Source organism: Streptomyces sp. Je 1-369 (assembly GCF_026810505.1).
Lineage (GTDB): Bacteria > Actinomycetota > Actinomycetes > Streptomycetales > Streptomycetaceae > Streptomyces.
Genome location: NZ_CP101750.1, coordinates 2675759 through 2791101, shown reverse-complemented (window position 1 = coordinate 2791101; position 115343 = coordinate 2675759). Strand labels below are relative to the sequence as shown.

Genomic DNA, 115343 nt, shown 5'->3' with positions numbered 1-115343 from the left:
CGCTCTACGTGAACCTCGACCACCGCGAGTCGATCAAGCGGCTGCTGATCTTCGTCTACATCTACGACCAGACGCCGGCCTTCGACCGCACCCACGCGAAGGTCACGCTCTATCCCAGCAACGGCCCCCGGATCGAGATCGACCTGGACGAGCGGCAGCCGCAGGCCCGCTCGTGCGCCGTGGTCTCCGTCGAGAACGTCAAGGACGAGCTGATCGTGCGCCGCGAGGTCAAGTTCGTCTACGGCTTCCAGGCCGAGCTCGACCGGCTGTACGGCTGGGGGCTCCAGTGGGGCCGTGGCTACAAGACCAAGGTGGGCTGACCCGGTGCGGGCCCCGTCAGCGGGACAGGAACTGCGGCCCCTGCGGAGGCAGCCGGAAGTTCGGGTCCGGCATCGGGGCCACCGGCTGCGGATAGCCGTACGACGGCTGGGCGACCGGGGCCGGCTGCACGATCGGGGTCGGCTGGGTGGGCGCGGCCGGCGGATAGCCGTAGGAGGGCTGGGGTGCCGGGTGCCGGGGCGGCTCGGGCGGATAGCCGTACGACGGCTGTGGCGGCGACTGCGGGGCGGGCTGGTGCTGCGGCATGGGCTGCTGCGGCGGCAGCGGGAAGGACGCCGAGGGCGCGGGCTCCGGAGCCGCGGAGTCCGATTCGTCCACCGAGATGCCGAAGTCGGAGGCGAGGCCCTCCAGGCCGTTGGAGTACCCCTCGCCGAGTGCGCGGAACTTCCAGCCCTCACCGCGGCGGTAGAGCTCGCCGCAGATCAGTGCCGTCTCCTCGCCGGTCTGCGGGGTGATGTCGAAGTAGGCGAGCGGTTCGCCGTCGGCGACGGTGGCGTCGTACAGCAGGATCCGCAGCGCGGGCACGCGCTCGAAGGCGATGCCCTCCGCCGACGCGGCAAGGAGCACGCGGCCCACGGCCGGGTCCATGCCCGCCAGGTCCGTCTGGATGGTGTCCGTCAGGCCTTCGGCGGTCCGCTTCTTGCCGAGCCGCCAGACCTTGCCCGCCGGGTGGCGCGGCTGGTTGTAGAAGACGAAGTCCTCGTCCGAGCGCACCCGCCCGTCGCCGCCGAGCAGCAGCGCCGACGCGTCGACGTCGGGAACGCCCTGTCCGGGGGTCCAGCGCAGCACGGCGCGGACGGCCGAGGCTTCGAGAGGGACGTTCGACCCCTTCAACATCGCGTGCGTCATGCGGTTATCCTGCCTTCCCCCGCAGGGGTGGGACAACGCGGGGGGCCCGGAGTCCCGGCCGCGTCATCATGCTCCTGACCTGCGGGTGGTGCGAGCGTGCGACGGTGGTGTGGTGAGCATGTGTGACATGGCCGGGTTACCTGAAGTTCATGCCCGGAGGGAACCCCCGGCACCCGTCTCTACGTACTATTACCGGCCACATCGGAACGGCCCACGTCGACGAAACAGGCGATAGCAGGGAATCACATGCGTCATTTCGGGCATATCGCCCCAGAGGTGCGGCACCGCCTCTTCCACCGGGAGCCGTGTGCCTTCACCGCGGACTCCCCGCCCCACCTGCTCGCGCCCGCCCTGGGTGCGACGCTCTACAGCCCGGCCACCCGTCCCCGGCTTGCCGAGGACATCCTGAAACAGGCCGGGCGCGGCGTGGTGTCCATGGTGGTCTGCCTGGAGGACTCCATCGACGACGCCGAGGTCGCCGACGCCGAGGAGAACCTGGTCCGGCAGTTCGCCGACCTGGCGGAGCGGGGCGTCGAGCCGCCCCTGCTCTTCATCCGGGTGCGCGCCGCCGAGCAGATACCCGACCTGGTCCGCAGGCTCGGCCCGAGCGTCCGGCTGCTGTCCGGATTCGTACTGCCCAAGTTCACCGAGGAGCGGGGCGCTCCGTTCCTGGAGGCGCTCGTGGCCGCGGAGGCGGAGCTTCCGCCGGGGCCGGAGGGACGCGACGGACATGACGGCCGGGCGCGGCGGCTCTTCGCCATGCCTGTCCTGGAGTCCCCCGAGCTGCTCCACCTGGAGAGCCGCGGCGAGACCCTCTCCGGCATAGCCCGCACCGTCGACAAGTACCGCGACCGGATCCTCGCGCTGCGCCTCGGCGTCACCGACTTCTGCTCGGCGTACGGACTGCGCAGGCCGCCGGACATGACGGCGTACGACGTGCAGATCGTCGCCTCCGTCATCGCCGACGTGGTCAACGTCCTCGGCAGGGCCGACGGCACCGGCTTCACCGTGACCGGGCCCGTCTGGGAGTACTTCCGCGTACAGGAGCGGATGTTCAAGCCGCAGCTGCGCCGCAGCCCCTTCCTCGAGGGCCGTGCCGACGAACTCCGCCAGGCCCTCATCGAGCACGACATGGACGGCCTGCTCCGCGAGATCGAGCTCGACCGCGCCAACGGCCTGCAGGGCAAGACCTGCATCCACCCCTCGCACGTGCTGCCCGTACACGCGCTCTCCGTGGTCAGCCACGAGGAGTTCAGCGACGCCGAGGACATCCTGCGCCCGGAGCGGGGCGGCGGCGGGGTGCTGCGCTCCTCGTACACGAACAAGATGAACGAGGTGAAGCCGCACCGCGCCTGGGCCGAGCGGACCCTGCGCCGTGCCGAGGTCTTCGGCGTCGCCCGGGAGGACGTCGGTTTCGTGGAACTGCTGACAGCGGGCCTGCCCGGCTGATGAACAAGAGGAACATGACGCACATATCTGAGAACGCGGTGCCGGACACGTCGGTGTGGTCGGGGACCTGGGTCGCCGAGCGGCTCGGGGTCGGCCTCGACGGCGACGAGGCGGACGCGCTGCGCGGCATGCTCGGCCTCGCCCTGCGCCGCAACCCCAAGCGGGCCCACCTCCTGGTGTCGAACGTCCTGGGCAAGCACGTCCCGCAGCTCCCTTCGGTCGTGTACGCGGCCGGGTGCGACCTCGGCGTCCGGGTCCGGCACCTCCTCGGCGACGAGGCGGCCGGCCGCGCCGTCGTCCTCGGCTACGCGGAGACCGCGACGGGCCTCGGTCACGCCGTCGCCGACGGCGTCGCCCTCGCCCCCTACCTGCACTCCACCCGGCGCCCCGTGGACGGCGTCGAGCGCGCGGGCGGCTTCGAGGAGTCCCACTCGCACGCCACCTCGCACCTGCTGCTCCCCGAGGACCCCCGGCTGCTCGCCGGGGAAGGGCCGCTCGTCCTCGTCGACGACGAGTTCTCCACCGGCAACACCGTCCTGAACACCGTCCGCGCCCTCCACGAGCGCTACCCGCGCGAGCGGTACGTCATCGTGGCGCTCGTCGACATGCGCTCCCCCGAGGACCAGGGGCGGCTCGCCGACTTCGCCCGCGAGATCGGCGCGCGCGTCGACCTGGTCGCGGCCGCGTCCGGCACGGTGCGGCTGCCCGACGGAGTCCTGGAGAAGGGGCAGGCGCTGGTCGCCGAGTACGAGGGTCACGAGGGTGCTGCCGCTCTGCCCGTCCCCCAGCCGCGGGGGGAGCGCGGTCCGGTCGACCGCGTCGACCTCGGCTGGCCCGCGGGCGTCCCCGACGGCGGACGGCACGGCTTCACGCCCGCGCACCGGGCGGCCCTCGACGCGGCCCTGCCGGGCATGGCGGCCCGGATCGCGGAGGCCCTGCCCGACAGCGCCCGCCGCGGCCCCGGCCGCGTGCTCGTCCTCGGCTTCGAAGAGCTCATGTACGCCCCACTGGCGCTCGGCGTCGAACTGGAACGGCGTACCGGCGCGGAGGTGCGGTTCTCCACCACGACCCGCTCGCCCGTCCTCGCCGTGGACGACCCCGGCTACGCGATCCGCACCCGCCTCGCCTTCCCCGCGCACGACGAGCCCGCCGACGGGCCCGGCACGCGGTATGCCTACAACGTCGCGGGCGCGGGCTTCGACGCGATCGTCGCCGTCGTGGACTCGGTCGCCGACACGCCCGAACTGCACGCCGACGGGGGGCTGTTGGCGCAGCTGTCCGCACACACCGGACGCGTCCTGCTGGCCGTGGTCCCGTCGTACGTACCCGAGTACGTCCCTGAGCACGTCCCTGAAAGGTCCCGCATGCTTCCCGAGCCGCTCCGTGGCCCCGCCTTCTCCTCGTACGCGCCCGAAGACGTCGGCTGGCTGCTCCAGGACCTCTCGGACGTGACGCTCGAAGCGCCCACGGAGGAACGCGAGGAGGCGATACAGAGCGGTGGCGCGCACTATGCCGAGTCGCTGCCCGTCGAGTACCAGCCGAGCGAGCGCTACCAGGACCTGTTCCGCGCCGCCCTCGACACCTCCGCCGCCCGTATCGCACAGGCCGTCGGAACCGTCACCGAGACCGTGCTCACCGAGCGGTCCCCGCGCCCGGTCCTGGTCTCCCTGGCCCGCGCGGGCACCCCCGTCGGCGTCCTGATGCGCCGCTGGGCCGCCCACCGGCACGGCCTCGACCTGCCGCACTACGCCGTCTCGATCGTCCGAGGCCGCGGCATCGACGCCAACGCCCTGCGCTGGCTCGCCGCCCACCACGACCCGGCCGACGTCGTCTTCGTCGACGGCTGGACCGGCAAGGGCGCGATCACCCGCGAACTGGCCGACGCGGTACGGGAGTTCGAGGAGTCGGGCGGCCCCGTCGGCTTCGTACCCGAGATCGCCGTGCTCGCCGACCCCGGCTCGTGCGTCCGCACCTACGGCACCCGCGAGGACTTCCTCATCCCCTCCGCCTGCCTCAACTCCACGGTGTCCGGGCTGGTCTCGCGTACGGTGCTCCGCGCCGACCTCGTCGGCCCCGACGACTTCCACGGCGGCAAGTTCTACCGCGAACTCGCCGACGCCGACGTGTCCAACCACTTCGTCGACGCGATCGCCGCGCGCTTCGACGAGGTCACCGGGGCGGTGGACGTACGCGTCAAGGAACTGCTCTCGGCCGACCGCGCGCCGACCTGGGAGGGCTGGGCCGCCGTCGAGCGGATCAGCGAGGAGTACGGCATCCACGACGTCAACCTCGTCAAGCCCGGCGTCGGCGAGACGACGCGCGTGCTGCTGCGCCGCGTCCCCTGGAAGATCCTGGCCCGCAAGGGCGCGGGCGCGGACCTCGACCACGTACGTCTGCTCGCCGAGCAGCGAGGCGTGCCGGTGGAAGAGGTCGACGAACTCCCGTACACCTGCGTCGGGTTGATCCACCCCCAGTACACGCGCGGCGCGACGGGCGCGGACGGCAAGGCGGTGGTGTCCCGATGACCGTGACCAGGATCGTCGCCAGCGACCTCGACCGCACCCTCATCTACTCCGCCGCCGCGCTCGGCCTCACCATGCCGGACGCGGCGGCGCCGCGACTGCTCTGCGTCGAGGTGTACGAGGGCAAGCCGCTGTCGTACGTCACCGAGACCGCCGCCGGGCTCCTCGACGAGCTGGCCCGCACGGCCGTCTTCGTGCCGACCACGACGCGTACGCGCGAACAGTACGGACGCATCCATCTGCCCGGCCCCGCGCCGAAGTTCGCGGTCTGCGCCAACGGCGGGCACCTGCTCGTCGACGGCGTCTCCGACCCCGACTGGCAGACGGCGGTCGCCCGCCGTCTCGCCGCGGAGTGCGCGACGCTCGACGAGGTCCGCGCCCACCTCGTGCGCACCGCCGACCCCGCCTGGCTGCTCAAGGAACGCGTCGCCGAGGACCTCTTCGCGTACCTCGTCGTCGAGCGGGCGCTGCTGCCCGAGGCGTGGGTCAAGGAGCTCGCCGTCTGGGCGGAGGAGCGCGGCTGGACGGTCTCGCTGCAGGGCCGCAAGCTGTACGCCGTGCCGAAGCCGCTCACCAAGAGCGCGGCCGTGCGGGAGGTCGCGCGGCGGGCCGGGGCGGAGGAGATCCTCGCCGCGGGCGATTCGCTGCTCGACGCGGATCTGCTGCTCGCGGCGGACCGCTCGTGGCGGCCGGATCACGGGGAGCTCGCGGACACGGGGTTCGTGGCGGCGGGACTCACGGTGTTGCCGGAGCGGGGGATCGCGGCGGGGGAGAAGATCGCCGGGGCGTTCCTGTCGGCGGTGGGGTCCCAGTAACCTGGGCCCATGCCTCGTTATGAGTACCGGTGCCGGTCCTGTGGTGACACGTTCGAGCTGTCGCGCCCGATGGCGGAGTCGGGGGCGCCGGCGTCGTGCCCCGCGGGGCACGAGGACACGGTGAAGCTGTTGTCCACGGTGGCGGTGGGGGGTTCCGCGTCGTCCTCGTCCGCGCCCTCGCCTGCGGCGGGCGGAGGCGGATGCTGTGGGGGCGGTTGCTGCGGCTGAGGTCGTCCTTGGGGGAGGTCTGGGGGGCGCGCGGTCGTGTTCCTCCGCGGGCGCGTCGTGGCTGGTCGCGCAGTTCCCCGCACCCCTAGGTGGTCCGCCCCGGCCTGCGTCTCAGCCGTGGCCCCGTAGCTAGCGGACCACCGTCCCCGGCCCCGCCGACAGCAGGCCCAGCTCCGATCTTGTGGGGGCTCCCTCCCAGTCGCCCCGGGAGGTCACCGCGAACGCGCCCGTGATGATGGCGCGGTCCAGGCGCGTCGTGACGTCCGCGCCGTCGAGCAGCGCCGACAAGTAGCCGGCCACGAACGCGTCGCCCGCGCCCACCGCGTCCACCGCGTGGACCTGCCGTGCGGGGGAGTGCAGCGTGTCGTCGGCGGTGTGGACGGTGGCTCCCCGGGCGCCGAGCTTGACCACGAGTTCGCGGATTCCCTCGGCCAGGAGGGACTTTTCCGGCTCGGTCCCCGAGGACGAGGGCCGGGACGGGAGGCACAGGGGGAGTTCGTCGTCGGAGGCGATGAGTACGTCGACGTACGGGAGCCACCCGCGCAGCTCCTTCGCCGCCTCGTCCGAACTCCACAGGCGCGAGCGGAAGTTGACGTCCAGGCAGACCTGCGTACCGTGCTCACGGGCGAGGTGAAGGGCGCGTCGGCAGGCTTCCGCCGCCGACGGGCCGAGGGCCGGGGTGATGCCGGTGAGGTGGAGGACGCGTGGCGGCCCCGCCGCGAACGCCGCGTCCGCCGCGGCGGGAGTCAGCCGCGAACCGGCCGAGCCCGCGCGGTAGTAGTGCACGCGGGTCACATCGGGCAGTCGCGGCTCGAAGAGCAGCAGACCCGTCGGCGCCGACGCATCCCGCGTGGCGGCGGCGACGTCGACGCCCTCCGCGCGCAGCGTGCGCAGCACCAGCTCGCCGGCCTCGTCGTCGCCGACCGCCCCCGCCCAGCGGACGGCGTGGCCGAGGCGCGACAGGCCGATGGCGACATTGCTCTCGGCCCCGGCGACGGAGACTGCCATGGTCCCGCCCAGCTTGAGGGGTCCGCTGCCGCGCAGGGCGACCATGGTCTCGCCGAGGGTGAGGACGTCCGGGACGTCCGGGACGTCCGGGACGTCCGGGGCGGTGGGGGTGGCAAGGGTGTCGGGGACGGTGTTCATCGGGGCGTCGCCTTCTCCGCCACCCGCACGAACTCCGCCGCCCGCGCGCGCAACGCGTCCAGGTCGCCGCCGTCCGCCGCATCGCCGATCAGCGGTGAGCCGACGCCCACCGCGACCGCTCCGAGCTCCAGGTACGCCTCCGCGGCCACCGCGTCTACGCCGCCGACCGGCACGAACGGGACGTCGGGGAACGGGGCGCGCAACGCCTTGAGATAGGTGGGGCCGCCCATCGCCGACGCGGGGAAGATCTTCAGCGCCGTCACGTTCGCCGCCCGGGCCGCGATGACGTCGGTGGGCGTCAGGACGCCGCCGAGCACTGGGAGGCCCAGGCGGACGGCCTCGTCGACTCCCGCGCCGAGGCCGGGCGTCACGATGAGGTTGGCGCCCGCGTCGGCGGCCCGGCGGGCGTCGTCGGCGCTGAGCACCGTCCCCGCGCCGAGCCACGCGCCCGCGCCCAGCTCGGCCCGCGCCCGCCGCAGCACGCCGAGCGCGTCGGCGCCGCTGAGGGAGACCTCGACGAGGGGGACGCCGGACTCCACGAGCGTCATGACCGTACGGAAAGAGGCGTCGGGGTCGGAGCCGCGCACGATGGCGACGAGGCGCCGCGCCCGGAGAGCCGCGGGGAAGGCCGGGGGAGAGTCGAGCATCTCCCCACATTCGCACAGCCGTTTCAGCCGGACGGATCCGGGTGGCGCGCCTTCCAGTAGGGGGGCGGGCACGTACGCACGCGGCCCTCGGGGCGGGGCCGTCAGGCGCCCTGCCCCCGCTCCTCCCGTATCTGCGCGACCACGCGGGCCACGGTCGTGCGGACCCCCTCGGTCTCGGTCAGGAAGTGCCAGTAGTCGGGGTGGCGGCCCTCCAGGGACGCCACCGCGCGGTCCAGGCGGGCCACGGACTCGTCGAGCGGGCGGGCGTGGCGCTGCTCGGGCGTCTGCCGGCCCGCCATCGCCAGGCGCTGCGCGTCCCGGATCGCGAAGCGGGTGCGCTCGATCTCCTGCTGCGGGTCCTTCGACACCGCGTTGAGCCGCTGGAGGCGGTCGCCGGCCGCGGAGACCGCCTCGTCCGTGGTGTTCAGGAGCGCCCGGACCGTGGAGAGCCGCGAGGTGGCGTCGGGCCAGCGCTGCTCGTCGCGCGCCTGCTGGGCCTCCTTCAGCTTGGACTCGGCCTGGCGCACGTTCTCCGCGGCCTGGTCGGGGACGTGCTGCAGGTCCTGCCAGCACGCGGCGGCGAACCGGCGCCGCAGTTCGCTGAGGACCGGGTCGACCTGGCCCGTACGGGTCGTCAGGGCCTGTGCGCGGGTGCGCAGCGAGACCAGGCGCCGGTCGATCTCGGCGGCCCGCTCGGGGAGCCGCTCGGCCTCGGCGCGCACGGCTTCGGCGTCGCGCAGGACGCGGTCGGCGCGCTGCAGCGTCTCCGGCACGCCGTGGCGGCCCGCGCCCTGGTTGAGCTTGGTCAGTTCGGGGCCGAGGGCCGCGAGGCGGGCGGCGAGGTCGTCGGCCTTGAGGCCGGCCGCCCGCACGGAGTCGAGGGCGTTGCTCGCGGCGAGCAGGGTCTGGCGGGCCCGCTCCACCGCGGGGGCGAGCCGGGCGAGCTGGGTCTCGGCCTTGTCGAGCAGCGGCCCGAGGCCCTGCTGGAAGCGCTCCAGGTCCTGCTTGGCCTTGCCGAGCTCCGTCTTCGCGGCGGTGAGCTCGGTCCTCGCGCGGGCCGCGACGGAGGACTCCAGGTCGTCCCGGTCCAGGTCGTGGGCGTCCACCGCGCTGATGTACTGGCGGCTGACCTCGTCGATGCGGTGCCCGATCGCCTCGAAGTCGGAGACGGCGCGCCGGGCCGCGGGCGAGGAGTCGACGGCGACGATCGTCTCGATGGAGATGCGGAGGTCGCGCTGGGCGGTGTCCAGTTCGTAGAAGGCCGCGGCGGCGGCGTCCTTCGCGGCCTGCGCCTCGGCACGCTGGCTCTCGCCGCGCCCGCCGAACCAGCGCCGGGTGCCGCCGCCCGCGAAGGCGGCCGGGACGGCGAGGGCGAGCAGTGGCAGGGAGACGGTGACGGCGGTGACCAGGGCGAGGGTGCCACGCAGGTGCCCGCGGCGTACGCGCACGCGGGAAGACCGGAAAGCCACAGGGACCACACCCGCCCTGGCCGCCCCAGCTGGCCCGGTTGCCGCCTCGGATCCCGCGTCTGCCGTCTCGGTCGCGCTCCCCACTCCTGCTCTACTGCCCGGTGTGCACGGCTGCGAAGGTGTCGCCGTCACTGTCCCTCTCCCGTGCTGTCATCCGCCCTGCCCGGTGTCACATTCTCCCACCGGTTAAGGACGAATACACGGGCCTGTTAGTTCGCGCTGCGCACGGTGACTTTGCCGTCGGTGCTGTGGACGGAGACGTGGTGGGGGCTGCTGTCGTCCTTGGGCACCGACACGTCGACGGCGCTGTCGGAGGTCTCGGTCCGCACGTCGTACCGGACGCGCTCGCCGTCCTTCGAGCCCGGCACCGCGATGTCGACGGACCCGTCCTTGCTCCGCGTCTCGACACGGTCGGGCACGGAGGCCAGCTCAAGTCGTACGGACCCGTCCTTGGCGTCGACGCCCACGCGCCGGGATGTCACGTCCCGCGCGGTGATGGCCCCATCGGAACTGCGCAGGTCGAGGTCGCCCTCGGCTCCGTCGACGGTGATCGAACCATCGGAGCTGTGCAGGTCGAGCGCGGCGCCGGCGTCCTTGACGGTGACGGAGCCGTCCCACGTACGCACCTTCATCGCATCCCGGAACCCGCCGGCCGTGACCCGGCCGTCCTTGCTCTCGACGTTCACGGCGACTCCGCGGGGCACCTCCACGCGGTGCTTGGCGGAGCAGTTGGCGATGACTCCGGAGCACGACATGTCCAGCTTGAGTCGGTCCCCGTCCATCTCCCACGTCACCTTGGGGTCGCCGCCGAGCATGGTCTCCCCGTCGAACCACCGGGTCACCCGCACGCCCTTGGCGCCCCGGCCCGCCGGGACCAGTTCGAGCGAGGTGTCGCTCGCCTCGACGGTCAGTGTCTTCCCCGCCAGGGCGAACGTCCGGTGCTCCGGCTCGGTGTCGTCGTCGGCATCCGCCCCGCACGCGCCGACGAGCAGGACAACGGCCACGGTTCCGCCGACGGCGGCGAGGGCGCGGGTGGCGCGGGCTGCGCGTGGACGGTGGGTGCGGACGACGCGGGCGACGCGGACGACGGTCATGACGGACTCCCCCAGAAATGATCTTGTTCTCTCCGGCAGACTCTACGGAACAGCCCGCGACGGGGGGATCCAGGCCGCCGCAGAATCCGGGGTGGGGTTAACCCCCGCATGCCGCCTTCCCTCGGGGCGGCGCAAAAGGGGTTTGCGGGGCACTGCCTGCGGCAAGGTAGGCTGTCCACTCGTTCCCGGGCGCGTAGCTCAGGGGTAGAGCGCCTCCCTTACAAGGAGGATGTCGGCGGTTCGAAACCGTCCGCGCCCACCGGGTAGTAAGTAGCAGGTGAGAGCCTGTTTTAGGGCCCCCTAGTCGTGATCGGCTAGGGGGCCCTTTTGAGGTCGGAGTCCACTAAGAGTCCACATCCCCCGTCGATCATGAGACGCGGCACACACTCCACGCTGCTCGATCACCTACTCGTCATCGCCGATGCACTCGACATCCCGCTGCGCGACCTCGTGCAGAGCGGCCTCGGCCGGATCGGGGGAACCGGCCGAGGCCGCGGTCAGGTAGGGATGGCGGGTCAGGTGGCCCGTCCGCCCGCACGCCAGTACGGGCCGTCGAGAATCGCGTTCTGCCTATGCACGATCAAGGCCGTCTGCGCCGGCGTCGCACCGAGGGGTGTACAGACAGGGCAGATGCTGGACCCCGCCGAGCTGCGGATCGTACGCATCGGCGGCCCGTCGTGCTCCGTACAGATCGGACCGCTCGCCAGCGAGCGCCCGTTGTCGCGCGGCGTCTCGCCGCCCGGGTCAGGTTGTGGCGGCAGCTGCTTCGAGCTCGCTCTCGCTCGCCCGGAACTCGTCGAACTCACCCGCGATCACCCCGTCGAAGAACTTACTGATCTCGAGTCGGCTCATGTACAGCACTGGCGACTCCTGGTCCTTGTCGTCGCTGATCGCGACCATGCGCGTCCCGTCCGGGATGCTGTGGTGCGGATGGCCCTTGGCGTCCGGGGCCGCGGCGAGGATCACGCAGTCCTTCAGGATCGGGTCGAGGTCGGTCCGGCCCGCCTTACGCCAGTCGAGGTGGGGCGCAGACCAGTTGTCGAAGGGGATCGTGGTCCTGCCGTTGGTGAGCGTGCCCATGGGGCGTCTCCTTGGGGTAGGTCCTGGCCGGGCCAGGGCTGGGTCACCTGCCGCGTGCGCGGCAGGAGGTTCTGGGGTGGTCAGCCCTGCGGGCCTGACGCGAGCCGGGCCTGAGCGCGCGCCGTTTGCAGCGCCTCGCTCTCCTGCACGACCGGGCACCGGCACGGGCAGTCCGTGATGGGCCCGACGACAAGGTGGGCCCCCTCAATGGCCACTGCCGTCGTCAGCTGGCAGTCGTGCGGCTCGGCGGGCGCCTTCCGCAGCATCGCCCGCAAGCAGGGCGGGCACGGGACGCGAACGCGCGCGCTCACTGCGCACATGGCTGGTAGGGAATGAGGTCGCGCAGGCGGCGGCCGAGCTCCGAGCAGCGCATGGCCAGCACGAGGGGGCTGGGATTGTCGTCACCCACCGTGTCGAGTAGCACGTCGGTGGCGGCATCCACGATCCGCTGGTGTGCGTGGTAGCTCATCGTGCCCTGACCGGCGGTGGCGGCAGCCTGCTCGACGGTCGGGAGGCGTCGGCGTACCTCGTGCCGCAGGCGGAGGTACAGGTCGAGCAACTGCTCCGGGGGCGGCAGGTCCCGGCAGGCGGAGAACGCCGCGCTGAGGAGGTGGTCGACGTATCCGCCAGCTGCACAGTCGCGGCAGGCGCGGGGGTACCAGCTCACGACCGCGCCGAGGCACTTTGCGTCCTGGCGGCCGAGTTCGACGGCGTCGTCGGTCAAGGTGATTACGCAGAACACGCAGTCTTGTCCGCGGACTTGCCCGTCGGACAGGAGCCCTGGTGAGGGCAGCAGAGGCGCCGCGAGGCGGTCGGTGAGCTTCATCGGGAGCCCCCTGGCCGCAGGCTGAGGGCCACGAGCGCGGCCACGGCCGGTACGGAGCACAGGACGCCGGCACTGTGTGGTCGCACTGCCCAGCGCAGGCCGGTCGGTCCGGTGAGGTCGGCGGCGGGCACGCTGAGGAACTGGCCACTGCTGAGCATGGGCGCGATCTCGCCGTAGGCCCACCGGGCGGGCGGGTACGGGGTGATGAGCGCGTGGTACGTGTGCAGGAGGCTGTTGTGGATCACAGGGCCGTGGAGCTCGGCCAGTGCCGCGGTGACCGTGTCGAGGTCGGTCGTCCCGACCGCCGCGTACACGATTCGGCCAGACAGGCACACCGCGCTGAACCGTCGGCCAAGGGGCAACAGCGCGGCTCCGCCCGCCGCCCGTTCCTGATGGGCCTGGTGCGGCTCTGCCTGAGCGCAGGCGAGCCAGTCGATGGCCGCCGGGACACCTCTTGGTGTGGTCATCAGGACACCGCCGCAGGAAGCGTCGGGCCCGAGGAGCCCGCAGCGCACCCACACGTCTTCTTGGGCCGCACCTGGCCGTGCTCGTCACGCACGGACCCGCACTCGACGAGGGTGCGCGTGACTGCGCCACAGTCCCAGCACACCAACCCGTGCAGGCGTGCGATGCTCACCTGCACCACGGATCCGAGGAGTGTCTCCTCGACAGTCGTATCAGTCATCGTGGACCCCTGACCTGTCGGCGTCGATGCACAGATCATGAGCGTTGGAAGAGGCGGTAAGGGCTACACCTTGTATCCCCGAAACTGCTTGTCAGGTGGCGCCGAGCCACCCCACGAAGTTGTCGAGTGACTCTGCGTCCGCCCGTTTCAGCCGACGCAGGGTAGCCGCTGTGTCGCGGGCCCACGGGTGCTCGCGCGTGTGCTGGGGAGCGATAAGCCGGGCCACCTTCAGAGACTCAAAGGCGTCGTCGAACCTGTTGCCCCAGAGTTGGGCGCGCGCCAACTCGATCCAGAATCCCGAGCGTCGTTCGGCCGGCAGATCATCGGACGGAGCCCACTCCCGGGCGATGGAGAAGGCGCGGTGGATGTGGTCGCTGCCAAGGCTCACGGCCACCGACACCTCATGCACCCGTACCGATTCCGGCCCGAATGCTGTCCCCAGGTACGTGCCTTCCGGTACGTCCTCGCTCAGTTGACGTGCTTCTCGCAGGTGTTCATCCGCAGCGTCTGCGTCTCCGGCCCTGCCAGCGATGACGGCGGCTCGCATGTGCAGGGTGCCCCGTGCTGCCGAGGCCTCAGGGTCGGTCGGGGCAGGTGCTGCGTCGACGGCCGCTTCCAGGGCTTTGACGCCTGCTTCATGGGCGCGCGCGATGAAGAAGATCTCGGTTCGTACGTACGCCACCGACGCGGTCAGGAGCGGGTCTTCGGTATGAGGGGCGGCCCACCGCATCAGGTCGATGAGGCGCGCCGAGAGGTCGCGGGCGCCGTACTTGTATGCGACCGCATCGGCGGAGCGGGCGGCGCCGACCACGAGTCGGGCCGCGGCCCGCCGGTCCGGTGCGGTGTGGAAGGCGGCGAGCGCGTCACTTAGGAGAGCCGGGGCGTGCTGCGCGATCTGGCCGTATTGGGCGCCGAGCCGCCAGGTGACGGCGTCGCTTGCTGCGGTGTGCAACTCGTCGAGGCTGCGACGGGGCGGATCAAGGGGGACGTCGTAGCCAGCGATACTCGCCGAGATCCCCGGCAGGGCGCCATGCACGCGGCGCTCGGTACCGGTGAAGGAGGCCAAGAGCCGAGTCGGGTCGACGCCGAGCGCCGCAGCGATCGCTTCGAGAGCGGAGTCACTCGGATGACGCGCGCCCCGCTCGATCCCTTTGATCGTGGCCAGGGACAGGAACGCCTTACGGGCCAGATCGATTTGCCGCATGTGCTTCGTCTTACGGGTGGTGGCGATCCGCCGCCCCACATGATCACCAAATGCGGGCATACTGGCTCCAGTTCGAGGCGTCCACTTCGAACCGTACCCGCGCGGTAACGCGCTGGTGCGCGAACGGCCCCGCCTGCCATTCGCAGGTGGGGCCGTTCTGTTCGCTGATCAGCGCGTGAGCGCTGCCGTGAGATCTGTGAGCGAGTCGACTCGGTAGTCCGCCGCCTCGATCACCCGCGGGTCATCCGCCCACAGATGCCCCCACGGGCCGCGCCGGAGGTGCGCCGTGCGCAGTCCGGCCGTATGCGCGGGCAGCGTGTCGTTCTGCGGGTGGTCCCCCACGTAGAGAACCTCTGCCGCTGGGACGCCAGCCTCTGTGACGAGCCGCTCGAAGAACGCGGGAGCGGGCTTGGCGACACCCCACTCCCCGGACGTCGCGATCAGGTCGGCGGGCAGGTCGAGGCCACGCAGCAGCTCACCGGCGCGCACGGTCTGGTTGCCCGCGATGATGACGCGGGCGCCTTGGTCGCGCAGCGCTGCGAGGGCGGGGCGGACGTCCTCGTACACGTCCGTCTCGTCGAGGTATTCGCCCCGCCCCGCTTCCTCTCGGGCCTGATACGCCGAGGCGATGTCGATGGTGGGGCGGAGGAGGCGGAGCGCCTCGGCGTTGTCCTTTCCTTGGGCGACCACGGCGCCGACGAGTGCTGACACGGTGTGGCGCGGTACGCGGAGCCAGTCGGCCCACGATGCCCAGTAGCGGTCGTCACGGACGAGGGTTTCGCCTACGTCGAATGCGATGGTACGGATCATGCGGCGACCCTAGTTGGGCAAGCCGAGGGCACGACGAAAGGCCCCCTCCCGCCCGAAGGGGCTGTTCTGCGTTCCTTGAGGACCGGGCCGCGACTCGCCGGGTTCCCCACGAGACCCGGGTGGCCCAGCGACCGGCGTGCCCCCCATCTGCTCGACCTGCCGCCCCAGCTGGTCACGCGCCTGATTCGCCGTGCGCAGGTCGTCCGCCATCGCCTGAACCGTTAAGACGATCCAGGCGACAGCAACACCCAGCACGACCGCGCCGAGGACGGCGAAGATGTCGCTGCGGCGCCAGCGGCGTTCCGCGGCCCGGATCTGTCCGCGCGTCATGAGCCCGCCGAAGGCCCGACCACTCACAGGGGGGGGCGGGCCGGTCTACCGGTGGGCTGGTTTTGACGAAGCGGGGAAGTCTCGCTCTATGCACATGACGGAGACATTCGCCGCGACGGTGGCTGCGGTCGCCCCAGTGATTTTGCTCGTGGGTGTCGTGGAGGTGGACCAGAACCGCAAAGCTCTCGGTGCCTCTTTGGCTGCCACCTCGGAGGAGTGTCGCTCCGTACTGGAATCCCTTCCGGCACAGCCAACGAGAGAGCAAGTGGGCGCAGCACGGGCTCGACTTGAAGCCCTGACACTCGAGGCAAGCCAACGGACCACCAGGTCGATGCGCACCTACTTCAAGGCGATTACTTGGATCATTCTTGTGTTCGCGCTCGTCGTAGCTGAGAGTTTGTCGCTTGGTTGGCTCGCTAAGCCAGAACACGAGCCCGCTACGGGCCAGGCCATCTACTGCTTGATCACCCTTATCGTCGGCATGTACGGGATGGCCACTCCCCCCATGATCCGTCTACTCCGGGCTCCGCTGCAGCCGCTAGACGCACGAGTACGCGAGGTGCGGCGGTTGGAGCGGCTGGAGCAGGAGTTGTCAGCGAGGCCAGACCAGTGAGGTGACGAAGGCCCGCACGGGGCGGGCCTGTTGTTTCCGGGCGTGCCGGATCTGCGGGCTCTGTGTGGAGGATGATCGGCGAGAATGCAATCCCGGCTCTCTGTAGACAGTGAAGCGGCTTGGCTCGACTGTCTCTCATCGGATAAGTGGCGTCAGTCAAGGGACCGATCAAGAGATCACGAGTAGTACCAGCCACATGGTGGCGGCGAGTGACGGCAGTACATAGACGAGCATGGCAGTGGTGCCAATGCCTCGGGGTGCACAAGCAGCGGTCGTTTCTGCATAGTCAGGAACCGCGCTCTTGATGCGGCATTGGAGGGCGGCAGCGTACATGCGGTGGCGGTTCCCGACATATACCCAGATGACCGTGAGCGCGACGCCGAACGCCGCGATCACCCGGGCGGGCTGGGTTCCGTTGCCCGCAGTCAGGATCGTGCTGTAGGCCACCGCCAGTAAGGACTGCGCGACGAGGAAGAGGTTGCCCTGCTGGTAGCGGACGTTGTCCTCGTGCAGTCCGTGTTGCCAGAGCCGGTCGGCGGCTGCGTGGTCAACGTCTCCCATGTCTTCCCATTTCCCTCACGCGCGGAGGTCTCGCTGCTAGTTCCCTGTGCACGGGACGGAGCCGCACACCCGGGCAGTGCCAGATCTCCCTCACGCGCCTGCGACGCTGAGTGCAACGACGCTTAGGGCCGGCCGGGGTGACAACGGCAGAGGCTGCGGCCTCGGGCGAATGCGCGACGACCGTGGGGTGAGCACTCGGGGGATATCAGCCCAGGGGTCACGATACTGAGGCGCCTGTTAAGCGAGCGACTGTTGATAAAAGCGATATGCCCGAGGCATTCCCCAACTGCCACTGCTTACCTAATTCTTATTTCCCATTCGCCTCGGGCTCATCTCGCTCACCAATGGCGGATTGTTATTCGCGTAAGCTTGCGAATGTCCTATCCAATCGAACTTGCCGCATTGTTGAGGATTTGATGATAGGCCTCGGTGCGGTCGATCATGCAAACGGGAAGGAGGTGACGAATGAAACGACCGTGGCACCCTAGCGGGATGTTGATCATCGAAGTGCTCGGACTGTTCGTGTCGATCACCGCGTGCGTGGGGACGTATCTGCGGTAAGTGGCGCGTGTGAGAAATTTGAACGGAGGGCTCGATTCTGGGGGGTGAGGCCCCTGGGGTCGAGTCCCTTCTGTGCCGCGGTCTCGCGTGGCGCTGATTTAGCTAAATCGTACCCGCTTGACAGTTAATTACAAAGCTCCACAGAAAACGATCCTTTTCGATCATGCTGGCGCGGCACCGCATTACTCGGATGCGGGGGCGGCACGGAGTCATCAGGCGCCGGAGGGGGGCGAGGCGTCCGCACAAGCATGATCACGCTGGTGATGGCGCCGCACAGACCTCCAAGCGCGGAGATCAACCCTGTCACGGCTGCGAGTACCTCCGGGGTGCCAGTCGCGTCCCCGCTCATGCTTGGCGGTGTGGGTGAAGCTGAGGCGCCGGGTTGGGGCCTGGAGGCAGATGGGGATGCGGTGGTGGGCGCTGGCGTGGGGGCGGTCCCGGCCGTGCTGGTGGGCTGCGTTGGGCCTGGGTCATCACCGTGCGTCGGCGACCGTGCGACCCGGAGTAAGCCGGGGCGGTAGGCGCGGGCGGAGTGGAGGGGGGCATCGGGGCAGTCGTGGTCTCAGATGGGGCGGCCCATAGCGCCAGCCCCAGAATTGCGATCCCCGCGGTCAGGGCGACGGCTGAGTAGATCGCTAAGCAACGTATACGACGCTTTCTCTGCGGTGCCTTTTCTGCGACGGCCCCCCGATGATGCGATTTCCGCATTGCCACACGAGCCCATGGTCGAACCGGTGGTTTCCTGTGTGCGTCCGCATTCGATTTTCGCCTCAGGGTGAGCCAGCACCCTTCGATGCCTCCAAGGGCGTCATCGTCCTTTCGGGCTCCCTCAGCTACGCACACGCCCGTCTCGGTGCTGCCCCGCGTACCCACCCAGCGAAGGAGCGGGCAGGCGATCAAGCATGGCGCGCGTAGGGCGCTGAACAACCCACGGCAGATCCCCAGCAAGAGCTGCGGTTGCAAGCGGTGCATTGAGGAGTATTCAGCCGACGAGCACGGCGACCGCCGACCGCGGCGCGACTGCATCGGTTCGTGACAGGCACGTTTCCGCGATCCGACAGGAAAGCAGAAGTCGAAGAACTTCCCGAGGACGGCGGCAAGGCCGCGGCCGAAGCATCCCTCGACAAGACCCGCACGGCCGTACGCGAATGGCAGTGCCGCGGCCCCGAGCGCGGCAAGGTCACCCTGGGGAAGTGGATCAGTATCAACCCGGCCGCTCATCTCCTGGCACCGCAACGAACATCACGAAGCACCCGGACTACCTGCGGCTCCCGATCGAGAAGGAGGATGTCGGCGGTTCGAAACCGTCCGCGCCCACCGGGTTGAACAGACAGCGGAGCCCCTCACCAGTCATGGTGAGGGGCTCCGCTGCGATCGGTCGGGAGAGCTCCGGAACGGTTCCGGGAGAGTTCCGGAAGATCGATCAAGCGGGTAGCTCGAATGGGCTAATCGGTTGGTGAGGCGCCAGATCCGGTGGATCGCCTCAGGCGCGCCGCTGAAGGGCCTTCGGAGCGCACTCCGCGTACGTTCCGTCACTTTCCTGGTTGCGGTGTGCCGCGACGCGGCGCGCGATGGAGGGGAAGCGTGCGTCTGCCGTGGCGAGTAACGACATCGCCCGTCGCGCGCTCCGAGGGAGTGATCACCCATGACGCAGGGCGAAGGCTTCACCAACCCCGACGGGCTCACGGGTCTGACGGCCTACGACCGGACCGGCGAGAAGATCGGCAGCGTCGAGCAGGTCTATCTCGACGACCGCAGCGGCCGCCCCGAGTGGGTCACCGTCAAGACCGGACTCTTCGGCATGAAGCAGAGCTTCGTCCCGCTCGCCGGAGCCCGTCGCCAGGACGACCAGCTGCACGTGGCGACGACCAAGGAAGCAGTGAAGGACGCCCCCCGGATCGACGCCGACCAGCACATCGAGCCGGGCGAGGAGCACGAGCTCTACGCCCATTACGGGCTGACCCGGCCCGAGGCGACCACTCGCGGTGCGGCCGGTGGCGCGCCGGCTGCCGGTATGCGCGGCCGTGAGGGCATGCGCGACCGTGAGGGCATGGCCGGTGCGGGCGCGGGCGCCGGTATGGCCGGAGCGGGTGCCGCGAGCCGCTCCATGGGACGTGACGACACCAGGTCCGACGAGATGATCCGCTCCGAGGAGCGGCTGCGGGTCGGCACGGAGGAGGAAGTGGTCGGGCAGGCCCGGCTGCGCAAGGTCGTCGTCACGGAGGACGTGAAGACGTCCGTGCCGCTCTCGCACGAGGAGGTCCGCGTCGTCCGCGAGCCCATCCGCGAGGGCGACGGCACGCGCGCGAACATCGGCGAGGCCGAGGCCGAGGTGACCCTGCACGCCGAGAAGGCGGTCGTCCGCAAGGAGTCCGTGCCGGTCGAGCGCGTGCGGCTGGAGACCGAGAAGGTCACCGAGACGGAAGAGGTCTCGGACACGGTGCGCAAGGAGCAGATCGAGTACGACCGCGCCAAGGGCGAGCGCGGCGCGAAGGGCGAGGGCTGGCGTGACCGGAAGCAGGGCCCGCGCCACTGACGTGGTCTGCCCCCCGAGGGCAGGGCAACGCTGCTGCGGTGCCGGTGCGAAGGCCCCCGCCGATCTCGGCGGGGGCCTTCGCCTGTCCCGTGGCGGCCGCGTGGCGGCCGCATTGTGGGTGTGTGGGCGGCTGCGTTACGGGGTCAGGGGCGGGTCAGCGGCCGGATCCCGGGTGCGTTCTGCGGTACCTGCGGTCCCAGCGTTCCTGGCGCTCCTTGCGGATGCGGTAGTCGCGGTACGTCTTCGGGTAGCCGCCACCGCCACCTGAGCTGCCGCCGCCTGCGCCCATGCCTCCGCTGCTGTTCGCGGCGCCGCTGCCCGGACTGCTCTTCTTGGACGCGGAGCCGCCCTCGTAGAAGCGCACCAGGTAGAAGGCGAGTGCCGCCGCGGCGAGCCAGAGCAGTGGCTGGCTGAAGCCCAGGCCGAAGAGGGCCAGGATCGCGACGACTATCAGGACGTTCAAGGCTGCACCTCCGTGGCTCGAAGGGGGCTCTCGTGCGTGGCTGATAGCGAGTCAACGCCCGCCTCCTGCGGCTGTCAATGCCTAGGAGGAGAGGGAGTCGTCCGGCTTCTCGTGGGCGTGCTTGAGTGCGGCGCGCGCGGCGACGTTGTCCGGTCCCGTGACCTGTTCCCAGTACTCGTGGCACGTCACGAAGACCGACAACTCCCGCTCCTTGGCGCGTAGTTCCTCCACCTCGGCCTGCTCTTCCGGGGTCCATCCGGGGGACGCGGGGCGTTCCGTTCTGCGCCAGCCGGTGGAGTCGCTGAACCCGTCGTGGGGCTCCACCGACCAGGGCAGACGTTTGAGCAGCGCCAGGAGCACGGAGCGGACCTGGTGCAGTTCCTCCTGGCCGGCGAGGAGGTCGCTCGGGAAGTCATGGGGGGCTGGGGTGGCAGGCACACCGTAATGGTACTCCTGTTCGAATTACGTGTGCGAGTGAAGCGTGCGAACGATCGAGCCGACTTCTCCGGGTACGGGAACGAGCCGCGGTGGCAAGCTGGAGACATGTGCCGAAGCATCAAGACGCTCCGCCCGCCCGCGATCCCCGAGGACGCCACCGAGGAGGAGATCCGCGCGGCCGCGCTCCAGTACGTCCGCAAGGTCTCCGGCTTCCGCGCGCCCGCCGCCCACAACCGCGAGGTGTTCGACCACGCGGTGGACGCGGTCACGAAGGCGACGGCGGAGCTGCTGGCGGGCTTGGAGGTACGAGGGACTGCGGCGACTGCGTCGACTGCGGCGAGGGTGTCGTAGCGCCGTAGCGCCGTAGCGCCGAGCGCCGCGAGCCGGTGGCGGGCAGCGCTGAAACGCCGCCCTGGCCGGCTTTCGGTGGTCCGTCAGCCGGGTGTCGTCGTCGGCTTCGGGCGGCGTACCAGGAAGGCCGCCCCCGCGCCCGCCGCGAACAGCGCCAGCAGCGAGACGCCCGTCGCCAGCCACGTCGCGCCGAGCCACTGTGCGCCGAAGTAGCCGAGGGCGACGCTGTAGCCGGCCCAGGCCACGCCCGCCAGGACGGACCACGGGAGGAACTCGCGCACCCTGCGGTGGGCCGCGCCCGCGCCGAGGGAGACGATCGATCGGCCGGCCGGTGCGAAGCGGGCGATGACGACCAGGACGCCACCGCCCCGCGCGAGCGCCGTGCCGAGGCGTTCCTGCGCGGTGGTCAGCCGCCGGGAACGGGCGATCGCGCGGTCGAGCCGTTCGCCGCCGCGCCAGGCGAGCCGGAAGGCGACCATGTCGCCGAGCACGGACGCGGTGGCCGCGCAGAGGGTGAGCATCATGATGTCGGGCACGGCGTGCGGGACCTGCCCCGCCGCCCCTGTCCCCGCCGCCGCGGCCGCGGTCGCCGACATGATGACGATGACCCCGCTCGGCAGGACGGGTACGAAGACGTCGAACAGGACGGACAGGGCCACGACCGCGTAAATCCACGGACTGCCGGTCAACGCCCCCACAACTTCAAGCACCGTAACTCCCCGTTACTCCCCGATCGGCAGCGCGTTGCCGCTGTTGTCGCGGAGAACGGCAGGGGCGGCCTTGGTGACAGCTGTACAGCGTACGCCGCATGCGGGGCGTAGAGATCCACTGGGGCTTAGATGTTCCCTACATCACGTTCACCCGGCTGCCTCCCCCGATGCGGCGTACGTACGGCGACGGCGCCCCCTTCCCCGTACGTAGTGCGTACGAGGGAGAGAGCGCCGTCAGGTGAGCCGGAGCGTGCGGCGCGGGTCAGGCCGTCGGGCCGTCAGGCCGCGACCGGCGTGCGCTTCGCGTCCGCGTCCTCCTTGTCGCCGCTCTCGCTCCGTGAGGCGAAGAGCCGGTCGAGGCCGAGTGCACCGGATCCGGTGAAGACGAAGAGCAGCATCGCCCAGCAGAAGATCGCCGCGCTCTCGCCGCCGTTCTCCATGGGCCACAGGGCCTCGGGCTGGTGGACCTTGAAGTACGCGTAGGCCATCGAGCCGGAGGAGATGAACGCGGCGGCGCGGGTGCCGAGGCCCAGCAGGACCAGGATGCCGCCGACGAGCTGGATGACGGCCGCGTACCAGCCGGGCCACGTGCCGACGTCGATCGTGCCGCCGCCCGCGGCGCCGCCGAGGACGCCGAAGAGGGACGCGGCGCCGTGGCAGGCGAAGAGCAGGCCGATCACTATGCGGAACAGGCCGAGGGCGTAGGGCTGGGCGTTGTTGAGACGTCCAGTCATGGTGGGGGACTCCTTCGGTTGGGGGACGGTAACCGAGCGGAGGCCCAAGATTAGGGCAACCTAATTAGTGCTTGCAAGTTCAACATTCGGTCATTCGGAAGTTCCGCTTCGGTTCGCTCGGGGCGCGGACCGGGTGACCGCGGCCTTGACTGCGCATCAGGTGGTAGGCCGCACACCCCCTGCCCCCGCCGCGCCGAACCCCACGCGTTACGAAAGCCGCGTCTCCTCCGCCGTCTCGAGCCGCACGCCCCCACCCCGCACCGCCCGCGCCTGATCCAGCCGCAGCCGGGCCGAACGGCCGCGCAGCGTCAGGGTCATGAGCTGGTTGCCGAACCAGGGCCCGCCCGTCCTGCGCCAGTCGATGCCCGCCTGCGACACCTTGGCGTGCCGGGCGAACCGCCGTCCGAGGCTGCGCCCCACCCGGCTCCAGCCGAAGCGGAACCCGAGCCTGATCGACGCGGGGATGGAGTTGTGGACGGGGGAGCAGGTCAGCTGGAGCACCCGCGCGTCGGGTCCCGCGCCCGCGGGCCAGCTCGGCTCGGCGACGTAGGCGTGGTGGACGTCGCCGGAGAGCACGCACACCGTCGCGGGAGCCCCCGGGCCCGAGCCCGCCTCCGCGATCAGTTCGGTGAGCGCTTCGAAGGAGGCGGGGAAGGCGGCCCAGTGTTCCAGGTCGGAGCGTCGGCGCAGGTTCTCCCCGAACCGGGCCCAGCGCTCGCCGCGCTCACCGCGGCACAGCGCGGCGTTCCACCCCTCGGCGTCATGGATGAGGTGGGGGAGCAGCCAGGGCAGCGAGGTGCCGATGAGGAGATGGTCGTACGACCCCGGATCCGCGAGGGCCTGTTCGCGCACCCACTCCGCCTCGGCGGCGTCGAGCATCGCGCGCTCGCCCTCCGCGAGGACGCGGGCCGCGCGGGTGTCCACCATCAGCAGCCGGACCCGCCCGAAGTCCCGCCGGTAGCTCCAGCGGGCGGCACCCGCGTCCGCGTCGGCCGCGGCGGCGAAGGCGCGCAGCACGTCCGTGCCGTCCGGGGCCGCGCACACGGAGGCGTAGAGCTTGTCGTGGGCCAGTTCGTCGGGCGGCAGATTGCCGAGGTGCTGGTGGACCCAGTACGACATGAGGCCGCTCAGGATGCGCTCGCGCCACCAGGGCGTGGCCCGCATCTCGGCGACCCAGGCGGCGCTGGTGTTCCAATCGTCGACGAGATCGTGGTCGTCGAAGATCATGTTGCTGGGGACGGTCGACAGGAGCCAGCGCACCTCGGGGTCGAGCCAGGACTCGTAATAGAGGTGCGTGTACTCCTCGTAGTCCGCGACCTGCATGCCCGGCGCCTCGGTGAGGTCGCGGCGGGCGGCGAGCCAGCGCTGGGTGGCCTTGGAGGTCTGGTCCGCGTACACCTGATCGCCCAGGAGCAGCAGGACGTCCGGGCGTTCGGCGTCCGGGTCGGCGGCGATGCGGGCGGCGAGCGTGTCCAGCGCGTCGGGCCCCACGGGGTCGTGCTCACCGGACGGCGGGGCGGCCCACCGGCAGGAGCCGAACGTGACCCGCAGCTCCGCGTCGCCCTCGCCGCCGCTGCCCTCGCTGTCGTTGCCCTCACCGCCGTTGCCGGGGCGCGGGGGCGTGCGGATGGTGCTCGCGGGGAAGGGCGAATCGGGCAGCGGCCATACGGCGGCCTCCGCGCCGTCGCCGAGCCGCACCTCGTACGCCGTCTCCGTGCCCGGTGTCAGTCCGGTGACCGGGACGAGCGCGTAGTGGTGACCGGCGATCTGGAAGGTACGCGCCGTACCGCCCGCGCCGTCCGCGCACCGCACCTCGGCGGTGCAGGGCCGGTCGGACTCGACCCAGACGGTCGCCGTGGAACCGTCGACGTACCTCAGCAGTGGACCCAGGCGCAGCCGTGCCACAGATGATCACCCTCCTCCGTCGCCCCGTACGGTACGGAACGACGGGGGAGGGCGGGCCGGTTCCGCGAGAACGATTCAGCAGCCGTTGAGGATCGAGGAGAGCTTGCTCTTCTCCTCGGTGTTCACGCTCAGCTTGTAGTGGTGCTTCACGTCCACCCACATGCGGGCGTAGTAGCAGTGGTACGAGGCGGTGGGCGGCATCCACTCGGCCGGGTCCTTGTCGCCCTTCGCCTGGTTCACGTTGTCGGTCACGGCGATCAGCTGCGGCCGGGTCAGATCGTTGGCGAAGCCCTGTCGCTGCGCGGTGGTCCAGCTGTTCGCGCCGGACTTCCAGGCCTCGGAGAGCGGCACGACGTGGTCGATGTCGAGGTCGGACGCGACGGTCCAGGTCGCGCCGTCGTAGGCGGACTTCCAGGTGCCGGAGGTGGCGGCGCAGCTGGAGTCCTGCTCGACGTTCGTGCCGTCGCGCTTGAGGACGACCTCGCGGGTGTTGCAGGCCCCGGACTGCGTCTTCCAGTGCGGGAACTTGTCGCGGCTGTAGCCGTCGGAGGAGCCCTCGGCCTTGACGGTGAGGCCGCCGAGGTAGGTCCGGGCGGTGGCGGCGCTGACCGGGGCCGGAGGAGCGGCCTGGGCGGGGGTGCCGGTGACGAGGGTGGCGGCGGCGGCCAGGGCGACGGCTGCGGCGGCGAAGGCGGCGCGGGTGCGGCGGACGGGCCGGATGCGCCGGATGTGCTGGGTGTGCTGGGTGTGCTGGGTGTTCCGGATGTGCTGGGTGCTTCGACGCGCGTAGACAGCGGACATGCGAACTCCCTTGATGTGGGGGGTGATTGACCGGAGGGGCGGCCAGAGTCGCGGGTGGGGGTTACGGATGGATGTGCGTCTAGTGACAGGGTCGCGTCAAAGAGGTGCCGACTTCAAGGGTTCTGGCGCGGCGTCAAGTGCATTGGGCGGGAGGGAAGTTGCATTCCCGTGCATTCCCCGTGTGTTTCCGCGCGGTCCGTGATCCAGGTCACTCCGGCGCGGACCGAAAGTCCCTGGTCGCGACCCGTGCGCCGTCCCGTAGGATGGACGGCGCAGAAGGGGAGTAGCTCTTCGCCGGACCGTCGACATACTGCTCAGCTCGTCTGAGCCGGCGCCCGGAGGCAGGCCCCACGGGGCAGGCCAGCGAGACCTTCGGCAAGCAGTGCAGACGTACGCGACGAGCTCATGGCGCGTACGTCGTGACGTCCACACCCGTGTACGTCCAGACGTCCACACCCGTGTGCGTCCGTGTGCGCTGCCGTGCCGAGGTGTCGTACGCGAAATGGTGGAACACTCTCGGTGGGGCGGCCCCGACCGATTGAGGAACCCTTGATCAGCTTCAGCGTGATGGCGCTCGTCTTCGGCGTCGTCTTCCTGGCCGAACTGCCGGACAAGACGGCACTGGCCGGTCTCGTCCTCGGCACGCGCTACCGCGCCTCCTATGTCTTCGCCGGTGTCGCCGCCGCCTTCACCGTCCACGTGGTGCTCGCCGTCGCGGCGGGCAGCGTCCTGACCCTGCTCCCGCAGCAGCTGGTCCACGCACTGACCGGCGTCCTCTTCCTGGCCGGTGCCGCGATGCTGCTGCTCAAGGGCGGCGACGACGAGGAAGACATCAAGCAGCCCGAGAACCAGAGCTTCTGGAAGGTGTCCGGCGCGGGCTTCATGCTCATCCTGGTCGCCGAGTTCGGCGATCTGACGCAGATCATGACCGCGAACCTCGCCGCCCGTTACAACGACCCGCTCTCCGTGGGCCTCGGCGCGGTGCTCGCGCTGTGGGCGGTCGCCGGGCTCGGCATCGTCGGCGGCAAGGCGCTGATGAAGCGGGTGCCGCTGGCGCTCATCACGAAGATCGCGGCGCTGCTGATGCTGGGGCTCGGGGTGTGGAGCCTTTACGAGGCGATTGCTGGGTGACGTCTCGGGCGGCGTCCCGGGTGAGGTCCCGGGTGACGTCCCGGGTGGCGTTCCGAGTGATGTCCCCCGGGGGCGCCGGGCGTGCCGGGCGTATCAGGTGTGTCGGGCGTAGCGGGGCGTGTCGAGTCGGGTCGGCGGCCTGGTTGGCAGTCGTCCTATTTGGGACGCTTGGGCGGTGTGACCTGCGGCGTTGGCTTTTGTGGCCCGCTTTTTGTACCGTGCAGGAACAAAGTGGCTCCGCCCGTACTCCCTGACCGGCGGGCGGGGCCGCCTTGATCTTCCGCCGCCTCTGCGTTCTGGAGCATCCCGATGACGGCCACGGCCACGACCGCCGACCCTGTCGCACCCGTCCTGACCGCCCGGGCCGTCCTCCTCGACATGGACGGCACCCTCGTCAACTCCGACGCCGTCGTCGAACGCTGCTGGCAGCGCTGGTCCGCGCGGCACGGCCTCGACTTCGACGAGGTCATCAAGGTCGTCCACGGACGGCAGGGCTACGCGTCCATGGCGGTGCTGCTGCCCGAGCGGTCCATGGAGGAGAACTACGCGGAGAACCGCGAGATGCTCGCCGCCGAGACCGCCGACATGGAGGGCGTCGTCCCGGTGCCGGGCGCTCCCGCGTTCCTGGCGTCGCTGACCGCCCTGCGCCTGCCGCACGCGCTCGTGACCTCCGCCGACGTGCCGCTGTCCACCGGACGGATGGCCGCGGCCGGGCTCGCCCTGCCGGACGTACGGGTGACCGCTGAGAGCGTCGGCGCGAGCAAGCCGGACCCCGAGGGCTTCCTCAAGGGCGCGGCCGCGCTCGGCTTCGACCCGGCGGACTGCATCGTCTTCGAGGACTCCGAGGCGGGGATACGGGCGGGGCAGGCGGCCGGTATGCGCGTCGTGGGCGTGGGCCCGCGCGCCGCGCGGTTCGGTCCCACGGTGCACGTCGAGGACCTGACGGCGGTGGGGGTCGCCGATGCGGGTGACGGGTCGATACGGCTGACGTTCTGACGGTCCGGCGTTCTGACGGTCTGACGTTTCGGCGTTCTGATGTTCTGATGTTCGGCTGAGCCGAGGCTCGCGCGCTCTGAGTGCTCGCGCCTCGGGCTCTTCTCAGGGTTCCGTCGTCTCCGACTCCAGGCTGCGCCGCGTCTCGCGTCCGTACTCGCCCTGCGCGTCGTCCCTGAGACCTCGGGCCCACTGGTAGCGACGTACGGCGGCGGCGACCTCGTACGAGTACGAGCCGTCCCGCTCACCCACGTACAGGTACAGCTGCGCCAGCCTGCCCTGCAGCTCCGTGACCCGCGCTCCCTTGTCCCCCTGCCGCAACGTCGCGTCGGCCGTCCTGCGCGGCGGTGACGCGGACGCCCCGGCCGATTCCGTCGCACGCCCCGTGGACGGCGCTTCGGACGAAGACGAAGACGGGGACGGAGACGCGGACCGGGCAGGGGGCGACGTCGATTGTGAGGGCAGGTCGCTCGGCGGCGCGGACGGAGTGCGCGAGGACGACGCGGGCGGGTTCGCGGAGGGCGCCGCGGGCTTCGTGGGGTCCGCGTGGGCCGACGCGAGGTCGTCGGGCACCGCCCGGTCCCGGGTCGGCCCGTCCGAGGCCGCGGAGAGCATCCCGATCACGAAGACGGTGGCGGCGGTCAGGGCGGCGACGGTGCCGGCTCCGGCTCCGGCGAGCAGTACGAGGGGGCGTTTACGGAGGCCCCGCTTCTCAGGGGGCGTCTCGGGGGGCGCGAAGTCCTGGTACGGAGCGGCACCTGCTTCCGCGTCCGAGGTGTCCGCGCTGTCCGCGCTGTCCGCGGTGACATGGCGTACGTCCGAGGCCGCGACCGGAGGACGGTCCGCACCCGCACCCCTGTCGCCGCTCCTGTCCTCGCCCCCGGACGACTCGGCAGGCGATCCGACGGGATCGGGCAGCGAAACGTACGGCCGTATCCGTAGCGGATCGAAGTCCGCCGCGGCCGCACCGGCGGCGGACCGGTCCCGCGCCCGATCCACCGATTTCCCCGCGTCGCCCCCTATGTCCCCCGCAACTGCTTCTTCGTCTCCCTGTCCGGCCACAGCCGCCCCTCCCCTCGTACGACCCGTCGACCCGTCGCCCCGCCGTCCCGCCCGCCCCCGAAGCACCAGAGATTATGCAGAGCCCCGCTTCAACAGGCCATAACGGGAGACACGGACCAGGATGGAATGAGAACGCGGACCTCTCAGGAGGTGTCCATGTCACAGGATGTCAGCGCCCACCCCACGGGGAAGGGACCCGGCCCCGTCCCGATACGCGGAGGCGGCGCGCGCGCAGGCAGCGGGCACGCCGCCAACGGGCACCCGCCCGGAGGCGTACTGATCTCCATCGGCGCGCTGCTCCTCGGCATGCTGCTCGCCGCGCTCGACCAGACCATCGTCTCCACCGCGCTGCCGACGATCGTCAGCGACCTCGGCGGCATGGACCATCTGTCCTGGGTCGTCACGGCGTACATGCTGGCCGCGACGGCCGCTACCCCGCTGTGGGGCAAGCTCGGCGACCAGTACGGCCGCAAGAAGCTGTTCCAGACCGCGATCGTGATCTTCCTGGTCGGCTCGGCGCTCTGCGGCATGGCGCAGAACATGCCGCAGCTCATCGGGTTCCGCGCACTGCAAGGACTCGGCGGCGGCGGTCTGATGGTGCTGTCCATGGCGATCGTCGGAGACCTCGTGTCACCGCGCGAACGCGGCAAGTACCAGGGCCTGTTCGGCGCGGTCTTCGGCGCGACCAGCGTCCTCGGACCGCTGCTCGGCGGCCTTTTCACGGAGCATCTCAGCTGGCGCTGGGTCTTCTACGTCAACCTGCCGATCGGCGTGATCGCGCTCGTCGTCATCGCCACCACCCTGCACATCCCGGTACGCGGCACCCGGCACACCATCGACTACCTGGGCACGTTCCTCATCGCCTCCGTAGCCACCTGCCTGGTCCTCGTCGCCTCGCTCGGCGGCACCACGTGGGCCTGGGGATCGGCGCAGATCATCGGGCTCGCGGTACTCGGCGTGGTGCTCGCCGCGGCGTTCGTGGCGGTGGAACGCAGGGCCGCGGAACCGGTCCTCCCCCTCAAACTCTTCCGGATCCGCACCTTCACGCTGTCCGCCGTGATCAGCTTCATCGTGGGCTTCGCGATGTTCGGGGCGATGACGTACCTGCCGACGTTCTTGCAGGTCGTACAGGGGGTCACGCCCACCATGTCGGGCGTCCACATGCTGCCGATGGTGGCGGGCATGCTCCTCTCCACGACCGCCTCAGGGCAGATCGTCAGCCGTACGGGCCGCTGGAAGGTCTTCCCGATCGCGGGCACGGCCGTCACCACGATCGGCCTGATCCTCCTCCACCAGCTGGACGAGAACAGCGGCACGGCCGAGATGAGCGTGTTCTTCTTCGTCTTCGGCCTGGGACTCGGCCTCGTCATGCAGGTCCTCGTCCTCATCGTGCAGAACGCCGTGAGCTACGAGGATCTGGGCGTCGCCACGTCCGGCGCGACGTTCTTCCGCTCCATCGGCGCCTCCTTCGGCGTAGCGATCTTCGGCACGATCTTCACCAACCGGCTCGGCGACAAACTGACCGACGCGCTCGCGGGGCAGCAGCTCCCGCCGGGCCTGAGCGTGAGCACCCTCAAGGCGGACCCGCGCGGCATCGCACGGCTCCCTGCCGACCTGCGCCCCGACGCCCTGCACGCATACGCCTCATCGATCACGGACGTCTTCCTCTACGCGGCACCGGTCGCCTTCGCCGCCTTCGTCCTCGCCTGGTTCCTGCGCGAGGACAAGTTGCGCGCCTCGGTCACGGCACCCGACCCGACGCAGACGCTGGCCAGCAATCCCGTGGAACGTTCCTCGCACGACGAGTGCGCGCGGGCCCTCTCGGTGCTCGGGACGCGCGAGGGCAGGCGCGAGATCTACGAGAAGATCACGGCACGGGCCGGCCACGACCTGCTGCCCGCGTCGAGCTGGCTTCTCCTGCGCATCGCGAGGCACGGCTGCGTCGAACCGGGCAAGCTGGCGGAGCGCACCACGGTGCCGCTGGCCGTCATCACGGCGGCCGCCCGCCAGGTCGAGGAACGCCGCCTCGCGCGCCGGCGCGGCGTGGAGATGGTGCTCACTCCCCGGGGCCACGAGGTCGCGGCCACGCTGGCGAAGGCCCGCGAGGAGTCCCTGTCGGAGCTGCTCGGCGACTGGTGGAACCCGGACCGCCCCACGGACTTGACCCAGCTGGTCGGGGAGCTCAGCTCGGAGCTGTGCGGCTCGGAGTCGGAGCGGCCGGGGGGTGGCGGCGCGACGGTGGTACGCGCGGCGTGACTTTCCCCGGCGTCGCCCGGGTGTCGCCGGTGGCGACGGTTCAGTCTCCACGCACCCGTGTCGCGCGTACGGCGCGCAGGCCCCCACGAGATCGGTCCGGGTGCCGAGGACGACGCGCCGCGCCCGGCCCCGAGCGCGCGGGCGGCGTCCTCGGCGGGAGCCACGGTGACAGGCTCGGTCAAGCCGCAGTGCTTCTCTTGGGTGACAGACAGACGTACCCCCGCACCCAAGCCACGGGTACAGGGGCACGCACGGTGTGGGTTATGCGCTCTTGGGCGCTGCCTGCTGGACGACCTCGAAGGACCAGACCGAGGAGCCGCTCGCGGCGGGCTTCGGGCGGTCGCCGCCGCCCTGATGGGCCGACTTCATCGGGCCCTCCATCCAGGCCTGGAACGACTCCTCGTCACGCCAGCGCGTGTACACCAGGTAGTCGTCGGTGCCCTCGATGGGGCGGAGGAGTTCGAACCACTCGAAGCCGTCCGAGTTCTCGACGGCGCCGGCGCGGGAGGCGAAGCGCTTTTCGAGGGTTTCGCGCTGGTCGGCGGGGACGGTCAGGACGTTGATCTTGACTACGCTCATACGGCCATCCTGCCGTACGGGGGCGTCGGAGCGGCGTGAGCCCCGGGGCCCCGGGCCGGATGTCACGGAGGTCCGGCGGGTGGGGTCCCGGGGCTCGGTCCGGGGGCGGGGGAGGAGGGGTGTGGTTAGAGGCGCAGGAGGCGTTCCGCTGTTTCGCGGTAGTCCTGCAGGGCCAGGCGGAGTTGTTCCGTGTCGCCTGCCGGGGGCGTCTGCGCCGGGGTGGCCGGGGTGGCCGGGGTGGTCGGGGTGCCGGGGTCGCCCGGGGGGACCTCCGCCGCGTGGGACTGCCACGTCGTGCGCAGGGCGTTTCGGTGCTCCGTCAGGGTGCGGGTGAGGTCGGCTATCGCCTCCTCCAGGACGCGGTCCGCGTTTTCGACCGCGGCGCGCGGGCCGTCCACGAAACCGTTGACCGCGTTCTGGAGGCGGAGCGCCAGTTTGTCGCGTGCGTCGATGGGGAAGAGAGCGGTCCCTTCGGGATGTACGTCAGCCATGCTGAACTCCCTTGTGGGTGATGCCGGTCGAGTGCTTGTGGGTGTCGTGGCGACCCGTCGTGGGGGTCGCGTCGGCGTCGGAGCGGTGCTCCGCGACCAGCGCCTCGAAGAGCCCGCGCGCCTCGAGCAGCGCCGCGCGCATCTCCTCGGTGCCGGCGCCGCCGGTCCGCTCCACGCCCGTCGCCTCCGTGCCCATCGGGTCCGTGCCCATGGTGCCCGTCGTGCCGAGGGCGGCGCGGTGCACCTTGCGGTAGCCGTGGACGTGGTGGGCGTGGTGGACGGAGAGCGCGTCGATCTGGTCCTCGTAGTGCCCGGCGTCGGGGAAGCCGCGGGCGCCGGCCAGCTCGGCGATCAGGCGGTCGGCCTCGGCCACGGCCTCGCGCGGCGAGTCGACGAAGCGCTCCTGGGCGACGGTCCAGCGGGCCGTGTACTGCTCGCGCGCCGCGGGGTCCAGCGGCCGCACGTGCAGGGAACCGTGCCGCTTCACACGCTCGCCGAGGTCGCGCTCGGCGGCCTTGGTGTCGCCGTCGTGCCGGGCGACCGCGCGGTCGTACTCGGGTCCGAAGCGGCGCTGCAGACCACGCCTGCCGCCCGCACCCTGTTGCCTGCGGTTCAGTACGACGAAGGCGGCGACGGCGAGTACTACGACGGCCACGATCAGCAGAATGATCATGAGTGTGGACATGGGTGGGTGCCCTTTTCGGCTCGGGGATCGGCCTGGGGCGCGGGGCCCGGTAGGGGCCCCGACACCCGTTCCCCGGAACGAGTTGCCCGGAATCGGGCCGCCAAACGGGGCCGTGTGAGCCTCGGTCCTCGGTCCTCGGTCTGGGTGGCGTTTGTCGCAGGAAGGTCGTGCACCCGCCCGGCCGCCCATAGGATGCGGCAGCGCGTGAACCGTCAATCAGGTGCGTGATGTGGTGAGTTGAAGGAGCGTATCTACGTGCTGGAACTGACCATGGCCTCGGTGTCCGGGGCGGACGCGGGCGCCACCGCGGGCATGCTCATGGCCGAGTCGCCGAGCGAACCGGGCGCGGTGCTGCGGGTGGGGCGGGACCGGAACGTGTGCCGTCTGGTGACGCCCGACGACTGGCTGTTCGTCTCCCGTACGCACCTGGAGTTCCGCTGCGGGCCCGACGGGGTCTGGTCCGTGAGCTGGCTGCGCGGTTCCCACCCCGATCCGGCCTCCGAGGTGCGGCTGGTGTCCGGCGATACGGCGCGGGCCCTCGTGTACGGAGGGATCGCGCCGTTGCCCCGGGGTGGCTCCGGTGAGGTCGTCATCCTGGACCGGTCCGGGCCGCGGAGTGTGAACGTCGGGTATTTCCACGAGGGTTGAGGGCGGGGCAGTCTGCTGTGGCTGGGGTGACGTTTCTTGTGCGGCCTCAGGCGAGTACGCGGGCCAGGGCGAAGCCGTCGTAGCCCTTGGTGCCCACCGTCTGTACCGCTGTGCCGGTCAACCTCGGGTGTTCCGCGATGAGTTCGAGTGCGGAGCGGGTGCCGAGGATGGCCGGGTCGGTGCTGGTGGCGTCGGTCACCGCGCCGCCGCGTACGACGTTGTCGAGGATGATCAGGCTGCCGGGGCGGGTGAGTTCCAGCGCCCACTCCAGGTAGTGCGCGTTGTTGACCTTGTCGGCGTCGATGAAGACGAGGTCGAAGGCTTCAGGGCGCGCGGCGCGTTCCGCGTGTTCCGCGTGTTCCTCGTGCTCGGCGCCGAGCACGGCGAGCGAGTCCAGGGCGGGGCCGACGCGGATTTCGACGATCTTGTCGAGCCCGGCGCGGGCGATGTTGGCGCGGGCCACGTGGGCGTGCGCGGGGTTGTGTTCGAGGGTGATGAGGCGGCCGTCGGCGGGCAGGGCGCGGGCCAGCCAGATGGTGCTGTAGCCGCCGAGGGTGCCGATCTCCAGGATGCGGCGGGCTCCCTGGATCTGGGCGAGGAGGTGGAGCAGCTTGCCCTGGTTCGGGGCGACGGCGATGCGTGGGAGGCCTGCGGTGTCGCTGTCGCGGAGGGCGGTGGTCAGGGTCTCGTCGGCGGGGGCGAGGAGGGTGGTGAAGTAGTCGTCGACGGAGTCCCACTGTTCGTGCTGTTCCTGGGTCATGTGTCCGGACGTTCCCTTCGGCTGGGCGATGGTCGGACTGTGCGACTGTCCGGCCAGTCTCGCAGGTCGGGTTGCCGNCGGGGGCCCGCCCAAAGCGTGATCCCTGCGGGGCGGTGGGGGTTGTTCGCGCAGTTCCCCGCGCCCCTGGGCAGCCCGGCCCACGCTCCCCGTTTAGCTGGGTGCCCCCTTGGCGGGGCGATCCGGCTCGCGTCCCCTGCTCAGCCAGGTGCCCCGGGGCGGGGTGGGCGGTTGTGTGTCGTCTGCGGCTCGGGCTCGGCCGGTCGCGCAGTTCCCCGCGCCCCTGGGCAGCCCGGTCCTACGCTCCCCGTTCAGCTGAGCGTCCCCTTGGCGGGGCGGTCCGGTTCGTGTCCGTCGCTCAGCGAGGTGCCCCGGGGCGGGGTGGGTGGTTGTGTGTCGTCTGCGGCTCGGGCTCGGCCGGTCGCGCAGTTCCCCGCGCCCCTGGGGAGCCTGGCCCTACGCTCCCCGTTCAGCTGGGTGCCCCCTGGGCGGGGCGGTCCGGTTCGTGTCCGTCGCTCAGCGAGGTGCCCCTGGGCGGGGTGGGCGGTTGTGTGTCGTCTGCGGCTCGGGCTCGGCCGGTCGCGCAGTTCCCCGCGCCCCTGGGGAGCCCGGCCTACGCACCACGCACGGCAGGGTGGCAGGACCGAACGGGGGCGACGGCCAGGACCACCTAGGGGCGCGGGGAACTGCGCGACCAGCCAGGCCCGGCGCGCAGACGACACACAACCGGCCGCCCCCGCCGGGCAGCCCGCTCCGCCCCGCAGGGGCGAAACTCCGCCCGCCCCGCAGGGGCGGAACCCCGTCCCGGCCCGCAGAGGCGAAACTCCGCCCCGCCCCGCAGGGGCGAAACCCCGTCCCGGCCCGCGGGAGTCACCTGGTCCCGCGCAGAGCCATCGTCCTCGCCTCGGCGGCCGTCTCCACCGCCGGAGGCGAGCCCGGCAGTGGCTTGCGGGCGGATTCCGTCATGTACCAGACGGCGATGCCGCCGATCACGGCCGCCGCCATCATGTAGTACGCGGGCATCATCTTGTCGCCCGTCGCGCCGATCAGTGCCGTCACGATCAGCGGGGTCGTGCCGCCGAAGACCGAGACGGAGATGTTGAAGCCGATGGAGAGGGAGCCGTAGCGGACCTTCGTGGGGAAGAGCGCGGGAAGGGCCGACGGCATGGAGGCCGTGAAGCAGACCAGGAGCATGCCGAGCGCGCCCAGGCCCAGGGCGATCGCCCACAGGGAGCCGTCGCGGATCAGGATGAGCGCCGGGATCGAGAGCAGGAAGAAGCCGACGCAGCCCGCGGCGATGACCGGGCGGCGGCCCACCCGGTCCGTGAGCGCCCCCATGAACGGCTGGGCGCACATCATCACGGCCATGACGGCCAGGATGACCAGGAGGCCGTGCGTCTCGTCGTACTTGAGCTCGCTGGTCAGGTAGCTCGGCATGTACGACAGCAGCATGTAGTCCGTGACGTTGAAGACGAGGACCAGGCCCATGCAGAGGAGGAGGGCCTTCCACTGGCCCGTGACCATGTCGCGCAGCCGTACCTTCGCTCGGGTCTGCTCGTCCTTGTGGGCCTTCTCCAGTTCGGCCGCGAACGCCGGGGTCTCCTCCAGCTTCATGCGGAGGTAGAGGCCGATCAGGCCCATCGGGCCCGCGATCAGGAACGGGATGCGCCAGCCCCAGGAGAGCAGGTCGTCGGAGGAGAGCAGGGCCGTCATCAGGGTGACCAGGCCCGCGCCGCCGATGTACCCCGCCAGCGTGCCGAACTCCAGCCAGCTGCCGAGGAAGCCCCGCTTCTTGTCGGGGGCGTACTCGGCGATGAACGTGGAGGCCCCCGCGTACTCGCCGCCCGTCGAGAAGCCCTGCACCAGGCGCGCCGCGAGGAGCAGCACCGGCGCCCAGACGCCGATCGACGCGTACGACGGGATCAGGCCGATCGCGAACGTGCCCGCCGCCATCATGATCATGGTGAGCGCGAGGACCTTCTGGCGGCCGACGCGGTCGCCGAGTGGGCCGAAGACCATGCCGCCGAGCGGCCGGATCAGGAAGGCCGCCGCGAACGCGCCGAACGTGGAGAGCAGCTGCGCCGTCGGGTTGCCGGAGGGGAAGAAGACCTTGCCGAGCGTGACGGCGATGTAGCTGTAGACGCCGAAGTCGAACCACTCCATCGCGTTGCCGAGAGCGGCCGCCTTCACCGCCCGCTTCACCATCACGGGGTCCGTGACGGTGATGTCGGTGGGGGCGTCGGCGCCCGTACCGGTGTCGGTGGTGGTGGCCCGGTCGGTGGCCGCTTCGCCTCGCTGCCCCGGCAGGGGTGCGTCCGACGGCTCCGGCTTGCGTAGTGCGACGGGGGTGGCGCTCGCCAAGGGTTCGCTCGCCTGCTTTCGGTCGACGACAAGGACGAGGCCGCACCCGGTCACCCGGGGCGGCCCGAAAAGCGACCATAGGTGCACACGCCATCATTACGGTCGGTGTCCGGTCGGCCGCACAGTGACGCAAAACCGCTGCTATGCAGGTCAAACGGCATTTCCCCAGGTGGCGGGGGTTATGCACCGATGTGATCTTTGTCGCGGCCGAGGACTGCAACCGTGGCCGCCCGCGGTGCGGAAACGCCCCTGACCGGGGCCGGGAACCGCCGTCGCCGGGTGGAGGCCCTGTTGGGCGGCAGGGACAAAGGCGATAGAAAGCGATGTGGCTGCCAGGTGAAATGGTGGTTGCGTGCGTCCCCACAACAGGGACGAGAACTTCACATCAGAGGCGGGGACTGACGCGGGCGGGAGGGTCGACGGGGCGTGGCGAACGTTGAACACAGGGGACCGGGCGATGTCTTGGGAGCCGGGCAGGCCGGTGGACCCGGGGCGCATACGGGAGCGGTCCGCATCGTCCTCTGGCTGGTCGCCGCCGTCCTCGCGATCCGGCAGATCGCCGTCGTCCTGCGGACGCCCGAAGGCGACCGGCTGACGGATCTGGAGACGTGGATCGGCCCCGAGGGCGTCCTGCACGTGAACGGATCCTTCTACGACGCGGACAAGTTCACCGGCACCCCGTTCGCCGGACTCGTCCTCAAGCCACTCACCCGCGCCGGAGAGCAGGCCCTCGGCTGGGGGTGGACGTTCGGCACCCTCGGACTCGTCGTCGTGCTCGGCGTGGTCGCCGCCCGCGCCCTGCCGCAGCCCGTCACCCGACGCACCTCGCTGCTCGCCGCCCCCGTGGCGGTCAGCCTGCTCATCCTGTCGCTGCCGGTCCGCAACACCCTGTACCTCGGCCAGACCAGCATCCTGCCGGTCCTCCTCGTTCTCCTCGGGCTCTTCGCGGTCCGCGGGCAGCGCGGCTGCGGTGTGCTGATCGGTGTCGCCGCCGCCCTCCAGCCCACCATGCTGCTCTTCGCCGTGCCGCTCTGGTTCACCGGCCGGAAGACGGCCGCCGCTGCCACCGGTGGCTCCTTCGCCGCCGTCACCGCACTCGCCTGGGCCGCGATGCCGAGCGACTCGACGACGTACTGGATCCACCACCTCGCCGGTACGGGTCTCGGCGCCGACCCGGACGCCAACGCCAACCAGTCGCTGCACGGCATGCTGCTCCGCGCCGGTCTCGAAGGCCCGCTGGAGATCGCCGTCTTCCTGGCGTTGAGCGCGGCCGTCATCGCTCTCGGCCTGCGCCGCGCCGTGCGCTACGCGCGGGACGGGCAGCTGCTCCTCGCCGTCGCCATCACCGGCTGTGTCGCCGTCGCGGTGTCGCCGACCACCTGGCAGCACCAGCTCCTGTGGGTGCTCTTCGCGGTGGTCGGCCGGGTCGGCAAACGGCAGTCCGACCGCTACATGTGGCCGGTCGCCGTCATCCTCGTGTCGACGCTGCCCGCCAAGATGATGCTGCCGAACATGTCGGTCACCGCGCCGATCCGCGACAACATCGTGCTGCTCGCGGCGCTCTCCGCGGCCGTCGTCGTGCCGTTCCTGTCCCGGTCCCACCCGCAGTACCGCGAGCCCATCCCCACCGCGTACGCCGAGCCCGTCCCGGCCCGCTGGAGCCGCGTCCCGCTGGTCCCGTTCTGGCGGCGCGTCCTCGCCCGCCCGAACCTCCTGCTCGAACTGCTCCTCATACGCGTCGGCTACTCCGCGTACCAGCAGGTCAGGCTCGCGGCGACCGGCGGCACGATCTCCGGGGGGCGGGCCGACGCCGAGCACCACGGTGCGCAGGTCCACGCGATCGAGCAGTTCCTGCACATCGACGTCGAGCACTGGTTCAACCATCTGACGGCGCGGACCGGCTGGATGGAGGACTTCTTCAACTTCTACTACACGTCGTTCCACTTCCTGGTGCCGTTGAGCGTCCTGGGCGTGCTCTACGTCCGCAGGCCCGCCGACTACCGCTGGGCGCGCTCCGCGCTCGGCTTCGCGACGGTCCTCGCGCTCGTCGGGTTCTGGGCCTACCCGCTCGCCCCGCCGCGCCTGATGCCGGAGCTCGGCTTCATCGACACCGTGCACGGCGTGCAGGACTTCACCCAGCCGGACTACGGCACGCTGACGCAGCTCACCAACCAGTACGCGGCGATGCCCTCGCTGCACTTCGGCTGGTCGCTGTGGTGCGGTCTCGTCATCGCGGTCATCGCGCCGAGGTGGTGGATGAAGGCGCTCGGTCTGGTGCATCCGTTCTTCACGGTCTGCGCGATCGTCGGCACCGGCAACCACTGGGTCCTCGACGCGGTGGGCGGCGCGGCCGTCGTGGGCGCGGGCTTCGGCCTGACCTATCTCCTGTCGGGGCCGCGGGTGCGGCAGCCGCTGCGGCAGCCGCAGAAACCGGCCACGGGTGCCGGGCGCGTCACCGGCACGTCGAAGGCCGGCTCCGCGAAGGACCGTACCCCGAGCTGATCTCGTACGTGCCGGGCGCCGGCACCGACAGGCGCGTGAACTCGCCGTGCGGCTTCAGGCACGCTCCCTCTGCCCTGAGCCACGGCGAGTACACCAGGCGCAGCGTCACCGACCCGCGCTTCGGCACCCGCACCACCACGTTCGACCCGGTGGAGCGGACGACGGCCGCGGGCGCGGAGACCAGCGGGACGGGGTCCTTCACCTTGAAGATCTGCCAGTGCGCGTCCTTCCACACCGGTTTCAGCCACGTGGGCCCGCTCGCCACCAGCGCCGCCTCGTCCTCGGCGAAGCCGTCCGGCTTGCCCGAGGGCAGCACCACGTATCCGACGGCCCACCGGTCGAGCCACGCGCGGTAGGTGGCGGCCGAGAACGAGCCGTCGTAGAAGAGCCGGCCGCGCTCGATGTCGAGCTGACGGTTCCAGCCGCGCGCCATGTTCACGTACGGGGCGAGCGCGGTCGCCTCACGGTGGTTGCGGGTCGGGACCACCTCGACGCGGGTGCGATTGGCCTCCAGGCGCTCCAGCTCCCCCACCACGCCGTGCGTGTCGACCGCCCACTTCGGCACCTTCGTCGACACCACGAGGTCGTCGAAGGTCTTCTGCGTCACCCACGCCGAGGACAGCACGAGCGCCACCGTGAGGATGATCCTGCGGACCCGGGTCAGGCCCGGCACCAGCAGGGCGGCGAGCAGCAGGGCCGGTCCCACGAGCTCCGCGAGCCGCTCGACGTTGGTGCCGATGGGGGAGGGGATGAGGTACGTCAGGACGGTCCCGGCCGCGTAGACGCCCGCGCCCCACCGCAGCACCCGCCATTCGCGCGGGCCCGCGACGATGAGCGCCAGGCTGAACAGGACGGGCGGGAAGATCCGGTCGAAGGGCATCAGGTGCTCGCCGGTGAACGGGAACAGCACCGTGGTCGCCGCGACGACCAGGACCGGCGGCAGGATCAGCGCGGCCGACCGCACCCAGTCGCGTACGAAGAAGCAGCCCGCGCCCGCCACGACGAGGAAGAGCCCAGCGACCGGGGAGCCCATGGTGGCGAGCGCCGCGCACGCCACCGCGACCACCGTGCGCCGCCGCCGCACCAGGGCCAGGCAGGCCGCGAGCGCGAAGGCGAGACCGAGCGCGAAGGTCGTACGCCCCGAGGCGACGTTGCACCAGATCGCGAGCGACGCGAGGACGGCGGGCCACAGCGGTCTTCGGATGCCGGAGCGCGCGATGAGGGCGGCGACCAGCCAGGCACCGGCGACCCCGGAGACCACCGTGACGGTCCGCACGCCGAGCGCCGCCATCAGGTACGGCGAGATGAGGCTGTAGTTGGCGGTGTGCATGCCGCCGTACCAGAAGAGGTTGTACGCGGCCGTGCCGTGCTCGGAGGCGAACCGCGCCCACGCCTCCTGCGCCGCGAGGTCACCGCCGCCCGTGGCGAGGAACGCCGCCCACACGACGTACAGGGGGAGGGTGGGGAGCGTGGCCAGGAGGGGGACGCGGTGGCGCCGCAAGAAGGGCCGGAAGGGTGAGTTCCGGCCCGTGGACGTGCCGTCGGACGGGGCGAGCGTTACGTCGGCAGAGGCCACGGCCACCGTTTCCGTTCGAGTCCGGGAAAGGCAAGGTTCACTTCCCCAGACGCCGGATGCAACGGAAACGTTGGTTCCGTAAATGTAATTGACCTGATAGGTCGCCTTATGCCGCTCTATCGGCGCACGGCCCTGCTCCTCACACCCTGCTCCTCACGCCCTGCTCGTCACGGCCGCGTGCTGACCTGGAGCTCCTTGACCCCGTTCAGCCACGCGGAGCGGAGTCTGCGCGGGTCACCGGTCAGGTGCAGGCCCGGCATCGCGTCGGCGACGGCGTTGAAGATGAGGTTGATCTCCAGAACCGCGAGGGACTTGCCGAGGCAGAAGTGCGGGCCTCCGCCACCGAAGCCGAGGTGCGGGTTGGGGTCGCGGGTGACGTCGAACTTCTCCGGCGATTCGAACACGTCGGGGTCGTGGTTGGCCGAGGAGTAGAAGATGCCGACCCGGTCGCCCTTCTTGATCCGCGCCCCGCCGAGCTCCATGTCCTGGACGGCGGTGCGCTGGAAGGAGACCACGGGGGTCGCCCAGCGCACGATCTCCTCCGCGGTGGTGGCCGGGCGCTCGCGCTTGTAGAGCTCCCACTGGTCCGGGTGGGTCAGGAGGGCGTGCATGCCGTGGGTGATGGCGTTGCGGGTGGTCTCGTTTCCGGCCACGGCGAGCAGGATCACGAAGAAGCCGAACTCGTCGGAGGAGAGGTTGCCCTCGTCCTCGGCCGCCACCAGCTGGCTGACGATGTCCTTGGCGGGGCACTCCTTGCGGGCGGCGGCGAGGTTCATCGCGTAGGAGACGATCTCCATCGCCGCCTCGGCCCCGACCTCCTCGGTGATGGCGTACTCGGGGTCGTCGTACGCCGCCATCTTGTTGGACCAGTCGAAGATCTTGGTCCGGTCCGCCTGGGGCACGCCGATGAGCTCGGCGATGGCCTGGAGCGGCAGCTCGACGGCGACGTTCGTCACGAAGTCGAAGGAGCCGTCGGGGGCCGCGTTCGCGAGCGCCGTCTCGACGATGGACCCGGCGCGGGCGCGCAGCGCGTCCTCCAGCGAGCGGATGGCGCGCGGGGTGAAGCCGCGCTGCACGATCTGGCGGACCCGGGTGTGCTCGGGCGGGTCCATGTTGAGCATGATCATCTTCTGGACTTCGATCTGATCACGGGTGATCGTCTCGTTGAAGCGGATGATCGCGGTGTTCAGGTTGGAGGAGTACAACTCGGGGTGCGTGGACACGTACTTGACGTCCTCGTGCCGTGTGACGGCCCAGTAGCCCGCGTCGTCGTAGCCGGATATGCGCGGTGGCTGGGCGATCCAGCGCACCGGTTCCGCCTGCCGCAGCTGTGCGAACTCCGGCAGGGGTACGCGTTCTTGGAGCAGGTCGGGGTCGGTGAAGTCGAACCCGTCGGGCAGCGCGGGACAGGGCATCGGCAACTCCAGGCGTGGGCTGATTTCCGACGGTCGGGTCTCACGTGTCCTTCTGTCGGCTCTCACATATTTCTGACGGGCCATCAGGACAGTTGCCTCGCAAGGTAGTAACGGGTTCTACAAGAGGCAAGGGCCAGAGCGGGCCCGGTTGTGTGCGGGTCCCGCGCGCAATGCGTGCAAGACCCTTGCGGCACCCCGGTCCCGCTCAGCAGACTGCAAGGCGGAACTAGAACGCGTACTAGTTCCACTCGCGAGCCGCCGGGACGGCTCGCGGGATGTGGAGAGGGAGGACGAGCCATGGCCGCGGAACCCGTCATCGTCGAAGCAGTACGCACGCCCATCGGGAAGCGCTCAGGAGCGCTCGCCAATCTCCACCCCGCCTATCTGCTCGGTGAGACCTACCGTGAACTCCTCGGCCGCACCGGAATCCACGCCGACTGCGTCGAGCAGATCGTCGGCGGCACGGTGACGCACGCCGGGGAGCAGTCCATGAACCCGGCGCGCACGGCCTGGCTCACGATGGGCCTGCCGTACGAGACCGCGGCGACCACCGTCGACTGCCAGTGCGGCTCCTCCCAGCAGGCCAGTCACATGGTCGCCAACATGGTCGCGGCCGGCGTCATCGACGTCGGCATCAGCTGCGGCGTCGAGGCGATGTCACGGGTGCCGCTCGGCTCGGGGTCCAAGCACGGACCCGGCAAACCCTTCCCCGACGAGTGGAACGTCGACCTGCCCAACCAGTTCGAGGCCGCCGAGCGCATCGCCCGCAAGCGCGGTCTCACCCGCGAGAACGTGGACTCGCTCGGCCTCATCTCGCAGGAGCGGGCGGCCGTCGCCTGGGCCGAGGAACGCTTCAAACGCGAGACGTTCGCCGTGCAGGTGCCCACCACGGAGGAGGAGCAGGTCGCGGGGCAGGGCATGTGGCGGCTCGTCGACCGCGACGAAGGGCTGCGCGACACCACGATGGAGGGCCTCGGCAGGCTCAAGCCGGTCATGCCGACCGCCGTGCACACCGCGGGCAACTCCTCGCAGATCTCGGACGGCGCGGCGGCCCTCATGTGGGCGTCCAAGCGGATGGCGCGGGCCCTCAAGCTGAAACCGAGGGCGCGCATCGTCGCGCAGGCGCTCGTCGGCGCCGACCCGCACTTCCACCTCGACGGCCCGGTCGACGCGACACGCGCGGTGCTCGGCAAGGCGGGCATGTCCCTGAAGGACATCGACCTCGTGGAGATCAACGAGGCGTTCGCGTCGGTCGTGCTGAGCTGGGCGCAGGTCTTCGGCCAGGACCTGGAGAAGGTCAACGTGAACGGCGGCGCGATCGCCCTCGGCCATCCGGTCGGGGCGACGGGGGCGCGGCTCATCACGACGGCCCTGCACGAACTGGAGCGAAGGGACAAGGAGTTCGCACTCATCACGATGTGCGCGGGCGGGGCGGTGGCGACGGGGACGATCATTCAGCGGCTCTGAAGCCCTGGTCACAGGCCCCCGGGGTGGGTGGCGTCAAGTACACCCCGTGGCCGGGGGGTGCTCGGATGTCGGCCCGCCGGTGACTCCTCGTAACGTCATGCCCATGAACGCCGAGAGCGCGAACGACGCCGACTCCACGCCTGGCACGAACGACACCAACTCCACTCCCCGTCACGCCCGTTCCGTACGACGAGGGGGAGCCGCCCTCGCCGCGCTGCTGCTCGCGGGACTCACCGGACTCACCGCCGCACCCGCCGCACAGGGCGCCGAGGGTGCCAAGGGTGCCGGGACCGCCGACGGCCGACCGGCTGCCGTCGCACCCCACTCCGCCCGGGGCGCCCTCCTGGACATCACCCCGGTCGCCGACCTGAGCCGTGCCGAGGTCGCCGCCTTCCTGAAGAAGGGCGAGTTCGGCACGGAGACGGTGCGGTACGGCGTACGGGCGTACCGCCTCACCTACCGCACCGTCGACACCCAGGGCCGCCCCACCACCGCCACGGGCCTGTTCGTGCTGCCGAAGACCGAGCGACACCGCGCCCTCGGCCTCGTCTCCGACGCCCACGGCACGATGGTCCACCGCGACTACGCCCCCTCGGTCACCGAGGACTTCGGACGGCTCATCCCCTACCTCCACGCCGCCGCGGGCAAGGCCGTCGCCGCCCCCGACTACCTCGGACTCGGCAAGGGCCCCGGCGTCCACCCGTACATGGACGCGCGCTCGGCGGTCACCGCCTCCGAGGACATGCTGCGCGCCTCCCGCACCGCCGCGCACCGTGAGGGGCGCACGCTCTCCGAGGACCTGTACCTCACCGGGTTCTCGCAGGGCGGCCAGGTGACGATGGCCCTCGCACGGGAGGCGAAGCGCGGGCTCGCCGGGTTCACGGTGCGCGCCGTCGCCCCCGTCAGCGGCCCCTACGACCTGTCCGGCGAGGAGATGCCCGCCCTCTTCGACGGCAGGGTCAACGACACGAGCGCCGTCTTCTACCTCTCGTACTTCCTGGTCGCCCAGAACCGCCTGCACTCCATCTACAAGGACCCGTCCGACGTGTTCCGTGCCCCCTACGCGGACCGGGTCGAGCAGCTCTTCGACAGCCACCACAGCGAGGAGGAGGTCCTGCCCGCGCTGCCCAAGACGCTGAAGGAACTGCTCACGCCCGCCTTCTACGAGCGCACGCAGCACCCGACGGGCGGCCTGAAGGAGGCGCTGGCCGCGAACGACGGCTTCTGCGACTGGAAGCCCGCGGCTCCCGTACGGCTCTACGCCGCGCGCGGCGACACCGACGTACCCATCCAGAACGCCCGCAGCTGCGCGGCGACCCTGGCAACGCACGGGGTGCGGGCACCGGTCCTGGACCAGGGCGGGGTGCCGCACATGGAGTCCCTGGGGAAGGCGGCGCCGAAGATCGCTCGGTGGTTCGCGACGGCGGGGTCGTAGGCGGCGGCGATACGCGAAAGAGGCGGCAACCCCGTGGGGGTCGCCGCCTCATTCAGTGGCGGTCCTCAGTGGCGGTTCGCGCCGGCTGCTCAGTACCAGCCGTTCGCCTGCCAGTGGTTCCACGCGCCGACGGGGCTGCCGTAGCGGTCGTTCATGTACTTGAGACCCCACTCGATCTGGGTCTCCGGGTTGGTCTTCCAGTCCGCGCCCGCCGAGGACATCTTCGAGGCGGGCAGGGCCTGGACCAGGCCGTAGGCGCCGGACGAGGAGTTGGTGGCGCTCGGGTTCCAGCCGCTCTCGTGCGAGACGATCTTGTCGAACGCGGCGAACTGCGCCGGGTCCGCGATCTTCTTCTTGGCGATCGCCTTGGCGGACGCGGGGGCCGCGGCAGGAGCGGCGGCCGGGGCGGCGGCCTTCGTGGTGGTCGGGGTGGCTGCCTGGGCCGGGGCCGCGGCGAAGACCATGCCGGAAGCGGCGGCGGCGACGAGGCCGCCGGTGATGGCCTTCTTCGGGGAAGCGATGCGGCGGATGAGCGAGGCGGACACAGAGGACCTTCCGGTGGGGAACGGGGCTGTCGCGGTGCACGCCGTCCGGCACGGAAGTGTGGGGGACATGCGGCGGCGCCGAGGCCCGGATGGGCTGTCGGCGCCTTGCGACTCATCCAGAGAAGCAGGGCTGTTACGCCGCCGCAATGACCCTATTTACTAGTGGAAGTCGCATCCGAGACGAATGTCCTTCGTGTGACCTGGTTCTCAATGCGCAGGTCAGCGCGGTGATTGATGCATGTACGTCAACGGTCGTGATCTACGGGCCTCCTTCGTAGAGGACCAACGTCCTGTGGGCCGCCTCACTCGGGAAGGCCCTCGACGTAACGGAGCGCGTCGGTCTCCCTACGCTTTCGGCGCCTCGAATGTGACCGGCGCCTCGAACGCGGCCCGGCGCGTGGCCCGGCGCAGCGCCTTCAGGACGGCGGGGCCGAGCGCGAGGCTCAGCAGCACGGTGACGACCGCCCGCGGCAGGTCCCAGCCCAGCGAGGTCGCCAGGCAGTACGCGACGAACCGGCCCAGGTTCTCCGCGAGGGGGTCGCCCGGCACGAAGGAGACGCCGGTGGCGAGACCGCCGAGGTAGGGCCAGCCCTGGAGGTTCATCACCGTGCCGTACAGGACGGAGGCCACCGCGCCGTAGCCCGCGAGCAGCCACAGCTCGCCCCGCCCGCGCAGGCTGCCATGGCCGGGGAGCAGCCCCGCGCCCATGCAGACCCAGCCCATCGCCAGCATCTGGAACGGCATCCACGGCCCCACGCCGCCCGTCAGGAGCGCCGACGCGAACATCGACACCGCCCCCAGCACGAACCCGAAGCCGGGACCGAGCACGCGCCCGCTCAGCACCATCAGGAAGAACATCGGCTCGATGCCCGCCGTCCCCGCGCCCAGCGGCCGCAGCGCGGCGCCCGCGGCGGCGAGCACGCCGAGCATCGCGATGGCCTTCGCGTCGAGGCCGACGTCCGCGATGGTCGCCACGACGACGGCGAGCAGCAGCGGAAGCAGCGCGGCGAACAGCCAGGGCGCGTCCTGCGCGTGCTCGCTGAGCCCCGAGTCGCCCGCGGCGAGCAGCGGCCACCCGAAGGCGGCGACGCCGACGGCGCTGACCAGGGCGAGCGCGGCGACCGAGCGGGGGCCGAGGCGGATCGGCCTGGCCTGGCCGCGGGTCTTCGGGACGACTGTCACGAGGGCTCGCCTCCGACCGCGTCCAGGGCCCGGCGCACCTCTGTGACCGTCAGCCACTCCTGCGGCGCCAGGATCTTCGTGACCTGCGGCGCGAAGGACGGCGACGACACGACGATCTGCTCGGTCGGGCCGTCCGCGACGACCTCGCCGTCCGCGAGGATCACCACCCGGTGGGCGATCTCGGCGGCCAGCTCCACGTCGTGCGTGGCCAGCAGGATGGCGTGCCCCTCGGCGGCGAGCCCGCGCAGGACGGTGGCCAGCCGGGTCTTGGCCGCGTAGTCGAGGCCGCGGGTCGGCTCGTCCAGGAGCAGCAGGGGCGGGCGCGTGGTCAGGACGATGGACAGGGCGAGCGTCAGACGCTGGCCCTCGGAGAGGTCCCGGGGATGCGTGTCGTCCGCGATGCCCGGCAGCAGCTCGTCCACCAGGGCACGGCAGGTGCCGGGCGCCGCGTCCGCGTCGTGGTCGGCGGCCGCGCACTCGGCGGCCACGGTGTCCGCGTACAGCAGGTCGCGGGGTTCCTGCGGGACCAGGCCGACGTGCCGGATCAGCTGTCGCGGGGACGTGCGGTGGGGGACGGCGCCGCCGACGCGGACGGTGCCCGACGTGGGTTCGAGCAGGCCGACGAGGGCGGACAGGAGCGTGGACTTCCCGGCGCCGTTGCGGCCCATCAGGGCGACGGTCTCACCGGGTGTGACGGTGAGGTCGACACGGCGCAGCGCCTCGACGCGGCCGCGGCGCACGGCGAGACGCTCGACGGAGGCGACGGCCGCGTCCCGCCGTGCCGCCGATGCCGTACGTTCCTTGCGCAGCTTCGGTGGCCTGCGCCCTGCGCCCGCGAGTTCTTCGACGGAGGCGACGGCGGCCGCCTTCTGCTGTGCCGCCGATGCCGTACGTTCCTTGCGCAGCCTGGGCCACCGGCGCCCGCCGCCCGGCTCCGCGACCGGCTCGGCCGGTACGTCCCTCCGCGGCTCCGCGCCCGCCAACCGCTCCCGCAGGTCACCCGCCCTGCGCCGCGCGTCCCGCACGGTCAGCGGCAGCGGCGACCAGCCCGCGATACGGCCGAGGGCGACGACCGGCGGGAAGACGGGGGAGCGGGCCATCAGCGCGGCCGGGTCGCCGAGGACGGGCACCTCGCCCGGGGCGGCGAGCAGCAGCACCTGGTCCGCGTACTGCACGACCCGCTCAAGGCGGTGCTCGGCCATCAGGACCGTCGTACCGAGGTCGTGCACGAGCCGCTGGAGTACGGCGAGGACCTCTTCGGCGGCGGCGGGGTCGAGGGCGGACGTGGGCTCGTCGAGGACGAGGACCTGGGGGTGCGGGGTGAGGACCGAGCCGATGGCGACGCGCTGCTGCTGGCCGCCGGAGAGGGTGACGATGGGGCGGTCGCGCAGGTCGGCGAGGCCGAGCAGGTCGAGGGTCTCCTCGACGCGCCGCCGCATCACGTCCGGGGCGAGCCCCAGCGACTCCATCCCGTACGCAAGCTCGTCCTCGACGGTGTCCGTCACGAAGTGCGACAGCGGGTCCTGGCCCACGGTGCCGACGACATCGGCGAGCTCACGCGGCTTGTGCGTACGGGTGTCGCGCCCCGCCACGGTCACGCGGCCGCGCAGGGTGCCACCGGTGAAGTGCGGCACGAGCCCGCTGACGGTCCCGAGCAACGTCGACTTCCCGACCCCGGACGGCCCGACGAGCAACACGAGCTCACCTTCGGGGACGGTGAGGTCGACGCCCCGGACGGTGGGGCCGGGCGCCGCGTCGTAGGTGACCGAGACGTCCTCGAAGCGGATCATGAGGTCTCCTCGGAGGAAGTGGGGGAGGGGCCCGGGCCCGGGTTCTTCGGCTCGGCGCCGGGCGGCGGCATGCGCCAGGCGGCGGGTGAGGGCTGCGTCCGGGGAGTGGGGGCGGTGGGGGTGGTCTCGGCCGTCTCGGGCGCGGGGGGCGTTTGGGCGGCGCAGGCGGGAGGCTCGGTGCCGCGTGGGGTGGGTGTCGTCGGTGGCGTATCCCCGGAGTGGGGGGCGGTCCCGCGCGAGGTGGACGGTGCGGGCCCGGGCCTCGCGGGCGGCGTGCTCTCGGGCGCGGTGGGCCGGGTGTTTCCAGCGGCGGTGGGCCGGGTGTTCTCAGGGGGTACCGGTGCCACGAACGCCGGGAGCAGGCCGAGCAGGACCGCCGCCGCCGGCCACACCGGCAGCTCGGGGGCCACCAGCGGGACGACTCCCGGGTGCAGTGCCGCCGGGTCGTGCGACGCCGCCCAGATCGTCAGGGCCGCCACCGCGATCCCGGACCCGGCGACCAGCCAGGCGCGGACGCCCCACGGGTCGGGGCGGTAGCGGGTGCGTACCGAGCGGCGGCCGCCCAGTCGCAGGCCCGCGAGTGCGGCGAGGAGGCCGGCGGTCAGGGCGGGCAGGCCGTAGGACGTGCCTTGTGCGGTGAGCAGTCCGTACGTACCCACGCAGACGCCCATGAGACCGCCGAGGGTCAGGGCGGACGTCGCCCTGCGGACGCCCGCCGGGACGGGCGACGTGCGGCCGAAACCGCGCGCGTCCATCGCGGCCGCCAGCGCGACCGACCGCTCCAGCGCGCCCTCCAGGACGGGAAGGCCGACCTGGAGGAGTCCGCGGATGCCGCGGTCGGGACGTCCCCGCAGGCGGCGCGCGGCACGCAGGCGCTGTACGTCCACGACCAGGTTCGGGGCGAACGTCATCGCCACGACGACCGCCACCCCGACCTCGTACAGCGCGCCCGGCAGTGACTTCAGCAGCCGCGCCGGGCTGGCCAGCGCGTTCGCCGCGCCGACGCAGATCAGCAGGCCGGCCAGGCGGATGCCGTCGTAGAGCGCGAACGTCAGGCCCTCCGCCGTCACCCGGCCGCCGATCCGCACGCCCCTCGCCCAGTCGGGCAGCGGCACCTCCGGCAGCGTGACGACGGTGTGCGTGCCGGGGATCGGCGAGCCGAGCACGATCGCGAAGACGAGCCGGATCGCGATGACCACCAGCCCAAGCTTCACGAACGCGCCGTACGACTTCGCCCACGGCGCCGACGTCCGCCGCGCCGCCACCACATAGCCCGCGACGCCGACCAGCATGCCGAGCAGCAGCGGATTGGTCGTGCGGGACGCCGCGGTGCCGAGGCCGATGGCCCACACCCACCACGCGCCCGGGTGCAGCGCGTTGCCGCGGTGCGCCTCGGGGGCGAGGCGGCGCCGCAGGAGGGCGGGCGCGCCGCCGCCGTGGTCCGTCATGGTGCTGTCCGTGTCGTGTCCGTTGTCCGTACGAGCCGCGCGTCAGCCGCGACGGCGGCGGGCCTGCCAGATCCCGGCACCGCCGAGCAGCGCGACGGCGGCGATCCCGGCGATCAGACCGACGGAGGGTCCACCGTCGCCGCCGTCACCCCCTCCGACCGTGTTGTCCGACTCCGGCTGCGTCTTCGTGGACGTACCGTCGCCGGCGACCTGCTCGCCGCAGCCCGTCTTCGGGTAGCCGTCGATCGCGCACAGCAGCGCCTTGCTGTCGTAGCGCAGCGGCTTCGCGACGGAGGCGAGCGCCTCCGCGCTGGTGGCGTCCTCGCCGACCTGCGCGCAGGCGGTCCGCCGCTTCGGCGGCGTCCCGCCGCCGGGGGCGTCGCCCGCCGTACCGAAGTCGACGACGAGGCCCACGCGCTTGCGGCCGTCCTTCGCCGGGGTGTCCTCGCAGATGGCGTCGAAGTCGACGGGGCCGCGCGGCTTCGCGGAGTCCTTCGAGTCGTCGGAGACCGAGAACCGGAAGCCCTGCACGTCCCCGTCCTCGGGGCGCGCGGTGCCAGGACCCTGGCTGGCGTACGTCCACTGCGCGCCGTCCCGCTCCCAGAACGACCAGTAGCGGTAGCCGGCGGCCTGGGCGGGCGCGGCGGCGAGGACGCCGAGGAGCGCGGCGAGGAGGACCCCGACGGCCAGGCGCCCGCGCCGCGCACGGCCCCGCGTCACGGCTGCTTCTTCTTGCGGTTGCCGCTGTACAGGAAGCCGATGCCGATGCCCGCGACCATGCCGACGCCGATGATCCACCAGACGCTGACGCCGCCGTCGTCGTCCTTCTTCTCGTCCGCGTCGGACGCGGACGACGACTTCGCGGAGTTCTCGGGGGCGGGGCCCGTGGCGTTCAGCTGCTTGACGAGGTCGGTGCCGCCGAAGTCGCGGGCGTCCAGGCCTGCCGCGTGCGCGGCGAAGATCAGCTGGGAGTACGCGGCCGGACCCGACTGCTTCGCCCAGTCCGCGGAGTTCTCCGCCAGCCAGTCGGCGGACTTCTTCGCCCGCTCGCTCTGTCCGGCGGCGGCGAGGGCGAGCACGGAGTCGGCGGTGTTGCCGAAGTCCGGCTGGTCCGTGGAGCCCGGCATCGACGACATCAGGTGGTCGTCGGTCTTGCCGAGGGTGTCGAGCAGATAGCCGACGCCGTTGCTCGCGGCCCGCGTGGCGGTGTCCGGCTTCGCGCACTTGGGTGCGGCGTCCTCGGACTTCTTGGGGGCGGAGACCACGAGGCCCTTGCCGAGGCTGCCGAGGACACCGGCGGCGGTGGCGTCGGCGTTCGGCGCGAGCTTGCCGGACTTCATGTCGGCGAGACCGAAGGCGCCGCCGTCCTTGCCGCAGTCCATGGCGAGCTTCGGCAGCGCGTCGTAGGCGGACTTGCCGTCCTGGGACTTCACGTCGGCGGGGTTGCGGCCCGCGGCGACGAGCGCGCCGACCACGATGCCGGTGGAGTTCGCGTCGGAGGGCAGCCCCGGGTTGTAGCCCCAGCCGCCGTCCTTGTTCTGCACGGACTTCAGCCAGTCGACGCTCTTCTTGACCGTCTTGTCCTGGCCGCCGAGCGCGGCGAGCGCCTGCACGGCGGCGGCCGTGGAGTTGCTGTCGACCGCCGTCTTGGAGTCGCACGGCTCGGTGGAGTCCGCGCGGTACGCCGCGAAGCCGCCGCTCGCGCACTGCTGGCCGGTCAGCCAGTCCACGGCCTTGGCGGCGGGCTCGACGCCCTCGGTGTGCTGGGCGAGCAGGGCGTACGACTGGCGGAACACGCCGTCGAACTTCGGGTCGGTCTTGCCGTAGAGGCCCGAGGGGAGGGCGGCCGACGGCGACGGCTTCGCGTCGTCCGCGATGGCGGCCGGTGCCGCGGCCGAGCCGAACACGGCGACGGCGGCGGCCAGGACCGCTGCGCTGCGACGAACGTTCATGATGGGGCGGGTTGCCTCTCCCTGCGGGGAGCGGGGCGGCACGGACCGTGCGAGCACGGCTACCGGGCGGCTCCGGCTCCGTATACCTCGACGGTGCCGCTCATCGGGGGCCGATGAAGCGAGCCGGTCACGTTCCGCGCCGGGCATTCCGGCTTGCCACGCTCAGTGGCATATACGGCTGCGGGTCAGCGCCGGAATCGCACCGGCTTCCCCCTGGCGGACGTGAGGACGACGCCCTCACTCTACCGGCCGGTCCGCGCACCTCTCGGGTCACACCGCCACGAACGCGACCGGATCGCTCCCCGGCACGGCCTCCGCGCGCCCCAGTTTCACCAGGCGCCGCACATGGGCCTCCGCCTCGGAGACGGCGATGGTCCTCGACCCGTAGGGGATTTCGTCCCAGGGGCGGTTCCACTCCATGCGCTCGGCGATCCGCCAGGGAGTGAGGGGCTCGGCGAGCAGGGTGAGGAGTCCGGTCAGGCGCTCCTCGTGGTGGGTCAGGAGCTCGTGGACGCGGGCGGGCGCGTCGGTGAACGTGCGCTGGTGGGCGGGGAGGATCTCGGCCGGGTCGAGACGGGCGACGCGCTCCAGGGAGTCCAGGTAGTCGCCGAGGGGGTCTCCCCCGCTCGAGCGAAGCCGAGAGCTTGGGGAAGGATCGGTGACGGTCTCCGATTCGGGGTCCTCGTACAGGCCGATGTGCGGGGTGATGCCGGGCAGCAGGTGGTCGCCGGAGAAGAGGCGGCCGTTGCCGCGCAGGCCCGCCGGGTGGTCCTCCTCCAGGTGGAGGCAGACGTGGCCGGGCGTGTGGCCGGGGGTCCAGATGGCGCGCAGGCGGCGGCCGGGCAGGGCGAGGAGTTCGCCGGGGGTGATGGAGCGGTCGGGCAGGGCGGGGGCGAGGCCGGGGAGTTTGTGGGGGCGGCCCTCGTCGCGGGCCCGGATCAGCGGGGCGACGTGGTCGGCGGGCGCGCCGGCGGCCGTGAGCTTGTCCACCAGGTACGCGTACCAGCGGTCCGGCGGGTTCGAGCGGGTGCGGCGGACCACGGACGCGTCGGCGTCGTGCATGGCGAGCCACGCCCCGGACGCGTCGCGGACCTGGCCGGAGAGGCCGTGGTGGTCGGGGTGGTGGTGGGTGATGACGACGCCGTGCACGTCGGCGACGGCGACGCCGCACGCGGCGAGCCCGGCGACGAGGGTGTCCCAGGACGCCGGGTCGTCCCAGCCGGTGTCGACGAGGACCGGTCCCGCGTCGGTGTCCAGGAGGTGGACGAGGGTGAAGCCGAGGGGGTTGTCGGGGATGGGGACCTTGATGCTCCAGACGCCGCCGCCGTGCTCGGTCACCGGCGGGTCCGTCAGCTGCGGGGTCATGGGGGCCTCGTCTCTCGTCGCCGGTCCCCTCGCCGGGGGTCATCACTATAACTAGAACTAGTTCCAATAGTCGCCCAAGTCGACTGCTTGGAAGCTGTGTTGCCCCTTCCGTCCGTGGACTCCACGAACTAGAACTGGTATCAGTTCTGAAACCGTGTCAGGAAACAGTGTCGGGAAACAGTGCCGGGAAACGCTCCGCAGGAGGCAGTCAGCCATGACCGAGCTCGTGGAACACGGACAGCTGTTCATCGGCGGGGAGTTGGTCGACCCGCTCGGCAAGGACGTCATCGAGATCGTCTCCCCGCACACCGGAGAGGTCTTCGCACGCGTGCCGCACGCGGCGCCCGCCGACATCGACCGCGCCGTCGCCGCCGCCCGCAAGGCCTTCGAGCACGGTCCCTGGCCGCGCATGACCGTGGACGAGCGCATCGAGGTCATCACGAAGATCAAGGACGGCTTCGCGGTCCGCCACGAGGAGATCGCCCGCGTCATCAGCACCGAGAACGGCACCCCCTACACCTCCAGCGTGATGGTGCAGGCCCTCGCCGCGCTGATGGTCTGGGACGCGGCGATCACCGTCGCCCGCGACTTCCCGTACGAGGAGCAGCGGGACGGCGTCCTCGGCAAGCTGCTCGTCCGGCGCGAACCGGTGGGCGTCGTCGCGGCCGTCGTACCGTGGAACGTCCCGCAGTTCACCGCCGCCGCCAAGCTGGCGCCCGCCCTGCTCGCCGGCTGCCCCGTGATCCTCAAGACCTCCCCGGAAGCGCCCCTCGACGCCTACATACTCGCCGAACTGGCCGCCGACGCGGGCCTGCCCGAAGGCGTGCTCTCCATCGTCTGCGCCGACCGCGAGGTGAGCGAGTACCTCGTCGGGCACCCCGACGTCGACAAGGTGTCCTTCACCGGCTCCGTCGCCGCGGGCAAACGCGTCATGGAGGTCGCCGCCCGCAACCTCACCCGCGTGACGCTCGAGCTCGGCGGCAAGTCGGCCGCCGTCATCCTGCCGGACGCCGACGCGGCGACCGCCGTCGCGGGCATCACCCCGTTCGCCTGGATGATCAACGGCCAGGCCTGCGTGGCCCAGACCCGCATCCTCGTGCCCCGCACCCGCTACGACGAGTTCGCCGAGGCATTCTCCGCCGCCGCCAGTGCCCTCAAGGTCGGCGACCCCCTCGACCCCGCCACCGAACTCGGCCCGCTCGTCGCCCAGCGGCAGCAGCAGCGCTCCCTCGACTACATCCGCATCGGCCAGGAGGAGGGCGCCAAGATCCTCGCGGGCGGCGGCCGTCCGGCCGGGCTCGACCAGGGCTGGTACGTCGAGCCGACCCTCTTCGGCGGCGTCGACAACTCCATGCGCATCGCCCGCGAGGAGATCTTCGGCCCCGTCATCTGCCTGCTGCCCTACGGCGAGGAGGACGAGGCGGTACGGATCGCCAACGACTCCGACTACGGACTCAGCGGCAGCGTCTGGACCGCCGACACCGAGCGCGGCATCGACATCGCGCGCAGGGTGCGCACCGGAACGTACTCCGTGAACACCTTCAGCCTCGACATGCTCGGCCCCTTCGGCGGCTACAAGAACTCCGGCCTCGGGCGCGAGTTCGGACCCGAGGGATACGGCGAGTACTTCGAGCACAAGATGATCCACCTCCCCAACGGCTATGAGGGGAGCGGTGCCTGATGGGAGACCGCTGGCACGTCGAGGTCGACCGGGCGGTCTGCATCGGCTCCGGAATGTGCGTGCTCACCGCGCCCGGCGGCTTCGCACTGGACACCGCCCGCCAGTCGCACCCCACCGCGTCCGAGACCGACGCCAACGAAAAGGTCCTGGAGGCCGCGGAGGGCTGCCCGGTCGAGGCGATCACGATCACGCTGGCGCACGGCGGGGAGGTCGTGTTCCCGCCCGAGGAGTGACCCGGACCGTCCCGGAGGAGTGACCGGGCACGTTTCCGACTCGTTGACACCCGCGCCCCGTTCCTCCTCATGGCGGCGCGGGTGTCGCCATTTGTCCGGGACGCGGATATTCTGTGCTCTCGAACATGAGCGAACGTGACTTTACCCATGCGTTCCGCACGGCGATGTGATGACAGTCGTGACTGTTCCGTCCCCTGGCGCCCTGGAAATCTCTGTGCCACGCCGAGCAGAGAGGGGACGCCATGGACAAGCGGTACGAGGTCTACTGTCTGGCCGACAGGCACTTCTACGAGACCCCGGACCGGCTGTCGTCCAAAGGCGCCCCGGGCGCCACCGAGTTCCCGGTGGCAGGCAGGCCCGTCCCCGAAGGATGGCGCTCCGGACGCGTCGGCGACTGGCTCTCCCTCGTCCCCGTGGACGACGAGGGAGCCGCGCTGCCCGCGCCCCAGCAGGGCTGGAAGATCCACGTCTCCGCGACCCTCGAGAACGCGGACCGCGTCGCCTCGGCCGTCTGGGACTACTGCGTGCCCCGCCGCATCCCCTTCAAGTTCGTGCCGGGCAGACACCTCCTGCACCTGCGCAACAGCAAGTACGCGGGCCGCGACCACAGCGGCAAGGCCGTCACGGTCTACCCCGCGGACGAAGCACAGCTACAGGAGATACTCGACGACCTCGGCGACCGCCTGGAGGGCACCGAGGGCCCGTACATCCTCACCGACCTGCGCTGGCGGCAGGGCCCGCTGTACGTCAGGTACGGCGCCTTCACCCGGCGCATGTGCGACAACGGCAAGGGCACGATGGTGCCGGCCATCGAGGACGGCGAAGGACAGCTCGTCCCCGACCCGCGCGACCCCGCCTTCAAGGTGCCCGCCTGGGTGACGCTGCCGTCGTTCCTCGAACCGGCGCTCGCGGCCCGCAACACGACGACCGTCACCGACCTGCCGTACCGCATCGAGAAGGCCCTGCACTTCTCCAACGGCGGCGGTGTCTACGCGGGTACCGACACCCGCGACGGCCGCAAGGTCGTCCTCAAGGAAGGCCGCCCGCACGCGGGCCTCGCCGCCGACGGAGCCGACGCCGTCGCCCGCCTCGAACGCGAGAAGACCGCCCTGGAGACACTCTCCGGACTCGGCGTGGCCCCCGAGGTGCGCGACTGGTTCCTCCTGGACGGCCACCGCTTCCTCGTCATGGACTTCCTCGAAGGGGCCACCCTCAACTCGTTCTTCGCCCACCGGCACCCGCTGTGCACCAGCAGGCCGGACCCCGCAGCCATCACCGAGTACACGGCGTGGGCGCTGCGCATGTACCGCGCCGTCGAGGACGCCGTCACCGCCGTGCACGAACGAGGCGTCGTCTTCAACGACCTGCACCTCTTCAACATCATGGTCGCGCCCGACGAACAGTCCGTCTCCCTCCTCGACTTCGAGGCGGCGGCAGCCGTCGGAGACGCGGGCCGGCAGGTCGTCGCGCACCCCGGATTCCTCGCACCGCCCGACCGCACCGGCACCGACGTCGACCGCTACGCACTCGCCTGCCTGCGCCTCGCCCTCTTCCTGCCGATCACGTCACTGCTCTCCATCGACCGCGGCAAGGCCGCCCACTTCGCCCAGGTGATCGCCGCCGAATTCCCCGGCGTACCGGCGGAGTTCCTGGCCGAAGCCGTGGCCGAGATCGAACACGGGCCACGCGGCCGCGCCGGGGAACACGAGCGGGCGCCGGTCCGCGCAGCGGGAGACACGGAGGCCCCGGTGGGGGGCGTCCTCATGGGGGACCGGACCGGCGCCACCCGTCGGACGGCCGGGGCGACCGCGCCCCTGGTCGACCCCGCCGACTGGCCGTACAGCCGCGACTCGATGGTCAAGGCCATCCTCGCCTCGGCCACCCCCGAACGCGACGACCGGCTCTTCCCCGGCGACATCGCACAGTTCTCCGACGGCGGCGGACTCGGCCTCGCGCACGGCGCGGCCGGGGTGCTGTACGCACTCGCGGAGAGCGGCGCCGAACGCTACGAGGAAGGCGAGCACTGGCTCCTCAAGCACACGGAGCCCATCCCGCGCGGCACACCCCTCGGCCTGTACGACGGCCTCGCGGGCATCGCCCACGTACTGGACCGCCTGGGCCACCGCACCCGCGCCCTCGACCTCACCGGCCTCGTCCTCCAGGAGAAGTGGGAACGGCTCCCCTCCGACCTGTTCGGCGGGCTCGCGGGCCTCGGCCTCGCCCTGGACTCCCTCGCCCACAGCACCGGCGAACACGAACTCGCCGACCACGCGCTGCGGGCCGCCGAACTCCTCGGCGAACGCCTCACCGCCGACAGCGCCGCCGACCAGGGCAAACGCCGCCGCGCCGGACTGCTGCGCGGCGCCACCGGACCCGCACTGCTCTTCCTGCGCCTGTACGAGCGGAACGGCGACCCCGCCCTCCTCGACCTCGCGGCCCGCGCCCTGCGCGCGGACCTCGCCCAGTGCGTCACCCAGGAACGCGACGGCAGTCTCGCCGTCAACGAGGGCTGGCGCACCATGCCCTACCTCGGGGACGGCAGCGTCGGCATCGGCATGGTGATCGACGACTACCTCGCCCACCGGGACGACGCGGACCTCGAGGCGGCCCGCCCGGGCATCCTGGCCTCCGCGCGCTCACGCTTCTGCGTACAGCCCGGCCTGTTCCAGGGCCGCGCCGGACTCCTCGCCCACGTCAACCGCAGCACCACCCCGGACATCACCCCCGAGGACGTCGCGGAGCAGATCGAGGAACTCGGCTGGTTCGCCATGGCGTACGCGGGTCAGCTGGCCTTCCCCGGACACCAGATGCTGCGGCTGTCCATGGACCTCAACACCGGGACGGCGGGCTGCCTCCTCGCACTCGCCGGCGCCCTCGGCGACGACGGAGCGCACGTCCCCTTCCTGCCGCCCCTGCGGCGGCCCCAGAGCCGGTCCCGCTTCACAGCGGGGTCGTGACACAACCCCCATAGGGAAATGCGAAAAGCAACTCCCCCAAAAGAGAGGGAAGTTTCATGGCACTCCTCGACCTGCAGAGCATGGAATCCGACGAGATGACGGGCGGCGGCCACGGTGGCGGCGGCAGCCAGGCCAGCCTGCTCCTCTGCTGGAGCGACGCCAGCATCGTGCTCTGCCTCTGACATCTGCCCCAGCTGAACGGCTAGGCATTTGAAGGCCCGGGCGGCACCCCGCGAGGGGCCCGCCCGGGCTCACCCCTGCCATCTCTGCCACCTGCCAACGCCTAGGGACACGACGAGGCGACGGAGACCCTTACCGCATGGCGACGACCACCACCCGGCCCGACCGATCCACGCCACCCGCGCACCTGCTGGGCGCCGCGACCCGGTACAGCGCCGCCCGCTGCACGGTCCTCGCCCTCTGCGCCGTCGCGGGGTCGGGCGCCGCCCTGCTCCTGCCGCTCGCCATCGGCCACGCCCTGGACGCCCTCTTGACCGGCGGCGGCACCCGCTGGGTCTGGGCGTGCGCCGCACTGATCGGCGTCAGCGCCCTCCTCGACGCCCTCGACGGCGTCCTCACCGGCACCACCAACGCCCGCACCACGGCCTGGCTGCGCGGCCGCGTCGTCCGCCACGTACTGGCCGTCGGACCGCGCACCACCGCCCGCTTCGCCCCCGGCGACCTCGTCGCACGCCTCATCGACAACGCGGCACACGCGGGCATCGCACCCGCCACCGCCGCCGCACTCATCGCCGCCCTGGTCACCCCCGTCGGCGCCGTGGTCGCCCTCGCCCTCATCGACGGCTGGCTCGCCGTCGTGTTCATCGTGGGCGCACCCGTCCTCTTCTTCCTGCTGCGCGCGTTCGTGCGGGTCTCCTCGGACTGCGTGGCCCGCTACCAGCAGGTCCAGGGCGACATCGCGGGCCGACTCAGCGAGGCGATCGGCGGGGCGCGGACCATCGCCGCGGCGCACACCGAGGACAAGGAGTCGGCGCGGGTCCTGCGGACGCTGCCCGAACTCTCCCGCCAGGGCCACCGGATGTGGCGCGTGCAGGGCCGCTCCCAGGCGCAGGCCGTCGCCGTCGCACCGCTCCTCCAGATCGCGGTCGCCGCGGTCGCGGGCCACCTCGTGCTCCAGGAGCGCATCAGCGTCGGCGACCTGCTGGCCGCTTCTCGGTACGCGGTGCTCGCCACCGGCGTCGGCATGCTCGTCGGACAGCTGGGCGGCCTGGTGCGGGCGCGCGCCGCGGCACGGCGCCTGGGGGAGGTGCTCGCGGAACCCGGGACGGAACACGGGGCGGCTGAACTCCCCTCCACCGGCGGCCTGTTGGAGCTGCGTGGCGTGCGTTCGAGCCGCGGTGGACGCGCCGTGCTCGACGGCATCGACCTGACCGTCCCCGCGGGCTCCACCGTCGCCGTCGTCGGCCGGTCCGGCGCGGGGAAGTCCCTGCTCGCCGCCCTCGCGGGGCGTCTCGCCGACCCCGACGAAGGAGACGTACGCCTCGACGGCGTCCCCCTCGACTCGCTCAGCCGCGAGGAGCTGCGCCGCGAGGTCGGCTACGCCTTCGAGCGGCCCGCACTGCTCGGCGGCACCCTGGAGGGCACGATCGGCTTCGGCACCCCCCGCCCGGCACCCGACCGCGTCCGCGAGGCGGCCCGCGCCGCCCGCGCCGACCCCTTCATCACCCGCCTCCCCGACGGCTACGCCACGCCCTGCGCCGAAGCACCCCTCTCCGGAGGCGAGGCCCAACGCCTCGGCCTGGCAAGGGCGTTCGCGCGCGGCGGCCGGCTCCTCATCCTCGACGACGCGATGTCCAGCCTCGACACGGTCACCGAGCACCACATCGCCGAGGCCCTGCTCCGCCACACCCCGCACCGCAGCCGCCTGATCATCGCCCACCGCGCGGCGACGGCGGCCCGCGCCGACACGGTGGCCTGGCTGCACGAGGGCCGGATCCGGGCGGTCGGCACGCACGCGGAGCTCTGGGAACGGGCGGAGTACCGGGAGGTGTTCGGCGCGTGAAGCGGTCTACCCAGGTCACATCGGCCAAGGCGGGCCCCTACCGCAGGGGCGTGCGCTTCCTGCGGCGCAGGTGGCCGGTCGTGGTGCGGCTCGCGCTCTGGTCCGTCCTGGAGACCGGGCAGACGTTCCTCACCGGATACGCCCTCGCGCACGCGCTGGACGACGGCTTCCTCGACGGGCAGGAGGCGGTGGGCCTCGGCTGGCTGGGCGCGGCGGCGCTCGGCGTGCTGGTCGCCGCGTACGGCACGGGGCGGGTGTACCGCGCGGTCGCCGACCTGGTGGAACCGCTGCGGGACTCCCTGGTGCGGCAGGTCGTCGGGCGCGGGCTGCGGGAGGCGGACGGTGCAGCCGTGTCGCGCCTCACCCAGCAGGTGGAGATCGCCAGGGACACCTTCGCGGGCCTGGTGATGGTCTCCCGCTCCTTCGTCTTCACGGCGGTGGGCGCGCTGGTCGGTCTGTTCTCGCTGGACCCGCTCCTGCTCCTGGTGGTCGCGCCGCCGCTGCTCGCCGGGATCGGTCTGTTCGTGGCGACGCTGCGGCCGCTGGCCCGCAGGCAGGAGGAGTTCCTGGTCGCGGACGAGGAGCTGGCGGGTCAACTGGGCGTGGTCGCGCCGGGGTTGCGGGACGTGGCCGCGGCGGGCGCGGAACAGGACGTGGCCGAGGATCTGGACCGGGGTGTCGCCACGGAGTACGCGGCGGCCGGTGCCCTCGCCCGCTGGGGCATCCTGCGCACGGCGTCCCTGGCGGTCGGCGGCCAGCTCCCGCTGGTGCTGCTCCTCGCCGCGGGCCCCTGGCTCCTGGACAACGGGGTGACGCCGGGCGCGCTGGTGGGCGCTCTCGCGTACGTCACCCAAGCCCTGCTTCCCGCCCTCCACAACCTGGTCCACGGCCTGGGCGCGAGCGGTTCCCGCCTGGCGATCGTCCTGCGGCGCCTGGTGTGGGACGCGCCGGAGGCTCCGGAGGTACCGGATGCACCGGAGGCCCCCGAGGGCGAGACCCGAGAGCACCAGGCGCCCGACCACGCCCCCACCCCCACCCCCACCCCCGCCCTCCGCCTCTCCTCCCTCACCTTCGCCTACGGCCCGCACGCCGAACCCGTCCTGAAGGACCTCGACCTCACCGTCGCCCCGGGTGAGCACCTCGCCGTCGTCGGACCCAGTGGGATCGGCAAGTCCACAATGGCCGGAATCGTCGCGGGACTGCTCGAACCGGACGCGGGGGACGTGCGCGTCGACGGATTTCCCGTGCGGGGGGCGGGTGCCGTGGGTCGGCGCGTTCTCATCCCCCAGGAGGCGTACGTCTTCACCGGGACGCTGCGCGACAACCTGAGCTACCTCCGGGAGGACCCCGTCCCGGAGCGGGAACTGCTCGCCGCCGCCGACGCCGTCGGCCTCGCCCCGCTCGTAGAGCGGCTCGGCGGTCCGGACGCCGAACTGGCCCCGGGTGAACTGTCGGCCGGGGAGCGGCAGTTGATCGCGCTGACCCGCGCCTACCTGTCGTACGCCCCGCTCGCGATCCTCGACGAGGCGACCTGCCACCTCGACCCGGTCGCGGAGTCCCGCGCCGAGCGCGCGTTCGCGGCCCGTCCGGGCGGCACGCTGGTGGTCATCGCCCACCGCATCAGCTCGGCCCGCCGTGCCGACCGCGTCCTGGTGATGGACGGGGCGCACGCCCTGTGCGGACGGCACGACGAGCTGATGGAACGTTCCCCTCTCTACCGGGACCTCAACGGAGCGGGAGAGTGGGGTGCGGCCCCGGACGACGAGGTCGCCGCGTCACACCCACCCCTCTCCCTGCGAGATCCGTATCGCGTCGATCCTGTTCCGCGCCCCGGTCTTCCGGGTGATCGCGGCCATGTAGTTGCGCACCGTTCCGTTGGACAGATGGAGACTGTTGGCGATCTCGGCGACCGACGCGCCCCCGGCGGCGAGTGAGAGCACGCTCAACTCGCGCCGGGTGAGCGGCATCTGTGCCGCCTTGAGAAAGCCGAAGCCCAGCGACTCGTCGACGAACCGCCGGCCCGCCGCCACCTGTCTGATCCCCGCGAGCAGCCGTTCCGGCGGGCTCGCCTTGTTCACATAGCCGAGCGCGTCCGCCTCCGCGGCCCGCCGCAGCTGGCCGGGCCGGTTGGCGGTGGCGAGCACGAGCACCCGGCACCCCCTCCCCAACGCGGAAGGCCCGGTGAGTTCGCCGAGCGGAGCCTGTGCGTAGGTGGCCTCGTCGTCGAGGTCCACCACGCATAAGTCCGGTCGTACGCTCCGTTGCCTTCCGCGCGCATGGGACCACGGCGCGTGGAACACCTCCAGATCCGGCTCGCGGGCGAGTTGCTCCGCCAGAGCCATTCGCAACAGACAGGCGTCGTGCACGAGAAGAACCCGAATCACGCTCTGCCCCTTCAGCTTCCAGCCCCGGTTGCTCCGTTCAAGCACGCTGCCATTCATAGCGGTGAGTACCCCGGTCGTGACGCAGAGAACTGGCCAACGAGGAGGGCGGGGGCGCATTTGCCATACGACTGTGCGCCCCCCGTGCGTCGGGCAGGTGACGGACGACTTATGGGCTTGGGGGCGCCGACAGGCTATGTGCAGAACCCCGCTGTCAGGCTATGGGCAAGGCTCGACCGACAGGTTATGGGCAGGGCTTCGCTCTCGGCTATATGTGGGAGCGCCGCAGTCCGGATGCCGGGAGGAGGGCGCGGTGCGGTCCGGCTACGCGCCGGTCTCCGCCGTCAGGTCGATGAGGCGGCAGACCGTCTCGATGTCGATCTTCACCTGGGCGATCGAGGCCCGGCCCGACAGCCAGGTGATCAGCGCCGAGTGCCAGGTGTGCTCGATGACCCGCACCGCCGACAGCTGCTGTGCGGTCGGCGTCTCCTCAAGACCCATCGCGTCCAGGATGATCGCCGTCGTCAGCCGCGACACCGTGTCGACCTCGGGGCTCACCGACCGGTCCGCGAAGGTCAGCGCCCGCACCATCGCGTCCGCCAGGTGCGGCTCGCGCTGGAGCGCGCGGAAAGCCCTCATCAGCGTCTCGGCGACCCGCTCGGCAGGCGTCTCACCGGCCGGCGGACGCTTCCGGATCGTCGTGTGCATGTGCTGGAGCTGGTCCTGCATCGTGGCGACCAGGAGATGGACCTTGGAGGGAAAGTACCGGTAGAGCGTGCCGAGCGCGACGCCCGCTGCCTCGGCGACCTCCCGCATCTGCACGGCGTCGAAGCCGCCCCGGCTCGCCAGTTGCGCGCTCGCGTGCAGGATGCGGCGGCGGCGCGCCTCCTGGCGCTCGGTGAGGGCGGGCGTCGCAGGGTTCGCCGCCTTGGCTTCCGCTGTCATGTCGATGCCCCTCCGCTACGCCTCGCGAGATCGCACAGCATGGCAGGGAGCCCGTCGTGGCGCGAATCACCTGATCCGGGCCGTACACCTCGCCTACCTGCCGGTAGATTCAAAGCTCGTTCAGCGATCATTCAGCGATCCAGTCTGAAACTTGTTCTAGATTACCGTCCCGGCGTAACCTCGCGGAGAACTGCAGGGAGAAGGGGGCCCGAGAGTGACCGCTGAGGCCATGGAGGCACGCCCCCGAAAGGGTTCCGGCGCCGACGGCGAGCGCCCGTTGCGCATCGCGCTCCTCACGTACAAGGGGAACCCGTTCTGCGGGGGACAGGGTGTCTACGTACGTCACCTCTCCCGCGAACTCGCCCGGCTCGGCCACAGCGTCGAAGTGATCGGCGCGCAGCCCTACCCCGTCCTCGACGAGGGCGAGGACCTGACGGGCCTCAAGCTCACCGAACTCCCCAGCCTCGACCTCTACCGCTCGCCGGACCCCTTCCGCACCCCCAAGCGCGACGAGTACCGCGACTGGGTCGACGCCCTCGAAGTGGCGACGATGTGGACCGGCGGCTTCCCCGAGCCCGTCACCTTCAGCCTCCGCGCCCGGCGGCACCTGCGCGCCCGGACCGGTGACTTCGACGTCGTGCACGACAACCAGACGCTCGGGTACGGCCTCCTCGGCGACCTCGGCGCGCCCCTCGTCACCACCATCCACCACCCCATCACCGTCGACCGGCAGCTGGAGCTGGACGCGGCGCCCGACTGGAAGCGCCGCGCCTCCGTCCGCCGCTGGTACGCGTTCACGCGCATGCAGAAGCGCGTCGCGCGCCGCCTCCCCTCGGTCCTCACCGTCTCCGGCACGTCCCGGCAGGAGATCGTCGACCACCTCGGCGTCCGCGCGGACCGCATCGAGGTCGTCCACATCGGCGCCGACACCGGCCTCTTCTCACCGGACCCCGCCGTCCCCGAAGTGCCCGGCAGGATCGTCACCACCTCCAGCGCCGACGTACCGCTCAAGGGCCTGATCCACCTCGTCGAGGCGCTCGCCAAGGTCCGCGCCGACCACCCCGGCGCCCACCTCGTCGTCGTCGGCAAGCGCGCCGAGGACGGCCCCGTCGCCCAGGCCATCGAGCGGCACGGCCTCGAAGGCGCCGTCGAGTTCGTCAAGGGCATCACCGACGCCGAACTCGTCGACCTCGTCCGCTCCGCGCAGGTCGCCTGCGTCCCTTCGCTGTACGAGGGGTTCTCGCTCCCCGCGGCGGAGGCGATGGCCACCGGCACGCCGCTCCTCGCCACCACCGGCGGCGCGATCCCGGAGGTCGCGGGCCCCGACGGGGAGACCTGCCTCGCCGTACCGCCGGGCGACGCGGGCGCGCTCGCGCACGGCCTGAACCGGCTGCTCGGCGACGGCGACCTGCGGGCCAGGCTCGGCGCGGCGGGGCGCGAACGCGTCCTCGCCAAGTTCACCTGGGCCCGCGCCGCCCAGGGCACGGCGGAGCTGTACCGCGCGGCGATGGACCGCTCCGCCACCACGCATCCCGGCCGCGCCGCGGCCACCACGACGTACTCCGGGAGCCATCGCTGATGCTGACCGTCGACTTCACCCGCTTCCCGCTCGCCGCGGGCGACCGCGTCCTGGACCTGGGCTGCGGCGCGGGCCGGCACGCCTTCGAGTGCTACCGGCGCGGCGCGCAGGTCGTGGCCCTCGACCGGAACGCCGAGGAAATCCGCGAGGTCGCCAAGTGGTTCGCCGCGATGAAGGAGGCCGGTGAGGCCCCCGCGGGCGCCACGGCCACCGCGATGGAGGGCGACGCGCTCAACCTGCCCTTCCCCGACGCGTCGTTCGACGTCGTCATCATCTCCGAGGTCATGGAGCACATCCCCGACGACAAGGGCGTCCTCGCCGAGATGGTGCGCGTCCTCAAGCCGGGCGGCCGCATCGCGGTGACCGTCCCGCGCTACGGCCCGGAGAAGGTCTGCTGGGCCCTGTCCGACGCCTACCACGAGGTCGAGGGCGGCCACATCCGCATCTACAAGGCGGACGAACTCCTCGAACGGATGCGGGAGTCGGGCCTCAAGCCGTACGGCACGCACCACGCGCACGCCCTGCACGCGCCGTACTGGTGGCTGAAGTGCGCGTTCGGCGTCGACAACGACAAGGCGCTGCCCGTGCGGGCGTACCACAAGCTGCTCGTCTGGGACATCATGAAGAAGCCCCTCGCGACGCGCGTCGCCGAGCAGCTGCTCAACCCCGTCGTCGGCAAGAGCTTCGTGGCGTACGCGACCAAGCCGCACCTCCCGAAGGCCTCCGCCGACGCAGGCGTCGACGCCGCGGCGGCCGCCAAGTGACGAGCCCGGAGCGGACCGAACACCTCGTCCTGCCCGGCGTCCTGACGGCCGATCAGGCCATCGCGACGGTACGCGGCATCCTCGCCGTGCAGCGCGAGGACGGCGCGATCCCGTGGTTCCGCGGCCACCACCTCGACCCGTGGGACCACACCGAGGCCGCGATGGCACTGGACGCGGCGGGCGAGCACGCGGCCGCCGAGCGCGCCTACGACTGGCTCGTACGCCACCAGAACCCGGACGGCTCCTGGTACGCGGCGTACGCCGACGGGGACCCGCACGACGTCACCGACCGCGGCCGCGAGACCAACTTCTGCGCCTACCTCGCCGTCGGCGTCTGGCACCACTACCTCTCCACCGGCGACGAGGCCTTCCTGGACCGCATGTGGCCCGCCGTGGTCGCCGCCGTCGAGTTCGTGCTCGCGCTCCAGCAGCCCGGCGGGCAGATCGGCTGGAAGCGGGAGCAGGACGGCACGCCGGTGACCGACGCACTCCTCACCGGCTCCTCGTCCATCCACCAGGCGCTGCGCTGCGCCCTCGCCATCGCCGAGGAGCGCGAAGAGGCCCAGCCCGACTGGGAGTTGGCCGCGGGCGCCCTCGCGCACGCGATCCGCCACCACCCCGAGCGGTTCCTCGACAAGGACCGCTACTCGATGGACTGGTACTACCCGGTCCTGGGCGGGGCGGTGACCGGCGTGGCCGCCAAGTCCCGCATAGAGGAGGGCTGGGACCGCTTCGTCGTCCCCGGCCTCGGGGTGCGCTGTGTCGTGCCCAACCCGTGGGTCACCGGCGGCGAGAGCGCCGAACTCGCCCTGGCCCTCTGGGTGATAGGCGAGTCCGACCGTGCCCTGGAAGTCCTCCAGTCCATCCAGCACCTGCGCGACCCGGAGTCGGGCCTGTACTGGACGGGCTACGTCTTCGACGACAGGACGGTCTGGCCCGAGGAACTCACCACCTGGACTGCGGGCTCGCTCCTCCTGGCCGTGGCGGCACTCGGCGGCGACGAGGCGACCTGCGCGGTCTTCTCGGGCGACCACCTGCCGCTTGGCCTGGACCCGGAGTGCTGCGAACCGCCTCAGTAGCGGCGCAGGCGGCCCGCCAGGGCGTGGCCGACGAGGAGGTAGACGATCGCGGCGAGGCCGTAACCCGCCACGACGCGCGCCCAGTCCTCGTCGAAGGTGAAGAGGTCGTGGGACCAGCCGGCCAGCCAGCGGGCCACGTCGTGGATGAACTGGACGAGGTCGTTGGCGCGGTTCGCGTCCAGCAGGTACATCAGGATCCACAGGCCGAGGATCGCGGCCATGACGTCGGCGACGATGACGATGACTCGCGCCGCAGTGCTGCTGTGGGAGTTCCGCGTGGGAGACATAGAGCCCGGATACCTGGGAACGCCCCGTTGAAACCCGGACGGGCGCATCCCGGTGGCGGGGCACGGGCGCCGGGGTGAGGCTGCGGGAGAGGTCCGCGTACTCCCGCGGGCCGCTCAGCTCCCGTCTGGAGGCCCCGTCGTGCCCAGCCCCGTACCCGTCCGCCGTGCCGCGGTCTCCCTCACGCTCTGCGGCGCCCTGCTGGCCGGTGCGACGGCCTGCGGCGGCAGCGGCGAGGACACCGCCGCCGCGTCGGCGCCGTCCACCAGCAGCAGCGCCGAGAAGCAGAAGTTCGCCAAGACCCGCTTCGTCGCCAACGCGGGCCTGGCGGCCGGGGCGACGTACCAGTGGATCGTGAAGCCGTACCGCGCGGGCAAGTTCAAGAAGGGCGCGGGCGGCCGCAAGTTCGCCCTCATCAAGGCGGGCCTCGCGGGCGCGTTCACGTACAACAGGCTGAAGGCCGCGACGAAGAACGCGAAGGGCGACCCGACCCTCTCCAAGGCGGTGGCCCCCCTGACATCCGGCATCGACGCCCTGAAGGACCTGCCGTCCAAGCTCCGCAAGGGCGAGGGTACGGACTCGGTGGTGAACTCCTTCGACGACATCATCAAGGACGTCAAGGGCGCGGGCAGCAGCGCGGGCGCGGACGTCAAGGACAAGGTGCCGTCGGCGGGCGAGCTCACCAAGGGATGAGCAAGGGCGCGTCTCTGCCTACGAGTTGAGCTCCGCCAGGACCCGCAGCGTGTGCGGGTCCGGCGCGAGCACGAGCAGGTCCGTCACCGGCCCCTTGCGCCACAGCTCAAGGCGTTCGGCGATGCGGGCACGCGGCCCGACCAGCGAGATCTCGTCCGCGAAGGCATCCGGTACCGCGAGCACCGCCTCCTCCCTGCGGCCCGCGAGGAACAGCTCCTGGATGTGCCGGGCCTCGTCCTCGTACCCCATGCGCGCCATCAGGTCCGCGTGGAAGTTGCGGGCGGCGTGCCCCATCCCGCCGATGTAGAAGCCGAGCATGGCCTTGACGGGGAGCAGACCTTCGGCGACGTCGTCGCACACCTTCACGCGGGCCATGGGGGCGATGAGAAACCCCTCGGGGACGTCGGCGAGCGACGCCTCGTACACATCGGTTCGCAGCGGCGACCAGTACAGCGGCAGCCAGCCGTCCGCGATCCGCGTCGTCTGCGCGATGTTCTTGGGCCCCTCGGCGCCGAGCAGGATGGGCAGGTCGGCGCGGAGGGGATGGGTGATCGGCTTGAGGGGTTTGCCGAGACCGGTGCCGTCATCCCCGCCGTACGGGTGGGAGTGGAAGCGGCCCGCCACCTCCACGGGCCCTTCGCGGCGCAGGACTTGGCGGATCACCTCGACGTACTCGCGGGTCGCGGTCAGCGGCGATTTCGGGAACGGCCGCCCGTACCATCCCTCCACCACCTGCGGCCCGGACAGCCCGAGCCCTAGCATCATCCGCCCGCCGGAGAGGTGGTCAAGGGTGAGTGCGTGCATGGCGGTGGTGACGGGGGAGCGCGCCGCCATCTGCGCGACGGCCGTGCCCAGCTTGATCCGCGAGGTCTGCGCGGCGATCCAGGTCAACGGCGTGAAGGCGTCCGATCCCCAGGCCTCGGCGGTCCACACGGAGTCGTAGCCGAGCCGCTCGGCCTCCTGGGCCAGGGCGACGTGCCCGGGGTCGGGGCCGCGCCCCCAGTATCCGAGTGCGAGCCCGAGCCGCATAGGCCTGCCTCCCTGGCGAACTGATGGTGTGTCAGGTGGTCCGTAGGGGAGGGACTGTACGACAACGGCCCCCCGCCCGGAAGGGCGAGGGGCCGCGGTACCGCGAGTGCGGGGGGATCAGCCGCGCTGGATCCCCGTGGTGTCCTGCAGGACGCCGCGACGGCCGTCCTGCGTCTGGGCCACCAGACCGGGACCGCGCTGCTCGACGGCCAGGTACCAGGTGCCCGGCGCCAGCTCGGCGATCGGCGTCGGCGAGCCGTCCTCCGCGTACAGCGGACGCGGCACCGGCACGGCGAACCAGAACGGCGAGAAGTCACCGGCGGGCTGCGCCTGCGCGGGCGGCGGGGTCTGCCCGGCCTGCGGCTGCGGCTGGCCACCGAAGGACTGACCCTGCGGCTGGCCCGGCTGAGCGCCGTACGGGGCACCCGGCTGCGGCTGACCCGCACCGGCGCCCGGGTAGCCGTAGCCACCCTGCGGCTGACCGCCGTAGGGCTGCGGGGCCATCGGCTTCGGGCCGCCCATGAGGGGAGCCTTCAGCGCAGGAACGATCAGCCCGGCGACCGCACCGGCGGCGAGCACGAGGGCGCCGATCAGGCCGAGGATGAGGCCGACACCGGCGTCCGGGGAGTCTCCGCGGCCGAGCGAGCTGTCGAAGACGAAGTTGTAGGACTGGTCGGTGTCGAAGATCGCACCGAGCGAGCTCCACGCGGAGGCGATGGCGAAGGCCACGCCGAGCTGGCCGAGGTCGAGGCCCGCGACCTTGCGCTGCTGCGGCAGCGCGCGGCCGACGACGATGAGGGCCGCACCGATGATGCCGAGCAGGTACACGCTCAGCAGCAGGTTGCCGTTTTCCCAGGCGTTCGGCAGCTTGTCATCGGGAAGGCCGTCGATGTCGAGGGTGTTGAGGAACGAGGCGATGAAGAGCAACACCGCTGCTCCGATCACCACGCCGTCGCCTCGAGTGAGGGAGCGGAAATTCACTTCAGGGTCCTTCGTCAGTCGTCTCGTCAGTGGAGGCGTCGCTGTCGCCGTAGTCGCGGTCGTGTCGCGGTGCGCGAAGCGCGGGGGTGGCCCCTCATCGTAGGGAGGACAATATCGTCCGGACGTGCGGGGTGTCTGCTCGGGATAAAGACGTCCACGCTTCATGGCGAAGACGTTCACCTCCGCTTACGCCCCTACTTCCGCAGGAACCCCGCGATTCCCTCAGAAATCCCCTGCGCCGCCTTCTGGCGCCACGCGGAGCTCGTCAGCAGGGCCTCGTCCTTCGCGTCCCGCATGTTCCCGCACTCGATGAACACCTTGGGAACCGTGGAGAGGTTGAGGCCCCCGAGGTCCGTGCGGGTGTCCAGGCCCGTGCCGCCGCCGATGTAGTTGGAGGGCGCGCTGCCCGTCACGCTCACGAACTTCCCGGCGATGCGCTCGCCCAGCTCCTTCGAGGGCGCGACGATCGCCGAGGTGTCGGCCGAACCCGACCGCACCTTCCCCGGCATGATCACGTGGTAGCCGCGGTTGCCCGCGCCCGAGCCGTCGGCGTGGATGGAGACCACCGCGTCGGCGTGCGCCTTGTTGCCGATGCGGGCGCGCTCGTCGACGCACGGGCCCCACGGGCGGTCGCCGTCCTGCGTGAACTTGACCGTGACGCCCTGCTTCTCGAGCAGCGACCGCAGCCGGTGCGCGACGTCCAGGGTGAACTTCGCCTCGGTGTAGCCGTGGTTGGTGGACGTGCCCGTCGTGTCGCACTCCTTGCGGTTCGTCCCGATGTCCACCTGCCGGTTGATGTCCGACGCGTGGCGGAAGTTGCCGGGGTTGTGGCCGGGGTCGATCACGACGACCTTGCCCTTGAGGGGGCCGTTGGCGGCGGGACGGCCACCGGACGGCTTCGTGGCCGAATCGTTGTCGTCGGAGTCCCCGCTCTTGCCGTCCTTGTCGTTCTTGTCCTTTTCCTTGGCCTTGTCGGAGGGGCTGGTTCCGGAAGAGGAGGAGGCGGACGGCGCGTCCTGGTCGGTGGACGCGCTCGACGATGCGGGCAGCGATCTCGCCGGTTCGTTCCCGTCGGGCCCGCTTGTCGCCTGGTAGACGAGATAGCCCGCCAGACAGGTCGGGACCAGCGCGGCGACGGCCACCGTCAGCGGTCGGCGGACGCTGCGCCGGGGCGGCTGGGAGGGATCGAATTCCGGACCTACGTACGACACGAGGGCGAGCCTATCCGCGAGGCCGGGCCCCTCGCTCCTGTTGAGGTCGGATACCCGTCGCTCCCGCTGGGGTCAGATCCCCGGCGCCGTGCGCCGCAGCACGCGCAGCGAGTCCGCCACCGCGACCTCCGTGAACGCACCGGACTCCAGAGCCCTGAGGTAGACGCGGTACGGCGCCTGCCCGGTCATGATGTCGACCGGGTCGGGGAACACGTCGTGGATGACGAGCAGCCCGCCCTCGGCGACGTGCGGCGCCCAGCCCTCGTAGTCGGCCGTGGCGTGCTCGTCCGTGTGGCCGCCGTCGATGAAGACCAGGCCGAGCGCGCCGCCCCACGCCTTCGCCACCTGCGGCGAGCGCCCGACGACCGCGATCACGTGGTCCTCAAGGCCTGCCTTGTGCAGGGTGCGGCGGAAGGTGGGCAGCGTGTCCATCCGGCCGACCTCGGGGTCCACCGTCTCCGGGTCGTGGTACTCCCAGCCGGGCTGCTGCTCCTCGCTGCCGCGGTGGTGGTCGACGGTGATCGCGGTCACCCCGGCCCGCCGCGCCGCGTCGGCGAGCAGGATCGTGGAGCGGCCGCAGTACGTGCCGACCTCCAGGAGCGGGAGCCCGAGCGCGGCGGCCTCCGTCGCGGCCGCGTACAGCGCGAGCCCCTCGCCGCGCGGCATGAAGCCCTTGGCGGCCTCGAAGGCGGCGAGGATCTCCGGCTCGGGCGCGGGCTCGGCGACGGCGGCCATGGGGGTTCCTCCGGGTCAGGTGGTCGTACGCGGGTATGGCCGCCCATGATGCACGGCACCCCCGCCACGGGCGTGACGGGGGTGCGTGCTTCGTGGTTCGGGTGCTGGTCGTTCAGGTGCTGGTCCGTTCAGGCCGGTACGTCGCTGCTGCCCGGCAGCGACAGGTCCAGCTCGACCGGGCGGTCCTGGCCGGGGTGGGCCGCCGCGGACGCCAGCGGGCCGTGGCCCGTGGCCCGCACGGCGAGGACGTACGAACCGTCGCCGGGCACGGCCAGCTCGTACCGCCCGCCGTCGTCCGTGAGCGCAGCGCCCGCCTGACGGCCGCTGCGGTCGATCAGCGTCACCTTGGCGCGGGGGACGGGCGTCCCGTCCGCGCCCCGCACCTGCCCGTGGAAGCCCGCGAGCACCTGGACCGCGCGCTCCAGGTTCGCGTCCTCCTCGCTGCTGGCCCGCAGCTGCGTGGTGGCCGGACGGCGCGCGGAGGGCAGCATCAGCGCGAAGAACAGACCGACGACGACCGCGCCACCGGCGATCAGGAACGAGACGCGGAAGCCGTGCATGGTCGGTACGGCGACGCCACCGACGTGGTGAGCGGTGTTGGCCAGGACCATGCCGATCACGGCGCTCGACACCGACGTGCCGATCGAGCGCATCAGGGTGTTGAGGCCGTTGGCCGCGCCGGTCTCGGACGGGTCGACCGAGCCGATGATGAGCGCGGGCAGCGAGGAGTAGGCGAGGCCGATGCCCGCGCCGAGCAGCACCGAGATGACGATGGTCTGCCAGGCGGCGCTCATCAGGCCGAGCCCGGCGCCGTAGCCGATCGCGATGATCAGCATGCCGAGGATGAGGGTCACCTTCGGGCCGTACTTCGCCGACAGACGGGCGTAGACCGGCGCGGTGAACATCATGGTCAGGCCGAGCGGCATCACGCACAGGCCCGCCACGACCATCGACTGGCCGAGGCCGTAGCCGGTCGCGGTCGGCAGCTGGAGGAGCTGGGGCAGGACGAGCGAGACGGCGTAGAAGGCGACGCCGACCATGATCGAGGCGAGGTTGGTGAAGAGCACCGAGCGGCGGGCGGTGGTGCGCAGGTCGACCAGCGGGGCCTTGACGCGCAGCTCCATCACGCCCCACAGGACGAGGACGACGGCCGCGGCGCCGAAGAGGCCGAGAGTGGTGGGGTCGCTCCAGCCCCAGTCGCTGCCCTTGGTGATGGGCAGCAGGAACAGGACGAGTCCGGCGGAGAGGCCGATCGCGCCGAGCACGTCGAAGGTGCCCTGGGCGCGGACCGGGCTCTCGGGGACGAACACGAGGGTCAGTGCGATCGAGACGACGCCGAGACCCGCGGCGCCGAAGAACAGGGCGTGCCAGTCGGCGTGCTGCGCGGTCAGCGCGGCGACGGGCAGGGCGAGGCCGCCGCCGACGCCGATGGAGGAGCTCATCAGGGCCATCGCCGAGCCGAGCTTCTCGCGGGGCAGCTCGTCGCGCATCAGGCCGATGCCGAGCGGGATGGCGCCCATCGCGAAGCCCTGGAGCGCGCGGCCCACGATCATCACGACGAGATCGTCGGTGAAACCGCAGACCAGCGAGCCCACGACCATCACGGCAAGGCTGCTGAGCAGCATCTTCCGCTTGCCGTACAGGTCGCCGAGGCGGCCCATGATCGGCGTGGAGACGGCGCCGGCGAGGAGGGTCGACGTCATGACCCAGGTGGCGTTGGACGGCGAGGTGCTCAGCAGCTCGGGCAGGTCCTTGATGACCGGCACGAGAAGGGTCTGCATCACCGCGACGACGATGCCGGAGAAGGCGAGCACGGGGACGACCCCGCGTATGCCGCGTGGATGGTTCGTCGACATCGACATCGACATTGCTTGGGGCCTCCGGGCGGAAGGTCGGGCTCGGCAGGAGCGGGAACGTGTGTGTAGGTCGAACCTGTTTCCCTGGGCGACTATTCCGACGGATGTCGTACGAGGGGAATTCTTGACCGTTTGTTAACCGAGTCATCAGGCGGGTCTTCTGCCGCGGCGGCACTCCGCAGTCACCTGACCTTCCGTCAGAATGGAACGTGTTCTACTCTGTCGCCGTCCCGGCAGCTGCTACCGGCGAGGGTGTCCATGGGGATCGGAATCACGCGGGAACAGAGGGAGTTGGCGTCGGCGGTTCGCGGCTGGCTCGCGCGCGCCGTGCCGCCCGAGGAGACGCGCAAGCTCCTGGACGGACCACCCGGCGGCGGCCGTCCCGCCCACTGGGACGGGCTCGCGGAGCAGGGACTCCTCGGTGTTCACCTGCCCGAGGAGTACGGGGGTGGGGGCGGCGACCTCCTCGACCTGGCCGTGGTCCTCGAAGAGGCGGCGCGGGCCGCGCTTCCCGGGCCGTTCGCGGCGAGCTCCCTCGCCTCGCTGGTGCTGCGCAGGGCGGGCGCGCACGATCTTGCGGCCGAACTGGCGCGGGGCGTACGGATCGGGGCGGTCGCGCTGGACGCGGGCACGCTGACGGCCGTCGCCGGGCCGGACGGGTACGTCCTTGACGGGGTGGCGCCGCCCGTGCTCTCCGGCGGGGAGGCGGATGTGCTGATTCTGGCGGCGGGGGCGGCGGGGGCGGCGGGGGCGGCGGGGGCGGCGGGCGCGTCGGACGCGTCGTGTGCGGCGGTGGCATCGGTCGCGGGGCCGGTTTGGCTTGCCGTCGACGCCGCCGCGCTGACCGTACGTACCCACGACAGCGCCGACCCGACCCGCCCCACCGCCGAAGTGAGCGCACGGGGTGTCCACGTCCCCGCCGACCGGGTGCTCGCCGTGGACTCCGCGACCGTCCGCGACCTGGCCGCCGCCGTACTCGCCGCCGACGCCTGCGGCACCGCCGCGTGGGCGCTGCACACCGCCGCCGAACACGCCAAGGTGCGCGAGCAGTTCGGGCGGCCCATCGGCCGGTTCCAGGGCGTCAAGCACCTCTGCGCGGACATGCTGGTCCGCGTGGAGCAGGCGCGGGCCCTGGCCTGGGACGCGGCCCGCGCGGCGGACGAGCCCGACATGCCCGATGTGCCCACTGACGTGCCCCACCTGCCCGCCGACCTGCCCGGCGACGTGCGCGGCCTGGTCACGGCGCTCGCCGCGGGTACCGCCCTGGACGCCGCGTACTCCTGCGCCAAGGACTGCGTGCAGATCCTCGGCGGCATCGGCTTCACCTGGGAGCACGACGCGCACCTGTACCTGCGCCGGGCGGTCGTCGCGCGGCAACTGCTCGGCGCGGGCGACGCGCACCGGCTGCGCGCCGTGCGGCTCGCGGAGGGCGGCGCGCGACGCGTGCTGCGCATGGAGCTCCCGGAGGAGGTGGCAACGTACGACCACCGGACCCGGGCCCGCGAGGCGATCGCCCCCGCCCGCGGACTCGACCCGGCCGCGGCCCGCAAGGCCCTCGCCCCCACCGGCTACGCCGCCCCACACCTCCCCGCACCGCACGGACTGGGCGCAGGCCCCGTACAACAACTGGTGATCCAGGAGGAGTTGAAAGACGCCGGGGTCAAGCTCAGCGACCTCGGGATCGCGACCTGGGTGATCCCCTCCCTCATCGCGTACGGCACCGAGGAGCAGCGCGAACGCTTCCTCCCGCCCACCCTGCGCGGCGAGCTGCTCTGGTGCCAGCTCTTCAGCGAGCCGGAAGCGGGCTCCGACCTCGCCTCCCTGCGTACGAGGGCCGAGCGCGTCGACGGCGGATGGCGCGTCAACGGGCAGAAGGTGTGGACGAGCGCGGCCCAGTGGGCGGACCACGGCATCCTCCTCGCCCGCACCAACCCGTCGGCGCCCAAGCACAAGGGGCTGACGTACTTCCTCGTCGACATGAAGGCGGCGCGCGGCATCGACGTCCGCCCGCTCAAGGAGATCACCGGGGACGCCCTCTTCAACGAGGTGTACTTCGACGACGTCTTCCTCCCGGACACGGCGGTCGTCGGCGTGATCGACGACGGCTGGCGGGTCGCCCGCCACACCCTCGGCAACGAACGCGTCCACATGGCGGACCAGTTGACGTTCGACACCGGCCTGGAGGCGCTGATCGCGCGGGCCGGTGAACTCGACGGCGCCTACCGCGCACGCATCGGGGCGCTCGCCGCCGAGGCGCACGCCCTCGCCTGCATCGGCCTGCGTACGACCATCCGGCAGGTCGCGGGTGCGGAGCCGGGCGCGGGCGCCGCCGTACGCAAACTCGTCCAGACCCCGCACCAGCAGAAGGTCGCCGAGCTCGCCCTCGAACTCCTCGGCGCGGCGGGCGCGGTCCGCGAAGGCGCGGCGGAGCGGGCGCTGCACGGCTTCCTGATGTCGCGCTGCCTGACGATCGCGGGCGGCACGACCCAGGTCCAGCTCAATGTCGTCGCCGAGCGCATTCTCGGCCTGCCGCGTGACTGAAGGGACCTTGATGAAGGCGTACATAGTGGGCGTCGGCATGACGAAGTTCGAGAAGCCCGAGACGCGCGACTGGCAGTACTGGGACATGGTGAAGGAGGCGGGCACCCAGGCCCTTGAGGACGCCGGAATCGCGTACGACCAGGTCGAGCAGGTCCCCGTCGGGTACTGCTTCCAGGCCTCGACGGCAGGCCAGCGCGCCGCCTACGAACTCGGCCTGACGGGCGTCCCCGTCTACAACGTCAACAACAACTGCGCGACCGGGTCGACCGCCCTGATGATGGCGCGCCAGTTCGTCGAGGGCGGCCTGAACGACTGCGTGCTCGCGCTCGGCTTCGAGAAGATGGCGCGGGGAGCGCTGGGAGGCGGCAGCGGTGGCAGCGACGGGGGAGACTTCAAGACGTCACCCGTGGCCCGGCACTACGGGATCATGGCGGCCCGCCACGGCTTCGAGATGACCCCGCCCACCGCGCAGATCTTCGGCAACGCGGCCCGCGAGCACATGGAGAAGTACGGCACGACCGAGGCGCAGCTCGCCGCGGTCGGCGCGAAGAACCACCGGCACTCCACGAACAACCCGTACGCGCAGTTCCAGGACGCGTACACCGTCGACGAGATCCTCGCCGCCAAGACCATCCACCGCCCGCTCACCAAGCTCCAGTGCTCCCCGACGTCGGACGGTTCGGCGGCGGCGGTGGTGGTCTCGGAGCGGTTCGTGGAGCGGCACGGGCTGGAGCCGAAGGCGGTCGAGATCGCCGCCCAGGCCATGACCACCGACACCGGCGAATCCTTCGACTCCGGGTCGTGCATCGACGCCGTCGGGCAGCCGATGTCGCGGGCGGCGGCGCGCCAGGTGTACGAGGCGTCCGGGCTCGGCATCGAGGACGTGGACGTCGTCGAGCTGCACGACTGCTTCTCCGTCAACGAACTCCTGACGTACGAGGCGCTGGGCATGTGCGCGCCCGGCGAGTCGGGAAAGCTGGTCGAGAGCGGCGCGACGACGTACGGCGGACGGTGGGTGGTGAACCCCTCCGGCGGCCTCATCTCCAAGGGCCATCCGCTCGGCGCGACGGGCATCGCGCAGGTCGCGGAGTTGACGTGGCAGTTGCGCGGGGAGGCGGCGGCGAGGCAGGTCGAGGGGGCGCGGGTGGGGCTCGCGCACAACATCGGGCTGGGCGGGGCGGCGGTGATGACGGTGCTGCGGAGGCCGTAAGGCCTGGTGGGCAGGGGCGGGGCGGGGGCGGGGCGGGGAGGGAGGTCCTAGTCCTGTCGGCCGAGGTCCCGTCGAGCGAATTTCCGATGCGTCGCTCGAGTTTCGCTTGAGAGGATGGCTGTCATGGTCCAGACGCCCTCCACCACTTACTCGTCCCAGTCGCCCCAGTCGCCCCAGTCGCCCCAGTCGCCCCAGTCGTTCCCCTCGCCCTCTTCGTCCTCCGTGGACAGCTCAACCCCCTCCGGGGCCGCGCCGCCCGCCCGGAAGAGATCCGTCCCGGTGTGGGCCGTACTGCTCACGGCGTGCGCGGGCCAGTTCCTCGTCGTCCTTGACGTGTCCGTGGTGAACACCGCGCTGCCGTCGATGCGGTCCGACCTGGGCATGAGCGCGGTCGGCCTGCAATGGGTCGTCAACGCGTACTCCATAGCCTTCGCCGGATTCATGCTGCTCGGCGGGCGCGCCGGGGACCTCTTCGGGCGGAAGCGGATGTTCCTGGTCGGCCTGGGCCTGTTCACCGCCGCCTCGCTGGGCGGCGGCCTCGCGCAGGCCGAGTGGCAGCTCCTCGCGGCGCGCGCCGTGCAGGGTCTCGGCGCGGCGGTCCTCGCCCCCTCGACCCTGACGATCCTCACGTCGGCGGTGCCCGAGGGCCCGGCGCGGGCGCGGGCGATCGGCGTCTGGTCGGCGGTCGGCGCGGGCGGCGGCGCGGCGGGCGGCCTGGTCGGCGGGGTCCTGACCGACCTGCTCTCCTGGCGCTGGGTGCTCCTTATCAACGTGCCGGTCGGCGCCCTGGTGATCGTCGCGGGCATCGCCTGGCTCACCGAGAGCAAGGCCGACCGGACCCGGCGTCTGGACGTGCCGGGCGCGGTGCTCGTGACGGCCGGTCTCGCCACCCTCGCGTACGGGATCGTGCAGACGGAGGAGAAGGGCTGGACGGCGGCCGCGACCCTCGTACCCCTCGCGGCGGGACTGGCCCTGCTCGCGGCGTTCCTCGTGGTGGAGTCGCGTACGAAGGCGCCGCTCATGCCGCTGAAGCTGTTCAAGGTGCGGACGGTGTCGGCCGCGAACGCCGCGATGTTCGTGTGCGGCGGCGGCATGTTCGCCATGTGGATGTTCATGACGCTCTACACGCAGAACGTCCTCGGGTACTCCCCGCTCAAGGCGGGCCTCGCCCTCATGCCGTCCTCGCTCACCGTCGTCCTCGGCTCGATGCTCGCGCCGCGCCTGATGCCGGTGTTCGGGCCGAAGACCGTGTCCGTGGTGGGCATCGTCGTGGCGTCCGTGGGCTTCGGGTGGCAGTCGACAATGACGGTCGACGGCGCGTACGTCACCGCGATCCTGCTGCCCGGCCTCGTGATGATGTTCGGCGCGGGCCTCGCGACGACGCCGCTCGCCTCGCTCGCCACGTCGGGTGCCCGGCCGGGCGACGCGGGACTCGTCTCCGGCCTGGTCAACACCTCGCGCACCATGGGCGGCGCGCTCGGACTCGCGGTCCTCTCCACGGTGGCGGCGGCACAGATGCGCGGCTCGACGTCGCCGCAGGCGCTCACCGACGGCTACGCGATGGCGTTCCGGACCAGCGCGTTCATCCTGCTGGCGGGGGTGGCGGTGCTGCTGGTGTGGATGCCGGGACGCCGGGGCCGGGATCAGGACACCGACTGAGGCAACGGTTTGCGGCCTCCATGGACTCCAATGTGCAAGGAGGCATTCATGGGGGAGCAAGAGCAAACTGTTGAAGTGGGCGGGTTCGACGGGGCGTCCGACAACGACTTCCAGGCATTCGTCACGAGCCGCTGGTCGCACCTGATGCGCACGGCGTTCCTTCTCACGGGGCAGCAGTACGCCGCGGAGGACCTGGTGCAGTCGTCCCTGGAGCGGACGTATGTGTCGTGGCGGAGGGTAAGCGCGGCGGGTGACCCGGATGCGTATGTGCGCCGGATCATGATCAACCTCCACGCGCGCAAGCACCGCCGCAAGCTCAAGGAGTTCCTGTCGTTGCAGGACTCGGGCCCGGTGTTCGACAGACCCGAGCACGGCGACCGCATGGCACAGGCGGACGACCGCGCCGCGCTGCTGCACGCCCTCGCCCAACTGCCCACCCGCCAGCGAGAAGCGGTCGTCCTCCGGTACTGGGAGGACCTGAGCGAGACGCAGACCGCCGAGGCCATGGGCTGCTCGGTCGGTGCGGTCAAGAGCAACGCCGCCAAAGGGATCGCCAAGCTGCGCGCCATACCCGAACTGACCGAGAAGGTCGGAAGCCGAGGGGAGAAGTAATGACCAGGGACCAGGACCCGGCGCGGCTCGACGTGGGCGTGGACGTGGACGCGGACGCGCACGGTGACATCGCCCACCGCCTCGCGGACGCGGCGGACGAGGTCGAGATCGGTGCGGCCCCGTACCAGGCGGTGCTGCGCGGCGGCCGGCGCAGGAAGACGCGCCGCTGGGCCCTCGGCGCCCTGGCGGCCGCCACGATCGTAGCCTCGACCGGTTCGCTGGCACTGGCCGTCGTGGACGGCAGGGACGACACACGGGCGGCAGCACAACACGGCACCGCCCGCACCCGGCACGTCTACACCCCTCACGTCACCCCCCTGACCGAGGTGCGGGACGGCTCCGGAACGCCGGTGGCGCGGGTGGAGCTGGAGGTGTGGGGCGCGCCGCGTGACGACGCGGAGGCGCGCGGCCAGAAGAAGGCGATGACGGAGGCAGGCGTGTGGGACGAGCGGACGACGGACCCCGTCCCGGACGCCGACCGGCCCTGGTACGCGATCGTCGTGAGAGCCGACGGCAAGGACAAGGTGGCGTCCTTTGGACTGCAGGACAAGGAGCCGGGCGGAGACGACGGCCTGAGCTTCGCCTCGGTGGAGTTCGAGGTGAAGGGCAGGACCCTCACTGTCGGGCACGTGGGCCCGGGGACGAAGCGTGTGGAGTACGAGTACGAGCACGGCACGTCCGAGCCGGAACTCCACGAGGCGGCGGGCTCCGCGTACTTGTGGTTCACACGGCAGGAGGGCGAGCCGGGCCCCTCGGGCAAGCTGCTGTCCACCCGGCTCTACGGCGAGGACAAGGTGGTGACGACAGTGCAGGAGGACTGACGGCCCGCCACGCCACGGCCGCGCAGGCCGCCTGCTTCACAACCACCCCTGCTGCCGGGCCTCCCGCACCGCTTCCATCCGGTTCCGCGTCCCCGTCTTGCCGATCGCCGCCGACAGATAGTTCCGTACGGTCGACTCCGACAGGTGCAGCGTGCCCGCGATGTCGGCGACCGTGGCCCCGTCCACGGAAGCCTTGAGGACATCCGCCTCACGGCCGGTCAGCGGGCTGGGCCCGGCACTGAGCGCGGCCGCGGCGAGCGCCGGATCGATGACCGTCTCGCCCCGCAACGCCCGCCGGACCGCTTCGGCAAGCTCCTCCACGGGCCCGTCCTTGACCAGGAACCCGACCGCGCCCGCCTCCATGGCGCGCCGCAGATACCCGGGCCTGCCGGAGGTCGTGAGAATCAGCACCCGGCAGTCGGGGCACTCCTCACGGAGGTCGGCAGCGGCATCCAGACCGCTGCGCCCCGGCAGCTCGATGTCGAGCAGCGCGACGTCCGGCCGGGCGTTGAGCGCCGCGTCGACGATCTCGTCGCCCCTGCCGACCTGAGCGACGACCTCGATGTCCTCCTCAAGCCCGAGCAACAACGCCAGCGCACCCCGCATCATGCCCTGGTCCTCGGCGAGGAGAACTCTTACGGATTTCGCCGGGCGGTGGTCTCGGGGCATCTCGTTCATGGGGGTCAGAGTACGGCGAGCACCCCAACTCGTAGCAGCAAAAGGCCCCGGTCAGAGCCGGAGAATCCGGGGAACACCGACCGGGGCAGCCACAGGGGCTCAGTCGTCGGCAGGCGGGAAGACGAACCCCCGCGTCGGGCCTTGCTGCCGTTTCTCCGGGGGCTCGGGGCTGATCTCGCGGAACTTCGCCCCAACGGATGCCAGCGCGTCAGCGGTCGTGTCCTCACGGGTCGCAGGATCGGCGCTGTCGTACACGCGCCACGCCCCCGCCGGGTTCTCCGGATCTACCGGCGCGACCACACCAGGGATGCCCAGACGCCTCAACGTGGCGTCGACCTGCCGGGCTTGTTCCGCGTCCATGCCCTCACCTCTCAGCCGTACGTGGGGGCAGCCTAGCTACCGCCGCCCCCACCCCCTGAGCAGTGAGACGCGCACTTGCCGGGATTGATAGGCCCACACCCTCCCGGCTTCGGTGTGTGCGAGCAATTCGCGGCCACGGCAACCAGAGCCTTGGTCGGCCCCGTCCACAGCTCGCCGTCCACGCTGTACCCGGCCTGTTCGATCAGCGCCACGGTGCGAGTCAGCGTGTGCGGGTCGTGGCGCTCCTCGTCGGGACGCTCCGGCCAGTGGTGCACGAACCGACCAAGTCGTTCACACAGCTTGGCGTACAGGTTCGTATGCAAGATCAGCGCGTGCCATCCCTCGTCCACCACGTTGGACGGCGTGCTCTTGACCGTAGGGAACTGGGCAGCAGCGACAACGAACTTGAGTGCTTCCACCACGATTCGCTGTGCCGTAGCGTCGGGCATGTCGGGGTTGTTGTCGCGCACTGTTGCGACGACACCCCCAAACCCGTCAGGGGTGAGCAAGTCGCGTACATGGTTCATGTGCGTGTCTCCCTGATGTGTGGCCCGTCCCCCGGTTGCCGACCTGTCCAGGGTTTCCACCAACCGGGGGCGGGGTCTCAGCGTGCTGACCCGCCCGGCCTCTCCGCTTGACGGGGCGTGAGGCCGGACGGGACTTGATGCCCGCCCCTCATGCGGGTTGCCTTCCGTGGGGTTGGGAGGCTCATTCGGTTCATCGTCTGCGAGAGGGGCGAGCGGTCTATAGGTGGGACGGATCCGTGCGCAGGTAGCCGCACACCGCGTAGGTGAGCAGGGTCGCGCTGATGAGGAACGCCCGCAGCGCCCAACGGCCTAGGCGGTTCATGGGCAGCCAGGTCTGTCCTCAGTGAACGTGACGTACCCAGCTTCCCCGTTGATCGGGTCGGTCGCGGGCGCATCGGTCTTCGCTGTCATCGGTGCAGTCCCCTCGCGTGGTCCGTTCTCCACCACGCTAGGAACGCCGGGCCCTCAACTCACAGCAGAGTGCACGATGTTGCACGCCAATTACAGCAGGGGGGCCAGGGCTTGGGCGATCAGCGCGCGGGCCTTCGCGCCGTAGGCCGCCGTATCGGCAAGTTCCGCGAACGTGTCGGCGTAAGCCTTGATCTCGCTGGGCTGCGTGATCGTGAGGTACCCGCTGACCAACTCGACGTTGACTTGCGCCTTGTCGTAGAGCCAGAATCCTTCGACAGGCATACGCGAGCGGGCCAGCCGCGAAGGGACCACACCCAGGCTCACATGCGCCAACTCGCCGTCAGCGAGGGAGCGCAGCCGCTCCAGCTGTTCGGCCTGTGTCTCCTCGTCGCCGTAGCCGTTGTGCAACACGGACTCCTCGACCAGGAACGCGAAGCGTCGCCGTCCCTCGTAGAGCACGCGCTGACGGTCCATGCGGGCGGCCACAGCATCGGCCACGTCATCGACCGGTACCCGCCTTCGCTGAACAGCGCGCAAGACCGCTTCGGTGTACCCGTACGTCTGGATCAGCCCGGGCACCAGCCAGGAGGAGTACGAGCGGAACCAGCGGGTGCGCTCATACAGCGGCAAACGAGCTTCCTGCGCCCGTCGCAGGCCTGCGCGCTCCATACGGCGCCAGTCCACCCACATGCCCTCGGCGGCCCGCAGCGAGGCGATCAGGTCCTCTGTGTGCTCCTCCGCGCAGGTCGCCCGGCACCAGGCCCGAATGTCGTCAGCGCTGGGGGGCGTACGGCCGTTCATGATCCGTGACGACTTGGACCGGCTCCACTCGCAGCGCTCGGCGAGATCAGAGCCAGTCAGGCCAGCATCCCGGCACAGCTCAGCGAGACGATCCGCCAGAGCCTGCCGGGCTTGCTGCGCGCTGGAAGACGGGGAGACAGCCATGGTGCGTCAGGCGGGCCGGTACTCCTCGTGCGGGACGGCACGTTTCCACGCTGCCTCGTACGCGCTGACGTACAGCTCGGCTAGCGCGGCGTCGTGCACGACTTCCATGCGGGGTTCGGTCCACTGGCCTTCGCCGCTGAAGTGGTGCAGGATCACGGTCTGTTCGTCCATGACCCAGCCGTCCAGCGCGGGGAGTAGCAGACCGCGCGTCAGCGAGCGAGGTAGCCAACGCACGTCCTCACCCGCTGCAATGTTCGTGAACGTGCCGTCGTACTCATAGCGCATGTAGTCACTCAGCGGCTCTGAGACGACGCGCAGACGGCGCATGTGGACCCCTCGGCCGGTTGTCTCGGCCACCACGTCCAGCCACGACCGCCACCATGACTCGCGGTCGGCCGGGTCGTACCGGTGCCCCTCCTGCCAGCGGATGAACTCCGGGTCGTCCCGCATGTAGCTGTCCCGCATCTCAAGGTGCAGGGCTGAACGCTGCGCCTTGGCGAGTGCTTCACGTACCGCTGTTGCCACCGTCGTTGACCTCACTGTCCGGGCGGGGGATGAACTGGAGCATGTTCGCGGGCAGACGGATCACGCTCTCGTGGTCCGGTACGTCCGTGGAGTGACCGGGGATCGAGCCAACCTCGCGAGCCTGACGGACAGTTGCATCATCCGCGGTCCATGACTGGATGATCAGGTCGCCGGTCGTGTCGTCCAGCCAGATCGTGGGCGAACCGTCGTCGGGGGTGTTGGGCCAGATGCCGAGGAACTTTAGGGCCACGACGCGCTCCTCCACCGAGTGTGTCGCACGGATGTGCACGACCATCACGCCTACGGACGAACGCGTCAAGACCGCCTCAGATTCGTGTCCGGCGCGGGAGGCCGCTGCGGTGGGCACCGGTGTTGGGGGGCGTCCGGGGTCGGGACGATCTCGGTTGCCGGCAGGGTCGCCGTGACGCGGAAGCCGGAGTGGGGGGACGGGCCCGAGGTGAGGGAGCCGCCTGCTGCGGCCAGGCGTTCGGTCAGGCCCTTCAGGCCGCTGCCGGGCGGGCCCGAGCCCTCGCCGCGACCGTCGTCCGTGATGACCAGGCGCGTCTCGTCGGGCGTGCCCGTGACCTCGATCCGGCAGTGGGCGGCGCCGGAGTGGCGTACGACGTTGGTGGCGGACTCGCGCACCACCCAGCCGAGGAGTGCCGCCGTCTGCGGGGCGAGGGGCGGCCCCGACTGGCGGACGACCGTGCCGACACCGGCCGCCTCGAGGAGGTCGCGGGCGCGGTCGAGCTCCGTGGCGAGGCTGCCCTCGCGGTAGCCCGTGACGGCCTCGCGGATCTCGGTCAGTGCTTGGCGGCCGACGGACTCGATGTCGGCGACCTGGCCGAGCGCCGCGTTCAGGTCGCGTGGGGCCAGGCGGCGCGTGGCCTCCGCCTTCACCACGATCACGGAGAGCGTGTGGCCGAGCAGGTCGTGCAGGTCGCGGGAGAAGCGGAGGCGTTCCGCCTCGACGGCGGTGCGGGCCAGTTCCTCACGGGTCTCGCGGAGTTCGCGTACGGCCTCGGAGAGGGAGAGGATCGCGGCGGTCACCATGGTGGAGAGGAACGTGCCGTAGGCGACGTTCAGGCCGGTCCAGCCCTCCCTGAACCCGCCGATGACGCCCACGAGGACGCTCAGGGCCAGGCTGATCGGCCCGAGACGGCGCCCGCGCACGATGGCCCCGACGGCCAGGCCGAGCAGCGGGAAGAAGAGGAGCCAGTTGCCGCCGTACGCGACGGCGAGGGCGACGGTCAGCAGGCCGAGGAGGACGAGCGCCAACCTCGTGGCGCGTGCCTCGCGGGTGTACTTGTTGAAGGCGCGGAAGGCGATGAAGACGTAGAGGGAGTTGAAGAGGAGAACCCCGAGGGCGCCGATCCAGGGGTTGGAGGTCTCGCCCTTGAGGAGGTGGGAGATGGCGCCCAGGCCCATGAGCAGCCAGGGCAGGAGCGCGAATCCGTTGGGCGGCGGGCCCAGGTGCTCGATTCTGCCGCCGGTCCTGCGGCCTTCCCGCCACTCCTCCTTGATGCGCCGGTGCTCGCCCTTCCACTCGGCGCGGGCGTTCCTCCGGTCGGAACGCGCGTCCCGCCGCTCCTGCATCCGGCAACTGACCCTGTTCTTCCAGGACATGTCCAGGTACCTCGTCCTATGGGTACTTCGTCTCACGCGGTCCGCGCGGCGCGCCGGTACGAGACCACAGCGTACGAACCGAACGCCGGCAGCCAGCAGAGCAGCACCGCCACCGTGACCAGGCCGGGCGCGCTGTGCTCGGTCACCGACGTTCCGAGGTCCGCGAACCGGTGAGTGGGCGTGTAGTCGGCGATGGCGCGCAGCCACTCCGGGAACAGCGCGACGGGGAACCAGAGGCCGCCGAGCACGGCGAGTCCGAGGTGGCAGGCTGACTGTCTTCGGCATGGCTATGACGCTACGAATCCGGGGCGGGGCGGCGGCAGAGTCGACCGTACGGACCCGGCCGGTACAAATGTCACCGCTTCCCGCGCGGACTCCTATCTGACGTCGCGTCAGGAGGCTTCACAAGTGCTGGGGCCTCGGCTATACATGGGATCGCCGGACTGGAACGCGTTCTAGAACCGGCCGGTTCCGCGGGACGGTTCGCGTCACCGGCCTCCGGCCCTGTTGCGACCTCGGTGCGGCCGACGGTGCGGACGGTCGCACCGAGGTCTTCTCCCGTCGGCCCAAGGAGCTGCCACCCGATGCCCATCGACGCCGAGAAGGCCGTGGCCGCCGAGCCCCGGTCCGCCGAGATCGCCTGGGACCACAAGGACATCCAGCTCTACCACCTGGGCCTCGGCGCCGGACTGCCCGCCACGGACCCGGCCGAACTGCGCTACACCCTCGAGTCACGGCTGCACGTCCTGCCCAGCTTCGCCACCGTCGCGGGCGCGGGCATGGGCGTCGTCGGCGGCCTCTCCGCGCCCGGCGTCGAGGTGGACCTCGCCGCCGTCCTGCACGGCGGCCAGAGCATCACGCTGCACCGCCCGATCCCGGTCGAGGGCAAGGCGGTGACGACGTCCAGGGTCGCCGCGGTGTACGACAAGGGGAAGGCCGCGATCCTCGTCCTGCGCTCCGAAGTGGCCGACGACGACGGGCCGTTGTGGACGAGCGACGCCCAGATCTTCGTGCGCGGCGAGGGCGGGTTCGGCGGCGACCGCGGCCCCTCCACCCGCCTCCCCGCACCCGAGGGCGACCCCGACCTGGAGGTCGAACGTCCCGTACGCGAGGACCAGGCCCTCCTCTACCGCCTCTCCGGCGACTGGAACCCGCTGCACGCCGACCCCGAGTTCGCCGCGCTCGCCGGATTCGACAAGCCGATCCTGCACGGCCTGTGCACCTACGGAATGACACTCAAGGCCGTCGTCGACACCCAGCTCGACGGCGACGTGTCACGGGTGCGCGGCTACAGCACCCGGTTCACCGGCGTCGTCTTCCCCGGCGAGACGCTGCGGATCCGCATGTGGCGCGGGGAGGGCCGCGTGCAGGCCACGGTCACGGCGGCCGAGCGGGACGACGCACCGGTCCTCGCCGACACGGTCGTCGAACACGCCTGAGCCACCCCGGGCCCCGACCGGCCCGCCCCCGCCCCGATCTCCACACCTCCGATCTCCACATCTCCGCACTCCGCACTCCGTACGAGAGGAGCCGCACCATGCGCGCAGCCGTACTGCACGAGACAGGCCAGGAGAAGCTCGAAGTCCTCGACGACATCGAGACCGCGGGGTTCGGTCCCGGCAAGGTGAAGATCCGGGTCCGGGCCACCGGACTGTGCCACTCCGACCTGTCGGCGATGAACGGCGTGCTCCCGCAGCCCGCCCCCTTCATCCCGGGACACGAGGGCGCCGGCGAGATCATCGACGTCGGCGACGGCGTGACCGGACTCTCCGAGGGCGACCGGGTGCTCCTCTGCTGGCTCCCCGCTTGCGGCATCTGCCCCGCCTGCAAGCGCGGGCAGACCCAGCTCTGTCTCGCCGGGTTCATGAACGCCGGCACCCCCAACTTCAAGCGCCCCGGCGGTGACGTCTTCGGCTTCGCGGGCACCGGCACCTTCGCCGAAGAGGTCGTCGTCGACGCCGGATGCGCCGTGCCGATCCCCGACGACGTGCCCTTCGACATCGCGGCGCTCATCGGCTGCGGCGTGACGACGGGGCTCGGCGCCGCCATCAACACGGCGGACGTGGCGGCCGGTTCGTCGGTCGCCGTCATCGGCTGCGGCGGCGTCGGCATATCGGCCATCCAAGGAGCCCGCCTCAAGGGCGCGGCGCAGATCGTCGCGGTCGACCCGGTCGCGTCGCGCAGGGAATCGGCGCTCAAGTTCGGCGCCACGGAAGCGGTGTCGCCCGACGAGCTTGCCGACGCCAAGCAGCGGGTCACCGCGGGTGAGGGCTTCGACTACGTCTTCGAGGTCGTCGGCAAGTCGGCCACGGCCCGCACGGCGTACGAGACGACGCGCCGCGGCGGCACGATGTGCGTCGTCGGCGCCGGAGCCATGGACGACCAGCTGCAGTTCAACATGTTCGAGCTCTTCTTCGACGAGAAGCGCATCCTGCCGTCCATGTACGGCGGGGGCGACGTCCTCACCTCGTACGAGCGGGCCATCGCCCTCTGGCGGGCCGGCCGCATCGACCTGGAGGGCCTCATCACGCACCGGGTGCAGCTCGCCGAGGTCAATGAGGCGCTGGACCAGATGCGGACGGGCGTATCCCTGCGCACCTGCATCGAGATCTGACCTGCGGCGCCGCTGACCCGCCGTCCAGCTCCGTTCCGGCTTCGTTCCGGCTCCGTTCCGAAAGGACTTCGATGTCACTGCCACTTGAGGGCCTGTCCGCGATCGTCACCGGCGCGGGCCGCGGGCTCGGCCGCGCCGAGGCGCTGGAACTGGCCGGGCTCGGCGCGGCCGTCGTCGTCAACGACTTCGGGCAGCCGGGCCGCGACGGATCGGGCGAGGCGTCGGCGGCGCCCGCCGAGGAGGTCGCCGCCGAGATCAGGGCGACGGGCGGCCGGGCCGTCGCCCACACCGGTGACGTAGCGGACCACGAACAGGCCCGCGAGCTGGTGCGGCTGGCGATCGACACGTACGGGAAACTCGACATTCTCGTCAACAACGCGGGCATCCTGCGGGACCGGATGATCTTCTCGATGACCGAGTCCGAGTGGGACTCGGTCATCCACGTCCACCTCAAGGGCCACTTCAACACCACCCACTTCGCGGCGGCCCACTGGCGGGAGAGCTCCAAGGCGGCGGGCGGCCCGGTGTACGGCCGGATCGTCAACACCTCGTCCGAGGCCTTCCTCGCCGGGTCGGCGGGCCAGCCGAACTACGCGGCGGCGAAGGGCGGCATCGTCGGCCTGACGACGTCGACGGCGCTGGCACTCGCCAAGTACGGGGTGACGGCGAACGCGATCTGTCCCCGGGCCCGTACGCGGATGACGGAGGACGTCTTCGCGGGCTTCGCGGAGCCTTCGGAGGGGCGGCTCGACCCCTTGGCGCCCGAGCACGTCTCGCCGCTCGTCGGGTATCTGGCCTCGCCCGCGGCGGGGCGGGTCAACGGGCAGCTGCTCGTGGTCCACGGCGGCATGGTCGCGGTCGTCGAGCGGCCGAAGGTGGCGGCGAAGTTCGACTCGGCGAAGGAGGCGTTCACCTTCGACGAGCTGGACGAGGCACTCTCCCCGTACTACGCGGACCGCCCGCCGAACGAGACGTTCGCGGCGGCGGAGGTGCTGGGCCTCAAGCGGGGGTGACCCGGCTCGAACCCTCAGCCGGACCGTAGGACGGATTCTGAGCGGCGGACGGCTCGGCCGTTCGCTCCCGGTTTCACCGGGGTCGCCTTCGACGTGGAGTTCTTCGCCGACAGCTGGGTCACATGACCTCAGTCGCCGCAGACGGGCGGTGCGGGGCCGGTCGCTCCGGCCCGCGCGGCGGCTGCCGCAGCCAGCAGGGACCAGCCGTCGATCTCCAGCGCCCGCCGTCCCTCCGGGGGCCATCCGCGGGTCGACGCCGCGTCGAGCAGGGCTCGGACGGCGCCGGGTTCGTGCAGGTTCAGGGAGGCGCCCCGGATGTACCCCACGTCGCCGGAGCCCAGGGGAGCCCCGCCCGGGACGTACCGGTCCGGGCCTTCGGTGAAGACGATGCGCAGGGGGCCGCCGGTGCCGGGGGGCTGCGGGTACAGCGTGAGGGTCTCGCAGCATGACCGGCCGCTGTCCGCCACGCTGTGGCTGTGGCTGTGGCTGTGACGGAGCGTCCACAGGTACGCGCACCCGTCGGCGATCAGCCGTCGGGGCTTCCTCGGATGACGGGGCACGGAGCCGAGGGTACCTACCCGGCCTGATCCACGGCCGCTGCGGCCGGAGGCGCTGCCCTTTGCCGCCTTGCCGCAAGGGTTGTTCAGCCCCGAGCCGCCGGGGCTCGTCGCACGGCCTCCAGTCGAAGCCCCTCCTTGAACCTCATCCCGCGCCCTCTCGGACCGAGGGGGGAAGTATGCGTACCCCTGCTCCTCATGCGTCTCGCCCCCGCGCTGCTCGTGGCGGCGCGGGGGCGAGACGTTTCTGCAATGTGGCGGGCGGTCCGGGTCAGGACTGCTCGTCCTGCCTGCGGTGCCGCCCACGCGGCGCCGCCTGCTCGTCGTGCTCGGACACCGGGCCCCGGTGCCTGCCCGCGCCGGTGGGCGCGGTCGCCGACATCATCGGTGCGGTGTTCTGCCGTGTCTCCGTGACGGTCTCGGTCGTAGTCAAGCCATTCACCCCGTAATGAAGATCGTTCGTACAGCCGGGCGAGTCTAACCGCCCGCCGCCCGCCCGCCGAGGGGTGCCTGCTGCAAGGGAACCGGGCGTGTCGCGGAGGGTTTCGGGGGATCCGGTGAAGGTGGCGGAGGGGCGGGCAGGACGTCGTCCTGCGGCGCTTCGGTAGGCGGGGAGTCGGTCGGGGGTCCGGTCGGGGGTGCGCTTGAAGGTGTGGCCGGGGAGCCGGTCGAGGGCATGCCCGAAGGTGCGGTCGGGGGTGTGGCCGGGGAGCCGGTCGAGGGCACGTCCGAAGGTGCGGCCGGGGATGTGGCCGGGGGGCCGGTCGGGGGTGCGCTTGAAGGTGCGGCCGGGGAGTCGGCCGGGGGGCCGGTCGAAGGCACGCCCGAAGGTGCGGCCGGGGATGCGGTCGGGGAGTCGGCCGGGGATCCGGTCGGGGGCGCGGCCGAAGGTGTGGCCGAAGGTGTGGCTGAAGGCGCGCCCGAAGGTGTGGCTGAAGGTGGGGCTGGAGGCGCGCCCGAAGGTGTGGCTGAAGGTGGGGCTGGAGGCGCGCCCGAAGGTGTGGCTGAAGGTGGGGCTGGAGGCGCGCCCGAAGGTGTGGCTGAAGGTGGGGCTGGAGGTGTGGCCGGGGGAGTCGCCGGGGGCGCGGTCGGTCCCGGCACCCTCGCCACCCCGTACGGCGCGGCCCCCGTCGCGTACGGCAGACAGAGGTCGCCGTCCCGCGTCCACCACCCCGAGCCGGTCAACCACCCCGCGGGCGCGGCGAGTTGCAGCACCTGTCGGGCGGCGGGCCGCCACAGTCCGAGCCAGCTGCCCGCCCCGCCGGGGACCGCGGGGCCGTCGATCCGCAGCGCCACCCCGCACGCCTCCGGCGTCAGGACCTGCCCCGGCTGGATCGCGAACGGCGTCACGGTGAGGCCGGGAAGGCGCAGGCTCTCCGGGAAACGCACCGGCCGCGTACCGCCGAGGACGCCCCAGCCCAGACGGTCGTCGCCCGGCGCGTCGGAGCGGATCAGGAGCAGGCCGCTGTCGGCGTCGGCGAGCAGCAGCCGGTCGTCGCTGTCCTCGGAGATCTGCAGCAGCGGGGAGACCTCGCCGCCGCGCTCCAGGTCCACCGCGACCGTCTTGGTGCGGCCGTCCAGTTCGCGGTCGAGGGCCAGCATGCGGTCGGTGCCGTCCAGCCAGACCCCGCCCGAGCAGCGCCCCGGCACCGCGGCGAGGTGTTCGGGGCCGAAGGCGCCGCCCGCCACGAGCCAGATGTCCGAGGAGCGGGTGCCGGGTGCGACGGCGTAGGCGCGGGTGCCGCCGGGCGCGGGCGGCAGCAGGGTCAACTCCCCGCACTCCACGGCCCCCAGCGGTACCTCGCCCGTGCCGGGGCCCGTCGGGTACAGCAGGGTGAAGACGTGCCGCTCGCCCACCACGCGGTGGATGAGGACGCGGCCATCGGTCATCGGGAGCACTTCCGTGGACGGCTCCTCGGGCTGGTTGCCGGGCAGCGGTACCGCGTACGGCTCGGCGGAGCCGAGGGTCCAGCGTTCGGGATACCAGGCGTCCGGCGATCCGGCGGCGCGGGCGAGGCGTGCCGCGTACGCCCCGTCCGCCGAGATGGTGCAGCCCGCGGTGCGGGCGGGTGCGGGGACCCGGATGCGGGCCCGGACCGGTGGCGGCGGCTTCGGCGGCGCCGGGGGAGCCGTCGGTGCTGGTGGCGCTGTCATCGTGAGTGTCACCTCCGGCCCCGAAGCTAGTTTTCGTCCGCACTGGCGAGGCACCGACGGGCGTCCGCTTCACACAGAAGGGTGGCGATGTCCTGATTCGCCTGAGAGGGCAGGGGCGGGTGTGCTGTGAGACGGGGCGGGGCCCCGTCAGGGCGCCCCGTCAGGGGCTCGCGCAGTGCCTCCGCCCGCCCCACGCGGGGGCCCTCCGTAGCGCCCCCGTAGCGGTACGTGACGCACGACATGCCGAGCGCAGCGGGAAGGTAGCCTTTCTCCGTGCCCCGTCTGTCTGAAGTCATCGCCGCGCTCGACGTCCTGTGGCCCGCCGATCTGGCCGAGAGCTGGGATGCGGTCGGCACGGTCTGCGGCGATCCCGAAGCGCAGGTCTCCCGGGTCCTCTTCGCCGTCGACCCCGTCCAGGAGATCGCCGACGAGGCCGTCGCGCTCGGAGCCCAGCTCCTGGTCACCCACCACCCCCTCTACCTGCGGGGTACGACGACGGTCGCGGCGTCCACCTTCAAGGGCCGGGTCGTCCACGACCTGATCAAGCACGACGTCGCGCTGCACGTCGCGCACACCAACGCCGACCGCGCCGACCCCGGCGTCTCCGACGCCCTCGCGGGCGCGCTCGACCTCCGTGTCGTCCGTCCGCTCGTGCCGGACCCCGCAGACCCGCGGGGCCGCCGCGGCCTCGGCAGGATCTGCGAGCTCGACCACCCCGTGACCCTCGCCGAGCTGGCCGACCGCGCCGCGAAGCGGCTGCCCGCCACCGCGCAGGGCATCCGTGTCGCGGGCGACCCCGACGGACTGATCCGCACCGTCGCCGTCAGCGGCGGCTCCGGCGACAGCCTCTTCGACGACGTACGCGCCGCGGGCGTGGACGCCTTCCTCACCGCGGACCTGCGCCACCACCCGGTGTCGGAGGCCCGCGCGCAGAGCCCGCTCGCGCTGCTCGACGCCGCGCACTGGGCCACCGAGTGGCCGTGGTGCGAACTGGCCGCCGCGCAGCTCGACGAAATCTCCGACCGTCACGGATGGGGACTGCGCGTCCACGTCTCGAAGACGGTCACCGACCCCTGGACCGCCCACGCGGCCGCACCTCACGACTCAACTGGAGCCCCCAACTGAACGCCGCGCCCGCCGACCAGATCCGACTGCTCGACGTCCAGGCCCTGGACGTACGCCTGCAGCAGCTCGCGCACAAGAAGAAGTCGCTGCCCGAGCACGCCGAGATCGAGTCGCTGAACAAGGACCTCACGCAGCTGCGCGACCTGCTCGTCGCCGCGACGACCGAGGAGAGCGACTGCGCCCGCGAGCAGACCAAGGCGGAGCAGGACGTCGACCAGGTGCGCCAGCGCGCGGTCCGCGACCAGCAGCGCCTGGACTCCGGCGCCGTCACGTCGCCGAAGGACCTGGAGAACCTCCAGAAGGAGATCACCTCGCTGGCCAAGCGCCAGGGCGACCTGGAGGACGTCGTCCTCGAGGTCATGGAGCGGCGCGAGTCCGCGCAGGAGCGGGTCACCGAGCTCACCGGCCGGGTCTCCTCGGTCCAGTCGAAGATCGACGACGCGACGGCGCGCCGCGACGCCGCGTTCGAGGAGCTCGACGGCGAGACCGCGACGGTCGGCAAGGAGCGCGAGGTCGTGGCGGGTTCGGTCCCGGCCGACCTGCTCAAGCTGTACGACAAGCTCCGCGAGAAGGAGGGCGGCGTCGGCGCCGCCAAGCTCTACCAGCGGCGCTGCGAGGGCTGCCGCCTGGAGCTCAACATCACCGAGGTCAACGAAGTGAAGGCGGCGTCCCCGGACACGGTGCTGCGGTGCGAGAACTGCCGCCGCATCCTGGTCCGTACGTCCGAGTCCGGCCTGTAAGGGCGTAAGGATTCCCTGGATATGCGCGAGTTCATCGTCGAGGCCGACGGCGGCTCCCGGGGCAACCCGGGGCCCGCGGGCTACGGCTCGGTCGTCATCGACGCGGCCACGGGGGAGACTCTGATGGAGGCCGCGGAGTACATCGGCGTCGCGACGAACAACGTCGCCGAGTACAAGGGCCTGGTGGCCGGCCTCAAGGCGGCCCATCAGCTGGACCCCGAAGCCTCGGTGCACGTGCGCATGGACTCCAAGCTCGTCGTCGAGCAGATGTCGGGCCGCTGGAAGATCAAGCACCCGGACATGAAGCCGCTGGCGGCGGAGGCGGCGCGGGTCTTCCCCTCGTCCCAGGTGACGTACGAGTGGATCCCCCGCGAAAAGAACAAGCACGCCGACCGGCTCGCGAACGAGGCGATGGACGCGGGCAAGCGGGGGGAGCAGTGGTCGCCGTCGGCGTCCACGGCGGAGTTCGACGCGCGGGCCGCACGGTCGGCCGCCGAGGCTCCGGCCGGTCCGCCGGGCGACGCGGCGGCGGGCGCGGCCCGGGCACGGGCGGCGCTGGCGGGCGCGGGGCGGGGTGGCGGTGCTGCCCTTGCCGAGGTCTCACCCGAGGTCTCTCCCGAGGTCTCTCCCGAGGTCTCTCCCGAGGTCTCGTCCGCCACCTCTTCTGCGGCCTCTCCCCAGGTCTCTTCTGCGGCCTCTTCGCATGGCGGGGTGGCGGAGGACGCAGACACGCGCGCGGCTCACAACGCGACGCAGGCCACGCGGGCCACGCGGGCTACGCAGGCCACGCAGGCCACGCGGGCCCCGCGGGCCGGCTGGGCCGCCCCCGCCGATCTGGGCACGCCCGCGACCTTCGTGCTGCTGCGGCACGGTGAGACCGCGCTGACCCCCGAGAAGCGGTTCTCCGGGAGCGGCGGATCCGACCCTTCCCTCTCCGACGTGGGCCGTGAGCAGGCGGAACGCGTCGCCGCCGCGCTCGCCGCGCGCGGCACGGTCCAGGCGATCGTCTCCTCACCGCTCAAGCGCTGCCAGGAGACCGCGCACACCGTCGCCGCCCGCCTCGGACTCGACGTACACCTCGAAGACGGGCTGCGCGAGACGGACTTCGGGGCATGGGAAGGGCTGACGTTCGGCGAGGTGCGCGAGCGTCACCCGGAGGAGCTGAACGCCTGGCTGGCCTCGCCGGACGCGGCGCCGCCGGGCGGCGAGTCGTTCGACGCGGTCACGCGCCGCGTTGCGGCCGCCCGCGACCACCTGACCAGTGCCTACGCGGGCCGCACCGTCCTGCTCGTCACGCACGTCACGCCCATCAAGACGCTGGCGCGGCTCGCGCTCGGCGCTCCGCCGGAGGCCCTGTTCCGCATGGAGCTCTCGGCGGCATCGGTGTCGGCCGTGGCGTACTACGCAGACGGCAACGCGTCGCTGCGCCTCCTCAACGACACGTCGCACCTGCGCTGACGCGCCGCCCTGGCGTGGGGCGGTCGTGCTGACGCGGGACCGTCGTGCTGGCGCAGGGCCGTGTGCTGGCGCGCCGCCCTGGCGTTGGGCCGTCGTGCTGGCGCAGGGCGGTCGTGCTGGCGTGGGGCGGTCGTGCTGACGCGGGACCGTCGTGCTGACGCAGGGCCGTGCGTTGACGCGCCGCCCTGGCGTTGGGCCGTCGTGCTGACGCAGGGCGGTCGTGCTGGCGTGGGGCGGTCGTGCTGGCGCGGGTCCGTCGTGCTGACGCAGGGCCGTGTGCTGACGTGGGGCCGCCGCGCCATCGCGGGTCCGTCTCGCTAGCGCAGGGCCGCCGCCTCGCGGGCCAGGGACTCCACGCGGGCCCAGTCCTTCGCGGCGACGGCGTCGGCGGGCAGCATCCAACTGCCGCCCACGCAGCCGACGTTCTTCAGCGCGAGGTACGAAGGCGCCGAGTCCGGGGTGATGCCGCCCGTCGGGCAGAACCGGGCCTGCGGCAGCGGGGCGCCGAGCGACTTCAGGTAGGCGGTGCCGCCCGCGGCCTCCGCCGGGAAGAACTTCATCTCCCGTACGCCGCGTTCGAGCAGCGCCACGACCTCCGAGGTCGTCGAGACGCCCGGCAGAAACGGCACGCCGGAGCCCTGCATCGCGTCGAGCAGCGTGTCCGTCCAGCCCGGGCTGACGAGGAACCGGGCGCCCGCCTCCACGGACTCGGAGACGTTCCGCGCGGATATGACGGTGCCCGCGCCGACCACCGCGTCCGGTACCTCCGCGGCGATGGCGGAGATCGCATCGAGCGCGACGGGCGTCCGCAGGGTCACCTCGATCGCGGGCAGCCCGCCCGCGACGAGGGCGCGCGCCATCGGCACGGCGTCGTCGAGGTCCGCGACGACGACCACGGGGACGACGGGGGCGAGGTCGAGGACGGAGGCGGGGGACGAGGAGGAGGCGGAGGAGGCGGAGGAGGCGGAGGAGGCGGAGGAGGTCATGGGGGCATCCTGCACCCAGGTGCGCAGCATGCGCAAAGCCCGTTGCGGATGCTGCAACGGGCTGTGGTGGCGAGGATCAGTCCCCGCCTCAGTGGATCTCGCGCACCACGACATCCAGAGCCCACGGCTTGCCCGCCTTCGTCGGCACCTCCGCCTCCACCACGTGCCCCAGGTCGCGCAGCGCCTCGACCAGCTCGGCCGGGTTCTTGGGGTTGGCCCCCGTGGTCAGCAGGGACCGGACGATCCTGCCCTTCGTCGCCTTGTTGAAGTGCGACACGACGGACCGCTTCTCGGTGCCGGTCTTGTCGTCGACCTGCGCGTGCAGCACGCGAACGGTCGCGGTCCGCTCGGCGACCTCGCCCTTCGGCTTCCACGCGGCGGCGTACGCGGACGAGCGGAGGTCCAGGACGAGTCCGTCACCGGCGGCTTCGGGCATGACGGAGGCCATCGGCGTACGCCAGTACGCGCCGAGTGCGCCGAGGCCCGGCAGCTTCACGCCCATCGAGCAGCGGTACGAGGGGATCCTGTCGTTGACGCCGACGGCGCCCCACAGGCCGGAGAAGACGAGGAGCGAGCGGGTGGCGCGGCGCTTGGCCGCGGTGTCGAGGGAGGCGAGGTCGAGGGCGTCGTAGAGCACGCCGGTGTAGACCTCCCCGGCGGGGCGGGCCCCGGCGGTACGCAGCCCGGCGTTCTTCGCGACCTCGCCGCGCAGACCTTCGCTGAGACCGAGCACGGTGCGGGCCTTGTCCTCGTCCGCGGCACACAGCTCGACGAGCTCGTCGAGAACGGCCTGCCGCGCCGGGGTGAGACCCGGCAGCGACAGCTCTTCCGCCTTGAGCGGCGCACCACGGCCGGAGGAGGCCTTGCCTTCGGACGGCGGCAGCAGGACGAGCACGGTGGGACTCCTTCAGGGGGTACGGGGGGAGGGGTGCGGCCCCTGCGAAAGGGTACGGGGGCGTGCAGTACACCCGACGCAGCCCCGCCCGGCGCCTCCTCCCGCAGGATGTCGCGGGGTAAACGGGCGGGCGGGTGGGGGGGCATCCGCCGCGAAGCGGCGGGCTCGGTGCTCCTGCCTGAGCGGGGCGGTGCGGGGCGAACGGGTGGGTGGGAGGGTGTGATCCGTCGCGAAGCGGCGGGCTTGTCGCCCCTACCCGTGCGGGACGGCACAGGGCACCGCATAACCGCCCAAGCCAGGCACGCCCCCGCTACGCTCGATCCATGCCCCGCCGCCACTTCCGCGTGACCGGCGCAGCCGATGCCCCGCTGCGGGCCGCGCTGCGTGATCTGCGTACGCGACTCGACGTGCCCGAGGAGTTCCCCGCCGACGTCCTCGCGGAGGCGGACCGCGCCGCCGCGTCACCGAGGCTCCCGGAGTACGACGCCACGGACCTGCCCCTCTTCACCGTCGACCCGCCCACCTCCGTGGACCTGGACCAGGCCATGCACCTGGCAAGGCGGGGCGGAGGCGGGTTCAGGGTGTCGTACGCGATCGCCGACGTCGCCGCGTACGTCACCCCCGGCGGCCCCCTCGACACCGAGGCGCACCGCCGCGTCACCACCCTGTACTTCCCCGACGAGAAGGTCCCGCTGCACCCCACCGCGCTCAGCGAGGGCGCCGCCAGCCTGCTGCCGGGCCAGACCTGCCCGGCCGTCCTGTGGACGATCGACCTGGACGGGGACGGCCGTGCCGAGCGGACCGACGTGCGGCGCGCCCTCGTCCGCAGCCGCGCCAAGCTCGACTACGAAGGCGTGCAGGCCGCCATCGACGGCGGCACCGCGGAGGAGCCCCTCGCGCTGCTGCGGGACATCGGTCGCCTGCGCGAACAGCTGGAGGTCGAGCGCGGCGGCATCTCCCTGGACGTACCGGAGCAGGAGGTCGTCGAGCGCGACGGAACGTACGAGCTCGGCTTCCGCGCCCCGCTCCCCGCCGACGGCTGGAACGCGCAGATCTCCCTCCTCACCGGCATGGCCGCAGCCGAACTCATGCTCGCCTCGGGCGTCGGCATCCTGCGGACGCTGCCCACCGCCCCCGACGGCGCCGTGGGCCGCCTGCGCCGCACCGCGCAGGCGCTGCACATCGACTGGCCGCACCACGTGTCGTACGCGCAGCTCGTACGCTCCCTCGATCCCCGTACGCCGCACCACGCCGCCTTCCTCCAGGAGTGCACGACGCTGCTGCGCGGCGCGGGCTACACGGCGTTCCGCGACGGCGACCTGCCCGAGCTCACCACCCACGCCGCCGTCGCCGCGCCCTACGCCCACTGCACCGCCCCCCTGCGCCGCCTCGTCGACCGCTACGCCGCCGAGCTCTGCCTCGCCGCCTGCGCGGACGCGCCGCCCCCGGAGTGGGCGCTCGCCGCCCTGGACGAGCTGCCCAAGGAGATGGCTGACGGCACGCGGCGCGGCAACACCGTGGAGCGCGAGTGCGTGGACATCGTCGAGGCCGCCCTGCTCCAGGGGCGGGTCGGCGAGATGTTCGACGCGGTCGTGGTGGACGTCAAGGACGGCGAACCTGCCGTCGGAACCGTGCAGTTGGCGGAGCCCGCGATCGTGGCCCGGATCGAGGGCGGCTCGGCGAAGCTGCCCCTCGGGGAGCGCCTGCGGGTCCGGCTCACCCAGGCGGACCCGGGCGCGGCGAAGGTTCAGTTCGCGCCCGCGTGAGAGGGGCCGGTGGTGCGGGCGGCCAGAGTTTCCCGCAACGCCTCACACAGCCGCTCCGGCTCGTCCGCGTGCAGCCGCACCTTCGTCACCTCGCGCCGCTTCCCCAGGAAGCCCACGGCGGTGACGGGTTCGGCCAGTGAGAGGCGTCCGCGCCCCGCTTCGTCGAGCAGCGACCGCAGCCGTTCCCTGCGCTCGCGGATCGCTGCCTCCTGCCGTGCGAGGTCCGCGTCCGGTTCGCCGAGGACCTCGGCGAGCTCGCGGCCCGTACGCGCGCTAGCCGTTGGGGCGCCGCTCGGGCTCCGGCAGCAGGCCTTGGCGGTGGTAGTGCCTGATGGCGCGTGTGGTGACGCCGACGAGGCCGGGGACGGCGGGGACTCCACGGGGGCTTTCGCTGCGACCCTTGACGGCTAACACCGTTAGCCATACGTTCGAGCTAACAAAGTTAGCCAGCAAGGCTCCAGCCGGAACCCGCACCTAGGAGGAGGCCCCCATGAGCACCCTGACCCACACCACCCACACCACCCGCACCGCCCCCGCCACCACCCCCGCCGCCCCCGCGAAGCGCGCCCTCGCCGTCACCCGGCGTACCGCCTGGTTCGCCGGCGCGCTCTTCTGGTCCGCCTTCGCCGTGCTCGAAGGCGTCAACCACGGCTGGCTCGCGGGCCTGCTCGCCGGGGCGTTCTTCATCGCCCCCGACCTGACGTTCCTCGTGGCCGTACGGGACGTGCGCCACATGGCGAAGGGCCAGCTGCCGACCCGCGCCGTCCCGTACTACAACGCCGCCCACCGCGCGCTGCTCCCCGTCGCGCTGATCGCCCTCTACACCTTCACGCCCGTCGTCTGGGCGCCCGCCTTCGCCGCTCTGTGCGGGTGGCTCGCCCACATCTCGTACGATCGCGCCTTCGGCTATGGACTGCGGACGAAGGACGGCTTCCAGCGTGTCTGACCAGAACGAGCGCCTCACCCCCCGCGCCAGGGAGATCGTCGCGGCCGCCCGCGGCCTCCTGGAGGAGTCCGGCGCCGAGAAGCTCACGATGCGCTCGCTCGCCGACCGGCTCGGCATCAAGGCCCCTTCCCTCTACAAGCACTTCCCCGACAAGTCCGCGGTCGAGGTGGAGCTCGTCGTCCAGATGCTCGACGAGTCCGCGGCGGCCTGCGAGGCGGCCGAGACCGCCGACCCCGGCTCCCTCGACGCCCTGACCGAGGCCTACCGCGCCTACGCCCTGCGCCACCCCCACCTCTACCGCCTGGCCACCGAACGACCCCTCCCGCGCCAGGCCCTGCCGCGGGGCCTGGAGGAACGGGCCGCCGCCCCCCTGATGCGGGTCTGCGGCGGTGACACCGACCTGGCCCGCGCCGCCTGGGCGTTCGCGCACGGCATGGTCATCCTGGAGATCCACGGACGGTTTCCGGACGGCGTGGACCTCGGAGCGGCATGGAAGAGGGGCACGCGGGCGTTGGACCGGTAGGACGGCACAGGCCGCATGGGGTCGTACGAGCGGCGACCCACAGGGGGAACGGACAGGCAGCGCATGGATGACGGAACCACGAGGGCGAGCAGCCCCAGCCGCCCCAGCAGCCCCAGCCACCCCCGCGAACACGCAGTCTGGGCCCGCGCCCCGCTCGGTCCCCGCAACCCGCCCCTGGACCTCCTCACCGCCCGCTTCGACCGGCACCGCTACGCACCGCACTTCCACGAGGAGTTCAGCGTCGGCGTCTGTGTCGACGGCTGGGAGGTCATCGACTACCGGGGCGGACGGCTCGACGTGGGGCCCGGCTCCATCGTCGTCCTCGCCCCCGGCGAGGTGCACACCGGCGGTCCCGGCGCGACGGGTGGCTACGCCTACCGCGCCATGTATCCCGCACCGCCCCTCCTCGCCGAGGGAACCGCCGCCCCGCCGCACTTCCGCGACCCCGTGGTCGACGACCCCGAACTCGCCGCCGCCCTGCGCGCCGCCCACACCGAGCTGAGCGCGCACGCGGACCCGCTGGAGGCCGAGTCCCGGGTTCCGTGGCTGCTGGCCGCACTCGCCCGGCGGCACGGCACCGCCCGCCCCCTCGACGACCGCGTTCCCGGCGCCGACCACATCGCCCGCACCGTGCGCGGGCGCCTCGCCGACGAGCTCCTGACCCCGCCCACCCTCGCCGAACTCGCCGCCCCGCTGGGCCTCTCCCGCTACCAGCTCCTGCGCGCCTTCCGTACGTCGACGGGGATGCCGCCCTACGCCTGGCTCGCCCAGCACCGCGTGGCGCTGGCCCGCGCCCACCTGGAAGCGGGCCTGCGCCCGTCCGCGGTGGCCCCGCTCGTGGGCTTCGCCGACCAGGCGCACCTGACGCGCTGGTTCCGCAGGGTGCTCGGGGTGACCCCGGCGGCGTACCGCACCAGCATCCGGAGCAGCGGCGTCCGCAGCAGCACCGTCCGTAGCAACACCGTACGTCGCAACAGCGTTCAAGACACCGGCCGGTGACGCGGCCGAAACTGCCCGCATGACGGCACGCGCCTGGTTCCTCTTCTCCCTCATGGGTGTCCTGTGGGGCATCCCCTACCTCATGATCAAAGTGGCGGTCGACAGCGATCTGTCGCCGTCGTTCGTGGTCTTCACGCGCTGTGCGCTCGGCGCGGCCCTGCTGCTGCCGTTCGCCGTACGGCAGGGCGGACTCATCGGCGTACTGAGGACGCACTGGCGGCCCATGCTCGCGTTCGCCTGCGTGGAGATCCTCGGCCCGTGGTGGACGCTGACCGACGCCGAGCGCCGTATCTCCAGCTCCACGGCCGGGCTCCTCATCGCCGCCGTCCCGATCATCGGCGCCCTCCTCGCCCGCTTCTTCGGCGACACGGAACGCCTCGGCGCGCGCCGCCTCACCGGTCTCGGCCTCGGCCTCGCGGGCGTCGCCGTCCTCACCGTGCCCCACCTGACGGGCGGCGACGCCTGGTCCCTCACGGAGGTCATGCTCACCGCCCTCGGGTACGCCGTCGCCCCCCTGATCGTGGCCCGCCACCTCCGCGACGTCCCCACCCTGCAACTGATCGCGCCCTGCCTGGCCCTGGCCGCGCTCGTCTACGCCCCCGCCGCTGTGGTGTCCCGGCCCGCCGCCGTGCCCGACACTCCGACCCTGGCCTCCCTCGCGGGCCTCGGCGTCATCTGCACGGCCCTGGCCTTCGTCGTCTTCCTCGAACTCATCAGGGAGGCGGGACCGACCCGCGCGGTCGTCTTCACGTACGTCAACCCGGCCGTCGCGGTGGCGGCGGGCGTCACGTTCCTCTCCGAGCCGCTGACGGGCGACGTCGTGGCGGCGTTCACCCTGATCCTCGCCGGATCGGTCCTGGCGACGGCGACGGCGGCCGCGGCGCCGAGCCGGGGGGACCGGCGGGTACCATGGTCGGCACGGCAGACGAGCCGGGCGGGCGGCCGCGTGAAGACCCCTTCGGGGGCCCTTCCCGAGGAACGTCCGGGCTCCACAGGGCAAGGTGGTGGCTAACGGCCACCCGGGGTGACCCGCGGGACAGTGCCACAGAGAACAGACCGCCGGGGACCGCAAGGCCCTCGGTAAGGGTGAAACGGTGGTGTAAGAGACCACCAGCGCCTGAGGTGACTCAGGCGGCTAGGTAAACCCCACCTGGAGCAAGGTCAAGAGGAAGCGCCTCTTCCCAGGAAAAGGCGCTTCTGCGCGGATGATCGAGGGCTGCCCGCCCGAGTCCGCGGGTAGACCGCACGAGGCCGGCAGCAATGCCGGCCCTAGATGGATGGCCGTCACCGCGACGTCCGCGAGGACCCGCGGTACAGAACCCGGCGTACAGCCCGACTCGTCTGCCCCACCCGCTCCGGCCCGCCCGGCGCGGCGCACCACCCCGGCCCGCGCCCGCTGGGCCGCAGCCTGCCGGGCCTTCCTCGGTACGCGCGTACGCTCCCGATGCGGAAGGCTCGCCATGACCCCGACACCCCAGGACGACCGCCCCGGCACCGGCACCGATGCCGACGCCGGTCTGCCCACCGTCTCCGTCTCCTCCTTCGCCGATCTCGAACTGCCCGCCGCGCTGCTGCGGAAGCTCGACGAACTCGGCGTCACCGAGCCCTTCCCGATCCAGGCCGCCACGGTGCCCAGTGCCCTCGCGGGCCGGGACGTCCTGGGGCGTGGCCGTACCGGCTCCGGCAAGACGCTCGCCTTCGCTCTGCCGTTGCTCGCCCGCCTCGCCGGGCGGCGCGCCGAGCCGAAGCAGCCCCTCGCGCTGGTCCTGGTGCCCACCCGTGAGCTGGCCCAGCAGGTCACCGAGGCACTCACGCCGTACGCGGAGGCGATGCGGCTGCGGATGGCCACCGTCGTCGGCGGCATCTCGATCGGCCGCCAGGCCGCCGCGCTGCGCGACGGCGCCGAGGTCGTCGTGGCCACCCCCGGGCGTCTGCACGACCTCATCGACCGCAAGGGCTGTCGGCTCGGGCAGGTCAGGATCACCGTCCTCGACGAGGCCGACCAGATGTGCGACATGGGCTTCCTGCCCCAGGTCACCGAGGCCCTCGACCAAGTGCGCGCGGACGGGCAGCGGATGCTGTTCTCGGCCACCCTGGACCGCGACGTCGACCAGCTGGTCAGCGACTACCTGAAGGACCCCGTCGTCCACTCCGTCGACCCGTCGGCGGGTGCCGTCACGACGATGGACCACCACGTCCTCGTCGTCCACGGCCCCGACCGGTACGCCGTCGTCACCGAGATCGCCGCCCGCGACGGCCGCGTCCTGCTCTTCCTCGACACCAAGCACGCCGTCGACCGCCTCACCAAACACCTGCGGGACAGTGGCGTCCACGCCGAGGCCCTGCACAGCGGCAAGTCCCAGCCGCAGCGCTCCCGGACCCTCGCCCGGTTCAAGGACGGCCAGGTCACCGTGCTCGTGGCGACCAACGTCGCGGCCCGCGGCCTGCACGTCGACGACCTCGACCTCGTCGTCAACGTCGACCCGCCGACCGATCCCAAGGACTATCTGCACCGTGCGGGCCGCACCGCGCGTGCCGGCGAGTCCGGCCGCGTCGTCACCCTGGTGCTGTCCGGCCAGCGGCGCGAGACCGTCCAGGTGCTTGCCGAGGCGGGCATCGAGCCGAAGACGACCAAGGTGCGTTCGGGCGAGGCGGAGCTGTCCCGGATCACCGGGGCGAAGGCCCCCTCCGGCACCCCGCTCGACGGCGGTACCGCCGCGGGCCGCGCCAAGAACCACAACGCGCCCTTCCGCGGCCTCGGCAGCACCAAGGAGAGCCCCGGCGGCTCGGGCGGCAAGGGGGGCGGCGGCAAGTCGCCCTCGCGGAAGTCCGCGGAGGCCCGCAAGCTCGCGGAGGCCCGCAGGGCGGCGCGGGTGCGGCGCGGGGGCTGACCCCGGGCAGGCCCAGGCCCCCTCACCGGAGGGCCGTCAGCAGTCTTCCGTGTGGCTGAGGTGGATCAGATGGGCCACCGTGGGCGCGGTGCGCTTGCTCCGGATGCGGCGCAAGTACGTGCTCACGGTGTGCACGCTGATGCCCAGACGCCGGGCTATCTGTTTGTGGGAGAGGCCTGCCGCGATGTGGGCCAGCACCTGACGCTCCCTGTGGGACAACGCCGGCGGGTTCGGTGGGCGGCTGCTTACTGGCATCTTCCCTCCGGGAGGGACTGTCAACACGTACGACGGCTGTAGCCGCAACGTGATCTAACCACGCTTGTGAAGAAACAGAAAGGAAACCCCGCGTACCCAGGGGAAACGCGGCGCTACTGAGCGCGACGGGCGGTGTCAAGTCCCCAATTCGAGGGACTGTGGGCGCGCTTCGGCGCGGGTGAGTGTGAAGACGGCCTCGGCTGAGCGCGGCCGTGCACGTTCTCAAGGCAGCCCGGCGCGTGGACCAGGGGGATAGCTTGCGGCACTTTCGCCTGCTCGTCGTGGGCAACGGCATATCGGCGTACGGCAGTTACCTGAACATGGTCGCCCTCAACGTCTTCATCTACGAGGTGACCGACAGCGCCCTGGCCGCTGGAATCTTCATGGCCGTACGCCTGTTGACCAGTGTCGTCTCCGGCTTTGTGAGCGGACGGCTGGTCTCGGCGTACGACCGGAAGATGTTGATGGTCGGCGCCGATCTCACACAGTGCGCCGCCATGATAGCGCTGCTGATCGCGCCCGACGGTGGCCGTGCCGGGCTGCTGTACGTCCTTGCCGTCGTGACCGGCTTCTGCTCCACCCTCTCCGGCGTCTCGCTGCGCAGCAGCATCCCCGAGATCGTCGGCGGCGACCTGCGCCTGCGCGCCAACTCGCTGCTCGCGACGGGCCGTTCGCTCGCCATGATCGCGGGCTTCGCCTCCGCGGGTGTCGTGGTCGCGCAGCTCGGCTACGTCGCCGCGATCTCCCTCGACGCCGCCACGTTCGCGGTCTCCGCGTGCGTCCTTCTCTCCCTGCCGATCCGTACGCGGGAGAAGGACGGGGGCGCTCAGAAGGGCGAGGCGAAGGGGGACTCCGGGGGGCGTGGCGTCGGTGCGATGATTCTGCTGCGGGCCGCCCCCGTCCTCGCCGTGATGATCGCGCTCAGGGCCGCCGACGGCCTCGGCTCCTCCTCCCACAACGTGGCCCTGCCGGTCTACTCCAGCGACCTCGACCCGTCCCATCCGGCCACGTTCGTCAGCCAGTTCTGGGCGACGTGGGCCATCGGCAACATCGTCATGCAGCAGGTGTGCGGGCGGTGGGCCGGGCGCGGCGGGCGGCAGGGGCCGGGGGAGCAGGCGTTCGCGGTCGGGGCGTGCGTGATGTCGGCCGCGTTCATCGTGGTCTTCGCGGGGCTGCCCACGTACGTGGCGGTCGTGGCCGCGCTGGTGGCGGGCATGGCCGACGGGCTCACCGAGATCGCCTACGTGACCCGCCTCCAGGCGACCCCCGACGAGCAGCGCGGCAGGCTGTTCGGGCTCTCCGCGTCGGTCGAGAACACCGGGTTCGGCCTCGGCATGCTGGTCAGCGGTGCGTTGCTCGACCGCTTCTCGCCGTTCCAAGTCGTGGGGCTGCTGCACGGGTTGGCCATCGCGTTGTGCTTCGGGATGTTCGTCGTCCTGGTGCGGCAAGGGCGGAGAGCGGTGTCCGGCGAACCCTTACCGGTGGCGCAGGAGCCGCCGCACCGGCGCGGCGACGTGTCCGTGGAGCGCGAGAGCGAGGCCCCCCGATGACCACAGCCCCTGCCCCTGCCCCCGCTCCTGTCCCTGCTCCTGTCCCTGCCTCCGCTCCTGCACGTGACGCCGTCGCCGTCATCGGGATGTCCTTTCGGCTGCCCGGCGCCGACACCCCGGAGGAGTTCTGGCGCACGATTCACGACGGCGCCGACCGCATCCGCCGCTTCACGGAGGACGAACTCGCCGCCGCCGGGGTGCCCGAGGAGGTGTACCGGGCCGAGGAGTTCGTCGGGGCGAGCGGGGTGCTCGACGGGATCGCGGGGTTCGACGCGGGGTTCTTCGGGATGAGCGCGCACGAGGCGCGGATCACCGACCCGCAGCAGCGGCTGTTCCTGGAGTGCGTCCACCACGCGCTGGAGAACGCGGGGTACGCGGGTGAACCGGGAGCGGATGGCGGTGCCCGTGACGTGGGGGTGTACGCCAGTACCGGCTATCACCTCTACTCCCTCCAGACCTACCTCCAGAACAACGTCCTCCAGGGCGGCATCGCGGACTGGGTCGCCGGACTCCAGGTCACCATCGGCAACTTCACCGACTTCACCGCGAACCGCGCCGCCTACCGGCTCGGCCTGACAGGGCCCGCGGTCAACGTCCAGACGGCGTGCTCCAGTTCGCTCACCGCGGCCTACCTCGCCGCGCAGTCCGTGGTCGCGGGCGAGTGCGACATCGCCGTCGCCGGGGCCACCGCCCTGCACGTGCCGCAGGTGATCGGGTACCAGTACGTCAAGGGGTCCATCCTCTCCAAGAGCGGCCGCCTGCGCCCCTTCGACGCCGACGCGGACGGGACCGTCGGCGGTACGGGCGTCGTGGCGCTGGTGCTGAAGCGCCTCGACCGGGCCCTCGCGGACGGCGACCACATCCACGGCGTCATCCGGGGCTGGGGCGTCAACAACGACGGCGCGGACAAGAAGGCGTTCAGCGCGCCCAGCGCGGCCGGCCAGCGCGGGGCGATCCGCCGGGCCCTCGACCGGGCGGGCGTCGACGCGGGCACGGTCGGCTACCTGGAGACGCACGGCACCGGCACGTTCAAGGGCGACCCCATCGAGTTCGCGGGCGCCACGGCCGCGTTCCGCGCCGACACCGACCGCACGGGCTACTGCGCGCTCGGCTCGGTCAAGGCCAACATCGGTCACCTCGACGTGTGTTCGGGCCTGGCGAGCCTGGTCAAGGCGCTCCTGGTGCTACGGCACCGCGTCATCCCGCCGATGGCCAACTTCCGCCGCCCCAACCCCGCCCTTGACCTCGCGGCCAGCCCGTTCTACATCCCCGGGGCCGCGCGCCCGTGGCCCGCGGGCGACGGGCCGCGCAGGGCCTGCGTCAGCTCGTTCGGGGTCGGCGGCACCAACGTCCACGTCGTCCTGGAGGAGGCCCCCGCGCCCGCGCCCCGGGCGACCGCCGACGAGCCGGGCTTTCCGAGTCCCCCGGGCGTCCTGGTGGTCTCCGGCCACACGGAGAAGGCGCTCGCCGACAACGCCACGGCCCTCCGCGACCACCTGCGCGCCCACCCCGCCACGCACCACGCCGACCTCGTGACCACGCTGGCCCTGGGCCGCTCCCACCGCGGACACCGGCTCGCGGTGCGCGGCGACACGGTGGCGGCGCTGAGCGGGGCGCTGGACGACTGGCTCACGCGGCCGCGGTCACGGGCGGGGGCACGGCCTTCGGGCGGGGGCGGTGCCGGGTTCCTCTTCACGGGGCAGGGCAGCCTGCACCGGGGCGCGGCCCGTCCCCTGTACGAGCGGTTCGCCGTCGTACGCGAAACCCTGGACGCCCGCGAGCGGCAGTTCGCGGACCTCACCGGTGGGGGCGGCCTCCTCGACGCGCTGCTGGGTGACCCCCGGGGCGCGGACACGGGCGAGCCGGTCCTGGACACCGAGGTGGCGCAACCCGCCCTCTTCACGTTGCAGTGCGCACTCGTCCGCCTGTGGCGGGAGGCCGGGATCGAGCCGGACGTGGTGGCGGGGCACAGCGTGGGGGAGTACGGCGCGCTGTACGCCGCCGGTGTGCTGAGTGCCGAGGACGGGCTGCGGCTGACCGCGGGGCGGGGGAGGCTCATGCGGGAGCGGTGCGCGCCCGGCGCGATGGTCGCCGTCCCGACGGACACGCACACGGCGCGGAAGCTGGCGGCGGAGGTGCCCGGCGTGGAGCTCGCCGTCACGAACGGCGAACACAGCCAGGTCCTCGCGGGCCCGGCGGCCGCCATGGCACGGCTGACGGAACTCCTCGCCGAGCGCGGCATCCACGCACGTGAACTCCCGGTGCGGCACGCCTTCCACACGGCCCTCATGGACCCGGCACTCGACGGGCTCCGGGAGCTCGTCGGCGGGGTGGTGCGGCGGGGGAGCCGCGTGCCGTTCGTGAGCGGTCTCGATGGGCGTACGCGCCCGGCCGGATGGGTACCGGACGCCGACTATCTCGTACGGCAGGCGCGTGAGCCGGTCCGGTTCGCCGACGTGCTCGGGGAGTTGCGCGTCTCGTACGACATCGTTGGCACGCTGGTCGAGATCGGCCCGCACACGACCCTCAGCAGCCTCGCCCGCCAGGCGCTCCCGGGCCGGGCCGCGCATCCGACACTGCGGCGCGGTGCGGGGCTCGCACCGCTGTGGGACGCGGCCGCCGGACTGTACCGGGCCGGGGCGCCGGTCGGCTGGCGGACCCTCGTGGATGGGGTGGGCGGCCGCAGGATCCCGCTGCCCGGATACCGCTTCCAGCACAAGGACTACTGGACGGGGCCGGAGAACTACCTTCCCCGGCCCGTACGACCCGAACAACCCGTACAGCACGTACAACCCGAACAACCGATCAGGGATGGGGCGGAAGTGGCACAGGACGAAGCAGCGGTCGAGCGGGTGCTCCAGCACATCATCAAGGTCACCGCGAAGCACCTCAGCTACGACACCAGCGAGATAGCCGAGGACGCGTCCTTCTTCGACCTCGGCGCGGACTCGTTGCAGATGATCGGGGTGCTGCGCGAGCTGGAGGAGGAGCACCGGGTCAAGGTCTCGATGCGGGAGCTCTTCGAGGAGGCGGGGACGGCGCGCGGGCTCGCGGTGATCATCGCGGGCAAGGCGGCTCCGGCCCCCGCCGCGGCTCCGGCCCCTGCTGCGGCCCCCGCCCCCGTTGCGGCGGCTGAGGAGCGTCCGGCCGCCCGCGAGACTCCGCCTGTCGCCGTGGACGCCACGCGTCATGACGCGTACGCCACTCGTCAAGAGGTCGAAGAGCTCCGGCGGCAGCTCCAGCAGCTCACGCAGGTGCAGCTCCAGCTGATGGGACAGCTCTCCCAGCTGCTCACCGCGCAGGCGGGCCGATGACCGGGGGAGCAGACACCGTATCCGCCGCCGTCGACCAGGACCTCGCGGCGATGGCCGAGCTGTCGCAGCGCATCGCCCGGCAGATGGGCACCCAGGAGGAGGCGGCGGACTCCCCGGCACCCCGGGCCGCCCAGCACGGGCCGCGCCCGGAGGTCGCCCGCGGCTCCGGCATGCTCCGCGGCAACGCCTCCGACACCCAGCGGGCCCACCTCGACGACCTGGTGCGCCGCTACACCGCGAAGACGCCCACGTCCAAGAGCATCGCCCAGCGCTACCGGCGCGTGCTCGCCGACAGCAGGGCGGCGGTCGGCTTCCGCAGCAGTACGAAGGAGATGCTGTACCCGATCGCGGGGCGGCGGGCGCGGGGGTCGTGGCTCGAGGACATCGACGGCAACCGGTACGTCGACATCACGATGGGCTTCGGCGTCCTGCTCTTCGGCCACGAGCCCGACTTCGTCACCGAGGCGGTCCGCGAGCACCTCTCGCGCGGCATCCAGCTCGGCCCGCGCAACGTGGAGACCGGCGAGGCCGCCGAGCTGCTCGCCGAGCTGACCGGCATGGAGCGCGTCGCCTTCGCCAACTCCGGTACGGAGGCGAACTCCGCGGCGATCCGGCTCGCCCGCGCCGCCACCGGACGCTCCCGCATCATCACGTTCGAGGGCGCGTACCACGGCCACAACGACAACGTGCTGGGCCGCTCCCCGCGCACCGGCGGCGAGGGCCTGACGACCGTCCCGATGTCCGCGGGCGTCCCGCCGAACGCCGTCGCCGACCTGCTCGTCCTGCCGTACGGCGGCGAGGAGAGCCTCGCCGTCATCGAGCAGCAGGCCGCCGACATCGCCGCGGTCCTCGTCGAGCCCGTGCAGAGCCGCCATCCGTCGCTCCGGCCCGCCGACTTCGTACGCCGCCTGCGCGAGCTGACCCGTCGGCACGGCATCGTGCTGCTCTTCGACGAGATGCTGACCGGCTTCCGGCCCGCGCCGCGCGGCGCCCAGGAGCTCTACGGGGTCACGCCCGACCTCGCCACGTACGGGAAACTGCTCGGCGGCGGCTTCCCCATCGGTGCCATCGCGGGCCGCGCCGACATCATGGACGGCATCGACGGCGGCCACTGGAGCTACGGGGACGCCAGCTATCCGGCCGCCGACACGACGTTCTTCGGCGGTACGTACATCCAGCACCCGGTGTCTATGGTCGCCACCCGCGCCGTGCTCGCCCACCTCAAGGAGCACAGCCCGCGTCTCCAGGAGCGGCTGAACGCCCGCACGGACGACCTCGCCACCACGCTCAACTCCTTCTTCGAGGACGAGGGATACGCGCTGAGCATGAGCCACTTCGGCTCGATGTTCCGCTTCGAACACCGCGCGGACATGGAACTGCTCTACCACCACCTGATGCTGCGCGGCGTGCACGTGTGGGAGTGGCGCAACTTCTTCCTGTCCACCGAACACACCGACGGGGACGTTGAGTTCATCGTGGACGCGGTGAAGGACTCCCTGCGGGAGCTGCGCGGGGCGGGCTTCCCGCTCGGGAACAAGCCAGCGAACAAGCGGGCGAACAAGCCAGCGAACAAGGCGGTGGTCCCCGCGGCGAAGCCGAAGGCCATGGCCTGGAACCGGGCGGCGGCCGCGACCGCCGAGCGACCGGAGCGGGTGGAACAGAAGCCCCGCTCCCTCGACTTCGGCGTCTACTTCTTCGGGGACTACCCGCAGGACGACGAGGCGACGTCCCGGCACGGCAAGTACGACCACCTCCTGGAGACCGCCCGGTTCGCCGACCGCCACGGATTCCACTCCCTGTGGATCCCCGAGCGGCACTTCCACTCCTTCGGCGGCCTCTTCCCCAACCCCGTCGTCCTCGCCGCCGCGCTCGCCCGCGAGACCGGGCGCATCCGCATCAACGCGGGCTCCGTCGTGCTGCCGCTGCACGATCCGATCCGTGTCGCCGAAGAGTGGTCGATGGTCGACAACCTCTCCGGCGGCCGGATCGGCATCGGCTGCGCGAGCGGCTGGCACGCCAACGACTTCGTCTTCTTCCCGGAGCGCTTCGGCACCCACAAGGAGAAGATGTACGAACAGGTCGCGGAGGTGCGGAAGTTGTGGCGCGGTGAGCCGGTGCGCCGCACCACCGGGAACGGCGAGAGCGACCTGCGGCTGTTCCCCCGCCCCGTGCAGGACGCGCCGCCCATGTACACGGCGGTCGTCGGCAACCCCGCGTCGTACGAACTGGCCGCGCGCAACGACGTCGGCATCGTCACCAACCTCATGACCCAGAGCGTCGAGCAGCTCCGCGACAACGTCGCGCTCTACCGCCGTACGCGCGCCGAGTGCGGCCTGGACCCGGACGCCGGGCACGTGGCCGTGCTGCTGCACACCTACCTCGCCGAGGACCACGCGGCGGCCCGCGCCGTCGCCCGCGACCCCCTGGCCCGGTACATGCGCTCGTCCCTGTCCCTGTTCGGCAACGTGGCGAACAGCCTGGGCCAGAAGATCGACATGTCGACGATGACCGAGGACGACCTGGACGTGGTCTTCCGCCGCGCCTACGACCGCTACTGCGACCAGCGCGCCCTCATCGGCAGCCCCGAGAGCGTGCGGCCCGTCGTGGACGCGGTGCGCGCGGCGGGCGCGGACGAGATCGTCGGGCTCGTCGACTTCGGCGTGGACCCTGCGGCGCTGCGGGACGGGTTGCGGCACTTCGACGGGTTGCGGGGCGCGTACGAGACTCCTGCGGCTCTTCCTGCGGCTTTTTCGACGGCTCTTCCTGCGGCTTTTCCGAAGGCCCCGGAACCGGCCCCCGCCCACCTAGCCGCCGCCCACATATCCGCCGACCACCAGGGCGCTCCGCTCTCGCCCGGCCAGCAGCGCGTCTGGTTCCTGGAGCGGATGCTGCCCGGCCGCACCGCGTACAACGAGACCAAGGCCATCGAGCTCGAAGGCCCGCTGAACGTTCCGGCGCTGCGGACCGCGCTCCGCGCTCTCGCCGCGCGCCACGGCCAGCTGCGCACGGTCTTCCGCGACGTGGCAGGCGAACCGCGCCAGTTCACGCGCCCGCCGGGCGAGGTGGACTTCGAGATTGTCGAGGGTACGGGAGGCGACGGTACGGGAGCCGACCGTACGGGGGGAGACGGGGACGCCGTCGCCGCCGTACTGAGGCAGGAGAGCGCGCGCCGCTTCGACCTGGCGGAGGGGCCGTTGTTCGTGACGCGCCTCGTCCGGCTCGGCGAGCGGCGGCACGTCCTCGTGCTGTCCCTGCACCACATCGTGATGGACGCGGCGTCGGCGGCCGTGCTCGCCCGCGACGTGTCCGCCCTCTACCGCGCGCAGCTGCCGGGCGAGCGGTCGGCGGACCTCCCGGCCCTCCCCCGCACGTACGCGGACCACGCCCGCGCGCAGCTCGACTCGCTGGGCGGCCCCAAGGCGGCCGAGGACCTGGCGTACTGGAAGAAGGCGCTCGACGGCGACCTGCCCGTCCTGGCCCTGCCGACCGACCGGCCGAGGCCGACGGTCATGACGTCCAACGGCCGTGCCCTGTTCCGCACGCTGGACGCCGAACTGTCCGCCCGCGTACGGGAATTCAGCCGTGCCCGCCGCAGCACCCTCTTCATGACCCTGCTCGCCGGGTACGCGGCCGCCCTGCACCGCGTCACCGGCCAGGACGACCTGGTCATCGGCACGCCGATGTCCGACCGCAAGCCCGAGTACGAGGACGTGGTCGGCTTCTTCGTCAACACGCTGGCGCTGCGCCTCGATCTCACCGGGAACCCGGACTTCGGCACGCTCCTGGACCGGGTGCGCGGGGTGGCCCTGGACGCGTACGACCACGCCGACGTGCCCTTCGAGGCGGTCGTGCGGGAGCTGGCGCCGCCGCGCGCCCTCGACCGTACGCCGGTCTTCCAGACACTCGCCGAGTTCGAGACGGGCGACCCGTTCCGCTTCGACCTGCCCGGGGTGCGGGCGACACCGCTCGACTCGGGCCCGGACAAGGCGCTGACCGATCTCAGCGTCTACTTCACCGACCTGCCGGACGGCGTCCGCTGCCACCTGGAGTACCACACCGACCTCTTCGACGAGGCGACGGTCGACGCGCTCTTCGGGACGTTCAGGGGCATCCTCGCGGCGGCGGTGGGAGCGGACGACGTCGCCGCCGCCGCGGTGCCGGTGCCGGTGCCGGAGTCGGGGGAGTGGAGCCACGGCCCGGTCCGGCAGCGGACGAGCAGCACGGTCCACTCGCTGACGTCGCGGTGGGCGCAGGTGGCTCCCGGCCGGACGGCGGTGCTCAGTGACGAAGGCGAGCTGACGTACGCCGAGTTGGAGGCCCGGGCGGAACGGCTCGCGGCGGTGTTCCGTACGGTCGGTGAGGGAGCCGGTGCCCCGGTCGCCCTGTGGCTGCCGCGCGGCGCCGACCTGATCGTCGCGATGCTCGCGTCCCTCAAGTCGGGACGCGGCTACGTCCCACTGGACCCGGCCCAGGGCACGGCACGGGCGGAGACCATCCTCGCGGAGAGCGGGGCGCGGATCCTGGTCACGAACGGAAGCGCGGCCGGGGACACCGGCCCGCGACCGAAGGCCCCGGCCGGAACGGTGCCGGTGGACGTGACGGCACCGGCGCCCACCCGCGCGACCACGTCCCCCGACAGGTCGCCCACCGCCCCCGACTCCCTCTGCTTCGCCATCTACACCTCCGGCAGCACCGGCACCCCCAAGGGCGTCGCCATTCCGCACCGGGCCGTCGTCGATCTCTGTCAGTGGCATCACGAGCGGTTCGGGTTCACCGCGGACGACCGCAGTGCCGCCGTGTGCAGCCAGGGCTTCGACGCCGCCGCGCTGGAGATCTGGCCCGCGCTGACCGCGGGCGCCACCGTCGTCGTGGCCGACGAGACGGTCCGCAAGGACCCGGCCGCGCTGGCCCGCTGGTACGCGGAGCGGCGCGTCACCTTCTCGATCCTGCCGACCGCTCTCGGCGAGGCGGTCCTCGCGCTCCCGGTCAGCCAACAGCCGCCCCTGCGGCACCTGTTGCTCGGCGGCGACGTGATGCGCACCCGCCCGCGCCCCGGCGCGCCGTACGAGACGGTCAACGTGTACGGGCCCACCGAGGTGACCGTGCTGTGCACGGCCGCGACGGTCGGGCCGCGCGCCCCGGAGGGGCCCGACCTGCCGATCCCGATCGGCAGGCCCGTCCACAACGTCATCCTCCGCGTGCTCGGCGAGGGCGGCCGTGAAGTCTCCGGAGACGAGGTCGGGGAGTTGTACGTGGGCGGGCCCGGCGTGGCCACCGGGTACCTGGGACGGCCCGAGCTGACCGCCGAACGCTTCGTCCGCGATCCCCGGGGGACCGATGTGCGGATGTACCGCACGGGCGACCTGGTGTGCTGGAACGACGACGGCGCGCTGGAGTTCCGCGGCCGGACGGACGATCAGGTGAAGGTGCGCGGTTACCGGGTCGAGCCCGAAGAGGTGTCCCGCGCGCTCAACGGTCTCCCCGGGGTCCGTGACGCCGTCGTCCTCGCCCGCCGCGACCACCACGGCGACGCCCGCCTCGTGGCCTACGTCGTACGGAAGGAGGACGTGCACGACCCCGACGTACCCGCGCCCGACCTGTCGGCGCAGGGGTTCAGCGACCGTCTGACGGCGGAACTCGCCGAACGGCTGCCCGACCACCTCGTGCCCCGCGCCTGGGCCGTCCTGCCCGCGCTGCCCCTCTCCGGCAACGGCAAACTGGACCGGGCCGCGCTGCCCGCGCCCGGCATCGTGACCAACCCCGCGGCGCGGCCGTCGTCCGTCGAGGCGCGGCTCAAGCGGCTCTGGGCCCAGGAGTTCGACATCGACGCGTCGGCGATCACGCCGGACGTGTCCTTCTTCGAGCTCGGCGGGCACTCCCTCACGGCGATCCGGCTGGCCAACGGCGTACGGGAGGAGTTCGGCACGGAGTACCCCGTGGCGCGCTTCTACGAGGAGCCCACGTTCCGGGCGATGGCCGCCTACCTGGCGGTGAACGGTGCGACCGTCCAGCGGCCGGTGAACGGTGCGACCGTCCGGCGGGCGGGGGACGGGGAGGCCGTCCGGCGCGCGGCGGGCGGCGAGGTCGCGGAACCCGGCGACACGCCCGCCCGCGCCCCCCTCACTGCCCAGCAGTCCGCCTTCCTCACCCGCCACCGCACCCACCCCCGCCCGCAGATCTACAACGTGGCGATGCGACTCACCCTCACGGGAACGCTCGACGTGCCGGCCCTGCGCACCGCGTTCACCCAACTCATCGCCCGGCACGAGGCGTTGCGGACCCGCTTCGTGGCGGACGGCGACGGGGAGTGGTGGCAGGAAGCGCTGCGGGCGCGGCCCGTGGAGCTGCCGGAAGAGGACCTGTTCGCGCGGCACGGCTCGGCG

97 protein-coding genes, 1 tRNA gene, 1 other RNA gene, 4 pseudogenes and 1 riboswitch (2 of these 104 running past the window's edge) are annotated in these 115343 nt (G+C 71.9%); of the genes and pseudogenes, 46 read left to right on the top strand and 57 right to left on the bottom strand.

Annotation, left to right across the window (positions count from 1 at the left end):
* Positions 1-320, top strand: partial view of a TerD family protein gene (locus NOO62_RS12750; RefSeq protein WP_268771006.1) — the final stretch only. It extends 418 nt beyond the left edge of the window; 320 of the gene's 738 nt are visible here — the last part of the coding sequence; the start codon falls outside the window, past its left edge; its stop codon occupies positions 318-320.
* 16 nt (positions 321-336) lie between these two features.
* Here NOO62_RS12750 and NOO62_RS12745 read toward each other — a convergent pair whose 3' ends face one another.
* The gene (locus NOO62_RS12745; protein ID WP_268771005.1) at positions 337-1188 is read right to left on the bottom strand and encodes a TerD family protein; all 852 of its coding nucleotides are present in this window, start codon (positions 1186-1188) and stop codon (positions 337-339) included.
* A 246-nt stretch (positions 1189-1434) separates the two neighbouring features.
* Here NOO62_RS12745 and NOO62_RS12740 point away from each other — a divergent pair, with 246 nt between their 5' ends.
* Genes NOO62_RS12740 through NOO62_RS12725 form a run of 4 tightly spaced genes read left to right on the top strand, consistent with a single transcriptional unit; the run spans position 1435 to position 6202 of the window.
* On the top strand, positions 1435-2637 hold the full coding sequence (locus tag NOO62_RS12740; protein WP_268771004.1) for an HpcH/HpaI aldolase/citrate lyase family protein: 1203 nt from the start codon (positions 1435-1437) through the stop codon (positions 2635-2637).
* Positions 2638-2651: 14 nt separating this feature from the next.
* Positions 2652-5162 carry a phosphoribosyltransferase gene (locus tag NOO62_RS12735; protein ID WP_268771003.1) on the top strand — a complete coding sequence of 837 codons (2511 nt, stop codon included), beginning with the start codon at positions 2652-2654 and terminating at the stop codon, positions 5160-5162.
* Positions 5159-5974: an HAD family hydrolase gene (locus NOO62_RS12730; RefSeq protein ID WP_268771002.1), complete on the top strand. Its 816-nt coding sequence runs from the start codon at positions 5159-5161 to the stop codon at positions 5972-5974. The genes NOO62_RS12735 and NOO62_RS12730 overlap by 4 nt, the downstream gene beginning before the upstream one ends.
* 9 nt (positions 5975-5983) lie before the next feature.
* The gene (locus NOO62_RS12725; protein WP_268771001.1) at positions 5984-6202 is read left to right on the top strand and encodes an FmdB family zinc ribbon protein; all 219 of its coding nucleotides are present in this window, start codon (positions 5984-5986) and stop codon (positions 6200-6202) included.
* A gap of 129 nt (positions 6203-6331) precedes the next feature.
* Here the strand turns inward: NOO62_RS12725 and NOO62_RS12720 are convergent, their stop codons facing one another.
* The 4 genes from NOO62_RS12720 to NOO62_RS12705 all read right to left on the bottom strand — a co-directional run bounded on the left by NOO62_RS12720 (position 6332) and on the right by NOO62_RS12705 (position 10558).
* Positions 6332-7348: a sugar kinase gene (locus NOO62_RS12720; RefSeq protein ID WP_268771000.1), complete on the bottom strand. Its 1017-nt coding sequence runs from the start codon at positions 7346-7348 to the stop codon at positions 6332-6334.
* Complete coding sequence (locus NOO62_RS12715; protein ID WP_268770999.1) at positions 7345-7995, bottom strand: bifunctional 4-hydroxy-2-oxoglutarate aldolase/2-dehydro-3-deoxy-phosphogluconate aldolase; 651 nt, start codon at positions 7993-7995, stop codon at positions 7345-7347. Before NOO62_RS12715 ends, NOO62_RS12720 begins: the two co-directional genes overlap by 4 nt.
* A gap of 101 nt (positions 7996-8096) precedes the next feature.
* Positions 8097-9596 carry a hypothetical protein gene (locus NOO62_RS12710; RefSeq protein WP_414930814.1) on the bottom strand — a complete coding sequence of 500 codons (1500 nt, stop codon included), beginning with the start codon at positions 9594-9596 and terminating at the stop codon, positions 8097-8099.
* A 77-nt stretch (positions 9597-9673) separates the two neighbouring features.
* Entirely contained in the window at positions 9674-10558 is an 885-nt protein-coding gene (locus tag NOO62_RS12705) for a DUF4097 family beta strand repeat-containing protein (RefSeq protein WP_268770998.1), read from the bottom strand.
* Positions 10559-10745: 187 nt separating this feature from the next.
* Here NOO62_RS12705 and NOO62_RS12700 point away from each other — a divergent pair.
* Positions 10746-10817, top strand: a tRNA-Val gene (locus tag NOO62_RS12700).
* Positions 10818-11302: 485 nt separating this feature from the next.
* Here the strand turns inward: NOO62_RS12700 and NOO62_RS12695 are convergent.
* The 7 genes from NOO62_RS12695 to NOO62_RS12665 form a co-directional block, all read right to left on the bottom strand.
* Complete coding sequence (locus tag NOO62_RS12695; protein WP_268770997.1) at positions 11303-11638, bottom strand: DUF397 domain-containing protein; 336 nt, start codon at positions 11636-11638, stop codon at positions 11303-11305.
* Between the two features lie 307 nt (positions 11639-11945).
* On the bottom strand, positions 11946-12362 hold the full coding sequence (locus NOO62_RS12690; RefSeq protein ID WP_268770996.1) for a DUF6415 family natural product biosynthesis protein: 417 nt from the start codon (positions 12360-12362) through the stop codon (positions 11946-11948).
* Positions 12363-12460: 98 nt separating this feature from the next.
* A complete protein-coding gene (locus NOO62_RS12685) occupies positions 12461-12931 on the bottom strand; it encodes a hypothetical protein (protein ID WP_268770995.1) in 471 nt (156 codons plus the stop codon).
* The gene (locus NOO62_RS12680) at positions 12931-13149 is read right to left on the bottom strand and encodes a hypothetical protein (RefSeq protein ID WP_268770994.1); all 219 of its coding nucleotides are present in this window, start codon (positions 13147-13149) and stop codon (positions 12931-12933) included. The genes NOO62_RS12685 and NOO62_RS12680 overlap by 1 nt, the downstream gene beginning before the upstream one ends.
* 91 nt (positions 13150-13240) lie before the next feature.
* Positions 13241-14413 carry a helix-turn-helix domain-containing protein gene (locus NOO62_RS12675; RefSeq protein WP_268770993.1) on the bottom strand — a complete coding sequence of 391 codons (1173 nt, stop codon included), beginning with the start codon at positions 14411-14413 and terminating at the stop codon, positions 13241-13243.
* A gap of 108 nt (positions 14414-14521) precedes the next feature.
* Positions 14522-15163 (bottom strand): HAD family hydrolase, encoded by a 642-nt coding sequence (locus NOO62_RS12670; RefSeq protein ID WP_268770992.1) that lies wholly within the window; start codon positions 15161-15163, stop codon positions 14522-14524.
* A 1111-nt stretch (positions 15164-16274) separates the two neighbouring features.
* On the bottom strand, positions 16275-16667 hold the full coding sequence (locus NOO62_RS12665; RefSeq protein ID WP_268770991.1) for a hypothetical protein: 393 nt from the start codon (positions 16665-16667) through the stop codon (positions 16275-16277).
* Positions 16668-18873: 2206 nt separating this feature from the next.
* On the opposite strand from NOO62_RS12665, the gene NOO62_RS12660 reads away from it, so the two are divergent.
* A complete protein-coding gene (locus NOO62_RS12660) occupies positions 18874-19764 on the top strand; it encodes a PRC and DUF2382 domain-containing protein (RefSeq protein WP_268770990.1) in 891 nt (296 codons plus the stop codon).
* A gap of 154 nt (positions 19765-19918) precedes the next feature.
* Here NOO62_RS12660 and NOO62_RS12655 read toward each other — a convergent pair whose 3' ends face one another.
* Positions 19919-20227: a hypothetical protein gene (locus tag NOO62_RS12655; RefSeq protein WP_268770989.1), complete on the bottom strand. Its 309-nt coding sequence runs from the start codon at positions 20225-20227 to the stop codon at positions 19919-19921.
* 81 nt (positions 20228-20308) lie between these two features.
* Positions 20309-20665 (bottom strand): hypothetical protein, encoded by a 357-nt coding sequence (locus tag NOO62_RS12650; protein ID WP_268770988.1) that lies wholly within the window; start codon positions 20663-20665, stop codon positions 20309-20311.
* 105 nt (positions 20666-20770) lie between these two features.
* On the opposite strand from NOO62_RS12650, the gene NOO62_RS12645 reads away from it, so the two are divergent.
* A complete protein-coding gene (locus tag NOO62_RS12645) occupies positions 20771-21016 on the top strand; it encodes a DUF2277 domain-containing protein (protein ID WP_268770987.1) in 246 nt (81 codons plus the stop codon).
* Between the two features lie 83 nt (positions 21017-21099).
* On the opposite strand, the gene NOO62_RS12640 is transcribed toward NOO62_RS12645, so the two are convergent.
* From NOO62_RS12640 to NOO62_RS12625, 4 genes are all read right to left on the bottom strand, one after another.
* Entirely contained in the window at positions 21100-21726 is a 627-nt protein-coding gene (locus NOO62_RS12640; protein ID WP_268770986.1) for a DedA family protein, read from the bottom strand.
* 278 nt (positions 21727-22004) lie between these two features.
* A complete protein-coding gene (locus tag NOO62_RS12635; protein WP_268770985.1) occupies positions 22005-22460 on the bottom strand; it encodes a DoxX family protein in 456 nt (151 codons plus the stop codon).
* Between the two features lie 207 nt (positions 22461-22667).
* The gene (locus NOO62_RS12630) at positions 22668-24365 is read right to left on the bottom strand and encodes an alkaline phosphatase D family protein (protein WP_268770984.1); all 1698 of its coding nucleotides are present in this window, start codon (positions 24363-24365) and stop codon (positions 22668-22670) included.
* 75 nt (positions 24366-24440) lie between these two features.
* Complete coding sequence (locus tag NOO62_RS12625) at positions 24441-25166, bottom strand: HNH endonuclease family protein (RefSeq protein WP_268770983.1); 726 nt, start codon at positions 25164-25166, stop codon at positions 24441-24443.
* A gap of 549 nt (positions 25167-25715) precedes the next feature.
* On the opposite strand from NOO62_RS12625, the gene NOO62_RS12620 reads away from it, so the two are divergent.
* Positions 25716-26297, top strand: a complete 582-nt coding sequence (locus tag NOO62_RS12620; RefSeq protein WP_268770982.1) for a TMEM165/GDT1 family protein — start codon at positions 25716-25718, stop codon at positions 26295-26297.
* A 309-nt stretch (positions 26298-26606) separates the two neighbouring features.
* A complete protein-coding gene (locus tag NOO62_RS12615) occupies positions 26607-27293 on the top strand; it encodes an HAD-IA family hydrolase (RefSeq protein WP_268770981.1) in 687 nt (228 codons plus the stop codon).
* A 102-nt stretch (positions 27294-27395) separates the two neighbouring features.
* Here the strand turns inward: NOO62_RS12615 and NOO62_RS12610 are convergent, their stop codons facing one another.
* Positions 27396-28352 (bottom strand): peptidoglycan-binding domain-containing protein, encoded by a 957-nt coding sequence (locus tag NOO62_RS12610; RefSeq protein ID WP_268770980.1) that lies wholly within the window; start codon positions 28350-28352, stop codon positions 27396-27398.
* A gap of 156 nt (positions 28353-28508) precedes the next feature.
* Here NOO62_RS12610 and NOO62_RS12605 point away from each other — a divergent pair, with 156 nt between their 5' ends.
* A complete protein-coding gene (locus tag NOO62_RS12605; RefSeq protein ID WP_268770979.1) occupies positions 28509-30608 on the top strand; it encodes an MDR family MFS transporter in 2100 nt (699 codons plus the stop codon).
* A 261-nt stretch (positions 30609-30869) separates the two neighbouring features.
* Here NOO62_RS12605 and NOO62_RS12600 read toward each other — a convergent pair whose 3' ends face one another.
* The 3 genes from NOO62_RS12600 to NOO62_RS12590 form a co-directional block, all read right to left on the bottom strand.
* Positions 30870-31187 (bottom strand): antibiotic biosynthesis monooxygenase family protein, encoded by a 318-nt coding sequence (locus NOO62_RS12600; RefSeq protein WP_268770978.1) that lies wholly within the window; start codon positions 31185-31187, stop codon positions 30870-30872.
* Between the two features lie 125 nt (positions 31188-31312).
* Positions 31313-31678, bottom strand: a complete 366-nt coding sequence (locus NOO62_RS12595; protein WP_268770977.1) for a hypothetical protein — start codon at positions 31676-31678, stop codon at positions 31313-31315.
* Entirely contained in the window at positions 31671-32363 is a 693-nt protein-coding gene (locus tag NOO62_RS12590; RefSeq protein WP_268770976.1) for a hypothetical protein, read from the bottom strand. The genes NOO62_RS12595 and NOO62_RS12590 overlap by 8 nt, the downstream gene beginning before the upstream one ends.
* Positions 32364-32618: 255 nt before the next feature.
* Between NOO62_RS12590 and NOO62_RS12585 the strand changes: the two genes are divergently transcribed.
* Complete coding sequence (locus NOO62_RS12585; protein WP_268770975.1) at positions 32619-33011, top strand: hypothetical protein; 393 nt, start codon at positions 32619-32621, stop codon at positions 33009-33011.
* A gap of 46 nt (positions 33012-33057) precedes the next feature.
* Here NOO62_RS12585 and NOO62_RS12580 read toward each other — a convergent pair whose 3' ends face one another.
* Together NOO62_RS12580 and proP are read right to left on the bottom strand one after the other, a co-directional pair.
* A complete protein-coding gene (locus NOO62_RS12580) occupies positions 33058-33771 on the bottom strand; it encodes an O-methyltransferase (protein WP_268770974.1) in 714 nt (237 codons plus the stop codon).
* A gap of 888 nt (positions 33772-34659) precedes the next feature.
* Entirely contained in the window at positions 34660-36015 is a 1356-nt protein-coding gene (gene proP / locus NOO62_RS12575; protein WP_268775593.1) for a glycine betaine/L-proline transporter ProP, read from the bottom strand.
* 561 nt (positions 36016-36576) lie between these two features.
* On the opposite strand from proP, the gene NOO62_RS12570 reads away from it, so the two are divergent.
* Entirely contained in the window at positions 36577-38652 is a 2076-nt protein-coding gene (locus NOO62_RS12570) for a bifunctional glycosyltransferase 87/phosphatase PAP2 family protein (protein ID WP_414930813.1), read from the top strand.
* On the opposite strand, the gene NOO62_RS12565 is transcribed toward NOO62_RS12570, so the two are convergent.
* Together NOO62_RS12565 and NOO62_RS12560 are read right to left on the bottom strand one after the other, a co-directional pair.
* On the bottom strand, positions 38603-40228 hold the full coding sequence (locus NOO62_RS12565; RefSeq protein WP_414930812.1) for a hypothetical protein: 1626 nt from the start codon (positions 40226-40228) through the stop codon (positions 38603-38605). The two genes, NOO62_RS12570 and NOO62_RS12565, sit on opposite strands and share 50 nt — an antisense overlap.
* Positions 40229-40395: 167 nt before the next feature.
* Positions 40396-41643, bottom strand: coding sequence for a cytochrome P450 (locus tag NOO62_RS12560; protein WP_268770972.1), 1248 nt, complete (start codon positions 41641-41643; stop codon positions 40396-40398).
* A 297-nt stretch (positions 41644-41940) separates the two neighbouring features.
* On the opposite strand from NOO62_RS12560, the gene NOO62_RS12555 reads away from it, so the two are divergent.
* Both NOO62_RS12555 and NOO62_RS12550 read left to right on the top strand, forming a co-directional pair.
* On the top strand, positions 41941-43110 hold the full coding sequence (locus NOO62_RS12555; RefSeq protein ID WP_268770971.1) for a steroid 3-ketoacyl-CoA thiolase: 1170 nt from the start codon (positions 41941-41943) through the stop codon (positions 43108-43110).
* Positions 43111-43213: 103 nt separating this feature from the next.
* Positions 43214-44545, top strand: coding sequence for an alpha/beta hydrolase (locus NOO62_RS12550; protein ID WP_268770970.1), 1332 nt, complete (start codon positions 43214-43216; stop codon positions 44543-44545).
* Positions 44546-44634: 89 nt separating this feature from the next.
* On the opposite strand, the gene NOO62_RS12545 is transcribed toward NOO62_RS12550, so the two are convergent.
* From NOO62_RS12545 to NOO62_RS12515, 7 genes are all read right to left on the bottom strand, one after another.
* Complete coding sequence (locus NOO62_RS12545) at positions 44635-45090, bottom strand: transglycosylase SLT domain-containing protein (protein WP_268770969.1); 456 nt, start codon at positions 45088-45090, stop codon at positions 44635-44637.
* A gap of 345 nt (positions 45091-45435) precedes the next feature.
* A complete protein-coding gene (locus NOO62_RS12540; protein WP_268770968.1) occupies positions 45436-46272 on the bottom strand; it encodes an ECF transporter S component in 837 nt (278 codons plus the stop codon).
* On the bottom strand, positions 46269-48062 hold the full coding sequence (locus NOO62_RS12535; RefSeq protein ID WP_268770967.1) for an ABC transporter ATP-binding protein: 1794 nt from the start codon (positions 48060-48062) through the stop codon (positions 46269-46271). Before NOO62_RS12535 ends, NOO62_RS12540 begins: the two co-directional genes overlap by 4 nt.
* Entirely contained in the window at positions 48059-49510 is a 1452-nt protein-coding gene (locus NOO62_RS12530; protein WP_268770966.1) for an energy-coupling factor transporter transmembrane component T, read from the bottom strand. Before NOO62_RS12530 ends, NOO62_RS12535 begins: the two co-directional genes overlap by 4 nt.
* A gap of 42 nt (positions 49511-49552) precedes the next feature.
* Positions 49553-50230, bottom strand: coding sequence for an SCO2322 family protein (locus NOO62_RS12525; protein ID WP_268770965.1), 678 nt, complete (start codon positions 50228-50230; stop codon positions 49553-49555).
* Positions 50227-51462, bottom strand: coding sequence for a prenyltransferase/squalene oxidase repeat-containing protein (locus NOO62_RS12520; protein WP_268770964.1), 1236 nt, complete (start codon positions 51460-51462; stop codon positions 50227-50229). Before NOO62_RS12520 ends, NOO62_RS12525 begins: the two co-directional genes overlap by 4 nt.
* Before the next feature lie 120 nt (positions 51463-51582).
* Positions 51583-51708: riboswitch (cobalamin riboswitch) on the bottom strand.
* Between the two features lie 24 nt (positions 51709-51732).
* Entirely contained in the window at positions 51733-52827 is a 1095-nt protein-coding gene (locus NOO62_RS12515; RefSeq protein WP_268770963.1) for an MBL fold metallo-hydrolase, read from the bottom strand.
* A gap of 214 nt (positions 52828-53041) precedes the next feature.
* Here NOO62_RS12515 and NOO62_RS12510 point away from each other — a divergent pair, with 214 nt between their 5' ends.
* The 6 genes from NOO62_RS12510 (at position 53042) to NOO62_RS39105 (ending at position 61655) form a co-directional block, all read left to right on the top strand.
* Positions 53042-54508: an aldehyde dehydrogenase gene (locus NOO62_RS12510; protein ID WP_268770962.1), complete on the top strand. Its 1467-nt coding sequence runs from the start codon at positions 53042-53044 to the stop codon at positions 54506-54508.
* Entirely contained in the window at positions 54508-54741 is a 234-nt protein-coding gene (locus NOO62_RS12505; protein WP_268770961.1) for a ferredoxin, read from the top strand. Before NOO62_RS12510 ends, NOO62_RS12505 begins: the two co-directional genes overlap by 1 nt.
* A gap of 242 nt (positions 54742-54983) precedes the next feature.
* Entirely contained in the window at positions 54984-57698 is a 2715-nt protein-coding gene (gene lanKC / locus NOO62_RS12500; protein WP_268770960.1) for a class III lanthionine synthetase LanKC, read from the top strand.
* A 56-nt stretch (positions 57699-57754) separates the two neighbouring features.
* Complete coding sequence (locus NOO62_RS12495) at positions 57755-57880, top strand: SapB/AmfS family lanthipeptide (protein ID WP_150218913.1); 126 nt, start codon at positions 57755-57757, stop codon at positions 57878-57880.
* A gap of 137 nt (positions 57881-58017) precedes the next feature.
* Positions 58018-59721: an ABC transporter ATP-binding protein gene (locus NOO62_RS12490; RefSeq protein ID WP_268770959.1), complete on the top strand. Its 1704-nt coding sequence runs from the start codon at positions 58018-58020 to the stop codon at positions 59719-59721.
* On the top strand, positions 59718-61655 hold the full coding sequence (locus NOO62_RS39105; RefSeq protein ID WP_321170570.1) for an ABC transporter ATP-binding protein: 1938 nt from the start codon (positions 59718-59720) through the stop codon (positions 61653-61655). The genes NOO62_RS12490 and NOO62_RS39105 overlap by 4 nt, the downstream gene beginning before the upstream one ends.
* On the opposite strand, the pseudogene NOO62_RS12480 reads toward NOO62_RS39105, so the two are convergent.
* Both NOO62_RS12480 and NOO62_RS12475 read right to left on the bottom strand, forming a co-directional pair.
* Positions 61581-62063, bottom strand: a pseudogene (locus NOO62_RS12480) (LuxR C-terminal-related transcriptional regulator); the annotation flags it as partial. The gene NOO62_RS39105 and the pseudogene NOO62_RS12480 overlap by 75 nt on opposite strands.
* A 363-nt stretch (positions 62064-62426) precedes the next feature.
* Complete coding sequence (locus NOO62_RS12475; protein ID WP_268770957.1) at positions 62427-63047, bottom strand: TetR family transcriptional regulator; 621 nt, start codon at positions 63045-63047, stop codon at positions 62427-62429.
* Positions 63048-63261: 214 nt separating this feature from the next.
* Here NOO62_RS12475 and NOO62_RS12470 point away from each other — a divergent pair, with 214 nt between their 5' ends.
* The 3 genes from NOO62_RS12470 to NOO62_RS12460 are packed head-to-tail and all read left to right on the top strand — an operon-like array spanning position 63262 to position 66469.
* Complete coding sequence (locus NOO62_RS12470; protein WP_268770956.1) at positions 63262-64626, top strand: glycosyltransferase family 4 protein; 1365 nt, start codon at positions 63262-63264, stop codon at positions 64624-64626.
* The gene (locus tag NOO62_RS12465; RefSeq protein ID WP_268770955.1) at positions 64626-65390 is read left to right on the top strand and encodes a class I SAM-dependent methyltransferase; all 765 of its coding nucleotides are present in this window, start codon (positions 64626-64628) and stop codon (positions 65388-65390) included. The genes NOO62_RS12470 and NOO62_RS12465 overlap by 1 nt, the downstream gene beginning before the upstream one ends.
* Positions 65387-66469 (top strand): prenyltransferase/squalene oxidase repeat-containing protein, encoded by a 1083-nt coding sequence (locus NOO62_RS12460; protein WP_268770954.1) that lies wholly within the window; start codon positions 65387-65389, stop codon positions 66467-66469. The genes NOO62_RS12465 and NOO62_RS12460 overlap by 4 nt, the downstream gene beginning before the upstream one ends.
* On the opposite strand, the gene NOO62_RS12455 is transcribed toward NOO62_RS12460, so the two are convergent.
* Positions 66463-66756, bottom strand: a complete 294-nt coding sequence (locus NOO62_RS12455; RefSeq protein ID WP_150167242.1) for a hypothetical protein — start codon at positions 66754-66756, stop codon at positions 66463-66465. The genes NOO62_RS12460 and NOO62_RS12455 overlap by 7 nt on opposite strands.
* A 139-nt stretch (positions 66757-66895) precedes the next feature.
* On the opposite strand from NOO62_RS12455, the gene NOO62_RS12450 reads away from it, so the two are divergent.
* On the top strand, positions 66896-67447 hold the full coding sequence (locus NOO62_RS12450; protein ID WP_268770953.1) for a hypothetical protein: 552 nt from the start codon (positions 66896-66898) through the stop codon (positions 67445-67447).
* Between the two features lie 18 nt (positions 67448-67465).
* Here the strand turns inward: NOO62_RS12450 and NOO62_RS12445 are convergent, their stop codons facing one another.
* The 5 genes from NOO62_RS12445 to NOO62_RS12425 all read right to left on the bottom strand — a co-directional run bounded on the left by NOO62_RS12445 (position 67466) and on the right by NOO62_RS12425 (position 73265).
* Entirely contained in the window at positions 67466-68476 is a 1011-nt protein-coding gene (locus tag NOO62_RS12445; protein ID WP_268770952.1) for an LLM class F420-dependent oxidoreductase, read from the bottom strand.
* Between the two features lie 117 nt (positions 68477-68593).
* Entirely contained in the window at positions 68594-69457 is an 864-nt protein-coding gene (locus NOO62_RS12440) for a hypothetical protein (RefSeq protein WP_268770951.1), read from the bottom strand.
* Between the two features lie 194 nt (positions 69458-69651).
* Positions 69652-70668, bottom strand: a complete 1017-nt coding sequence (locus NOO62_RS12435; RefSeq protein ID WP_268770950.1) for an N-acetylmuramoyl-L-alanine amidase — start codon at positions 70666-70668, stop codon at positions 69652-69654.
* Between the two features lie 72 nt (positions 70669-70740).
* The gene (locus tag NOO62_RS12430; RefSeq protein WP_268770949.1) at positions 70741-71403 is read right to left on the bottom strand and encodes a class I SAM-dependent methyltransferase; all 663 of its coding nucleotides are present in this window, start codon (positions 71401-71403) and stop codon (positions 70741-70743) included.
* A gap of 128 nt (positions 71404-71531) precedes the next feature.
* Positions 71532-73265, bottom strand: coding sequence for an MFS transporter (locus NOO62_RS12425; protein WP_268775591.1), 1734 nt, complete (start codon positions 73263-73265; stop codon positions 71532-71534).
* Between the two features lie 252 nt (positions 73266-73517).
* On the opposite strand from NOO62_RS12425, the gene NOO62_RS12420 reads away from it, so the two are divergent.
* Positions 73518-75800: an acyl-CoA dehydrogenase gene (locus tag NOO62_RS12420; RefSeq protein ID WP_268770948.1), complete on the top strand. Its 2283-nt coding sequence runs from the start codon at positions 73518-73520 to the stop codon at positions 75798-75800.
* A 10-nt stretch (positions 75801-75810) separates the two neighbouring features.
* A complete protein-coding gene (locus NOO62_RS12415) occupies positions 75811-77010 on the top strand; it encodes a lipid-transfer protein (RefSeq protein WP_268770947.1) in 1200 nt (399 codons plus the stop codon).
* A 146-nt stretch (positions 77011-77156) separates the two neighbouring features.
* Here the strand turns inward: NOO62_RS12415 and NOO62_RS12410 are convergent, their stop codons facing one another.
* A complete protein-coding gene (locus NOO62_RS12410) occupies positions 77157-77309 on the bottom strand; it encodes a hypothetical protein (protein ID WP_268770946.1) in 153 nt (50 codons plus the stop codon).
* On the opposite strand from NOO62_RS12410, the gene NOO62_RS12405 reads away from it, so the two are divergent.
* Genes NOO62_RS12405 through NOO62_RS12395 form a run of 3 tightly spaced genes read left to right on the top strand, consistent with a single transcriptional unit; the run spans position 77290 to position 80102 of the window.
* The gene (locus tag NOO62_RS12405; protein WP_268770945.1) at positions 77290-78669 is read left to right on the top strand and encodes an MFS transporter; all 1380 of its coding nucleotides are present in this window, start codon (positions 77290-77292) and stop codon (positions 78667-78669) included. The genes NOO62_RS12410 and NOO62_RS12405 overlap by 20 nt on opposite strands.
* 48 nt (positions 78670-78717) lie before the next feature.
* Positions 78718-79281 carry a SigE family RNA polymerase sigma factor gene (locus NOO62_RS12400; protein WP_268770944.1) on the top strand — a complete coding sequence of 188 codons (564 nt, stop codon included), beginning with the start codon at positions 78718-78720 and terminating at the stop codon, positions 79279-79281.
* A complete protein-coding gene (locus tag NOO62_RS12395; protein WP_268770943.1) occupies positions 79281-80102 on the top strand; it encodes a hypothetical protein in 822 nt (273 codons plus the stop codon). The genes NOO62_RS12400 and NOO62_RS12395 overlap by 1 nt, the downstream gene beginning before the upstream one ends.
* Before the next feature lie 36 nt (positions 80103-80138).
* Here the strand turns inward: NOO62_RS12395 and NOO62_RS12390 are convergent, their stop codons facing one another.
* From NOO62_RS12390 to NOO62_RS12355, 8 genes and pseudogenes are all read right to left on the bottom strand, one after another.
* Positions 80139-80780 (bottom strand): response regulator transcription factor, encoded by a 642-nt coding sequence (locus NOO62_RS12390; protein ID WP_268770942.1) that lies wholly within the window; start codon positions 80778-80780, stop codon positions 80139-80141.
* Positions 80781-80879: 99 nt separating this feature from the next.
* Positions 80880-81140, bottom strand: coding sequence for a hypothetical protein (locus tag NOO62_RS12385; protein ID WP_268770941.1), 261 nt, complete (start codon positions 81138-81140; stop codon positions 80880-80882).
* A gap of 32 nt (positions 81141-81172) precedes the next feature.
* Complete coding sequence (locus NOO62_RS12380; protein ID WP_268770940.1) at positions 81173-81667, bottom strand: glycine-rich domain-containing protein; 495 nt, start codon at positions 81665-81667, stop codon at positions 81173-81175.
* Between the two features lie 501 nt (positions 81668-82168).
* Positions 82169-83023 carry a helix-turn-helix domain-containing protein gene (locus NOO62_RS12375; protein WP_268770939.1) on the bottom strand — a complete coding sequence of 285 codons (855 nt, stop codon included), beginning with the start codon at positions 83021-83023 and terminating at the stop codon, positions 82169-82171.
* A 6-nt stretch (positions 83024-83029) separates the two neighbouring features.
* Complete coding sequence (locus NOO62_RS12370) at positions 83030-83548, bottom strand: DUF6879 family protein (protein ID WP_414930811.1); 519 nt, start codon at positions 83546-83548, stop codon at positions 83030-83032.
* A complete protein-coding gene (locus tag NOO62_RS12365; RefSeq protein ID WP_268770938.1) occupies positions 83529-83798 on the bottom strand; it encodes a hypothetical protein in 270 nt (89 codons plus the stop codon). The genes NOO62_RS12370 and NOO62_RS12365 overlap by 20 nt, the downstream gene beginning before the upstream one ends.
* Positions 83799-83863: 65 nt before the next feature.
* Entirely contained in the window at positions 83864-85174 is a 1311-nt protein-coding gene (locus NOO62_RS12360) for a sensor histidine kinase (RefSeq protein ID WP_268770937.1), read from the bottom strand.
* A 32-nt stretch (positions 85175-85206) separates the two neighbouring features.
* Positions 85207-85440, bottom strand: a pseudogene (locus NOO62_RS12355) (ABC transporter permease); the annotation flags it as partial.
* Between the two features lie 318 nt (positions 85441-85758).
* Here NOO62_RS12355 and NOO62_RS12350 point away from each other — a divergent pair.
* From NOO62_RS12350 to NOO62_RS12340, 3 genes are all read left to right on the top strand, one after another.
* The gene (locus NOO62_RS12350; protein ID WP_268770936.1) at positions 85759-86613 is read left to right on the top strand and encodes a MaoC/PaaZ C-terminal domain-containing protein; all 855 of its coding nucleotides are present in this window, start codon (positions 85759-85761) and stop codon (positions 86611-86613) included.
* A 98-nt stretch (positions 86614-86711) separates the two neighbouring features.
* Positions 86712-87788: a Zn-dependent alcohol dehydrogenase gene (locus NOO62_RS12345; protein ID WP_268770935.1), complete on the top strand. Its 1077-nt coding sequence runs from the start codon at positions 86712-86714 to the stop codon at positions 87786-87788.
* A 71-nt stretch (positions 87789-87859) separates the two neighbouring features.
* On the top strand, positions 87860-88801 hold the full coding sequence (locus tag NOO62_RS12340; protein ID WP_268770934.1) for a 3-oxoacyl-ACP reductase: 942 nt from the start codon (positions 87860-87862) through the stop codon (positions 88799-88801).
* 128 nt (positions 88802-88929) lie between these two features.
* Here NOO62_RS12340 and NOO62_RS12335 read toward each other — a convergent pair whose 3' ends face one another.
* From NOO62_RS12335 to NOO62_RS39265, 3 genes are all read right to left on the bottom strand, one after another.
* Positions 88930-89361: a hypothetical protein gene (locus NOO62_RS12335; protein WP_268770933.1), complete on the bottom strand. Its 432-nt coding sequence runs from the start codon at positions 89359-89361 to the stop codon at positions 88930-88932.
* A gap of 268 nt (positions 89362-89629) precedes the next feature.
* Positions 89630-89791: a hypothetical protein gene (locus tag NOO62_RS12330; RefSeq protein WP_268770932.1), complete on the bottom strand. Its 162-nt coding sequence runs from the start codon at positions 89789-89791 to the stop codon at positions 89630-89632.
* A gap of 44 nt (positions 89792-89835) precedes the next feature.
* Positions 89836-91512, bottom strand: coding sequence for a hypothetical protein (locus tag NOO62_RS39265; protein ID WP_414930810.1), 1677 nt, complete (start codon positions 91510-91512; stop codon positions 89836-89838).
* A gap of 273 nt (positions 91513-91785) precedes the next feature.
* Between NOO62_RS39265 and NOO62_RS12320 the strand changes: the two genes are divergently transcribed.
* The 3 genes from NOO62_RS12320 to NOO62_RS12310 are packed head-to-tail and all read left to right on the top strand — an operon-like array spanning position 91786 to position 94835.
* Complete coding sequence (locus NOO62_RS12320) at positions 91786-92637, top strand: Nif3-like dinuclear metal center hexameric protein (RefSeq protein ID WP_268770931.1); 852 nt, start codon at positions 91786-91788, stop codon at positions 92635-92637.
* Positions 92634-93377 (top strand): zinc ribbon domain-containing protein, encoded by a 744-nt coding sequence (locus NOO62_RS12315; RefSeq protein WP_268775589.1) that lies wholly within the window; start codon positions 92634-92636, stop codon positions 93375-93377. The genes NOO62_RS12320 and NOO62_RS12315 overlap by 4 nt, the downstream gene beginning before the upstream one ends.
* 21 nt (positions 93378-93398) lie before the next feature.
* On the top strand, positions 93399-94835 hold the full coding sequence (locus NOO62_RS12310; protein WP_268770930.1) for a bifunctional RNase H/acid phosphatase: 1437 nt from the start codon (positions 93399-93401) through the stop codon (positions 94833-94835).
* Between the two features lie 317 nt (positions 94836-95152).
* Here NOO62_RS12310 and eda read toward each other — a convergent pair whose 3' ends face one another.
* Both eda and yaaA read right to left on the bottom strand, forming a co-directional pair.
* Positions 95153-95821, bottom strand: coding sequence for a bifunctional 4-hydroxy-2-oxoglutarate aldolase/2-dehydro-3-deoxy-phosphogluconate aldolase (gene eda / locus NOO62_RS12305; protein WP_268770929.1), 669 nt, complete (start codon positions 95819-95821; stop codon positions 95153-95155).
* 88 nt (positions 95822-95909) lie between these two features.
* Entirely contained in the window at positions 95910-96716 is an 807-nt protein-coding gene (gene yaaA, locus NOO62_RS12300) for a peroxide stress protein YaaA (protein WP_268770928.1), read from the bottom strand.
* 323 nt (positions 96717-97039) lie between these two features.
* Here yaaA and NOO62_RS12295 point away from each other — a divergent pair, with 323 nt between their 5' ends.
* Complete coding sequence (locus NOO62_RS12295) at positions 97040-98482, top strand: RNB domain-containing ribonuclease (protein ID WP_268770927.1); 1443 nt, start codon at positions 97040-97042, stop codon at positions 98480-98482.
* Between the two features lie 155 nt (positions 98483-98637).
* On the opposite strand, the pseudogene NOO62_RS12290 reads toward NOO62_RS12295, so the two are convergent.
* Positions 98638-98896, bottom strand: a pseudogene (locus NOO62_RS12290) (MerR family transcriptional regulator); the annotation flags it as partial.
* Between the two features lie 76 nt (positions 98897-98972).
* On the opposite strand from NOO62_RS12290, the gene NOO62_RS12285 reads away from it, so the two are divergent.
* The 6 genes and pseudogenes from NOO62_RS12285 to NOO62_RS12255 all read left to right on the top strand — a co-directional run bounded on the left by NOO62_RS12285 (position 98973) and on the right by NOO62_RS12255 (position 103841).
* Positions 98973-99428: a DUF4260 family protein gene (locus NOO62_RS12285; protein ID WP_268770926.1), complete on the top strand. Its 456-nt coding sequence runs from the start codon at positions 98973-98975 to the stop codon at positions 99426-99428.
* Complete coding sequence (locus tag NOO62_RS12280) at positions 99421-99951, top strand: TetR/AcrR family transcriptional regulator (RefSeq protein WP_268770925.1); 531 nt, start codon at positions 99421-99423, stop codon at positions 99949-99951. Before NOO62_RS12285 ends, NOO62_RS12280 begins: the two co-directional genes overlap by 8 nt.
* A gap of 63 nt (positions 99952-100014) precedes the next feature.
* Entirely contained in the window at positions 100015-100950 is a 936-nt protein-coding gene (locus tag NOO62_RS12275; RefSeq protein ID WP_268770924.1) for an AraC family transcriptional regulator, read from the top strand.
* Between the two features lie 19 nt (positions 100951-100969).
* A pseudogene (locus tag NOO62_RS39260) lies at positions 100970-101752 on the top strand (DMT family transporter); the annotation flags it as partial.
* A gap of 124 nt (positions 101753-101876) precedes the next feature.
* Positions 101877-102294: RNase P RNA component class A (rnpB, locus tag NOO62_RS12260), an RNA gene on the top strand.
* A gap of 116 nt (positions 102295-102410) precedes the next feature.
* Positions 102411-103841 (top strand): DEAD/DEAH box helicase, encoded by a 1431-nt coding sequence (locus NOO62_RS12255; protein ID WP_268770921.1) that lies wholly within the window; start codon positions 102411-102413, stop codon positions 103839-103841.
* A 36-nt stretch (positions 103842-103877) separates the two neighbouring features.
* Here the strand turns inward: NOO62_RS12255 and NOO62_RS12250 are convergent, their stop codons facing one another.
* Positions 103878-104096: a response regulator transcription factor gene (locus NOO62_RS12250; RefSeq protein ID WP_150183830.1), complete on the bottom strand. Its 219-nt coding sequence runs from the start codon at positions 104094-104096 to the stop codon at positions 103878-103880.
* Positions 104097-104353: 257 nt separating this feature from the next.
* On the opposite strand from NOO62_RS12250, the gene NOO62_RS12245 reads away from it, so the two are divergent.
* The 3 genes in view from NOO62_RS12245 to NOO62_RS12235 are tightly spaced (each overlapping or abutting the next) and all read left to right on the top strand, a layout consistent with a single transcriptional unit that may run on beyond the window.
* On the top strand, positions 104354-105646 hold the full coding sequence (locus tag NOO62_RS12245) for an MFS transporter (RefSeq protein ID WP_268770919.1): 1293 nt from the start codon (positions 104354-104356) through the stop codon (positions 105644-105646).
* The gene (locus tag NOO62_RS12240; RefSeq protein ID WP_414930809.1) at positions 105643-108960 is read left to right on the top strand and encodes a type I polyketide synthase; all 3318 of its coding nucleotides are present in this window, start codon (positions 105643-105645) and stop codon (positions 108958-108960) included. The genes NOO62_RS12245 and NOO62_RS12240 overlap by 4 nt, the downstream gene beginning before the upstream one ends.
* Positions 108957-115343, top strand: partial view of a MupA/Atu3671 family FMN-dependent luciferase-like monooxygenase gene (locus NOO62_RS12235; RefSeq protein WP_268770917.1) — the 5' portion only. 1041 nt of this gene lie beyond the right edge of the window; 6387 of the gene's 7428 nt are visible here — the first part of the coding sequence; it begins with the start codon at positions 108957-108959; its stop codon lies off the right edge, out of view. Before NOO62_RS12240 ends, NOO62_RS12235 begins: the two co-directional genes overlap by 4 nt.

Excerpts from the sequence above, each read along its gene's own strand:
- NOO62_RS12745 (WP_268771005.1), bottom strand. The coding sequence starts at position 1,188 with ATGACGCACGCGATGTTGAAGGGGTCGAACGTCCCTCTCGAAGCCTCG.
- NOO62_RS12740 (WP_268771004.1), top strand. The coding sequence starts at position 1,435 with ATGCGTCATTTCGGGCATATCGCCCCAGAGGTGCGGCACCGCCTCTTC.
- NOO62_RS12735 (WP_268771003.1), top strand. The coding sequence starts at position 2,652 with ATGACGCACATATCTGAGAACGCGGTGCCGGACACGTCGGTGTGGTCG.
- NOO62_RS12730 (WP_268771002.1), top strand. The coding sequence starts at position 5,159 with ATGACCGTGACCAGGATCGTCGCCAGCGACCTCGACCGCACCCTCATC.
- NOO62_RS12725 (WP_268771001.1), top strand. The coding sequence starts at position 5,984 with ATGCCTCGTTATGAGTACCGGTGCCGGTCCTGTGGTGACACGTTCGAG.
- NOO62_RS12720 (WP_268771000.1), bottom strand. The coding sequence starts at position 7,348 with ATGAACACCGTCCCCGACACCCTTGCCACCCCCACCGCCCCGGACGTC.
- NOO62_RS12715 (WP_268770999.1), bottom strand. The coding sequence starts at position 7,995 with ATGCTCGACTCTCCCCCGGCCTTCCCCGCGGCTCTCCGGGCGCGGCGC.
- NOO62_RS12705 (WP_268770998.1), bottom strand. The coding sequence starts at position 10,558 with ATGACCGTCGTCCGCGTCGCCCGCGTCGTCCGCACCCACCGTCCACGC.
- NOO62_RS12695 (WP_268770997.1), bottom strand. The coding sequence starts at position 11,638 with ATGGGCACGCTCACCAACGGCAGGACCACGATCCCCTTCGACAACTGG.
- NOO62_RS12685 (WP_268770995.1), bottom strand. The coding sequence starts at position 12,931 with ATGACCACACCAAGAGGTGTCCCGGCGGCCATCGACTGGCTCGCCTGC.
- NOO62_RS12680 (WP_268770994.1), bottom strand. The coding sequence starts at position 13,149 with ATGACTGATACGACTGTCGAGGAGACACTCCTCGGATCCGTGGTGCAG.
- NOO62_RS12675 (WP_268770993.1), bottom strand. The coding sequence starts at position 14,413 with ATGCCCGCATTTGGTGATCATGTGGGGCGGCGGATCGCCACCACCCGT.
- NOO62_RS12670 (WP_268770992.1), bottom strand. The coding sequence starts at position 15,163 with ATGATCCGTACCATCGCATTCGACGTAGGCGAAACCCTCGTCCGTGAC.
- NOO62_RS12665 (WP_268770991.1), bottom strand. The coding sequence starts at position 16,667 with ATGGGAGACGTTGACCACGCAGCCGCCGACCGGCTCTGGCAACACGGA.
- NOO62_RS12660 (WP_268770990.1), top strand. The coding sequence starts at position 18,874 with ATGACGCAGGGCGAAGGCTTCACCAACCCCGACGGGCTCACGGGTCTG.
- NOO62_RS12645 (WP_268770987.1), top strand. The coding sequence starts at position 20,771 with ATGTGCCGAAGCATCAAGACGCTCCGCCCGCCCGCGATCCCCGAGGAC.
- NOO62_RS12635 (WP_268770985.1), bottom strand. The coding sequence starts at position 22,460 with ATGACTGGACGTCTCAACAACGCCCAGCCCTACGCCCTCGGCCTGTTC.
- NOO62_RS12625 (WP_268770983.1), bottom strand. The coding sequence starts at position 25,166 with ATGTCCGCTGTCTACGCGCGTCGAAGCACCCAGCACATCCGGAACACC.
- NOO62_RS12615 (WP_268770981.1), top strand. The coding sequence starts at position 26,607 with ATGACGGCCACGGCCACGACCGCCGACCCTGTCGCACCCGTCCTGACC.
- NOO62_RS12605 (WP_268770979.1), top strand. The coding sequence starts at position 28,509 with ATGTCACAGGATGTCAGCGCCCACCCCACGGGGAAGGGACCCGGCCCC.
- NOO62_RS12600 (WP_268770978.1), bottom strand. The coding sequence starts at position 31,187 with ATGAGCGTAGTCAAGATCAACGTCCTGACCGTCCCCGCCGACCAGCGC.
- NOO62_RS12595 (WP_268770977.1), bottom strand. The coding sequence starts at position 31,678 with ATGGCTGACGTACATCCCGAAGGGACCGCTCTCTTCCCCATCGACGCA.
- NOO62_RS12590 (WP_268770976.1), bottom strand. The coding sequence starts at position 32,363 with ATGTCCACACTCATGATCATTCTGCTGATCGTGGCCGTCGTAGTACTC.
- NOO62_RS12580 (WP_268770974.1), bottom strand. The coding sequence starts at position 33,771 with ATGACCCAGGAACAGCACGAACAGTGGGACTCCGTCGACGACTACTTC.
- NOO62_RS12560 (WP_268770972.1), bottom strand. The coding sequence starts at position 41,643 with ATGCCCTGTCCCGCGCTGCCCGACGGGTTCGACTTCACCGACCCCGAC.
- NOO62_RS12555 (WP_268770971.1), top strand. The coding sequence starts at position 41,941 with ATGGCCGCGGAACCCGTCATCGTCGAAGCAGTACGCACGCCCATCGGG.
- NOO62_RS12550 (WP_268770970.1), top strand. The coding sequence starts at position 43,214 with ATGAACGCCGAGAGCGCGAACGACGCCGACTCCACGCCTGGCACGAAC.
- NOO62_RS12535 (WP_268770967.1), bottom strand. The coding sequence starts at position 48,062 with ATGATCCGCTTCGAGGACGTCTCGGTCACCTACGACGCGGCGCCCGGC.
- NOO62_RS12530 (WP_268770966.1), bottom strand. The coding sequence starts at position 49,510 with ATGACGGACCACGGCGGCGGCGCGCCCGCCCTCCTGCGGCGCCGCCTC.
- NOO62_RS12520 (WP_268770964.1), bottom strand. The coding sequence starts at position 51,462 with ATGAACGTTCGTCGCAGCGCAGCGGTCCTGGCCGCCGCCGTCGCCGTG.
- NOO62_RS12515 (WP_268770963.1), bottom strand. The coding sequence starts at position 52,827 with ATGACCCCGCAGCTGACGGACCCGCCGGTGACCGAGCACGGCGGCGGC.
- NOO62_RS12510 (WP_268770962.1), top strand. The coding sequence starts at position 53,042 with ATGACCGAGCTCGTGGAACACGGACAGCTGTTCATCGGCGGGGAGTTG.
- NOO62_RS12505 (WP_268770961.1), top strand. The coding sequence starts at position 54,508 with ATGGGAGACCGCTGGCACGTCGAGGTCGACCGGGCGGTCTGCATCGGC.
- lanKC (WP_268770960.1), top strand. The coding sequence starts at position 54,984 with ATGGACAAGCGGTACGAGGTCTACTGTCTGGCCGACAGGCACTTCTAC.
- NOO62_RS12495 (WP_150218913.1), top strand. The coding sequence starts at position 57,755 with ATGGCACTCCTCGACCTGCAGAGCATGGAATCCGACGAGATGACGGGC.
- NOO62_RS12490 (WP_268770959.1), top strand. The coding sequence starts at position 58,018 with ATGGCGACGACCACCACCCGGCCCGACCGATCCACGCCACCCGCGCAC.
- NOO62_RS12475 (WP_268770957.1), bottom strand. The coding sequence starts at position 63,047 with ATGACAGCGGAAGCCAAGGCGGCGAACCCTGCGACGCCCGCCCTCACC.
- NOO62_RS12465 (WP_268770955.1), top strand. The coding sequence starts at position 64,626 with ATGCTGACCGTCGACTTCACCCGCTTCCCGCTCGCCGCGGGCGACCGC.
- NOO62_RS12455 (WP_150167242.1), bottom strand. The coding sequence starts at position 66,756 with ATGTCTCCCACGCGGAACTCCCACAGCAGCACTGCGGCGCGAGTCATC.
- NOO62_RS12445 (WP_268770952.1), bottom strand. The coding sequence starts at position 68,476 with ATGCGGCTCGGGCTCGCACTCGGATACTGGGGGCGCGGCCCCGACCCC.
- NOO62_RS12430 (WP_268770949.1), bottom strand. The coding sequence starts at position 71,403 with ATGGCCGCCGTCGCCGAGCCCGCGCCCGAGCCGGAGATCCTCGCCGCC.
- NOO62_RS12425 (WP_268775591.1), bottom strand. The coding sequence starts at position 73,265 with ATGTCGATGTCGACGAACCATCCACGCGGCATACGCGGGGTCGTCCCC.
- NOO62_RS12420 (WP_268770948.1), top strand. The coding sequence starts at position 73,518 with ATGGGGATCGGAATCACGCGGGAACAGAGGGAGTTGGCGTCGGCGGTT.
- NOO62_RS12415 (WP_268770947.1), top strand. The coding sequence starts at position 75,811 with ATGAAGGCGTACATAGTGGGCGTCGGCATGACGAAGTTCGAGAAGCCC.
- NOO62_RS12400 (WP_268770944.1), top strand. The coding sequence starts at position 78,718 with ATGGGGGAGCAAGAGCAAACTGTTGAAGTGGGCGGGTTCGACGGGGCG.
- NOO62_RS12395 (WP_268770943.1), top strand. The coding sequence starts at position 79,281 with ATGACCAGGGACCAGGACCCGGCGCGGCTCGACGTGGGCGTGGACGTG.
- NOO62_RS12390 (WP_268770942.1), bottom strand. The coding sequence starts at position 80,780 with ATGAACGAGATGCCCCGAGACCACCGCCCGGCGAAATCCGTAAGAGTT.
- NOO62_RS12385 (WP_268770941.1), bottom strand. The coding sequence starts at position 81,140 with ATGGACGCGGAACAAGCCCGGCAGGTCGACGCCACGTTGAGGCGTCTG.
- NOO62_RS12380 (WP_268770940.1), bottom strand. The coding sequence starts at position 81,667 with ATGAACCATGTACGCGACTTGCTCACCCCTGACGGGTTTGGGGGTGTC.
- NOO62_RS12375 (WP_268770939.1), bottom strand. The coding sequence starts at position 83,023 with ATGGCTGTCTCCCCGTCTTCCAGCGCGCAGCAAGCCCGGCAGGCTCTG.
- NOO62_RS12360 (WP_268770937.1), bottom strand. The coding sequence starts at position 85,174 with ATGTCCTGGAAGAACAGGGTCAGTTGCCGGATGCAGGAGCGGCGGGAC.
- NOO62_RS12350 (WP_268770936.1), top strand. The coding sequence starts at position 85,759 with ATGCCCATCGACGCCGAGAAGGCCGTGGCCGCCGAGCCCCGGTCCGCC.
- NOO62_RS12345 (WP_268770935.1), top strand. The coding sequence starts at position 86,712 with ATGCGCGCAGCCGTACTGCACGAGACAGGCCAGGAGAAGCTCGAAGTC.
- NOO62_RS12340 (WP_268770934.1), top strand. The coding sequence starts at position 87,860 with ATGTCACTGCCACTTGAGGGCCTGTCCGCGATCGTCACCGGCGCGGGC.
- NOO62_RS39265 (WP_414930810.1), bottom strand. The coding sequence starts at position 91,512 with ATGACAGCGCCACCAGCACCGACGGCTCCCCCGGCGCCGCCGAAGCCG.
- NOO62_RS12310 (WP_268770930.1), top strand. The coding sequence starts at position 93,399 with ATGCGCGAGTTCATCGTCGAGGCCGACGGCGGCTCCCGGGGCAACCCG.
- eda (WP_268770929.1), bottom strand. The coding sequence starts at position 95,821 with ATGACCTCCTCCGCCTCCTCCGCCTCCTCCGCCTCCTCCGCCTCCTCC.
- NOO62_RS12295 (WP_268770927.1), top strand. The coding sequence starts at position 97,040 with ATGCCCCGCCGCCACTTCCGCGTGACCGGCGCAGCCGATGCCCCGCTG.
- NOO62_RS12285 (WP_268770926.1), top strand. The coding sequence starts at position 98,973 with ATGAGCACCCTGACCCACACCACCCACACCACCCGCACCGCCCCCGCC.
- NOO62_RS12275 (WP_268770924.1), top strand. The coding sequence starts at position 100,015 with ATGGATGACGGAACCACGAGGGCGAGCAGCCCCAGCCGCCCCAGCAGC.
- NOO62_RS12255 (WP_268770921.1), top strand. The coding sequence starts at position 102,411 with ATGACCCCGACACCCCAGGACGACCGCCCCGGCACCGGCACCGATGCC.
- NOO62_RS12250 (WP_150183830.1), bottom strand. The coding sequence starts at position 104,096 with ATGCCAGTAAGCAGCCGCCCACCGAACCCGCCGGCGTTGTCCCACAGG.
- NOO62_RS12240 (WP_414930809.1), top strand. The coding sequence starts at position 105,643 with ATGACCACAGCCCCTGCCCCTGCCCCCGCTCCTGTCCCTGCTCCTGTC.